The sequence below is a fragment of the Streptomyces sp. NPDC046712 genome, from assembly GCF_040645695.1.
Classification (GTDB): Bacteria; Actinomycetota; Actinomycetes; order Streptomycetales; family Streptomycetaceae; genus Streptomyces.
The window spans coordinates 335,808-449,999 of the sequence record NZ_JBEYYW010000001.1 but is presented as its reverse complement, the minus strand read 5'-3'; the positions used below and the strand labels follow the sequence as shown (position 1 = coordinate 449,999).

104 protein-coding genes, 2 pseudogenes and 1 riboswitch (2 of these 107 running past the window's edge) are annotated in these 114,192 nt (G+C 70.8%); of the genes and pseudogenes, 26 read left to right on the top strand and 80 right to left on the bottom strand.

The annotated features are described in order from the left end of the window. Together ABZ939_RS02145 and ABZ939_RS02140 are read right to left on the bottom strand one after the other, a co-directional pair. Nucleotides 1-1,065, bottom strand: partial view of a HEAT repeat domain-containing protein gene (locus ABZ939_RS02145; protein ID WP_361847813.1) — the 5' portion only. 351 nt of this gene lie to the left of the window's left edge; the window shows 1,065 of its 1,416 coding nt (coding positions 1-1,065); the start codon lies at nt 1,063-1,065; its stop codon lies off the left edge, out of view. A gap of 242 nt (nt 1,066-1,307) precedes the next feature. Continuing rightward, a complete protein-coding gene (locus ABZ939_RS02140) occupies nt 1,308-1,700 on the bottom strand; it encodes an ankyrin repeat domain-containing protein (protein ID WP_361847810.1) in 393 nt (130 codons plus the stop codon). Between the two features lie 289 nt (nt 1,701-1,989). Between ABZ939_RS02140 and ABZ939_RS02135 the strand changes: the two genes are divergently transcribed. Together ABZ939_RS02135 and ABZ939_RS02130 are read left to right on the top strand one after the other, a co-directional pair. Beyond that, nucleotides 1,990-2,184: a hypothetical protein gene (locus ABZ939_RS02135; RefSeq protein ID WP_046907412.1), complete on the top strand. Its 195-nt coding sequence runs from the start codon at nt 1,990-1,992 to the stop codon at nt 2,182-2,184. Between the two features lie 37 nt (nt 2,185-2,221). Further along, nucleotides 2,222-3,889: a hypothetical protein gene (locus ABZ939_RS02130; protein WP_361847807.1), complete on the top strand. Its 1,668-nt coding sequence runs from the start codon at nt 2,222-2,224 to the stop codon at nt 3,887-3,889. 516 nt (nt 3,890-4,405) lie between these two features. On the opposite strand, the gene ABZ939_RS02125 is transcribed toward ABZ939_RS02130, so the two are convergent. Continuing rightward, complete coding sequence (locus tag ABZ939_RS02125; RefSeq protein WP_361847804.1) at nt 4,406-5,908, bottom strand: PLP-dependent aminotransferase family protein; 1,503 nt, start codon at nt 5,906-5,908, stop codon at nt 4,406-4,408. A gap of 102 nt (nt 5,909-6,010) precedes the next feature. Here ABZ939_RS02125 and ABZ939_RS02120 point away from each other — a divergent pair, with 102 nt between their 5' ends. The 4 genes from ABZ939_RS02120 to ABZ939_RS02105 all read left to right on the top strand — a co-directional run bounded on the left by ABZ939_RS02120 (nt 6,011) and on the right by ABZ939_RS02105 (nt 9,500). Continuing rightward, nucleotides 6,011-6,691 carry a hypothetical protein gene (locus ABZ939_RS02120; RefSeq protein ID WP_361847801.1) on the top strand — a complete coding sequence of 227 codons (681 nt, stop codon included), beginning with the start codon at nt 6,011-6,013 and terminating at the stop codon, nt 6,689-6,691. After that, nucleotides 6,688-7,452 (top strand): glycerophosphodiester phosphodiesterase family protein, encoded by a 765-nt coding sequence (locus tag ABZ939_RS02115; RefSeq protein WP_361847799.1) that lies wholly within the window; start codon nt 6,688-6,690, stop codon nt 7,450-7,452. The genes ABZ939_RS02120 and ABZ939_RS02115 overlap by 4 nt, the downstream gene beginning before the upstream one ends. A gap of 41 nt (nt 7,453-7,493) precedes the next feature. Then, nucleotides 7,494-8,870, top strand: coding sequence for an MFS transporter (locus ABZ939_RS02110; RefSeq protein WP_361847796.1), 1,377 nt, complete (start codon nt 7,494-7,496; stop codon nt 8,868-8,870). A 255-nt stretch (nt 8,871-9,125) separates the two neighbouring features. Continuing rightward, nucleotides 9,126-9,500, top strand: a complete 375-nt coding sequence (locus ABZ939_RS02105) for an RNA polymerase-binding protein RbpA (RefSeq protein ID WP_026278069.1) — start codon at nt 9,126-9,128, stop codon at nt 9,498-9,500. 174 nt (nt 9,501-9,674) lie between these two features. Here the strand turns inward: ABZ939_RS02105 and fxsA are convergent, their stop codons facing one another. From fxsA to ABZ939_RS02085, 4 genes are all read right to left on the bottom strand, one after another. After that, nucleotides 9,675-10,268, bottom strand: coding sequence for an FxsA family membrane protein (gene fxsA, locus ABZ939_RS02100; protein ID WP_361847793.1), 594 nt, complete (start codon nt 10,266-10,268; stop codon nt 9,675-9,677). 67 nt (nt 10,269-10,335) lie between these two features. Next, complete coding sequence (locus ABZ939_RS02095) at nt 10,336-11,115, bottom strand: polyprenol monophosphomannose synthase (RefSeq protein WP_361847790.1); 780 nt, start codon at nt 11,113-11,115, stop codon at nt 10,336-10,338. Nucleotides 11,116-11,632: 517 nt separating this feature from the next. Then, on the bottom strand, nt 11,633-13,255 hold the full coding sequence (locus tag ABZ939_RS02090; protein ID WP_361847787.1) for an amidohydrolase: 1,623 nt from the start codon (nt 13,253-13,255) through the stop codon (nt 11,633-11,635). A 67-nt stretch (nt 13,256-13,322) separates the two neighbouring features. Next, the gene (locus ABZ939_RS02085) at nt 13,323-13,763 is read right to left on the bottom strand and encodes an Lrp/AsnC family transcriptional regulator (protein WP_215071913.1); all 441 of its coding nucleotides are present in this window, start codon (nt 13,761-13,763) and stop codon (nt 13,323-13,325) included. 225 nt (nt 13,764-13,988) lie between these two features. Between ABZ939_RS02085 and ABZ939_RS02080 the strand changes: the two genes are divergently transcribed. Beyond that, complete coding sequence (locus ABZ939_RS02080; RefSeq protein WP_361649470.1) at nt 13,989-14,357, top strand: hypothetical protein; 369 nt, start codon at nt 13,989-13,991, stop codon at nt 14,355-14,357. A 6-nt stretch (nt 14,358-14,363) separates the two neighbouring features. Here ABZ939_RS02080 and ABZ939_RS02075 read toward each other — a convergent pair whose 3' ends face one another. Further along, nucleotides 14,364-15,455: a phosphotransferase family protein gene (locus ABZ939_RS02075; RefSeq protein ID WP_361847784.1), complete on the bottom strand. Its 1,092-nt coding sequence runs from the start codon at nt 15,453-15,455 to the stop codon at nt 14,364-14,366. A gap of 14 nt (nt 15,456-15,469) precedes the next feature. After that, complete coding sequence (locus tag ABZ939_RS02070) at nt 15,470-16,606, bottom strand: hypothetical protein (protein ID WP_361847781.1); 1,137 nt, start codon at nt 16,604-16,606, stop codon at nt 15,470-15,472. Between the two features lie 443 nt (nt 16,607-17,049). On the opposite strand from ABZ939_RS02070, the gene ABZ939_RS02065 reads away from it, so the two are divergent. Next, a complete protein-coding gene (locus tag ABZ939_RS02065) occupies nt 17,050-17,337 on the top strand; it encodes a hypothetical protein (protein ID WP_361847778.1) in 288 nt (95 codons plus the stop codon). Here ABZ939_RS02065 and ABZ939_RS02060 read toward each other — a convergent pair. Continuing rightward, nucleotides 17,300-18,472 (bottom strand): acyl-CoA dehydrogenase family protein, encoded by a 1,173-nt coding sequence (locus ABZ939_RS02060; RefSeq protein WP_361847775.1) that lies wholly within the window; start codon nt 18,470-18,472, stop codon nt 17,300-17,302. The genes ABZ939_RS02065 and ABZ939_RS02060 overlap by 38 nt on opposite strands. Nucleotides 18,473-18,688: 216 nt before the next feature. Next, on the bottom strand, nt 18,689-19,279 hold the full coding sequence (locus tag ABZ939_RS02055; protein ID WP_361847772.1) for a TetR/AcrR family transcriptional regulator: 591 nt from the start codon (nt 19,277-19,279) through the stop codon (nt 18,689-18,691). 175 nt (nt 19,280-19,454) lie between these two features. On the opposite strand from ABZ939_RS02055, the gene ABZ939_RS02050 reads away from it, so the two are divergent. The 3 genes and pseudogenes from ABZ939_RS02050 (at nt 19,455) to ABZ939_RS02040 (ending at nt 20,899) form a co-directional block, all read left to right on the top strand. After that, on the top strand, nt 19,455-20,003 hold the full coding sequence (locus tag ABZ939_RS02050; protein ID WP_361847961.1) for a DUF6230 family protein: 549 nt from the start codon (nt 19,455-19,457) through the stop codon (nt 20,001-20,003). 112 nt (nt 20,004-20,115) lie between these two features. Beyond that, a pseudogene (locus ABZ939_RS02045) lies at nt 20,116-20,298 on the top strand (DUF6114 domain-containing protein); the annotation flags it as partial. Nucleotides 20,299-20,572: 274 nt separating this feature from the next. Then, nucleotides 20,573-20,899: a hypothetical protein gene (locus ABZ939_RS02040; protein WP_361847968.1), complete on the top strand. Its 327-nt coding sequence runs from the start codon at nt 20,573-20,575 to the stop codon at nt 20,897-20,899. Between the two features lie 90 nt (nt 20,900-20,989). Here ABZ939_RS02040 and ABZ939_RS02035 read toward each other — a convergent pair. Next, nucleotides 20,990-21,130 (bottom strand): annotated as a pseudogene (locus ABZ939_RS02035) (peptidase C39 family protein); the annotation flags it as partial. Between the two features lie 354 nt (nt 21,131-21,484). On the opposite strand from ABZ939_RS02035, the gene ABZ939_RS02030 reads away from it, so the two are divergent. Further along, complete coding sequence (locus ABZ939_RS02030) at nt 21,485-23,887, top strand: hypothetical protein (RefSeq protein WP_361847769.1); 2,403 nt, start codon at nt 21,485-21,487, stop codon at nt 23,885-23,887. Continuing rightward, nucleotides 23,884-24,963: a hypothetical protein gene (locus tag ABZ939_RS02025; protein ID WP_361847766.1), complete on the top strand. Its 1,080-nt coding sequence runs from the start codon at nt 23,884-23,886 to the stop codon at nt 24,961-24,963. Before ABZ939_RS02030 ends, ABZ939_RS02025 begins: the two co-directional genes overlap by 4 nt. Nucleotides 24,964-25,611: 648 nt before the next feature. Here the strand turns inward: ABZ939_RS02025 and ABZ939_RS02020 are convergent. The 7 genes from ABZ939_RS02020 to ABZ939_RS01990 all read right to left on the bottom strand — a co-directional run bounded on the left by ABZ939_RS02020 (nt 25,612) and on the right by ABZ939_RS01990 (nt 32,645). Next, a complete protein-coding gene (locus ABZ939_RS02020) occupies nt 25,612-25,752 on the bottom strand; it encodes a hypothetical protein (RefSeq protein WP_361847763.1) in 141 nt (46 codons plus the stop codon). A 535-nt stretch (nt 25,753-26,287) separates the two neighbouring features. Further along, entirely contained in the window at nt 26,288-26,743 is a 456-nt protein-coding gene (locus ABZ939_RS02015) for a hypothetical protein (RefSeq protein ID WP_361847760.1), read from the bottom strand. After that, nucleotides 26,736-27,728, bottom strand: coding sequence for a hypothetical protein (locus ABZ939_RS02010; protein ID WP_361847757.1), 993 nt, complete (start codon nt 27,726-27,728; stop codon nt 26,736-26,738). Before ABZ939_RS02010 ends, ABZ939_RS02015 begins: the two co-directional genes overlap by 8 nt. A gap of 352 nt (nt 27,729-28,080) precedes the next feature. After that, nucleotides 28,081-28,527 (bottom strand): hypothetical protein, encoded by a 447-nt coding sequence (locus ABZ939_RS02005; RefSeq protein WP_361847754.1) that lies wholly within the window; start codon nt 28,525-28,527, stop codon nt 28,081-28,083. A 31-nt stretch (nt 28,528-28,558) separates the two neighbouring features. Next, the gene (locus ABZ939_RS02000) at nt 28,559-30,100 is read right to left on the bottom strand and encodes a restriction endonuclease fold toxin-2 domain-containing protein (RefSeq protein WP_361847751.1); all 1,542 of its coding nucleotides are present in this window, start codon (nt 30,098-30,100) and stop codon (nt 28,559-28,561) included. 315 nt (nt 30,101-30,415) lie between these two features. Then, nucleotides 30,416-30,748, bottom strand: coding sequence for an ATP-binding protein (locus tag ABZ939_RS01995; RefSeq protein ID WP_361847748.1), 333 nt, complete (start codon nt 30,746-30,748; stop codon nt 30,416-30,418). A gap of 499 nt (nt 30,749-31,247) precedes the next feature. Next, on the bottom strand, nt 31,248-32,645 hold the full coding sequence (locus ABZ939_RS01990) for a peptidase C39 family protein (protein ID WP_361847745.1): 1,398 nt from the start codon (nt 32,643-32,645) through the stop codon (nt 31,248-31,250). 399 nt (nt 32,646-33,044) lie between these two features. Here ABZ939_RS01990 and ABZ939_RS01985 point away from each other — a divergent pair, with 399 nt between their 5' ends. Then, nucleotides 33,045-33,671: a hypothetical protein gene (locus tag ABZ939_RS01985; protein WP_361847742.1), complete on the top strand. Its 627-nt coding sequence runs from the start codon at nt 33,045-33,047 to the stop codon at nt 33,669-33,671. A gap of 364 nt (nt 33,672-34,035) precedes the next feature. After that, nucleotides 34,036-35,934 carry an AAA family ATPase gene (locus ABZ939_RS01980; RefSeq protein WP_361847739.1) on the top strand — a complete coding sequence of 633 codons (1,899 nt, stop codon included), beginning with the start codon at nt 34,036-34,038 and terminating at the stop codon, nt 35,932-35,934. 23 nt (nt 35,935-35,957) lie between these two features. Here ABZ939_RS01980 and ABZ939_RS01975 read toward each other — a convergent pair whose 3' ends face one another. The 10 genes from ABZ939_RS01975 to ribD all read right to left on the bottom strand — a co-directional run bounded on the left by ABZ939_RS01975 (nt 35,958) and on the right by ribD (nt 44,434). Further along, nucleotides 35,958-37,052: a hemolysin family protein gene (locus tag ABZ939_RS01975; RefSeq protein ID WP_361847736.1), complete on the bottom strand. Its 1,095-nt coding sequence runs from the start codon at nt 37,050-37,052 to the stop codon at nt 35,958-35,960. Further along, nucleotides 37,049-38,389: a hemolysin family protein gene (locus ABZ939_RS01970; protein ID WP_361847733.1), complete on the bottom strand. Its 1,341-nt coding sequence runs from the start codon at nt 38,387-38,389 to the stop codon at nt 37,049-37,051. Before ABZ939_RS01970 ends, ABZ939_RS01975 begins: the two co-directional genes overlap by 4 nt. A gap of 208 nt (nt 38,390-38,597) precedes the next feature. Then, nucleotides 38,598-39,050: a PH domain-containing protein gene (locus ABZ939_RS01965; protein ID WP_361847730.1), complete on the bottom strand. Its 453-nt coding sequence runs from the start codon at nt 39,048-39,050 to the stop codon at nt 38,598-38,600. A 32-nt stretch (nt 39,051-39,082) separates the two neighbouring features. After that, nucleotides 39,083-39,931 (bottom strand): ATP phosphoribosyltransferase, encoded by an 849-nt coding sequence (hisG, locus tag ABZ939_RS01960; protein ID WP_361847727.1) that lies wholly within the window; start codon nt 39,929-39,931, stop codon nt 39,083-39,085. A 51-nt stretch (nt 39,932-39,982) separates the two neighbouring features. Beyond that, the gene (locus tag ABZ939_RS01955; RefSeq protein WP_053643769.1) at nt 39,983-40,255 is read right to left on the bottom strand and encodes a phosphoribosyl-ATP diphosphatase; all 273 of its coding nucleotides are present in this window, start codon (nt 40,253-40,255) and stop codon (nt 39,983-39,985) included. Between the two features lie 81 nt (nt 40,256-40,336). Then, on the bottom strand, nt 40,337-40,822 hold the full coding sequence (gene ribH, locus ABZ939_RS01950) for a 6,7-dimethyl-8-ribityllumazine synthase (protein ID WP_137990567.1): 486 nt from the start codon (nt 40,820-40,822) through the stop codon (nt 40,337-40,339). A 30-nt stretch (nt 40,823-40,852) separates the two neighbouring features. Further along, nucleotides 40,853-42,130, bottom strand: a complete 1,278-nt coding sequence (locus ABZ939_RS01945; RefSeq protein ID WP_361847722.1) for a bifunctional 3,4-dihydroxy-2-butanone-4-phosphate synthase/GTP cyclohydrolase II — start codon at nt 42,128-42,130, stop codon at nt 40,853-40,855. Next, on the bottom strand, nt 42,127-42,717 hold the full coding sequence (locus tag ABZ939_RS01940; RefSeq protein WP_361847958.1) for a nicotinamide mononucleotide transporter family protein: 591 nt from the start codon (nt 42,715-42,717) through the stop codon (nt 42,127-42,129). The genes ABZ939_RS01945 and ABZ939_RS01940 overlap by 4 nt, the downstream gene beginning before the upstream one ends. Before the next feature lie 44 nt (nt 42,718-42,761). Next, the gene (locus ABZ939_RS01935) at nt 42,762-43,370 is read right to left on the bottom strand and encodes a riboflavin synthase (protein WP_361847719.1); all 609 of its coding nucleotides are present in this window, start codon (nt 43,368-43,370) and stop codon (nt 42,762-42,764) included. Nucleotides 43,371-43,372: 2 nt separating this feature from the next. Beyond that, complete coding sequence (gene ribD / locus ABZ939_RS01930; protein WP_361847955.1) at nt 43,373-44,434, bottom strand: bifunctional diaminohydroxyphosphoribosylaminopyrimidine deaminase/5-amino-6-(5-phosphoribosylamino)uracil reductase RibD; 1,062 nt, start codon at nt 44,432-44,434, stop codon at nt 43,373-43,375. Between the two features lie 188 nt (nt 44,435-44,622). Continuing rightward, nucleotides 44,623-44,752, bottom strand: a riboswitch (FMN riboswitch). A gap of 243 nt (nt 44,753-44,995) precedes the next feature. On the opposite strand from ribD, the gene ABZ939_RS01925 reads away from it, so the two are divergent. Both ABZ939_RS01925 and ABZ939_RS01920 read left to right on the top strand, forming a co-directional pair. Further along, nucleotides 44,996-47,368, top strand: a complete 2,373-nt coding sequence (locus ABZ939_RS01925; RefSeq protein ID WP_361847716.1) for a chitinase C-terminal domain-containing protein — start codon at nt 44,996-44,998, stop codon at nt 47,366-47,368. 195 nt (nt 47,369-47,563) lie between these two features. Further along, a complete protein-coding gene (locus ABZ939_RS01920) occupies nt 47,564-48,814 on the top strand; it encodes a serine hydrolase domain-containing protein (protein ID WP_361847713.1) in 1,251 nt (416 codons plus the stop codon). 25 nt (nt 48,815-48,839) lie between these two features. On the opposite strand, the gene ABZ939_RS01915 is transcribed toward ABZ939_RS01920, so the two are convergent. Beyond that, nucleotides 48,840-49,991 (bottom strand): ROK family transcriptional regulator, encoded by a 1,152-nt coding sequence (locus ABZ939_RS01915; protein WP_361847710.1) that lies wholly within the window; start codon nt 49,989-49,991, stop codon nt 48,840-48,842. A gap of 104 nt (nt 49,992-50,095) precedes the next feature. Between ABZ939_RS01915 and ABZ939_RS01910 the strand changes: the two genes are divergently transcribed. The 3 genes from ABZ939_RS01910 to ABZ939_RS01900 all read left to right on the top strand — a co-directional run bounded on the left by ABZ939_RS01910 (nt 50,096) and on the right by ABZ939_RS01900 (nt 53,630). Then, nucleotides 50,096-51,319 carry an MFS transporter gene (locus ABZ939_RS01910; protein ID WP_361847707.1) on the top strand — a complete coding sequence of 408 codons (1,224 nt, stop codon included), beginning with the start codon at nt 50,096-50,098 and terminating at the stop codon, nt 51,317-51,319. A gap of 122 nt (nt 51,320-51,441) precedes the next feature. Next, a complete protein-coding gene (locus ABZ939_RS01905) occupies nt 51,442-52,842 on the top strand; it encodes a solute carrier family 23 protein (protein WP_361847704.1) in 1,401 nt (466 codons plus the stop codon). Nucleotides 52,843-52,916: 74 nt separating this feature from the next. After that, nucleotides 52,917-53,630 carry a DUF5995 family protein gene (locus tag ABZ939_RS01900; protein WP_361847701.1) on the top strand — a complete coding sequence of 238 codons (714 nt, stop codon included), beginning with the start codon at nt 52,917-52,919 and terminating at the stop codon, nt 53,628-53,630. 105 nt (nt 53,631-53,735) lie between these two features. On the opposite strand, the gene ABZ939_RS01895 is transcribed toward ABZ939_RS01900, so the two are convergent. Beyond that, a complete protein-coding gene (locus tag ABZ939_RS01895) occupies nt 53,736-55,433 on the bottom strand; it encodes an NAD(P)/FAD-dependent oxidoreductase (protein ID WP_361847699.1) in 1,698 nt (565 codons plus the stop codon). Nucleotides 55,434-55,489: 56 nt separating this feature from the next. Continuing rightward, entirely contained in the window at nt 55,490-56,296 is an 807-nt protein-coding gene (locus ABZ939_RS01890) for a carbon-nitrogen hydrolase family protein (protein ID WP_361847696.1), read from the bottom strand. Nucleotides 56,297-56,570: 274 nt separating this feature from the next. Here ABZ939_RS01890 and ABZ939_RS01885 point away from each other — a divergent pair, with 274 nt between their 5' ends. Then, the gene (locus ABZ939_RS01885) at nt 56,571-57,116 is read left to right on the top strand and encodes a Repetin (protein WP_361847693.1); all 546 of its coding nucleotides are present in this window, start codon (nt 56,571-56,573) and stop codon (nt 57,114-57,116) included. A 105-nt stretch (nt 57,117-57,221) separates the two neighbouring features. Here ABZ939_RS01885 and ABZ939_RS01880 read toward each other — a convergent pair whose 3' ends face one another. Together ABZ939_RS01880 and ABZ939_RS01875 are read right to left on the bottom strand one after the other, a co-directional pair. Next, complete coding sequence (locus ABZ939_RS01880; RefSeq protein ID WP_015032260.1) at nt 57,222-57,677, bottom strand: Lrp/AsnC family transcriptional regulator; 456 nt, start codon at nt 57,675-57,677, stop codon at nt 57,222-57,224. Nucleotides 57,678-57,687: 10 nt separating this feature from the next. Then, nucleotides 57,688-59,151: an amino acid permease gene (locus ABZ939_RS01875; RefSeq protein WP_361847690.1), complete on the bottom strand. Its 1,464-nt coding sequence runs from the start codon at nt 59,149-59,151 to the stop codon at nt 57,688-57,690. Nucleotides 59,152-59,496: 345 nt separating this feature from the next. Here ABZ939_RS01875 and ABZ939_RS01870 point away from each other — a divergent pair, with 345 nt between their 5' ends. Next, on the top strand, nt 59,497-60,468 hold the full coding sequence (locus tag ABZ939_RS01870; RefSeq protein WP_361847687.1) for a GDSL-type esterase/lipase family protein: 972 nt from the start codon (nt 59,497-59,499) through the stop codon (nt 60,466-60,468). Nucleotides 60,469-60,522: 54 nt separating this feature from the next. Here ABZ939_RS01870 and ABZ939_RS01865 read toward each other — a convergent pair whose 3' ends face one another. The 8 genes from ABZ939_RS01865 to ltnD all read right to left on the bottom strand — a co-directional run bounded on the left by ABZ939_RS01865 (nt 60,523) and on the right by ltnD (nt 69,136). After that, entirely contained in the window at nt 60,523-61,965 is a 1,443-nt protein-coding gene (locus ABZ939_RS01865; RefSeq protein WP_361847684.1) for a GuaB1 family IMP dehydrogenase-related protein, read from the bottom strand. A gap of 154 nt (nt 61,966-62,119) precedes the next feature. Further along, nucleotides 62,120-62,872 (bottom strand): FadR/GntR family transcriptional regulator, encoded by a 753-nt coding sequence (locus ABZ939_RS01860; RefSeq protein ID WP_361847681.1) that lies wholly within the window; start codon nt 62,870-62,872, stop codon nt 62,120-62,122. A gap of 10 nt (nt 62,873-62,882) precedes the next feature. Continuing rightward, nucleotides 62,883-63,959 (bottom strand): D-erythronate dehydrogenase, encoded by a 1,077-nt coding sequence (gene denD, locus ABZ939_RS01855; RefSeq protein WP_361847679.1) that lies wholly within the window; start codon nt 63,957-63,959, stop codon nt 62,883-62,885. Continuing rightward, entirely contained in the window at nt 63,956-64,768 is an 813-nt protein-coding gene (otnI, locus tag ABZ939_RS01850; protein ID WP_361847677.1) for a 2-oxo-tetronate isomerase, read from the bottom strand. Before otnI ends, denD begins: the two co-directional genes overlap by 4 nt. Nucleotides 64,769-64,848: 80 nt before the next feature. Next, nucleotides 64,849-66,156 carry an MFS transporter gene (locus ABZ939_RS01845; RefSeq protein ID WP_361847674.1) on the bottom strand — a complete coding sequence of 436 codons (1,308 nt, stop codon included), beginning with the start codon at nt 66,154-66,156 and terminating at the stop codon, nt 64,849-64,851. 55 nt (nt 66,157-66,211) lie between these two features. After that, a complete protein-coding gene (locus ABZ939_RS01840; protein WP_361847671.1) occupies nt 66,212-66,928 on the bottom strand; it encodes an aldolase in 717 nt (238 codons plus the stop codon). Continuing rightward, nucleotides 66,925-68,208: a 3-oxo-tetronate kinase gene (gene otnK / locus ABZ939_RS01835; protein WP_361847668.1), complete on the bottom strand. Its 1,284-nt coding sequence runs from the start codon at nt 68,206-68,208 to the stop codon at nt 66,925-66,927. Before otnK ends, ABZ939_RS01840 begins: the two co-directional genes overlap by 4 nt. A 1-nt stretch (nt 68,209) precedes the next feature. Beyond that, nucleotides 68,210-69,136: an L-threonate dehydrogenase gene (gene ltnD / locus ABZ939_RS01830; protein WP_361847665.1), complete on the bottom strand. Its 927-nt coding sequence runs from the start codon at nt 69,134-69,136 to the stop codon at nt 68,210-68,212. Between the two features lie 307 nt (nt 69,137-69,443). Between ltnD and ABZ939_RS01825 the strand changes: the two genes are divergently transcribed. Next, on the top strand, nt 69,444-70,871 hold the full coding sequence (locus tag ABZ939_RS01825) for a hypothetical protein (RefSeq protein ID WP_361847662.1): 1,428 nt from the start codon (nt 69,444-69,446) through the stop codon (nt 70,869-70,871). Nucleotides 70,872-70,887: 16 nt separating this feature from the next. Here ABZ939_RS01825 and ABZ939_RS01820 read toward each other — a convergent pair whose 3' ends face one another. From ABZ939_RS01820 to fmt, 5 genes are all read right to left on the bottom strand, one after another. Next, nucleotides 70,888-71,100: a hypothetical protein gene (locus tag ABZ939_RS01820; RefSeq protein WP_361847659.1), complete on the bottom strand. Its 213-nt coding sequence runs from the start codon at nt 71,098-71,100 to the stop codon at nt 70,888-70,890. Between the two features lie 175 nt (nt 71,101-71,275). Further along, nucleotides 71,276-72,325: a sugar-binding domain-containing protein gene (locus tag ABZ939_RS01815; protein WP_361847656.1), complete on the bottom strand. Its 1,050-nt coding sequence runs from the start codon at nt 72,323-72,325 to the stop codon at nt 71,276-71,278. A 119-nt stretch (nt 72,326-72,444) separates the two neighbouring features. Next, complete coding sequence (gene rpe / locus ABZ939_RS01810; RefSeq protein WP_361847653.1) at nt 72,445-73,128, bottom strand: ribulose-phosphate 3-epimerase; 684 nt, start codon at nt 73,126-73,128, stop codon at nt 72,445-72,447. A 158-nt stretch (nt 73,129-73,286) separates the two neighbouring features. After that, on the bottom strand, nt 73,287-74,708 hold the full coding sequence (locus ABZ939_RS01805) for a transcription antitermination factor NusB (protein WP_361847650.1): 1,422 nt from the start codon (nt 74,706-74,708) through the stop codon (nt 73,287-73,289). A 104-nt stretch (nt 74,709-74,812) separates the two neighbouring features. After that, the gene (fmt, locus tag ABZ939_RS01800; protein WP_361847647.1) at nt 74,813-75,745 is read right to left on the bottom strand and encodes a methionyl-tRNA formyltransferase; all 933 of its coding nucleotides are present in this window, start codon (nt 75,743-75,745) and stop codon (nt 74,813-74,815) included. Nucleotides 75,746-76,006: 261 nt separating this feature from the next. Between fmt and ABZ939_RS01795 the strand changes: the two genes are divergently transcribed. Beyond that, nucleotides 76,007-76,525 carry a hypothetical protein gene (locus ABZ939_RS01795; protein WP_361847645.1) on the top strand — a complete coding sequence of 173 codons (519 nt, stop codon included), beginning with the start codon at nt 76,007-76,009 and terminating at the stop codon, nt 76,523-76,525. 67 nt (nt 76,526-76,592) lie between these two features. On the opposite strand, the gene ABZ939_RS01790 is transcribed toward ABZ939_RS01795, so the two are convergent. From ABZ939_RS01790 to pyrR, 14 genes are all read right to left on the bottom strand, one after another. Further along, nucleotides 76,593-78,737 carry a primosomal protein N' gene (locus ABZ939_RS01790; protein WP_361847642.1) on the bottom strand — a complete coding sequence of 715 codons (2,145 nt, stop codon included), beginning with the start codon at nt 78,735-78,737 and terminating at the stop codon, nt 76,593-76,595. Nucleotides 78,738-78,848: 111 nt separating this feature from the next. Next, complete coding sequence (metK, locus tag ABZ939_RS01785) at nt 78,849-80,057, bottom strand: methionine adenosyltransferase (RefSeq protein WP_361847639.1); 1,209 nt, start codon at nt 80,055-80,057, stop codon at nt 78,849-78,851. A gap of 211 nt (nt 80,058-80,268) precedes the next feature. After that, the gene (coaBC, locus tag ABZ939_RS01780; protein WP_361847636.1) at nt 80,269-81,534 is read right to left on the bottom strand and encodes a bifunctional phosphopantothenoylcysteine decarboxylase/phosphopantothenate--cysteine ligase CoaBC; all 1,266 of its coding nucleotides are present in this window, start codon (nt 81,532-81,534) and stop codon (nt 80,269-80,271) included. 96 nt (nt 81,535-81,630) lie between these two features. Beyond that, on the bottom strand, nt 81,631-81,903 hold the full coding sequence (gene rpoZ, locus ABZ939_RS01775) for a DNA-directed RNA polymerase subunit omega (protein ID WP_005319902.1): 273 nt from the start codon (nt 81,901-81,903) through the stop codon (nt 81,631-81,633). 70 nt (nt 81,904-81,973) lie between these two features. After that, nucleotides 81,974-82,537, bottom strand: a complete 564-nt coding sequence (gene gmk / locus ABZ939_RS01770) for a guanylate kinase (protein WP_361847634.1) — start codon at nt 82,535-82,537, stop codon at nt 81,974-81,976. A gap of 49 nt (nt 82,538-82,586) precedes the next feature. Next, a complete protein-coding gene (locus ABZ939_RS01765; RefSeq protein WP_030693098.1) occupies nt 82,587-82,910 on the bottom strand; it encodes an integration host factor in 324 nt (107 codons plus the stop codon). A 275-nt stretch (nt 82,911-83,185) separates the two neighbouring features. Beyond that, nucleotides 83,186-84,025, bottom strand: coding sequence for an orotidine-5'-phosphate decarboxylase (pyrF, locus tag ABZ939_RS01760; RefSeq protein ID WP_361847631.1), 840 nt, complete (start codon nt 84,023-84,025; stop codon nt 83,186-83,188). Beyond that, nucleotides 84,022-85,131: a quinone-dependent dihydroorotate dehydrogenase gene (locus ABZ939_RS01755; protein ID WP_361847628.1), complete on the bottom strand. Its 1,110-nt coding sequence runs from the start codon at nt 85,129-85,131 to the stop codon at nt 84,022-84,024. Before ABZ939_RS01755 ends, pyrF begins: the two co-directional genes overlap by 4 nt. Nucleotides 85,132-85,186: 55 nt before the next feature. Further along, nucleotides 85,187-88,495, bottom strand: coding sequence for a carbamoyl-phosphate synthase large subunit (gene carB, locus ABZ939_RS01750; protein WP_361847625.1), 3,309 nt, complete (start codon nt 88,493-88,495; stop codon nt 85,187-85,189). Next, a complete protein-coding gene (gene carA, locus ABZ939_RS01745) occupies nt 88,488-89,630 on the bottom strand; it encodes a glutamine-hydrolyzing carbamoyl-phosphate synthase small subunit (protein ID WP_361847622.1) in 1,143 nt (380 codons plus the stop codon). Before carA ends, carB begins: the two co-directional genes overlap by 8 nt. Continuing rightward, nucleotides 89,627-90,211 carry a hypothetical protein gene (locus ABZ939_RS01740; RefSeq protein ID WP_361847619.1) on the bottom strand — a complete coding sequence of 195 codons (585 nt, stop codon included), beginning with the start codon at nt 90,209-90,211 and terminating at the stop codon, nt 89,627-89,629. The genes carA and ABZ939_RS01740 overlap by 4 nt, the downstream gene beginning before the upstream one ends. Then, a complete protein-coding gene (locus ABZ939_RS01735) occupies nt 90,208-91,494 on the bottom strand; it encodes a dihydroorotase (RefSeq protein ID WP_361847616.1) in 1,287 nt (428 codons plus the stop codon). The genes ABZ939_RS01740 and ABZ939_RS01735 overlap by 4 nt, the downstream gene beginning before the upstream one ends. Before the next feature lie 2 nt (nt 91,495-91,496). Further along, on the bottom strand, nt 91,497-92,477 hold the full coding sequence (locus tag ABZ939_RS01730; protein ID WP_361847613.1) for an aspartate carbamoyltransferase catalytic subunit: 981 nt from the start codon (nt 92,475-92,477) through the stop codon (nt 91,497-91,499). Nucleotides 92,478-92,558: 81 nt separating this feature from the next. Then, nucleotides 92,559-93,122, bottom strand: coding sequence for a bifunctional pyr operon transcriptional regulator/uracil phosphoribosyltransferase PyrR (gene pyrR / locus ABZ939_RS01725; RefSeq protein WP_361847610.1), 564 nt, complete (start codon nt 93,120-93,122; stop codon nt 92,559-92,561). 254 nt (nt 93,123-93,376) lie between these two features. Here pyrR and bldD point away from each other — a divergent pair, with 254 nt between their 5' ends. Further along, a complete protein-coding gene (gene bldD / locus ABZ939_RS01720) occupies nt 93,377-93,877 on the top strand; it encodes a transcriptional regulator BldD (protein WP_017242229.1) in 501 nt (166 codons plus the stop codon). 191 nt (nt 93,878-94,068) lie between these two features. On the opposite strand, the gene nusB is transcribed toward bldD, so the two are convergent. The 14 genes from nusB to ABZ939_RS01650 form a co-directional block, all read right to left on the bottom strand. Next, nucleotides 94,069-94,500 (bottom strand): transcription antitermination factor NusB, encoded by a 432-nt coding sequence (gene nusB / locus ABZ939_RS01715; protein ID WP_361847607.1) that lies wholly within the window; start codon nt 94,498-94,500, stop codon nt 94,069-94,071. Between the two features lie 2 nt (nt 94,501-94,502). After that, nucleotides 94,503-95,069 (bottom strand): elongation factor P, encoded by a 567-nt coding sequence (gene efp, locus ABZ939_RS01710; RefSeq protein ID WP_137990532.1) that lies wholly within the window; start codon nt 95,067-95,069, stop codon nt 94,503-94,505. Nucleotides 95,070-95,117: 48 nt separating this feature from the next. Continuing rightward, complete coding sequence (locus ABZ939_RS01705; protein WP_361847603.1) at nt 95,118-96,224, bottom strand: aminopeptidase P family protein; 1,107 nt, start codon at nt 96,222-96,224, stop codon at nt 95,118-95,120. Nucleotides 96,225-96,318: 94 nt separating this feature from the next. Next, complete coding sequence (locus tag ABZ939_RS01700; RefSeq protein ID WP_361847600.1) at nt 96,319-97,182, bottom strand: AAA family ATPase; 864 nt, start codon at nt 97,180-97,182, stop codon at nt 96,319-96,321. 97 nt (nt 97,183-97,279) lie between these two features. Next, nucleotides 97,280-97,726, bottom strand: a complete 447-nt coding sequence (locus tag ABZ939_RS01695) for a type II 3-dehydroquinate dehydratase (RefSeq protein ID WP_361847597.1) — start codon at nt 97,724-97,726, stop codon at nt 97,280-97,282. Continuing rightward, nucleotides 97,723-98,817 carry a 3-dehydroquinate synthase gene (gene aroB, locus ABZ939_RS01690; RefSeq protein WP_361847594.1) on the bottom strand — a complete coding sequence of 365 codons (1,095 nt, stop codon included), beginning with the start codon at nt 98,815-98,817 and terminating at the stop codon, nt 97,723-97,725. Before aroB ends, ABZ939_RS01695 begins: the two co-directional genes overlap by 4 nt. Continuing rightward, nucleotides 98,814-99,332 (bottom strand): shikimate kinase, encoded by a 519-nt coding sequence (locus ABZ939_RS01685; protein WP_361847591.1) that lies wholly within the window; start codon nt 99,330-99,332, stop codon nt 98,814-98,816. The genes aroB and ABZ939_RS01685 overlap by 4 nt, the downstream gene beginning before the upstream one ends. After that, nucleotides 99,329-100,513 carry a chorismate synthase gene (gene aroC, locus ABZ939_RS01680; protein ID WP_361847588.1) on the bottom strand — a complete coding sequence of 395 codons (1,185 nt, stop codon included), beginning with the start codon at nt 100,511-100,513 and terminating at the stop codon, nt 99,329-99,331. The genes ABZ939_RS01685 and aroC overlap by 4 nt, the downstream gene beginning before the upstream one ends. Before the next feature lie 253 nt (nt 100,514-100,766). Beyond that, nucleotides 100,767-101,597 (bottom strand): shikimate dehydrogenase, encoded by an 831-nt coding sequence (locus ABZ939_RS01675; RefSeq protein ID WP_361847585.1) that lies wholly within the window; start codon nt 101,595-101,597, stop codon nt 100,767-100,769. After that, nucleotides 101,594-103,342, bottom strand: a complete 1,749-nt coding sequence (gene mltG, locus ABZ939_RS01670) for an endolytic transglycosylase MltG (RefSeq protein ID WP_361847583.1) — start codon at nt 103,340-103,342, stop codon at nt 101,594-101,596. The genes ABZ939_RS01675 and mltG overlap by 4 nt, the downstream gene beginning before the upstream one ends. Before the next feature lie 101 nt (nt 103,343-103,443). Further along, nucleotides 103,444-103,908 carry a Holliday junction resolvase RuvX gene (ruvX, locus tag ABZ939_RS01665; RefSeq protein WP_361847952.1) on the bottom strand — a complete coding sequence of 155 codons (465 nt, stop codon included), beginning with the start codon at nt 103,906-103,908 and terminating at the stop codon, nt 103,444-103,446. 2 nt (nt 103,909-103,910) lie between these two features. Then, a complete protein-coding gene (gene alaS, locus ABZ939_RS01660; RefSeq protein ID WP_361847580.1) occupies nt 103,911-106,580 on the bottom strand; it encodes an alanine--tRNA ligase in 2,670 nt (889 codons plus the stop codon). After that, a complete protein-coding gene (locus ABZ939_RS01655) occupies nt 106,580-106,945 on the bottom strand; it encodes a DUF6167 family protein (protein WP_361847577.1) in 366 nt (121 codons plus the stop codon). The genes alaS and ABZ939_RS01655 overlap by 1 nt, the downstream gene beginning before the upstream one ends. A gap of 6 nt (nt 106,946-106,951) precedes the next feature. Continuing rightward, complete coding sequence (locus ABZ939_RS01650; RefSeq protein ID WP_361847575.1) at nt 106,952-107,383, bottom strand: DUF948 domain-containing protein; 432 nt, start codon at nt 107,381-107,383, stop codon at nt 106,952-106,954. A 170-nt stretch (nt 107,384-107,553) separates the two neighbouring features. On the opposite strand from ABZ939_RS01650, the gene ABZ939_RS01645 reads away from it, so the two are divergent. Next, entirely contained in the window at nt 107,554-109,716 is a 2,163-nt protein-coding gene (locus tag ABZ939_RS01645; protein ID WP_361847572.1) for an AAA family ATPase, read from the top strand. 37 nt (nt 109,717-109,753) lie between these two features. Here the strand turns inward: ABZ939_RS01645 and rpsD are convergent, their stop codons facing one another. The 5 genes from rpsD to ABZ939_RS01620 form a co-directional block, all read right to left on the bottom strand. After that, nucleotides 109,754-110,368 (bottom strand): 30S ribosomal protein S4, encoded by a 615-nt coding sequence (gene rpsD / locus ABZ939_RS01640; protein ID WP_158985446.1) that lies wholly within the window; start codon nt 110,366-110,368, stop codon nt 109,754-109,756. A 355-nt stretch (nt 110,369-110,723) separates the two neighbouring features. Next, nucleotides 110,724-112,076: a replication-associated recombination protein A gene (locus tag ABZ939_RS01635; protein WP_361847569.1), complete on the bottom strand. Its 1,353-nt coding sequence runs from the start codon at nt 112,074-112,076 to the stop codon at nt 110,724-110,726. A gap of 63 nt (nt 112,077-112,139) precedes the next feature. Continuing rightward, nucleotides 112,140-112,751, bottom strand: coding sequence for a vitamin K epoxide reductase family protein (locus tag ABZ939_RS01630; protein ID WP_361847566.1), 612 nt, complete (start codon nt 112,749-112,751; stop codon nt 112,140-112,142). A gap of 140 nt (nt 112,752-112,891) precedes the next feature. Continuing rightward, nucleotides 112,892-114,154, bottom strand: a complete 1,263-nt coding sequence (gene hisS / locus ABZ939_RS01625) for a histidine--tRNA ligase (RefSeq protein WP_361847563.1) — start codon at nt 114,152-114,154, stop codon at nt 112,892-112,894. A 10-nt stretch (nt 114,155-114,164) separates the two neighbouring features. Beyond that, on the bottom strand, nt 114,165-114,192 hold the 3' portion of the coding sequence (locus ABZ939_RS01620; protein WP_361847560.1) for an MBL fold metallo-hydrolase. Its footprint extends 680 nt past the window's final position; the window shows 28 of its 708 coding nt (coding positions 681-708); the start codon falls outside the window, past its right edge; the stop codon is at nt 114,165-114,167.

The window sequence follows — 114,192 nt, the reverse complement described above, 5'->3', positions numbered from 1 at the left end:
GGCCCGGACCGTCTCGCGCAGGGCGCCGAGCACGAGCAGGGCGTCCTGGGCGCCGCCCCGGCAGGCGAGGACGCCCGCGGCGGCCGCGCCGAGCGCGTCGGGCCGGTGCACCCAGCCGCGGGCCCGGTCGACGGCGGCGTCGCCGCACATCCGCTCGAACGCGGAGACGGCGGCTTCGGCGACGGTACGGGAGGCGCTGCCGGCGGCGGCCTCGATGAGGTCGAGCACGGCGGGGTCGCGTGCCTCGGCGAGGTAGTGCAGGGCGGCGCAGCGCGCCCCGTCGGGTCCGCTGCGTGCGGCTTCGACGATGACGGGACGGTCGTCGGGGCCGGCGACGGCGGTCAGGCAGCGGGCGGCCGGCCCGTGCAGGACGGCGCCGCGCTCCAGGCCCTCCTGGGCCCAGTCGAAGACCGCCTGGACGCTCCAGCCGGGCCGGGGCCCGCTCGGCCGCATCTGGCGCTGCCAACGGTCGAAGGAGCCCTGTTCCTGGGCAGCCCTGACCCGGGCGCCGACGGCGTCCCGCTGGTCCTCGGACCACAGCCGCCACGGCCGGGGCTCGAAGGCGTCCCGTACGGCGCTCGCCAGCTCGGCGTCGCCCTCCGGGGTGGCCGGGAAGCGGGCGAGCACCGGTCCGGCGAGCGAGCGCAGTCCGGCGTCGTCGTCGCGCAGGGCGAGCTCGTCCAGGGCCCACGCCCAGTTGGTGCCGGTCGCGGCGTACCGCCGGAGCAGCACCAGGGCGTCCTGGCGGCCGTAGGAGGCGAGGTGTCCGAGGACGGCGAGCGCGAGCCCGGTCCTGTTCTCCTCGGTGTCGAAGTGGTCCTCGGCCCCGAAGAGGTGGGTCTCGATCTCGGTGAGCCCGCCGTGCAGGTCGAGGTACAGACGTGCGTAGTAGAGGGAGCGGTTCTCGACCTGCCAGTCCTGGCGGGGGTCGCTGAGAACGCAGTGGTTGAGGGCCGCGAGGGCCTCGGCGCGCGGCGCGGCGAGTGCGTGCAGGGTGCCGTCGCCGCGGCCCCTCTGCAGCAGACCGAGCAGGGTGCCGCTCGGCGCTATGACTGGATCGAACATGGAAGATGCCTCACATCAAGCTGTCGACACGACCGGGAGTACCGGGGACTGGTGATCGCCTAGGCCGCGCAGCAACATGTTTGGCCGCCCGTCGTCCTTCGCTTGGTGTTGACCATCTTCCTCTGCCTCTCGTCGGTGGCCCCGTGCGGGCCCGACGTCATGATGACCCAGCCATTTCGCCACCGCGACCACATTTACGACACCGCTCTCACCTGGGGTTCAGTGCCCGTTCACCCGGATCTTCACCGGGCGCCGAACAGCTCCAGCAGTTCTGTCTTCCCAAACATCCGAGCAGTATCCACGGCAGACGGAGTCCCCGCTTCCGGATTTGCGCCGCCGGCGAGCAGCGCGCGGACGACGGCGTCCTCCCCCTTGAAGACCGCGCCGGCGAGCGGAGTCTGGCCGCGGTCGTTGGCACGGTCCGCGTCGGCACCCCGGGCCAGCAGGGCGGCGACCGCCTCCGCGTGCCCGTGGTAGGCGGCGAGCATGACGAGGGAGTCGCCCTTGTCGTTGGTGAGATCGGCCGGGACGCCCGCGTCGACGTAGGCGGCCAGCGTCTCGGCGTCGCCGGTCCGGGCGAGGTCGAAGACCTTGCCCGCCAGTTCGATGACCTCGGGGTCCGGAGTCTCGCTCATCGGACGTGTCCGCCTTTCCGTTCCGTCATGCATGTGACCTGCGCACGGCAAGCGAGGCCGTACGAGTGAATCGACAGGGTACTGCCCGTCCCGGGACATGACGGGGCGCGTCCACGGCAAAGATCAGCTAGCGCGCTCCGCGCATTTCGCCACTCGGGCAAGCCCCCCACATCCGCCAGTCAAGTGAAATCACCCATCTTTCACCCTTATGCACCTTTAATCGCATAGATACTTCCTGTGAACCTGGAAGGACTCATGGTGACTGTCCCCTCAACCAGGAGAACACCTCATGATCCTGTCCATCTCAGGCGTGGTCCTGCTCGGCATCATCTGCTTCCTGTTCTTCAAGAAGGACGGGATGAAGGCCTCCCACGCCCTCGTCAGCGCGCTGTTCGGCTTCTACCTCGCGGGCACCGCCATCGCCCCGAGCATCACCGCAGGCGGCCAGAGCCTCGCCAGCCTCTTGGGCGGGATCAAGTTCTGACGCCCCTCAGCCCCTTCCACAACTCCAGGAGTACGACGTGGCCCGGCGACCACTCCCCCGCATTCTGAGCAGCGGCAGCGACCGGATCGCTCGCAGTCGAGAGATCGCGCGCACGGCCGCCGACAGCGCCACCGATGTGCTCCATCCGCTGATCACCATCTCGCGTGGTCTGCGGAAGCTGGCCGCGACCGCGCGCGCCAAGTGGGCCGCGACCCCCAAGGAGCGGCGCGGTCCCACGCTGCTCCTGGTCGCGGCCTGCGTTCTCGTCGTCGCCCTCGTGCCGTACGGGCCGCTCCTCGCCCTCGTCTCGGTGATGGGCGCGGCCGCGTGGAAGGGGCGGGAGCGCCCGGTCGTGAAGACCGGGCCCGACGAGGCCGAGATCGAGCGGCTCAAGGGCCTCTACGAGGCGCTGGTGCCGTACTTCTCCGTCCCCGAGGACCCGGCCCCGCTCTTCGCCCACGGCGGCGACTGGAGCGGCGCGTTCGGGGACCACGCCTTCGACGACAGCGGGCGGCTCACCCGCCTCCGGATCAAGTACCCCGCGTACTTCACCGACGGCGAGGCCGCCTCCCGCGCCCGTATCGAGCAGCTGTTGCACGCCAAGTCGGGGCGCGGCCGCGAGTACCTCTTCGACTGGGACGAGGAGGGTAACCAGCTCGTCATGAGCGTGCTGCCGGCCCTTCCGACCACGATCGCCGCCCAGCGCTTCGTCACCGTGCCCGGCGAGACGGTCCTCGGCTTCACCGACGCCGACGCCGTGCAGCGGACCGTGCCGGTCCAGGCCGCCGACGGGGCCGAGGACGCGCCCCCGGTGGTGTGGCGTACCGGTCCGCGTTCCACGGAGCCGCATCTGCTCGCCGTCGGACAGCCCGGCAGCGGCACGACCTCCCTTCTGCGCTCCATCGCCCTGCAGGCCCTGCCGCACGGCGATGTGCTGATCGTCGAGGGCAGCGGCACCGGCGAGTACGCCTGTCTCACCGGGCGCGCCGGCGTCCTGGCCGTCGAGTGCGGCCTCGCGGGTGCGCTGGCCAGCCTGGAGTGGGCGGCGCACGAGACCGAGCGGCGGCTGATCGCCGCGAACCGGGCCCGTCAGGCGGGCCGGCCCGCGCCCGACGACACCAGGCGCCCGCTGTGGATCCTGCTGGACCGGCCGAGCGTCCTCGGCCACCTGGCGGCGGCCGACGGCCGTCCCGACCCGCAGGACCTCCTCCAGGTGCCGCTGCGGCACGGGCGGGCCGCGCAGGTCACGGTGGTGGTGGCGGAACAGTTCGACAGCGTGGAGACGCTGAGCGAGACGGTACGGACGCACACCCGCGCCCGGGTCGTGCTCGGCCCGGCCACGTCCGGGCAGATCGCGTCGGTCCTCGGCGTCGGGCCGCACACCACACCGGTCCCGGTCGTCCCGCCGGGCCGTGGCTACGCCCGCCTCGGCACCGGCCAGGTCCTGCGGCTGCAGGTGCCGGCGACGCCCGATCCGTACGACGACGCGACGAGTGAGGCGCACCGCCAGGCCGTCATGGCGCTCCTGCCGGAGCGGCAGACGGCGACGGCGACGGCGGTCGAAGCGGCCCCTGGTTCGGCCCCGGACCCCGGCCCCGCCGTGGTGCCGGAACCCGGCCCGGCGGTCGTGTCGGAACCTGGCCCCGCCCCCGGCGCCGGCCACGGCCCAGCCCCGCGCCACACCCCGGTCCCTGCGGAGGGCTGACGCCCACCCCCGTTGTGAGCACCGTTCCCCAGCGCCGAACCGGGCGCAGGGCAAACCCCCGCCCACCTCCCGTTGTGGGCATTCGTTCCGCTGGGGCGGAACGGGTGGGCACAACGGACGGCGCCCTTGCAGGCGCCTCTGCTCCGACCGCCCCGCACCCCGAGGGGCGTGCGGGCACCAAGGCCCTGTGCGTGCGGGTCCGCGGGGCGCACGGGCCCAGGGAGCGGACGCGCCCGCAAGGGCGCCGTCCCGTGTGCCCACCCGTCCCGCCCCAGCGGGACGAATGCCCACACGGCGCGGGGCGAGTGGGGCACCGCCCCGTCAACACGGATGCCCACACGGGGCGGGGCGGGGGTGGACACGGGACGAATGCGCACACGGAGCGGGGCAAGGGGGGCACCGCCCCAGCGGGACGAAGGCCCACACGGGGCGGGGACCAGCAACACGAATGCCCACGCGGCGGGCCGAGGGGGGGCGCCGCCCCAGCAGCACGAATGCCCACACGGGGCGGCGGGCCTACGCCACGAACGCACGTGACGGCTCCACGCCCGCCCCCGCGCCCGACTCGACGAGACGGGCCGCGGCCGCCAGGCGGGCCGCTGCCTCCTCCGCGACCGGGCCGCCCACGGTGAAGGGCAGCCGGACGTATCCCTCGAAAGCGCCGTCCACGCCGAACCGCGGCCCCGAGGGGACCCGTACCCCGACCCGCTCGCCGACCTCGGCGATCCGCGAGCCGGAGAGGCCGCCCGTGCGGACCCAGAGGGTCAGGCCGCCGCGGGGGACCTCGAACTCCCACTCCGGCAGCTCGGCCCGCACCGCCGCGACCAGCGCGTCCCGGTTCTCCCGCGCCTGGGTGCGGCGGATGTCGACGGCCTGCTCCCAGCCGCCGGTCCGCATCAGCCAGTTGACCCCGAGCTGCTCAAGGACGGGAGTGCCCAGGTCCGCGTAGGCCCGCGCCGCCACCAGCGAGCGGATCACGTCGGGCGCGGCCCGCACCCAGCCGATCCGCATGCCCGCCCAGAACGCCTTGCTCGCCGAGCCGACCGTGAGCACCGTCGCGCCCGCCGGGTCGAACGCGCACACGGGCTTCGGCATGTCCAGGCCGCCGTCGTCCAGGTACAGCTCGGACATCGTCTCGTCGACGACGAGGACCGTGCCGGCCGAACGGGCCGCGTCCACGAGCTGCCGTCGCTGGTCCTCGTCCGCCAGCGCGCCCGTCGGGTTGTGGAAGTCGGCGACGACGTACGCGAGCCGCGGCGCCGCGTCCCGCAGCACCTGCCGCCAGCGGCCCAGGTCCCAGCCGGACAGCCCCTCGGCCATCGCGACGGGCACGAGCCGGGCGCCCGCCGAGCGCATGAGCTGGAGGATGTTGGCGTACGAGGGCGACTCGACGGCGATCCGCTCGCCGCGCCCCGCGAAGAGATGACAGATGGCGTCGATGGCGCCCATCGCGCCGGTGGTGACCATGATCTGCTCGGGCATGGTCGGGATGCCCCGCTCGGTGTACCGGTCGGCGAGCATCTGCCGCAGCGCGGGCAGTCCGGCGGGGTAGTCCCCGTGCGTATGGGCGTACGGCGGAAGCTCCTCCAGTGCGCCCTGGACGCTCCGGGTCAGCCACGGCTCGGGCGCGGGCAGCGCCGCGCAGCCGAGGTCGATCATCGAGCCGAGGGACTCCGGCGGCAGGGGTTCGAGCCCCCGCGCGGGCAACGGGTTCCCGGCCGGTACGGCGGTCCAGCTGCCGGCCCCGCGCCGAGACTCCAGGAAGCCCTCGGCGCGCAGCGCCTCGTACGCGGCGGCCACCGTCGTACGGCTGACGGTGAGCGCCACGGCGAGCTCGCGCTCGGCGGGCAGCCGGGCCGCGACGGGCACGCGGCCTTCCAGGACGAGGAGGCGGATGCCGTCGGCCAGTGCGCGGTAGGCGGGCGGCTTGCGCGCGCCGGGTCCGGCGGGGCGCGGCTGCTGCGCCTGAAGCTGCCGGGCCAGCTGGGCGGGCCCCACCGCCGAAGTCCACTGAGCCATGGAAATCAGTCCACCTTCCTCGGATTGGCCATGGTTGGCGTCCAATCCTCCGCCACAGAGTGTCATGAGTCAGTCCACTCCCACCACACAAGGGGCACCGTCTTGTCCATCGCCTCCGGCCTCCGCGGCCGGCTCACCGGTCGTCACGTGCCCCGCAGGCTCACGCAGCTGTATGTCGGACTGGCGCTGTACGGGATCAGCTCGGCGCTCCTGGTGCGCGGCGGGCTCGGACTGGAGCCCTGGGGCGTCCTCCATCAGGGTCTCGCCGAGCGGACCGGGCTGACCATCGGAGTCGTCTCCATCTTCGTGGGGGCGATCGTTCTGCTCCTGTGGATCCCGATCCGGCAGAAGCCGGGCCTGGGCACGGTCTCGAACGTCTTCGTCATCGGTGTGGCGATGGACGGGACCCTCGCCCTGGTGCCGGACGTCCACGGTCTCGCCGCACGGATCGCGCTGCTGGTCCTCGGCATCGTGCTCAACGGCGTGGCGACCGGCCTGTACATCGCCGCCCGGTTCGGCCCCGGTCCGCGCGACGGTCTGATGACCGGACTGCACCGGCTCACGGGCCGCTCGATCCGCCTGGTCCGCACGGCCATCGAGGTCGCCGTGGTCGCCACCGGCTTCCTGCTCGGCGGTTCGGTCGGCGTCGGAACCGTCCTGTACGCGCTGAGCATCGGCCCGCTCGCGCAGTTCTTCCTGCGCCGGTTCGCCATCCCCGAGCAGGACGTGAGCAGCACCGTGGTCGCCTCGGGGACACCGGAGCAGGCGATACTGCGGCGGTGACTCGCGTACGCCACCCCTACCTCGACCACCCGTCCCCCATAGCGTTCGCCCATCGCGGCGGCACGGCGGACGGCCTGGAGAACACCGCGGCCGCCTTCCGGCGGGCCGCGGCGGCCGGTTACCGCTACTTCGAGACCGATGTGCACACCACCGCGGACGGTGCGCTGGTCGCCTTCCACGACTCGACGCTCGACCGGGTCACGGACGCCACCGGCCGCATCCGCGACCTCCCGTGGGACGCCGTCCGTGAGGCGCGGGTGGCCGGCAAGGAGCCGCTGCCGCTCTTCGAGGAGCTTCTGGAGGAGTTCCCCCAGGCCCGCTGGAACGTGGATCTGAAAGCCGAGTCGTCCCTGGTCCCACTGGTCGACCTGATCCGCAGGACCGGAGCGTGGGACCGGATCTGCGTGGGCTCGTTCACCGAGGGCCGGGTGGCCAGGGCACAGCGCCTGGCGGGGGACCGCCTGGCGACCTCGTACGGCGTGAAGGGCGTCCTCGGCCTGCGGCTGCGCTCGCTCGGCATCCCGGCGGCGCTGCGCGCGGGCGCGGTCGCCGCGCAGGTGCCGGCGAGCCAGGGCGGCATCCCTGTGGTCGATCGCCGCTTCGTGCGCGAGGCCCATGCCCGCGGTCTGCAGGTACATGTGTGGACCGTCAACGATCCGGAGCGGATGAACTCTCTCCTCGACCTGGGGGTGGATGGCATCATGACCGATCATCTGGAGGCGCTGCGCGCAGTGCTGACCGCCCGGGGCGTGTGGGTCTGAACGCGCGTCCCTCCACGGGGACGAACGAGGGGGCCGCGGCCGTGACTGCCGACACCACCGAGCCGGAGGAGCACACCGCCCCTCCGGCCGACCGCAGGCGCGAGCAGCGCGGCTGGTACTTCTACGACTTCGCCTGCTCGGTGTACTCGACGAGCGTCCTCACGGTGTTCCTCGGCCCGTATCTGACCTCGGTCGCGAAGGCCGCGGCGGACGCGGAGGGATTCGTCCATCCCCTGGGCATACCGGTGCGGGCGGGCTCGCTCTTCGCGTACGCCGTCTCGGCCTCGCTCGTGGTGGCGGTGTTCGCGATGCCGTTGGCGGGCGCGGTCGCGGACCGGACCGGCCGCAAGAAGCCGCTGCTCGCGGCCTCGGCCTATCTGGGCGCGGCGGCGACGACGGGCATGTTCTTCCTGGAGGGGCAGCGCTATCTCCTCGGCGCGTTCCTGCTGATCGTCGCGAACGCCTCGTTCGCGGTGGCGATGGCGCTGTACAACGCGTACCTGCCGCAGATCGCCGAGCCCCACGAGCGGGACGCGGTCTCCTCCCGCGGCTGGGCGTTCGGCTACACGTCGGGGGCGCTGGTCCTGGTCCTCAACCTGATCCTGTACTCGGGACACGAATCCTTCGGGCTGAGCGAGGGCACGGCGGTGCGGATCTGTCTGGCCTCGGCCGGACTGTGGTGGGGCGCGTTCGCCCTCATCCCGCTGCGGCGGCTGCGGGACCGGCGCGTCCAGCAGCACGGCGAGGGCTCGGGCTCGGGCTCGGAGGGGTCGGTCGGCGGTGGCTGGCGTCAGCTCATGGCCACGCTGAGGGACATGCGCCGCCATCCGCTGACGCTGTCGTTCCTGCTCGCCTATCTCGTCTACAACGACGGGGTGCAGACCGTGATCTCGCAGGCGTCGATCTACGGCTCCGAGGAGCTGGGGCTCGACCAGACGACGCTGATCACGGCGGTGCTGCTGGTCCAGGTGCTCGCCGTCGTCGGTGCGCTCGGCATGGGCCGGATGGCGCGGTCGTACGGCGCCAAGCGCACGATCCTCGGGTCGCTGGCGGTCTGGACGCTGATCCTGGCCGCCGGGTACTTCCTGCCGGCCGACGCGCCGGTGGCGTTCTTCTGTCTCGCGGCGGCGATCGGTCTGGTCCTCGGCGGAAGCCAGGCGCTGTCGCGTTCGTTGTTCTCCCATCTGGTGCCGCGCGGCAAGGAGGCGGAGTACTTCTCGGCGTACGAGATGAGCGACCGGGGCCTGAGCTGGCTGGGGCCACTCGTGTTCGGTCTCGCGTATCAGCTGACCGGGAGCTACCGGGATGCCATCATCTCTCTGGTGATCTTCTTCGCGGCCGGTTTCGTGCTGCTCGCGCGGGTGCCGGTGCGGCGCGCCGTGGCGGCCGCGGGCAACCCGGTTCCCGAGCGAATTTAGACGCGGAAGTGAAAGGCCGGTAGTGTACGCCTTTGGCCTGCCAGGCGGACCGTTACTGCGTGCTGCTTCGGTGAAGACGCTGGGTGACATCTGCTGCCAGATGTGACAAACCGGGCACTGGTGGGTAGAACAAGGGGCGGCACGACGGGCGACGCATGACCCGGAACGGGAATCTTTACCGCCGACCGGACGTTGACCGGATGACGACGACAGCGACACCTGTCCTGTGGGCGACAAGCCCGGGAGGCACGATTCATGAGTGAGCGAGCTCTTCGCGGCACGCGCCTCGTGGTGACCAGCTACGAGACCGACCGCGGCATCGATCTGGCCCCGCGCCAGGCCGTGGAGTACGCATGCGAGAAGGGCCATCGTTTTGAGATGCCCTTCTCGGTGGAAGCGGAAATTCCGCCGGAGTGGGAGTGCAAGGTCTGCGGCAGCCAGGCACTCCTGGTGGACGGGGACGGCCCCGAGGAGAAGAAGGGCAAGCCGGCGCGTACGCACTGGGACATGCTCATGGAGCGGCGCACCCGCGAGGAGCTGGAGGAGGTCCTGGCCGAGAGGCTGGCGGTCCTCCGTTCCGGCGCCATGAACATCGCCGTACATCCGCGAGACAGCCGCAAGTCCGCCTAGGCGGACGGCACGGCCGAAGCGACGCCGCGGGGCCCGGTACACCTTGTGTGTACCGGGCCCCGCGGCGTTGTCGCGTCGGTATTACGGCGTCAGTGGCACGGGCTCGTCGGCATTACGGCGTCAGCGGCACGGGCTCGTCGGCATTACGGCGTCAGCAGCAAGGACTCGTCGGTGTTACGGCGTCAGGGGCTTGCGGGGGTCCTGGGGGCGCTGCGGCCCCTGGGGTGCGTCCTCGCGGATGACCTCGCCCTGGACGACCTTGCCGTCGGGACGGCGCATACGAGCCTGCTGGAAGGCGTCCTGCAGGCTGCCGGGAGGGGCCGCGTTCATCCGGCGCTCGGCGGCCCGGTCCGCGTACCGGCCGAGGAAGGAGCGCACCGGCGGCACGAGCAGCAGCAGACCGGCCGCGTCGGAGATCAGGCCGGGGATCATCAGCAGCAGACCGCCGAGCATCAGGAAGCCGTTGCGGTCGCCCGCGCCGGCCCGATCGGCCGCGGTCGGCGCGACGCCGGTCTGCGCCGCCGCCTGGGCCTGCTGGAAGGTCTCGGTGAGGTTCTTGAAGGCGCGGCGTCCGGCCCGCTTGATCACCACGGCGCCGAGAACGGCTCCGCCGAGCAGCAGGCCGAAGACCGTGAGCCCACCGACAGCGTTCGCCACCACCGTGAGCAGCCAGATCTCGAGGACCAGCCAGGCGGCGAGGGCCAGCGGGAGAAACGTACGCGCGCGTGAGCGCTTCGGGGCGAGGGGAGGCGTGGCGCCGGTCGTCATGTCCCCCAGTGTGCCTGGCCCGTCGCAGGAACGTCGTAAAGGAGGGATCAGTCCCGACCGGCGGCCCTCAGCTCGCGGACTTATGGCCGAGCAGCTTGCCGACCTTGTTCGCACGGGCCATCAGACCCCAGCCGGTGACCCGCCACAGGGCCTCGACGACGATGTTGCGGCTCATCTTCGAGTCGCCGATCTCGCGCTCCACGAAGGTGATCGGGACCTCGACGACATGGAAGCCGGCGGCGACGGCGCGGCGGGCCAGGTCGACCTGGAAGCAGTAGCCGGCCGAGGCCACGTCTTCCAGGCCCAGGCCCTCCAGGGTCTCCTTGCGGAAGGCCCGGTAGCCGCCGGTGACGTCACGGATCGGCACGTCGAGCATGACGCGGGAGTAGAGGCTGCCGCCGCGGGAGATGAACTCGCGGGACTTGGGCCAGTTCACGATCCGGCCGCCGGGCACCCAGCGGGAGCCGAGCACGAGGTCGGCGCCCTTCAGCGCGGTCAGCAGCCGGGGCAGTTCCTCGGGCTGGTGGGAGCCGTCGGCGTCCATCTCGACGAGGACGCCGTAGCCGTTCTCGATGCCCCAGCGGAAGCCGGCGAGGTAGGCGGCGCCGAGCCCCTCCTTGCCCTTGCGGTGCAGGACATGGACGTGGTCGTCCTCCGCCGCGATCTCGTCGGCGAACTTGCCCGTGCCGTCGGGGCTGTTGTCGTCGGCGACGAGGATGTGCGCCTCCGGTACGGCCGCCCGTACGCGCGAGACGATCGGCTTGATGTTCTCCGCCTCGTTGTAGGTCGGAATGATCACCAAGGCTCTGCCGAGCGGGCCGTAACGCCTCTGGCCACCGTCGTTCACTGCTGCCCCTTCGGATACATACGCGAACCCCCACCATAGCGAGCCCCGCCCGCGACTCGGTCGCGGCGGGGCAGGTTGCGGGGGTGCCGTTGCGAACCGGCGTCACGTATGGAGTGCGGATCGGGGCCCGGCGCCCTTCGGGCCGACCTGGAACCCGCTGGCTGCGGGTCGACCGAGAGCCGTTGTCTACTGAACGTCCGGGCCCCACCCGGGTCGCACCCTCCGACGGAGAAACCTTCCCTCGCCCCCGAGGCGCGGGCGCTGAACCTGGTTCCCGGTAATGGTGAGCCGGTGCGGCACACCATCCCTTGACCCAGCGGCGTTCGACGACTGCGTGGAGGTTGAAACCGGTCGGACGTCCTGTGGTGGACTCGCCGAACCTACCGGCCGGTGGCGGCTCGCTGTCAATACTCCTTTGACCTGCGGAGATTACCGATACTGCCAGGTCAGCGGGGAAGATCCGCAGGTCGAGGGCGAGCCGGTCGATCATCAATCGGCGGTACGAAATGTCCCTACGTCACTCGTTCGGCCGTACGAAAACCGTTTGTCCGAAGACCACCGTGCGCAGACAGACCGGGAGTTCGCCGCCGGGGGTCAGATCGGGCAGACCGGGCGTTCCGGAGCGCGGATCGGTCGACCAGCGGGCCACCCGGTCGTCGGGCGCCTGGACCACGAGTTCGTCGGCGCGCCAGATCGCGTAGTCGGCCGGGGCGCCGGGGACGAGGGTGCCGGCGTCGTCGCGGCCGACGGCCCGCCAGCCGCCCCGGGTGTGGGCGGTGAAGGCGGCGCGGACGGAGATCCGGTGCTCGGGGGTGCGGTGGAAGGCGGCCGCCCGGACGGTGCCCCAGGGGTCCAGCGGGGTCACCGGGCTGTCCGAGCCGAAGGCCAGCGGCACTCCGGAGCGGAGCAGGGCGGCGTACGGGTTGAGGGTGCGGGCCCGCTCGACGCCCAGGCGCTCGGCGTACATCCCCTCCTCACCGCCCCAGGCCGCGTCGAAGGCGGGCTGGACGGAGGCGGTGAGGCCGAGTTCGGCGAAGGCGGCGATCGTCTCGGGGGTCAGCATCTCGGCGTGCTCGACGCGGTGCCGGGCGGCGCGGATCCGGGCGAGGCCGAGCTTCTCGGAGGCGGCCCGCACGCCCTCGACGACGGCGGTGATCGCCGCGTCGCCGATGGCGTGGAACCCTGCCTGGAGGCCGGCCTCGGTGCAGGCGACGACATGGGCCGCGACCGCGGGGGCGTCGAGGTGGCCGATCCCGGTGTGGGCGGCGTCCTCGTACGCGTCGTGGAGGCAGGCGGTGTGCGAGCCGAGCGAGCCGTCGGCGAAGAGGTCGCCGGCCGCGCCGACGGCGCCGAGCGCACGGGCCCGTTCGACGTCGAGGTCGGCCCAGTAGCCGACCACCCGCGGCCCGGCCTCCTCCCGGGCGAGGTCGAGCAGCCCGGTGAAGTCGTCCTCGGAGGAGATCTCGGGTCCGCCGCACTCGTGGAGCGTGCCGATGCCGAGCGAGGCGGCGTGCGCGCGGGCCGCGCGCTGGGCCTCGGTGCGCTGCGCGGGCGAGAGGGCGGCGTACGCGGCGCGGCGGACGGCGTGGTGGGCGTCTCCGGTGAGCGGCTCGCCATCGCGGAAACCGGCGAGTTCACGGATGCGGGGCACGAGGTCGAGCAGGGCGGTGGTGACGACGGCGGAGTGGACGTCGATCCGGGTGAGGTAGAGCGGGCGGCCGCCCGTGAGCCCGTCCAGCTCGTCGCGGCGCAGCGGGCGGCGCTCGGGCCAGCGCGAGGCGTCCCAGCCGTGCCCGATCAGGATCCGGTCGTCGGGACGGGCGGCGGCGTAGGCCCGGATCCGCTCCGCCGCCTCGGCGAGCGAGGTGGCGGTGGACAGGTCGAGGCCGGTCAGTGCGAGACCGGTCGCCGTGGTGTGCACATGCGCGTCGACGAACGCGGGGGTGACGAGCGCGCCTTCGAGGTCGATCACCTCGTCCACCCCGGAGGCGAAGGCGTCGGCCGCCCCCTCCGAGCCGACCCAGGCGACATGCCCTCGCTCGACCACCATGGCGGTGGCGAAGGGGTCGGCCGGGCTGTGGACGTCTCCACCGCGCAGCAGCACGGTGCGGTGTGCGTTCTCTGAGAGGGTCTCGCTCATGCGACCAGGCTAGATGTGCGGAGGAGCCCGGCCGACCGCCGGGCCCACAGCCGGATCGGCCGTGCCGCTAGATGCGCGGCGGCCTTGCTTCGTACGGGGTCGACAGGACGACCGTCGTGCGGCTGGAGACCCCGGCCTGGGAGCGGATGCGGCTGAGCAGGTGCTCCAGCTCCAGCGGGGTCGCGACGCGCACCTTGAGGATGTAGTTCTCGTCGCCCGCGACGCTGTGGCAGGCCTCGATCTCCGGGATGTCGGCGAGCCGGTCCGGGGTGTCGTCCGGGGCGCTGGGGTCGAAGGGTTTGACCGAGATGAAGGCGGTCAGCGGCAGTCCGACGGCCTCCGGGTCGACGACGGCGGCATAGCCGCGGATGACCCCGCGCTGCTCGAGGCGGCGGACGCGCTGATGTACGGCCGAGGTGGACAGGCCGGTGGCCTTGCCCAGGTCGGTGTAGCTCATGCGCCCGTCTCTGACGAGCAACTCGACGATCTGACGATCCAGCTCCTCCATGCGGTCAACCTATTGCCCCGGGGGGCCATCGGCACAGCCGGGGGCCCGTCCGCATAGGCATCAATGGGCATCCTCGGGGCACCTGCGACAGGCATGTGACGAACACCACAGGTTTGCGGGCAGGTCGTTCGAGACCTCACGGTTATGCAGGGGGCCGTATGGGAATTGCTTGCTGTGGTCGAGGCCACACGTACTTGGTCGACCCACCCGAGGGGGAGATTCTCCATGCAGGAGCCTGTTGATTCGGTCGAGACGGCCGACGAGCTCGACGCGTACGACACCTTTGAGATGTACCGGGTGATCTGCCCGGACTGCGTCCAGCCGATCGCGCTGCTCGCGGACGAGGACGTACTGCCCGAGCACGCGCTGTGCCCGACTCCGTGGAACCCGTTCGTGCTGACGGTCTGCCCGGGCACGGGCCGGGCGGCGTCCGACGCGCGCCCCGCGGACGAGACGCTGGAGGTCCAGGAGCAGGACACCGCGCTCCTGCTGACGCTCCCTCAGGGTCTCGACTGGCGGACGCAGCCCTTCTCGCATGTCGGCGGTCCGGGCTCGCGTCCGATCAAGGTGCCGCAGATGCGGCGCGCGGCGTAACGACGCCTACCAGTAGCTTCCCTGCACCATCGCCGCGAGCGTGGCGTGGTGCAGGATCAGGCTGTCCGGATTCTCCGGCACCTGAACCTCTCCGAAGTGCGCCTGGCGGTACGCGACTCTGAGCATCACGATCGCGTGCCGCAGCGCCGCGTAGAGGGTGTGGAACTCCATGTCCCGCGGCGTGTGGCCGGTGAGGTCGGCATAGCGCCGCTCGACCGCGTCACGACGCAGGAACTCCGGCAGCCCGGGCTGGCCGAAGCTCACGGTCAGGTCCTGGAAGAAGCGGTGCAGGTAGACGGTCCAGCCGAGGTCCACCTCGCGCGGGGCGAAGCCCGCCATCTCCCAGTCGAGCACGGCCGCGGGCCGAAATCCGTCGTAGACGATGTTCCCGATGCGCGCGTCGCCCCAGTTCAGGACGGCCGGAGCCTCGTCGGCGGGCCAGTGTGCCTCCAGCCAGTCGAAGGCGGACTCGATGAGCGGGGAGGGCGCGAGGCCCTTCACCACCCAGGCGTAGTAGGCGCGTTGGGCGTCGACGTGCCGGCGCAGCGGGCTCCCCGATCCATCGGGGAGCAGGAACTCCGCCTCCTTCTGGGGGAATTGGTCGTGCAGCCGGGCCAGCACCGAGACGGACTCGGCCTCCAGGAGAGCGCGCTCGGCGTCGGTGGCCTCATGCAGCCAGTTCCCCTCGTACGTGTAGGGCATGACGTCCGGCGGGACGCGGCCCTCGGCCCTGGCCATCACGAAGAACGGGGCGCCGAGCGGCCCCGGGTCGGTCTCCAGCCACAGCACGCGCGGCACGGGGATGTCGGTGTGCTGCCCGACCAGACCCATCACCCGGTGCTGCCGCTCCATGTCGTAGACGGGGAAGATCGTGTACGCGGCGGGGTCGGCGGCCAGCCGCAGGGCGCAGCCGCGCACCGGGGTCTCGGGGTGGTCGATGTCGAAGAGCAGGGTCTCGCTGGACATGCCGTTGGAGCCGGGGACGGCGAGGTCGGTGACGCGGGCGCCGGGGAGCCGGGTGTCGAGCCAGCGGGTGAGGCGGCGGCCGAGCTCCTCGGGGTCACGGGTGGTGGTGCGGGGGCGGGGCGCGGTGGCCATGGTCGCGAGCTCCTCTACTGGGCGACGGACGAGTAGTCGGCGAAGCCGCTGGGGTCGTGGCGGCCGAAGGAGCCGTGTTCGAAGATCCCGTATCCGGTGTGCCCGTCGAGGGTAAAGCGGGCCGCGTGGTCGGTGACGCCGAAGGCGGCCATGGGGTGGGCGGCCGGGTCGGAGAGGTCGTAGACCCTGCGGTCGGTCCAGTCGCGGCCCTGCCAGGTGCCGTGCTGCCAGTCGGTCGCGGGCGGATAGCCGGCGCCGACGGCGAGCGGCGAGGAGGCGAGGATCTCGACCTCGACGTCGAGGGGCTTTCCCGCCGGGTCGGCGAGGTGGACGACGGCCCGTTCGGGGTGGCGGGTGCCCGGGCGGTACGTGATGTCGGTGCGGGGCCAGCCGAGTTGGGTGTCGCGCTGCCCGGTCCGTACGACCACGGCCTCGTTGAGGGTGCGGTAGCCGTCGGCGTCCTCCTGCGCGATGACCATGACGAAGCGGTCGTCGAAGCGCATGGGGATCCAGAGCCAGTGGAAGCCCTCCGGCCGGAACTCGTCGGCGCGGCCCGGCTCCTCGCCGGGGATCGGCCGGACGCCCCAGCTGCGGTCGCGGGTGCCCGTCCACTCCCCCGGCGTGACGGCGAACTCCTCGCCGCCGGCCCGCATGGTCCCGGCGCAATGGCCGGCCTGGACGAAACGGCGGCCTTCGAGGATGAGCCGATCGCCGCGGCGCTGGGTGTGGTGGGGTTCCCAGACGGCGGGGAAGTCCCCGGTCCAGGTGAGGTCGAAGGAGAGCCCTTCTGGGTCGGCGGGGTCGGGGTCGCAGTGCAGTGTGAGTGCCCGGAGGGGTTCGTCGACGGTGATGCGCAGTGGTCCGACGGCGAGGTTCATCCGGTCGTCGCCGAGGGCGTCGGAGGCCCGCACGGCGTGCAGCCGGTCGCCGATGCGAAGGGTGGCGTAGGCGTCGATGACCCCGGTGTTGGGGTACACGCCGAGCCCGGCGATGAGCAGGGCGCGACCCTGGTGGTCGAAGACGTGGAAGATGCACCGGTCATAGGCGTTGCGATCGCCGCTGACGTGGTGCTTCATCGAAAGTGGCGCCTGGTGCACCGGGTACTCGTCGAGCGCGACGGGCCGGTCGTCGACGTGCCGATCCACAGACATGGCTGACCTCCTGGTCGGCGAGCGGGATCTGACGGTAAGTCAGAAACTGCGTCGAGGGCCAGAGTCGTGCGACACCAGATCCGAGACCTGATCCGACACCCGGTCCGAGGCCAGACCCGAGACCCGATCCGGCACTCGGCCCGTGGCCAGACCCGAGACCCGCTCCGACGCTCGGCCCGAGACTCGATCCGCCCCTCGGCCCGCGGCCAGACCCGAGACCCGATCCGGCACTCGGCCCCCCGGCCAGATCCAAGACCCGCTCCGACGCTCGGCCCGAGACTCGACGGAAGACAGACCCGAGACTCGGTCGGAGACCGATCGGACACCGATCCGAGATCCGGTCGATCCTGGGTGACTCCCGAATCGATCGCGGGTAGCTCCCGAACTCCCGCTCGATTCCACTCGGCGGTGACCCCCACCCCGCCGGGCGCGTTGGGACAGGCATGACCTCGCTGTACACCACCCCAGTTGGCAGCGGACGGCGTCGCCTCGCCGAGCCGCGCCTTGAAGAATCGGTTCCCCGCCAGTCGGCCCACCTCGCCGACCCGCCCATCTACAAGGCGTTGCTCACCCAGTGGGCCAGTCACGGCCGGACGCTGCCGGGCCGCAGCGACCAGGAGTGGAACCGGCTGACCGCCGCCCCCGTGTGGGCGGACCGGACCGTACGGGTGAGCGGGGTGAGCGGCACGCTCCTCAGCGGGTCTCTGGTCCCACAAGGTGCCGCGCGATGACCGTCCGCTGGATCTGATTCGTCCCCTCGACGATCTGCAGCACCTTCGCCTCGCGCATGTAGCGCTCGACGGGGAAGTCCGCGGTGTACCCGTAACCGCCGAGCACCTGCACCGCGTCCGTGGTGATCCGCATGGCCGCGTCCGTGCAGAAGAGCTTCGCCATCGCGGCCTGCCGCCCGAAGGGCCGGCCCTCGTCCCGTAGCCGCGCCGCCTCCAGATACAGCGCACGGCCCGCCTCGATCTGCGTCGCCATGTCCGCGAGCAGGAAGCGGAGCCCCTGGAAGTCGGCGATCGGCCGGCCGAACTGGCGCCGCTCGCGGGCGTACGAGACGGCCTGGTCCAGGGCCGCCTGCGCGACCCCCACCGCGCAGGCCGCGATCCCAAGTCGCCCGGAGTCGAGAGAGGACAGCGCGATCGCGAAGCCCTGCCCCTCCTCGCCGATGCGGCGGCTGTCCGGGATCCGCACCCCGTCGAGGTGGAGCTGGGCGGTGGGCGAGCCCTTCATCCCCATCTTCCGCTCGGGTGCGGCTGCGCTCAGCCCTTCCGCGTCCCCGGGGACCAGGAACGCGGTGATCCCCTTCGGGCCCTCGCCCCCGGTGCGCGCCATGACCGTGTAGAAGTCGGCGATCCCGCCATGGGTGATCCACGCCTTGGTGCCGGTGAGCACCCAGTCGTCACCGTCCCGGAGGGCCTTCGTGCGCAGCGAGGCCGCGTCGGAGCCGGAGGCCGGCTCCGAGAGGCAGTACGCGCCCAGCAGGCCGCCGCCCAGCATCGCCGGCAGATGCGCGGCCCGCTGCTCCTTGGTACCGAAGTTGGCGAGAGCGTGGCAGGACAGGGAGTGGACGCTGACACCGAGCCCGACGGTGAGGCGGACGGTGGCAAGCTCTTCGAGCACCTGGAGGTGGACGGCGTAGGGCTGGTCACCGCCGCCGTAGTCGGAGTCGTACGGAAGTCCGAGCAGTCCGGAGGCGGAGAGCAGCGAGAAGAGCTCCCGGGGGAAGTGGCCGGCGTCCTCCTCCTCGGCGGCGCGGGGCGCGATCTCCCGCTCGGCGATCTCACGGACCAGGGCGAACAGGTCCTCGGCCTCCTCGGTGGGCAGCCGGCGTTCCACGGTCTGCGGGGCGCGGTCGGGCATGGCGGCGCACTCCTCCCTGTCGGGCGCTGCGGCGGTGTGCGCGGGTGGCGCGGGGCCGCCGGTGGTCACTGCTGCGCCGATGCTGCCCCCGGCGGATCACCCCGGGGGCCGAGCGACGGCCGTGGCGGGAGGAGTATGCCCGTTCGGCGGCCCCGCCTCACCCGGCGTGCGGACCCGCGCCGGGCGGATGCCCGGCCGGGCCGGGACGCCTCCGCGTCAGACGAGACCCGGCTCCGGCGCCGGGCACTCCGGGACCTGCTCCTCGATCGCCGCCAGGGTGCCCCGGAGCAGGCGCACCAGCAGCGCGCACACGGCCTCGCGCTCCGGATCGAGATCGTCGATCCAGGCGAGGGTGATGCCCTCGACGCTGCTCAGCCAGCCGAGAAGGGCGAGGTGGGCGAGGCGCGGGATGTCGCGGCGGCCGTAGGCGCCCTCGGCGATCGTGGCGATCAGCTCCTCGCGCACGGTGTCGCGGATCGCCTGGACCTGGGTGTCGAATCCGACGCCGCCGGTCACGATCGTGCGGTACGCCGCCTGATGGTGCTGGGCGTAGCGGAGGTAGCCGTCGACGGTCCGCTCCACCCGTTCGCGGCGCGGCAGGTCCGTGTCGGAGGCGGCCCGGGCGACGAGGTCCGAGACGGACTCCTCGACGATTGCGAGGTAATAGCCGCGCTTGGACTTGAAGTAGTAGTAGATCAGCCCCTTCGCGACCCCGGCGTGCTTGGCGATGTCGTCCATGGACAGTGCGTCGTACGAGGTGTGGGCGAACAACTTCCGTCCGGTCGCGAGGAGTTCGGAGCGCCGCACCTGGGATCGTTCGGTCGTTCCGCGCTGTTGACTATTATTCAAATTCAGCCCTAGTCTCCGACTTCCACGGACAGTGCCCGCAGTATGGCAGACCTTCGGGAGGGTCCACGTGCGCGCATTCACAGGGGCGTCGTCGCCCGGCAGAACGTCCTGGAAGAAGACCGCGGTGATCGGGATGCCGGCCGTGCTCGCGGTCGGGATCATGGCCTCCGTGATGGCCGAGGGGGCGCTCGCCGCCTCGTTCGCCGTCTCCGGCACCAGCTTCCAGGTCTCGTCCGGAAAGCTGACGAGCCAGGGTCTCGCCTCTTACGTCCACACCGACCGCTCCGCCGACGGCCGCGGCCACCCGGTCGCCCTGCTCGGCATCGGAAACGCCCGGCTCAGTGACATCTGCCAGGCCGCCGAGGTGGACACCCCGCTCGGCACGGTGGTCTTCAAGCTCACCGCCGGTGGCGAGGCCGGCGAGGTCACGGCGAGCAGTCTGGTCATCGACGGCGAGGACCTGAGCGGCAACGCCCGCTTCGGCACCGCCCAGATCGGCCGCGACGCCTCCACCCTCGACCAGGTGCCGGGCGTCCAGGGCCCGAAGGGGAATTTCGGTCTCCAGGCCGGCGACATCGAGGTCATCGGCGTGAAGTCGAACGCCTGGTCGGCCACCGGCGGCAACTTCCGGCTGAAAGGGATGAAGGTCGATGTGAGCCTCGGCGGCAAGAAGTGCTTCTGAACCCGGCCGGGCCGGGCGGCCCCGGACTCCGCGAGCGGCTGCGGACCTGGCGGCGCACCCGGCCCTTCTGGGCAGGGCTGCTGCTCCTGCTCGGCGGGCCGAGCTGCTGCTCGTGCCGCTCTCCCCGCTGACCGTCCTGGTCAGTCTGGGCATCGGTGGGATCGCCGCGATCGGGATCGGTCTGGCGCTCGTCGCCGCCGGGCTGTTCCTCTGGTTCCTGCCGCACACCCACCATTACGTCTCGGTGCACGCCCTGATCCTGTCGGTGCTCTCCTTCGCCGCGACCAACCTCGGCGGCTTCCTGGTCGGCATGGCGCTCGGCATCCTGGGCAGCGCGATGGGCTTCGGCTGGACCCCCGTACGGGAGGAGGAGCCGCGCAAGACCCCCGGCGGGCAGAAGACCCTCGCCGCCGCCCTGCCGATCGCACTGCTCCTGGGCCTCGGCGCATGGCCCGCGAGGGCCCGCGGGGGCCCGCGCCGCGACGCCGGTCGAGGCGGCCCGCACTCCCCCGACCGTCACCACCACCCGCTTCGCCCCGCACGGCTTCACCCTCGCCGGGGTACGGACCGTGCCGACCGCCGACGGACCGCTGAAGGTGATGGTCCTGACGATGCGCTCGGCCTCGCTCGCCGACTACCGACTGCGGACCCGGGACGGGGGCGAAGAGCTGACGCTCGGCGCGGACTCCCTCGATCTGAGGGGGCACGTCACCCTCTATCTGACCAAGTTCAGCGGCTGCCTCCAGGGGTTGCTCTGCCTGACCTTCACCCCGGACGGACTGCCGGTGCCACCGGTCGTCCCGCCCTTCGTCTTCATGACGGACGTCAGCGCCGAGCAGGCGCTGGTGACATCCGACCTGATCGTGGCGGACGGCCTGACGCTGGAGGCGTCGTAAGAGGGCCGGCGTGATCGGGATCCACGAGCCGACGAGCCACGGCCCCGGGGTGGAGACGCTGCTCACGCCCCCGGGGCCGCCGACCCCACGTCAGCGGATGCCGACGGCGGCCAGCGCCTTGCGCTGGGCGGGTGTCGGACGGTCGGGGAAGTAGAGGTAGCAGACCCCACCTGTACCGGAGACCACTTTGCCGCTCGCGTTGTACCGCTTGGTCCGGAGCCAGATGTTCTCCAAACGGGAAGGCGCCACTTACCACGCGACACCCCCCCGCACAAACATACAGGTCAGAGGCGCGGACCGCACGAGGCAAATAGAGCGCAGATGCGCTGGTGCTGACCTGGTGCTGACTTCCACTGGCGTCCGTTCCGGCCCACTTGGTGCGGCCGTTCTTCCTCACTACCGTCCGCGCGAGCCTAGTGCCCGACCTCACCGTTGGCCCTGCGCTCCGTCAGGCTGCTGCTGAGGGTGAGAAGCTGGAAGACGGGAAGCGACAGCTCCACGGGAGATCCCACGATCGGGCGTGAGGGCGCAGGGCGCTTGAATAGGATGCTGAGAGTTCGTGACGTACCTTCAGAAGGGCGTTTGATGCTCGATGTTGACGCTGTCTTGCAGGAAGTCGAGCGTTTGTGCAGGGAGGTCAAGCCTGCGGATGCTGAGGCCCTCGCAGCCACGCTCATCAAGGGCCTGACCACCGGTGACCTGGAGGCTCGCGAGAGTCAACTGCGGGCAGTGCTTGATCGCGCCTTCCTCAAGAAGCGCAAGCTCGCCTTGTTGGCTCTGCTCGACGAGAAGCTGCACGGCCCCCCTCCTGTCCCCGGCCCGTCCTCCCAGGCGCCCACGCTGGTCGAGGACTACTGGCTTGAGGACTTCCATGCGGCACTGCAGGACCTGAGCGACCGTCATATCTTCCAGTGGTCTACCTACTACCGGGACCGCCTCGCCGAGGACTTCTCTTACTCCCTGGACCGCATGGCGGACCCGGAAGAGGTGAAGACGCTACTCCCCAAGATCTCGGCAGCGTTGTCCAGTCACGCTCAGGACATCTTCCAAAAGGGTTTCAACTACCAAGGCTCGCAAGGCGAATCTGAGGCATACGCCCTGATGAAGTCGCTCAACGGCCTGCAGCGGTTCTTAGACCTTCCCATCGAGTTCTATTCCACTCTGCTACCCACCGCAGCCGACCTCGAGACTGCCCGCCGTCTCCGCGCCCTGAACTCCTGCATGCTGTCCGCCATCATCACGGGCTACGTGCGGGTCTCCTTCGGAGTTCGAACCGGCCGGGAAGTCCTCTCGGAGAACGCGCGAGCCTGGTTGCATACTCTGCCGTTCCTCGTCACGGATGACCTGCTCTTGGTCCAGAAGCGGATCGGTCGCAGTCAATTCACCGACGGCCTACTTCGCAGCGTCCTCCCCACTATCTCTTCCTTCGACGCACTGGGGAATAATCGGGAGCACGTCCCGCTGCCGGCTCTCTCCCAGTACTCGGCGGCGGAGCACCGGCTCGATATCTCACTCCGCCCTTCCACCCGGTCGCCTTACCAGCAAATGATCGAGGTGCAGTGTTATCTCGATGGCGGCTATGTCGACCGGCGCGATCTAGAGGATGCCGTCCGACGAGGAGTCGCCGCCGTTGTGGCGCCCCTCCCGTCCGACCTCCGCACCTTCATCGAGCAAGACGAGCGCCTGAGCGCAACAGTCGTCGCTGTTCCCCGTGAGACGAGCGTCGATTCCGTCCCGTTGACTCGGGACCAGGTACTCCGGCTCCTGATGGCCCGGTCCTACCGGCAAGGCACCACATCGGTGCGCAGCCAACCCCTGCAGCACAACTTCGCCCGCGACTTCCCGTTGGAGGAACCGGGCAAGCTGCGGTACTACCGCGTCCATCGGCACAGCGTGCACGATCTGCTGCGAACCTTCGAAAGCCGCAACGGGGTGCGGCTCTGGTGCAGCGTCCGGCGCAGCGGAAAAACCACCGCAGGTTTCGACTTGGCATCAACGACAGGGGAGGCCGCCGTAATCAGCCAGACCTGTTCCTCCACTGGGGAGCTCGCCAACGACGGCGTCTTCTACGACCGCATCTGCGCTGCCCTGGACAATGGGCTACGCATCCCGGGCACGTTCTTCGCTGACCTCGTCAATCACTGTGCGGACGGGGAACCGGTCGACCGGGGGCGCACCGTCTTCGTTCTCGATGAGTACGAGACGCTCTTTGGAGATCTTCAGGCAGCTTTGCAGAGCGCCCCTGGGGTTAGGTACACGGTGGTTCAGCCGCTGCTCAACCAGATGGTCCGGTTCGCTAGAGAGAACCTACTCGTGTTCCTCGGGCAGCAACCCGATGCTCACTTCATCCTGATGGAGCAGAACCAGCTCAGCCCCTTCGTTCGACAGGATCCGTTCCCGCTCTTTGCCCACGAACCTAACCAGGAGGTAAGCGAGTTTGCCCAGTTTACTCAGAAGGTGCTGGGCCCTCAGGTGTCGCTCGACACCGCCTTTATTGACGCCATCTACTCGGAAACGGCCGGTCACCCGTTCCTCACCGTGAACCTGCTACGCGACTTCGTCGCCTTCCTCATCGAGCAGGAACGGCCACAGTCGGACCTGCAGGTCACGCTTGAGGACGCCGTGCAGTTCTCCGAGATCCGGCTCCGCCCAAGCCATATCAGCCGGAGCCGCGAGTACGAGTTCTTCCGGAGAGCAGCCTCTCAAGCCATGGGGGCTCAAGATGGCAGGGACACGGTATGGCTGCGTGCCGTCTACCGCTGCCTGAGCGAGGTCGCGCGCATGTCGCCGGAGAGTATGCGGTGCGGGATGAAGGACTTCGAGGGCATCGTCGAGCGGATCGGTCCGAGCACTGGTATGAGTGCCGACCGTCTGTTGTCCAGTGCCACGGAAAGCAACTTTCTCGACAGTGACGGCGAATGGGTATGGCCCAAGATTCGCCTACTCGGTCGAATCGCAGCGATCTCGCAAGGAGAAGTGCACGCATGAACGCCACCGCCCGGGGAAGCCTCACTGGCGACAGAAGTCCGAGCGCCTTCAGCGACGAGCAGATCGCGCCCACGCCGCTCGCCACCGCTATCAGAAGCAGGCTGGCCACGTCGGACAGTGAACTGAGCGGGTTTTGGTTCCAGGTCCGCGGAAGCCGGAGCGATTATGCGCAAGAACTGCAGAAGCAGCTAGCCGGCGACGCCGTTGTGGTCCTTGTGGTTCGTGGGGCTCCCTTCGAAAACGTCAATGCAGTACTCGATGACTTCGTCGCACTCATCCAGGAGCACCGAGCGGCATGCGAGAAGCACCTGACGGGTGATGGCGCCACCGAGCGCCGCGCGGTGGTGCTGCTGGCTCGCAACACCCTGCGACTGCCCCAGGTTTCCTCCCCTGTAGCCCTCCCCACGTGGTTCCCCCGCCTGGGCGGCCAGACGACCTCCGTCATCATCGAGGACCTCACTTGGCGTGCCGAGTCTCCACTCAACACAGCCGAAGCGGCCATCGGAGAGGCCTGCCAGCTGCTCTTCGATCTGGAAGGAGACCTATTGGAACGACTCCATGCGGTGTGCGCTCAGAAGCGGGCGGCGACAGACAGTTTCTGGAGCCTGATACAGCGGGACGGCGATGGGTCCTTTGCTGACTTCATCGATGGCGTACGAGCCTCGCGACACGAGGTGCGCAACCCGTCCTCGTACCGGCCCAGCGTGCGCGAGGGCAGCTCACTGGTGGCCAGAATCTGGGGGAAGACTCAGGCCACACACCCCGACGGCTTGGGCAAGCCAGGAAAGGCGCTGGCGCTAGCACTGGCGCTTCCGGAATCGGCTGTCGCGTCCTGGCACCGCAGCCTCGTCAGCGTGCTCTCTCGGCCGTCTGGCCCACTCACCGCCGAGCAGGCCTTCACCATCAACGTCTTGGTCACAGTCACAGCCACCTGCCAAATGATCACTGCTGCTGCACACGCTGACGCCTACCCGAGTTACCCGGTGCCCCTGATCCGGTCGATGTCCTTCGATCTCCGCCAAGGGCTGGCAGGCGCGCGAAGGGTCCTACTCTCCTTGGACCACTACACCAGTTGAGGACCATGACCTGGCGAGGCAGCCCGTTCACCGTCGACATCTACAGCCCTGTCCGTAGAGCGAGACGGCAGCAGCAGCGGATGTGGATCTCCTCCGGGTGGGCGGCGGCTCGGGGACGGGTGATGCCGTCTCCGAGCCGGATCTCCCTCTGGAACCTGAGCCCGCGGTCATCTACTGCCGTCTCCGACAGCACAGCTCTCCGGGTCCGGAGGGCTTCGGTGAGCACCGGCATCTCAATCAGAGCGCTAGTCAGCGTCGTGGTTTCGGCCTGCGGGAGCTGTTTGCATCGTTGCGCATGGTGGGCTCCTCTGCCAGAGACGTCGGGGGCCGGGGCACCACGGGTGTCTGCGGATGCGCTTGCGTGCGGGGCATGTCCGCGGTGGCGGGCAGCTTCCCGATGCGTCGCAAGCGCCAGACGAGTACGCCGTGACGGTGTAGTCTCCAGCGCCCGCCATTTGATCGCCTGCTGGTGCAGCGTGTCGGGGTCGTGGCCCGCTCGTTCGGCTTGGGCGAGGGTGGCGGCGAGCGCGTCCCAGCCGGGCTCGCGCCGGGCGTGGCCGGCCTGTACTGACAGCACGACTTCCACAGCGTGGGCGTAGCGGTCGTGTACGGGGGCGGGGAGTCGCCGTCCTTGCTCGCGCATGGCCTTCATCGGGTGGTGGACGCGGCCTGGTAGGCGGCCCGCAGGTGCTGCATGGCTTGTCGTGCGGCGGCCTGCTGGGCATGACCGCGGGCGGAGTGCCAGTGGTTGGCGGCGATCGTGACGAGGAACATCGTGGACAGGAGCATCGCGGTGGCGCCGCCGTCCTCGCCTTTGCCGAGGGCGTTGCCGGCCAGACGATGCCCAGCGCGGCGGCGCGGAGGGCTCGGATGTCGACCTGCTCGGCGCAGGTCTGGGAGCGGGTGGCGCGTTCGAAGGCGCGGGCGACCTGAGCCAGTTCCTTGCGAGCGGAGGCTGGTGCGCGCGCAGATCATGCCGTTCGCTCCGCTGCGCAACCAGAATCTGCGGGCGGTGGTCCTGATGCGGGTCCGACGTCATCCCGCCTCGCGGCGAGTTGCCACCGCGGAGTGGTCGGGCTGAGCTGCCAGCCACTCCAGGCATCGGCTGGGGCGATGTGGTCACGTCGCCCACTGGCGGTGTTGTTGGAGTCGACGAGCCGGGGAGCGTCACGGACGACGTCCCGCATGTCGCCATCACTCAGGGTGGACTTCGGGGCGCCGGCACGGGGCGTTGTGACGACCCGTTACCAGTAGCTCGGCATCGATCGTATGGTGCATTCGCTTATGCCGTTGAGCAAGTGTTTCGGGGTGTGGGTACATCGCGCTAGAACTCGAACACGGTGTTGGGGTCGTCCATGGCACTTCTCAGTTCGCCGAGGTTGCCGATCATTGCGAGAGGCGATGTGCGTGCCAATTCGACGATTCCCCCGACGACGGTCTGCATCGCTGCCACGTCGCCAGATTCAAGAGTCTGGTTAAGACCGTCAAAAAGTCGCTTGTGCGTCTCGCGCCGCTCTTCGAAGACGAGGTCGAAGTAGTGCCGCAGAGCCTTCTCGGACGCCTTGATTCGCGCGACCTCAGTCTCCCGGTAGGTCTGGAGCTTTTCGCGCTTCGTGCTCTCCGTCTCGTGGATGTGGATCGATTCGCGTGCAGTGCTGACGAGTTGGTTGAGTGCGTTGAGCGCGTCTGCCGCGCTGATCCTTCCTGCCGCCCCCACCACTAGCTTGGTTGCCTTCGCTGGCAACGGGGTGCCCTTGAGTGCGCCCTTCTGATCAGGCATCCGGTGTCTCCTTACGCGCGTCGCGGTAGTTGAAGATGAGTTGCTCCGTGTTCGTGTCGAGGTTGCCGTCTTCGTCAGCGACGGGTGCTGTGGCTACCCTCCGCACCGATGTGACCAGGACCAGAGCCGTGTGGAGACGCTTGTCGTGGGCGTCGTAGTCGAACGGTTCGGATTCGAGCAGGTCGAGGGCGCTCATTGCCTGTGAAACCAGCCGACTGAGGATGTCGTCCAGTTCATGTGCTCGCTTCCTCACCCCGCGGAAGCGTTCGTCGAGAAGGTCGAGTCTCGCGATGGCATCGTCGACCGCTGTCCGGCGGCTATCGGCCTCAGCTCGTGCCTTGGTTCCTTGATTCTTCATCGTGAGGCCTGCGATGAGGACGCCGGGGCCAACGGCTGAGACTTTGAGGACCGTTGTTCCAAGCGCTGTCCCGCCGCCGCCAGAAGCGCGGCTTCCGCCGCCGAAGAATGCACGCAGTGCGCGCTCTGCCGCTGCTCCACGGAGGTTCGCGATCGGCGTCCCCGTGCTGGCCTTTGCCAGTTGGCTTGCGGCCTTACGGAGGACCGCCGGAGTCGCGCCGGCGATCAGGGCTGCGCAGACAATGCCTCGGGCCCAATCCGCGACATCCGGATCGAGATCCGCAATCCCTACGAGTTGGGTGGTGTTTGAGTCGTCGACTCCGTCGAGGATGCGGTGCTCATGCGCTCGAACCTGCTTGGTGTGGCGCTCGAGGAAGTCCCGCATCCGGAAGATAACGTCGCGCTGGGCCCGTTCCTGCGATCGGCCGAGCGACTGCAGCGCTGCGTTCGTCCGGTCGACCTGCCCGCGGTGAGCGGCGTGGCGAGTCTCGTAGCGCGCCGTGTGGTGCTGGATCTGCGTTCGAGCACGCTTGACCTGCAGCCTGCCGACGGCGCCCGCCACCACCCCGCCGCCTCCCGTGATGCTGCTGCCGATGATGATGACGAGCGGAACGAGCGGCAGGACCATCGTTGGTATCTCCTCAGGGAACTGCAAGACGATGCGCAAGTCCCGCGTTCGTATGCCACACGAAGCGTATCGCCACGGCCACTCGAATGGCCGGGGGTTGAGCCCTTCGCCCCGGTGCAACACCCTCCCAGCGCTCACAGATTCTGCACAGCGGTAGGCAGGGGCGAGCGGTTCGACAGCACACCCCAGGCGAACGAGCCAGGCTCGTTACTCACGATGACCGGAGCACCAACTGGGCCGGCGTCGTGACCAGCCCCTCTTGCCCGAGACGCGCGAATTCTTCTCTGTCATGCTGCCCACGCCCTTCGCATGTCGCTCACGTGGCCGTGATCCCCCGGGGGCCGGATCGCCGTCAGTCCAGCCCGCCGGTGGCTTCGAGGTGGGCGAGGAACGTGGCCACGAGGCGTGGGCGGGGGACTTGGGGGACGAGCGCGTCGGGCAGGTCGGCCTCAAGGCCCCACTCGGTGTTGAAGGTGATGCTGCTGCCGTCCGGAACGACGCTGCCCCACAGCCACCGGACGAACTCCGCTGCGGCATGGGCCGTGCAGTCCTCGATGGCGATGCCTTCCGGGGACAGCTTGGCCATGCCCTCCAGCTCATCCTCGCCAACGGTGATGCCGAAGTGCATGACGGACCCGCGCACGGGTCCTTCGTCGCCCTCATCGATACGGACGAACGTATCCGCCTTCCACTCACGCAGCTTGGCCTCGAACCCCTCGTAGGTCAGGCCCCATGTGGAGCCCTCGGCAGGGCCGAAGACGTACATGGTACGGAGTTCGGACAGTTCGGACGCGTCCACGCGTTCGCTCCCTCATTGTGTGTGCCGTTGGTCAGGGTACGTAGCGGGCGTAGCCCTTGACGCCGTAGGCGGCCATCATCACGCGCCAGTAGGCCACGGAATCAGCGTTGTTGGTGACGGTCTCTACGCCCCGCATCTCCTTGTTGCGCGGGTCGTTGAGAGCGGCGTTGTACTTCGTGAGCTCCTTTCGGTCCTTGTCGTACAGGAAGTCCTTCTTGCCGGACTGGTGGTTCGCGCGGAGTTCGTCGAGCGAGCGGTAGCACGGCTTGTTCGGGTTGTTGACGTACTTGGCCTCGATCGCCATGCCGTCGCGGTTACGGAAGCCGTCGACCATCAAGGTGCTGTTGGCGCTGATGCCGAGCGGGATGGGGACCTCGTACTCGGGGTATCCGGCGACCCGCTTCTGGTATGCGACCTCGGCGGGCTTTCCGCCGGACACGTCGCCGGCGCGCAGTGAGTTCAACCACGTCTGGAAGTTCTGCTGCTCAGGGGCGGTGAGGGGCGGGAAGCGCGGGTCCGGCGGCGTCGGCGGGGCCATCGGCTGTACGCGAGGACCGTTCGGCGGTCGGTAGCCCACGGGGACCAGGAGGGGCACCCGTATCAGCGGCGCGAGGAAGGGGGGTAGGGACGGAAGGGGCAGGAACCCGCCCCCGTCCGGCTGCGGCATAGGGACCTTGGCCTGCGAGCTGTCGAGCGCCGGCGGTATGTTCCCTAGGCGTGCGATGCGCATGTCGCCCGTGACGAGCTCGTGCAGTCCGCCGTCGTGTCCCTCGCCACCGAACTGCGGTCGTTCCCAGATGGCGAGTGGCTCGCCGAAGAGGGGACTTTCCTCGTCCGGGATCCTCTTCAGCGCCGTGTCGATGTGATCCGCGTACGCGTCGCAGGCGTGGGCGATCATCCGGCATGCGGACGGCAGGTTGGCCATCAGGGTCTCGTCCTCGCCGACCTCGGAGGGAGGTGGAGTCTTGCCGACGAACACGGTGAAGAAGGTCTGGACGGCTGCGGCGGTCTCGCCGAGCTGCTGGGCGGTCGCGGTGCGCCAGGCGCTTTCGGAGTCCCAGTAGGCGTCGTCCAGGATGCCCGCCGCCGAACGCCAGGCGTTGGCCGTCTTGCGGAGCTTGTCCCGCTGGCCGTGGAAGCGGGAGCTGAGCAGGTACTGGTCGGTCCAGCTGGTCTCGCCGACGACCTCAGGAAGTTCCTCGGCGTTGTGGCCGGCACGCGGATTGCAGTCCGGTCTCGAAGGCTGGGCCCCGATGTCGGGCGACACGCTCTGGCCGAGCAGGGACGCGGCGATCGCGCTCTCCTGCTTGAGGAAGTCCTCGGTGGCCTTGAGCATGGCGCCCGCTCCGTTCGCCATCACCTGGTGGGCGAGGCCTGCCGCCTCGAAGACGGTCTTCACGGCCGGCTTGTAGACGGCGGCGAAGGCACGGCCGGCGTTGTCGTCACCCGCCATCCCGCCATGAGCGCTGAGCTCCGTGAACAGCAGCCCCAGCATGTCGTAGATCAGGTCCCGCAGCCGCACCATGGACCACGAAGCGTTGACGTAGTTCCCGGCCTTGTGCTGAAGATTCAAAACTCCCCCGTGCCCTCGACCACCAGGCTGTTCGATGGACCGTACACGTTGGCGAGGGGAGGATCTCCGCCGCACCGAACACGTGGAGCATCTGTGGCTGATCCTGTCGGAGACGGGCTCGGCCGCTGCCACCGCGTGGATCTGATGCGCTGTCAATCCCCCGGGACTTCACCTCGGTCCCGACACAGGATGCCCAAATGCCGTCAGCATCCCTCCCGTCGGGCGGGTCCGCCAACGCCGTGGCCAGCGCGATCCAAGCGGCCTTGGCACCACGTTCGGTGACGTGGAACCCCCACTGCCCCTGGGCCAGCTAGTTCACGATGCGCAGGCCCCGTCCCCGCTCCACGAGCAACCCGCCCGTCCCATAGGCCGGTTCGGTGCCCGAGGACGGTGTGGTTCCGAAGTAGAGACACGTGGGGAGCAGAGAATCCCTGTCATGAATTTCGCAGATGTACCTGCCGGCGGACGAGCGAAGGTATGCCTGGTAGGGCCGCGTGCGTGCTCGTGCGCGTTCGCCACGAGCTCCGAGACTGCCAGGACTCCGTCACTGATGACGTCCCCGGCGAGGCCCAGGTCCTTAAGTACACGTCGCAGAACCGCGCGGGCTTCGCCGGTCGGGTTGAGGGTGTGGTCGGTCCAGCGGTACACGAGGCCGTGAGAGAGCGACGTGTGGCGCGCTGATCATCGGGCGACGTACCTCCAGTGGGTGACAGCGATGACCTTCTCCCGGGGCCGCGAAGTGGTCGCGGAAGTACCGCAGCCGCACGGAGCACCGGCTTCGGGCGCGCGGCCCCCGGAGGATTGTGGCTCAAGTACCAGCCACGAGGCCGGTCGCGAGTCACGCACTCCACGATGGTCGCCGGTGCCCCTGATGCTCATGCAATGCAAGCGGCGGAATGCCGTATCCCGATCATCTGCGCAATTCGTGGGACCGCGCCATCAGGCGGCTCGATAGTCCCGCATACAACCCGCACGGCTTGCGGCATAAATGGACCACCGTGGCTCTGACGAACGGTGTGTCCGTCCACGAGGTGTCTCGCTGGCTCGGACATCGTTCAAGGTCACGGTGGACCGGTACGGCCACCTCACGGAGGACGGCGAGGAGCGCTGCCGTCGGGTCGTCGAGGCGGCCGGGGGCCGCACCTGCTCACAGCAGGCCGAGCGACTGCAGCACGCGGCGCTGGGTCGGTGCTGGCTTGACCGGCCAGAAGATGTAGCAGACACCGCCCGTACCGCTTCTGACCTTGCCGTTTGCGTCGTACCGCTTCGTGCGCAGCCAGATGTTCTCCCACTCGCGGCGGTTGTAGATCCGGCGCACGGCCTCGTTGCTGGGCGAGGCGGGGTCGTTGGCGATCACGTCGCCGTCCGCGGTGAAGCCGATGACGGTCATCAGGTGGCCTGAGGTGCCGTAGCCGGCGCCGGTCAGCTCCTCCTTGCGGAAGGACTGTGACGTTATGGCCGGAATGCCCGCCCGGATCAGGGTCTCCAGCTCCGTGAGCGAGCGCAGCCGGGTCACGACCGCGTTCATGTCCGGGTAGGTCGCGGCGTAGGCGGCGTTGAAGGGCCAGTTGCCGCAGCCCTCGTACTGGTGGTCGAAGGTGAACCGGGCCGCGTGGCAGACCTGGGGGTCGGCGAAGGCCGGGTTCACCCAGGCCAGCTCCTCGGCGCTCGGCCTGCGCCCCCAGTACTCGACGATCATCTGCGAGGAGGTCGGGCTGCACCACGCCTCGCCGCCGTTGTCGTACTCGGGGTACTGGCCGACATGGGTGTTCTGCGAATAGCGCGGGACGGCGAGCTCGCGGGCGAGTCCGGGCGCAGAGGCGGGGACGGTGAAGCGGTCGGGGATGTCGGAGGCCATCGCGCCCAGCCGCCACACCGTCGGGGTCCGATCCGTGCCGGGGGTCCGGTACAGGGTCAGGCGCAGCTGGTACGCGTCCAGGCGCAGTCCGCTCGTCGTGTCGTCGACGGAGAAGGTGTCGGTCCAGATGGAGCTTCGGCCGTCGCTCTGGTCGTCGACCGAGGTGCGCTTGATGTCGCCGTCCCCGGCCGCCCAGCGGCCCATCACGAACCAGGGGGTGGCGCTCGCGTCGTTGTAGGTGCCGCGCAGTTCGATCTGGATCCAGGTGCCGGGCGGGGTGTCGGCGTTCCAGGAGGCGATGACCTCGGTGGCGGGGACGGTGGAGGTGTGGACCGGGGAGGTCCAGCTCGCGTACTCCCAGGTGGAGGTCGTGCCGGTGTGCGGGTCCGCGTAGTCGAGACGGCCGGCGGGGGTGGCGATCACGAGGCCGGGCCGGCGGCCGGCGACGGCCCGCGTGCCGTCGGAGCTCCCGCAGCGCCAGTCGGTGTACGAGGTCCAGAAGTGGTTGTCGACCAGGCCGGGAGCGACTCCGGTGGGCAGGGCGCCCGCGCCGTCGCGGATCAGGGTGGTCGCCGGTGCGGCGGAGGCCGGAGCCGCGGAGGCCGGAGCGGCAGGGACCGCGGCCGTTCCGGCGGCGGCCGCGAGGGCCGCGGCGAGGACGGTTCTGCGCGGGGTGGAGCTGGTCATGGGCGGTGACCCCCAGTCGAGAACGGTACGAGCGGGCGGGCTGCGGGTGTGCGTGCGCGACGCGGGTGTGCCTGGGCGGGCGGTGCTGGGTGGTGCGTGCGTGGCGCGGGTGTGCGTGGGCGGTGCGAGTGGTGCTGGGTGGTGCGGGCGTGGCGCGGGTGCGGGTGGTGCCGGACGGGCGGTGCTGGGTGGTGCGTGCGCGGGTGCGCGTGGCGCAATACGGTGCCGGACGGAGGTGCGGTGCTGGTGCGGGCCGTGTTGGGCGTGGACCACTATCGCGGCTCGTGGCGGGCTTCTGCCAGCGATTCGGCTCGCGTCGCCGCACCAATATTGGTCTCGACCACTGGCGGCACCACGCCCCTGACCTGCGGCGAACGACCTTCGCCTACGCTTGCCCCCATGACCGACCCCGACCACGCCGCCGACGCGCTGCGCATCCTGCCGCCCTCCTGCGGGCCGGTGCGCCTGGTCGCCGTCGACGGGCACGCCGGCTCGGGCAAGTCCACGTTCGCCGCCCGGCTCGCCGCCCGGCTGGTCGCGCCCGTCCTCCACCTCGACGACCTCGCCACGCACGAGGAGCTGTTCGCGTGGACGGAGCGGATGCGGGACCAGGTGATCGCGCCCCTCTCCCGGGGCGAGGCCGCGCTCTATCACCCGTACGACTGGAATCTGAGGACCTTCGGCCCGCCCCGGGAGCTGCCCCCCGCTCCGGTCGTCCTCGTCGAGGGTGTCGGCGCGGGGCGGCGCGCCCTGCGCCCGTATCTCGCCGCGCTGCTCTGGATGGAACGGGGCCCCGAGGAGTCCTGGGCACGCGGCCGGCACCGGGACGGACCTGCGCAGTCGGAGTTCTGGGACGGCTGGACGGTGGCGGAGACTCGCCATTTCGCCGCGGACCCTTCGCGCCCCTTCGCCGACACCCTGGTACAGGAGTGTCCCGAGGGATACGAGTGGCTTCCAGGGCCTCGTGTGACAGCAGGCCCGAACCAGATCATCACGGAACGTGACGGAGCCCATCTCCGGAAATGAGTAGCCGGAAGGCGACTTCCGCAAGTGCCTCAACTCACCTTGACCCAAGGGGCGTACAGGTCTTACGTTCTCAATGTGCGGCTTTTCGGAGTCGCCGCAGACGCGAAGCCCCCGGTTGTTCCCCCGTGATCGGGGGCTTCGTTCTGCCCTGATCATCCCTTTCTCCGGCCCGTCGCCGACCCTGATGCTTACCCAGGGTCACGGCTACCGGATCATGCACTTCTCCTTCGTCGCGCACGCTCTGTGCAGGTACGATGCCCCTCGGTGGGGTCATATCCCGTCCACGAGAAGGCGGTTCTGTACGGCTTTCGGCGGGCGCCCGCCCGCCGGGACAGCAACGGGGGCACGTTTTGTGGGGGACCCGATGGACATCGGCACGCAGGGCGGACAGGCCCCGGCCGAGCTCGCCTGGCTGCGGGGAGTCGACGCCTACACGATGGGCGCCTATCCGCAGGCGGAGGAAGAGTTCAGAACAGCGGTACGCATCGATCCCGGCATGGCGGACGCCTGGCTCGGGCTGCACGCGCTGCGGGTGGACACCACCACCGCGCTGCTGCGGATGTACCGCAACCGCGACCGCTTCGGCGAACAGCGCTCCCGCCACCGCCGGACCCTGAACTCCTGGTACTGGCTGGGCTGGTGGGTACAGCCCGTGCTCGAGAGCCCGCGCGATCTGCTGCTCGCGCACGCCTCGCACTGGCTGGACGGACGCCATGTACCGGAGCTGGACCGGGCGTTGGCGGGACTGCCACCGGTCGACACCGATCCGCAGGTCCGCTTTCTGCACGCCTGCCGGTCCTATCTCGTCAAGGACTGGGACCAGTTGGTCCGGCACACCGAGCCGCTGGTGAACGATCCCCTGCTCGGGATCGAGGCGGGGCTCTTCGGCGGGATGGCCCGGGTCCGTCTGGAGATGTACGGCCAGGCGGAGCCTCTGCTCTCCGCGGCGCTGATGCGGTGCCGCAGCGAGCAACCGCAGCGCAAGGAGCTGCGCTACTGGCTGGCCCGGGCCCACGAGGGCACCGGCCGCAGCGCCGCCGCGCTCCCGCTCTACCGGGCGGTGCACCGGATCGACCCGGCGTTCATGGACACGGCCGCCCGGCTGGCGGCGATCACCGAGTACGACGGGTTCGAGGGCCCGGACGATCCGGCTGGGCTGGCCTCGGTCGCTCTCGGCGGAGTCGGGCAGGACACGGCCGACGCGACCCAGACCGATCCCGAAGGGACGGCTCCCGACGGGCTCCGGCTCGGCACGGAGCCCGGCCCCCCGCCCACTCCCACCGGGCCGCCGGAGCCCCCGGAGGGCGTACGGCAGAAGGCGGCGATCCCGCTGCAGCCGGCGCCGCCGCGCTTCCCCGCCAGCCCCACCGACCCGGCCCTGCTGGCCGAGGCGCTCGCCGAACTCGAGCGCATGGTCGGGATGGAGCCGGTGAAACGGCAGGTCAAGGCGTTGTCGGCGCAGCTGGAGATGGCACGGCTGCGGGCCGGCCAGGGTCTTCCCGTCCAGCCGCCGAAACGTCACTTTGTCTTCTCCGGCCCCTCCGGCACCGGGAAGACCACCGTCGCCCGGATCCTCGGACGGGTCTTCTACGCCCTCGGGCTGCTCGGCGGCGACCACCTCGTGGAGGCCCAACGCGCCGATCTGGTCGGCGAGTTCCTCGGCCAGACGGCGGTCAAGGCGAACGAGCTGATCGACTCGGCGATCGGCGGGGTGCTCTTCGTGGACGAGGCGTACTCTCTGTCGAACACCGGCTACAGCAAGGGTGACGCGTACGGGGACGAGGCGCTTCAGGTGCTCCTGAAGCGGGCGGAGGACAACCGGGACCACCTGGTGGTGATCCTGGCCGGCTACCCCGAGGGCATGGACCGGCTGCTCGCCACCAACCCCGGGCTGTCCTCCCGTTTCACGACCCGGGTCGACTTCCCCTCGTACCGCCCGCTCGAACTGACGGCGATCGGCGAGGTGCTCGCGGCGGCGAACGGGGACGGCTGGGACGAGGAGTCGCTGGACGAGCTGCGCTCGATCAGCGGCCATGTCGTCGACCAGGGCTGGATCGACGAGCTCGGCAACGGCCGCTTCCTGCGCACGCTGTACGAGAAGTCCTGTGCGTACCGCGACCTCCGGTTGTCCGGCTACCCGGGCACCCCCACGCGCGACGACCTGGCCACGCTGCGCCTCGCCGACCTGATGCAGGCGTACGGCGAGGTCCTCTCGGGCCGCGGCCCCGCGGCCCGAGGGCCGCAGGACCCCGGGGGTCTGTGACGCGAGGCCACCACCCTGAATCGTCAGGCCGTCAACACCTGCTCCGCCGGGTCGCGGTGCCCCGGGTCGCGGTGCCCCGGGTCGCGGTGCCCCGGGTCGCGGTGCGCCGGGTCGCGGACCTCGCCGACCAGCATCTCCAGGACGTCCTCCAGGGCGACCAGCCCCAGGACCCGCCCCGACGCGTCCGCGACCTGCGCGAGGTGGGTGGCCGCACGGCGCATCACGGTGAGGGCGTCGTCCAGCGGCAGCTCGGAGCGGACGGTCGCCATGGGGCGCCAGATGTGCTGCGGCACCGCCCGTTCCCGTTCCTCCAGGTCGAGGACGTCCTTGACGTGCACGAAGCCCATGAACGTCCCGCGCCCTTCCGCGCACACCGGGAAGCGCGAGTAGCCGGTGCGCACGGTGAGCTCCTCGATCTCCCGCGGGGTGACGGACGGAGTGACCGTCACCAGCGTGGCCGTGGTGATGAGGACGTCCGTCACCGGGCGGCTGCCCAGTTCGAGGGCGTCCTCCAGACGCTCCTGCTCGGCCGGGTCGAGCAGTCCGGCCTGGCCCGCGTCCTCGACCAGCCGGCCGAGCTGCGCACGGGTGAAGACCGCCTCCACCTCGTCCTTCGGCTCGACGCGGAAGGCCCGCAGCACCAGCCGGGCGCAGGCGCCGAGCGCCCTGGTCACCGGCCGGCAGATCCGGGCGAATCCGACCAGTCCGGGGCCGAGCCACAGCGCGGTCCGCTCCGGCGCCGCCATCGCGAGGTTCTTCGGGACCATCTCGCCGATGACGAGGTGGAGGAAGACGACGGCGGCGAGCGCCACGATGTACCCCAGCGGATGGATCAGCCCGGCCGGCACACGCACGGCGTGGAAGACCGGTTCGAGGAGATGTGCCACGGTGGGCTCGGCCACCGCGCCCAGGGTGAGCGAGCAGACGGTGATGCCGAACTGCGCGGCGGCCATCATCTGCGGCAGGTTCTCCAGGCCGTACAGGACCTGGCGAGCCCGTTTGCCGCCGAGCGGCTCGATCTGGCTGCGGCGTACGGAGACGAGCGCGAACTCGGCGCCGACGAAGAAGCCGTTGGCCACCACCAGCAGGAGGGCGAACAGCAGTTGGACCATGCTCATCGGACGGCCTCCGGCACCAGGGGCAGTTCGGCGGTTCGCACGATCCGGACGCGTTCGGCGCGGTAGCGGTCCACCTGTCGCACCGACAGCCGCCAGCCCGGGAGTTCGGCCCGGTCGCCGGGGGCGGGGATGCGTCCGAGGAGATCGGCGACGAGCCCGGCGACGGTCTCGTACGGTCCCTCGGGCACATCGAGGCCTATCCGGTGCAGCGTGTGGACCCGGCAGGAGCCGTCGGCCTCCCACGCGGGATTGCCGTCCTCGGGGGCCACGGCGGCCACTTCGGGCCGCTCGTCGGCCGCGGTGTCGTGCTCGTCGCGGACCTCGCCGACGAGCTCCTCCACGATGTCCTCCAGGGTGACGACCCCGGCCGTGCCGCCGTACTCGTCGACGACCACGGCGATCGGCTGTTCCCGGCGCAGTCGCTCCAGGAGTGCCTGGGCCGGCAGGGTCTCGGGGACGAGCAGCGGCGGGACGGCGATCCGGCCGACCGGGGTGCGCAGTCGCTCGTGCGGCGGCACGGCGAGCGCGTCCTTGAGGTGGACCATGCCGACGATCTCGTCGATGCGTTCGCGGTAGACGGGGAAGCGGGAGAGCCCGGTGGCCCGGGTGAGGTTGAGGACGTCGGCCGCGGTGGCGTCCGACTGGAGCGCGCTCATCCGCACCCGCGGGGTCATGACCTGTCCGGCCGTGAGCCCGCCCAGCGACAGGGTCCGTACGAAGAGGTCGGCGGTGTCCTGTTCCAGCGCGCCCGCCCGGGCCGAGTGCCGGGCCAGCGAGACCAGCTCGCCGGGGGTACGGACGGAGTCCAGCTCCTCGGTGGGCTCGACGCCCAGGAGCCGGACCAGCCGGTTGGCGACCCTGTTCAGCAGGGCGATCACCGGCCGGAAGGCGGACGAGAAGAGGTGCTGCGGACCGGCCACGAACCGCGCCACCTGGAGCGGCCGGGAGACCGCCCAGTTCTTGGGGACGAGTTCGCCGATCACCATCTGGACGGCCGAGGCGAGCAGCATCCCGATGACCACGGAGACACCGGAGACGGCGCCCGCGGGCAGTCCGGTCGCGGTGAGGGGTCCGTCGAGGAGCTGGACGAGGGCGGGCTGCGCGAGCATGCCGACGACGAGCGAGGTGATGGTGATGCCGAGCTGCGTGCCGGAGAGCTGGAAGGACAGCTCGCCGAGCGCCCTGACGACCGTGCGGGCGCGCCGGTCGCCGGCGGCCGCGGCCTGTTCGGCGTCGGGGCGTTCCACCGTGACGAGGCCGAATTCGGCCGCCACGAAGAAGCCGTTGGCGAGGATCAGGAGGAAGGCTGCGGCGAGCAGCAGAAGCGGGATGATCATGCCGCCGCCTCCGTGGAGGGGGCGGCGCAGGTACTACCGGACGATCCGTCCATTGCTGGAGGGAGTCACTCCTCGGGTCGCAGGGTGGCCCCGCGGGCCGCGGCAGCGGCCCTGCACATGCGAGGCGGTGGTGCCGCTCGGCACCACCGCCTCCAGAGTAATCACGCCGACCCCGCCCGGGGCAGGGGGTCGGCCCCGTATGGGGGACTCAGTCCGCTTCCGTCCCGGTGCCGCGGCTGTCGGCGAGGGCCCGCAGCGCGCGGGCGTCGCGGATGGCCTGCTGCTTGGCGATGCCGGGCTGGATGCCGAGCGCGGGCATGCTCGTGCCGTCGCTCAGGTCCAGGAAGACCCAGGGGTCGCCGGGCCGCAGGTTGACCCGCAGGATCTCCGCCCAGGCGAGCCGGCGGGTCCGGGTGATGTTGACGACGGTGACGCCGTTGTCGTCGGCGACGACCTTGGGGCGGCTGAGCATCGCCAGGACCCCGAGGAAGAGGGCGGCGGTGAAGATGAAGCTCGCCCGCTCCCCCGGCCCGAGCTTCTCCAGCATCAGCGCGACCGCGGTGATGACGGCGAACATGACCGTCCCGACCGTCAGCAGGACCGCTCGGGTGCGGCCCGGCCGGAAGGTGACGGGGAGGGCGGGCAGGGGTGACTCGGACATCGCTACGTCGTTCCTTCGTACCTGCGGGAGGGTCAGAGGCGGCAGGCGTGGATGGCCGTCGTCAGGATGGCGCGGGCACCCAGCTCGTACAGGTCGTCCATGATCCGCTGTGCCTCCTTGGCCGGGACCATCGCCCGGACCGCGACCCAGCCCTCGTTGTGCAGGGGCGAGATCGTGGGCGACTCCAGGCCGGGGGTGAGGGCGACGGCCTGCTCCAGGTGCTCGGCGCGGCAGTCGTAGTCCATCATCACGTACGACCGGGCGACGAGGACGCCCTGGAGGCGGCGGAGGAACTGCTGGACCTGCGGCTGCTCGGCGTCGGCGCCGTTGCGGCGGACGACCACGGCCTCGGACTTGAGGATCGGCTCGCCGATGACCTCCAGGCCGGCGTTGCGCAGGCTGGTGCCGGTCTCGACGACATCGGCGATGATCTGGGCGACACCGAGCTGGATGGCGGTCTCGACGGCGCCGTCGAGGTGGACGACGGAGGCGTCGATCCCCTGGTCGGCGAGGTGCTTGGCGACGATGCCCTCGTAGGAGGTGGCGATCGTCATCCCGTGGAAGTCCTCGGGGCCGTTCGCGGTGCCGGGCCGGGTGGCGTAGCGGAAGGTCGACCGGCCGAAGTTCAGCGGGAGGATCTCCTCGGCGTTGGCTCCGGAGTCGAGCAGCAGGTCACGGCCGGTGATGCCGATGTCGAGCTTGCCGGAGGCCACGTAGATCGCGATGTCCTTGGGCCGCAGGTAGAAGAACTCCACCTCGTTCTCGGGGTCGATGACCACGAGCTCCTTGGACTCCTTGCGCTGCCGGTAGCCGGCCTCATGGAGCATCGCCGACGCAGGTCCGGACAGTGAACCCTTGTTGGGGACGGCGATGCGCAGCATGGGATGAGCTTCCTTTGCCTGAGAGTTTTGGGGAGGGTGTGACGTTTGCGCTCAGAGGTGGGCGTAGACGTCGTCGAGGGAGATCCCGCGGGCGACCATCATCACCTGGACGTGGTACAGCAGCTGCGAGATCTCCTCGGCGGCGGCTTCCTTGCCCTCGTACTCGGCGGCCATCCAGACCTCGGCGGCCTCCTCGACGACCTTCTTGCCGATGGCATGGACGCCCTTGTCCACCAGTTCCGCGGTGCGGGAGGTGGCCGGGTCGCCGTTCTCGGCCTTGAGCTTGAGCTCGGCGAAGAGCTCTTCGAAGGTTTTGTTCGCCATGATGGTCCTAAGAGTACGGGGTACAAAGAGGGGGGCGCGCAGCGCCTCGTACGAGGGGTGGCGGTCGGGCGACGGGCGGGCTTAGCGCCAGGGTTCGCTGACCGTGCGCAGCGTGGTCGCGGTGGCGACGGCGGCGGTGACGGCCTCGTGGCCCTTGTCCTCGCTGGAGCCTTCGAGGCCGGCCCGGTCGAGGGCCTGCTCCTCGTTGTCCACGGTCAGGACGCCGAATCCGATGGGTACGCCGGTGTCGATCGAGACCTGGGTGAGGCCGTGGGTGACGCCCTGGCACACGTACTCGAAGTGCGGGGTTCCGCCGCGGATGACGACGCCGAGGGCCACGACGGCATCGTAGCCGCGACCGGCGAGGACCTTCGCCACCACGGGCAGCTCGAAGCTTCCGGGGACGCGCAGCAGCGTCGGCTCGTCGATGCCGAGCTCGTGCAGGGCCCGCAGGGCACCGTCGACGAGTCCGTCCATGATCTTCTCGTGCCACTGCGCCGCGACGACCGCGACCCGGAGGTCGCCGCAGTTCTTCACGCTGAGGACGGGTGCGCCCTTGCCGCTCATGTCTCTCCTTGCTGGGTTCTGATCGCTGACTTACTGGTTGCCGCAGGTGGACACGGTTTCCGCGTCCAGCCAGGGCAGGTCGTGACCCATCCGGTCCCGCTTGGTGCGCAGGTACCGCAGGTTGTGCTCGCCCGCCTTGACCGGCATGGCCTCGCGGCCCTCGACCTTCAGGCCGTGCCGGGTGAGGGCGGAGATCTTGTCGGGGTTGTTGGTCATCAGCCGCAGGCTGCGGACCCCGAGGTCGCCCAGGATCTGCGCGCCGGCCGCGTAGTCGCGGGCGTCGGCGGGCAGGCCCAGCTCCAGGTTGGCGTCGAGGGTGTCGCGGCCGCGCTCCTGGAGCTCGTACGCGCGCAGCTTGGACAGCAGGCCGATGCCGCGCCCCTCGTGGCCGCGCAGATAGACGACGACTCCGCGGCCGGCCTCGGTGATGCGGTCCATGGAGGCCTGCAGCTGCGGGCCGCAGTCGCAGCGCAGCGAGTGGAAGATGTCGCCGGTCAGGCACTCGGAGTGGACCCGGACCAGGACGTCCTCGCCGTCACCGATCTCACCGTGGACAAGGGCGACGTGCTCGACGCCGTCGACCGTGGAGCGGTAGCCGTACGCGGTGAACTCGCCGTGTGCGGTGGGCAGCTGGACCTCGGCCTCGCGGCGGACCGTCGGCTCGGAGGAGCGGCGGTAGGCGACGAGGTCCTCGATCGAGATGATCGTGAGGCCGTGCTTCCTGGCGAACGGGACCAGCTCGGGCAGCCGCAGCATCACGCCGTCCTCGCCTGCGATCTCGACGATCGCGCCGGCCGGGCGCAGGCCCGCGAGGCGGGCGAGGTCGACCGCGGCCTCGGTGTGGCCGTTGCGGGCCAGGACGCCGCCGGGCTTGGCCCGCAGCGGGAAGATGTGGCCGGGGCGGACGAAGTCGCCGGGCTCGTGCTCGCCGCTGGCCAGCATCCGGAGCGTGGTGGCGCGGTCGGCGGCGGAGATGCCGGTGGTGACGCCGTGGGCCGGGGCCGCGTCGACGGAGACGGTGAAGGCCGTCCGCATCGACTCGGTGTTGTGCTCGACCATCTGCGGGAGCTGGAGGCGCTCGAGCTCGTCGTTCTCCATGGGGGCGCAGATGAGACCGCGGCACTCGCTCATCATGAAGGCGACGACCTCGGGGGTGGCCTTCTCGGCGGCGATGACGAGGTCGCCCTCGTTCTCGCGGTCCTCGTCGTCGACGACGACCACGGGCCGGCCGGCGGCGATGTCGCGGATGGCCTGCTCGACGGGGTCGAGGGACAGATCGGTGACGTCCCAGATCGGAAGCGCGCTCATGCTGCAACTCCTTCCAGAGCAGTGGTCGTACGCGTCCGGAGCCACCAGTCGCGCATGCCCCAGATGACGAGGGCGAAGTAGATCACGTAGACCAGGCCGGAGAAGGCCAGGCCGCTGTTGAAGGCGAGGGGGACGCCTACCAGGTCGACAAGGAGCCAGGCGAACCAGAACTCGACCAGGCCGCGGGCCTGGGCGACCATCGCGACGAGCGTGCCGACGAAGATGTACGCGTCGGCCCAGGGGCTCCAGGAGAGCGACGGGTAGAGGGTGAACAGGCCGCCGACGGCGAGGGTGCCGAGGACCGCGCCGGCGAGGAGCAGGCCGCGCTCCTTCCAGCTCGCGAAGCGGACGGCGATGGAGCCGTCCTGGGCCTGCTGCTTGCCGCGGTTCCACTGCCACCAGCCCCAGGCGGCGACCCCGATGACCAGGAGCTGCTTGCCGACGCCGCCGCTGAGGTGGGCGGAGGCGTAGGCGCCGACGAGGATGACGCCGGAGAGCAGCTGTGCGGGCCAGGTGAGTATGGAGCGCCGCCAGCCGAGCGCGAGGGCGATCAGACCGATCGTGTTGCCGATCATGTCGGACCACATGATGTGCTGGTCGAGGACGGTGAACGCCTCGGAGTTGAGCCAGTTCACTTGACGTTCTCCTGGGCGTTCGGGCCGAGCAGCCGCTCGACGTACTTGGCGATGACGTCCACTTCGAGGTTGACCGGGTCGCCGCTCTGCTTGATGCCGAGGGTGGTCAGCGCGAGGGTGGTGGGGATGAGGCTGATCGTGAACCAGTCGTCGGCGGCCTCGACGACGGTGAGGCTGACGCCGTCGACCGTGATCGAGCCCTTCTCGACGACGTAGCGCGAGAGGTGCGCGGGCAGGGCGACCTTGACGATCTCCCAGTTCTCGGACGGGGTCCGGTCGAGGATCGAGCCGGTGCCGTCCACGTGCCCCTGGACGATGTGTCCGCCGAGGCGGTCGCCGACGGCCATCGGCCGTTCCAGGTTGACCCGGGAGCCGACCTCGAGGGCACCGAGCGAGGAGCGCTTCAGCGTCTCCTCCATGACGTCGGCGGTGAACTGGCCGTCGCCGAACTCGACGACCGTGAGACAGACACCGTTGACGGCGATCGAGTCGCCGTGCTTGGCGCCCTCCGTGACCAGCGGGCCGCGCAGGCGGAAGCGGGAGGCGTCGGCCAGCTTCTCGACGGCGGTGACCTCGCCCAGTTCTTCGACGATTCCGGTGAACACGGTCAGGCTCCCTTGAGGGTCGCGGTGATGCGGAGATCGGGTCCGATGCGCACGGTCTCGGTGACGTCGAGCCGCAACGCTTCGGTGATGGTGGTGATTCCGGCGTCGGCGAGGGCGTTCGGGCCCGCGCCGAGGAGGACTGGGGCGAGGTAGCCGACGACCTGGTCGACGGCTCCAGCGGCGACGAAGGCGCCGGCCAGGGTCGGCCCGCCTTCGAGGAGGACGGAGCGGACGCCCTGCTGGTGGAGCAGTGCGAGGAGTTCCGGGATGTCGAGGCCGCCGCCGGGGGCGCGGGACAGTCGCCACGTCTCGGGGAAGTGGGCGGTGTCCTCCAGGAGGACGTCCTCGGCCACGGCGATCACGGTGCGGGCCGCGTCGTCCAGGACCCGGGCGCCGGGCTTCACGGCGCTCGCCTCGGTGTCGACGACCACCCGGAGCGGCTGGTCGGCGCCTTCGATGTCCCGTACGGCCAGATGGGGGTCGTCGGTGCGGGCGGTGCCAGATCCGACGATCACGGCGTCGGCCTCGGCGCGCAGCCGGTGCACGTCGGCGCGGGACTCGGCGGAGGTGATCCAGCGGGAGGTTCCGTCGGCGGCGGCGATCCGGCCGTCGAGGGTCGCGGCGTACTTCCAGCGGACGAAGGGGCGGCCGAGGCGTACGGAGGTGAGCCAGGCGATGTTGCCCGCCTCGGCCTCGTCCTCCAGGAGGCCGGGGACGACCTCGATCCCGGCCGCGCGCAGGGTGTCCGCACCGCCCGTGGCCTGCGGGTTCGGGTCGCCGACCGCGTACACGACACGGCTGATCCCGGCCTCGACGAGCGCCTGGGCGCAGGGGCCGGTGCGGCCGGTGTGGTTGCAGGGTTCGAGGGTGACGTAGGCGGTGCCGCCGCGGGCGAGGACGCCGGCCGCGCGCAGGGCGTGGATCTCGGCGTGCGGTCCGCCGGCGCGCTGGTGGTAGCCCTCTCCGACCTGGTGTCCGGAGGCGTCGAGGATGACGCAGCCGACGACCGGGTTGGGGCTGGTGGAGCCGAGACCACGGGCGGCGAGCGCGATGGCGCGTCGCATGGCGGTGATGTCGGTCGGCTCTGCCACCGGGTCCTCCTGCCTCTTCGGGCACGGACTCCGGGGCCTGTCGATGACGACAGAGAGCGGGTACGACGCTTCGCACAGGGGTGCTGAGGCCGATTTCACCGGTCGCCTACGAGGGCGACCAGCGAGGAAACGGCCGACGCACCCCTTGAAAGGGTCGCCCGCCGCGCACTGCCTCCCATCCGGACTTTCACCGTCGGTCCAGGAATTTCACCTGGTCAACCGGCCGCTGGATGCGGACGGGTCGCGGACTATACCGCCGGTTCGGAATTACACCGACCCCGGAGTGCGCTGCTGCTGATACAGGGCCAGTGTGCCACGGCCGATCGTCGGCCATGTGGGTGAGGCCCTGTGGGCTGGCTCACAGATTGCCATGGACCCTTCAGATGGTCCAGACCTATTGACGCACTGGTCTAGTCCTTTTAATCTCCGTGTCACCTCCGAGGTACGGCCCGCCGGTGTGCGCACTCCACGGGCCCAACACGACCCATCCCCTTGTTCGTTGTGTTTTGCCGACCTCCCCTGGAGGAACCGATCGTGTTGTCCCCCACGAAGACGAGGGCCTCGCTGCTCGCGTCCGGCGCGGCCGTCGCCGGGCTGCTGATCAGCTCCCTCGCCGGCGGTGTCTCGTACGCCGCCGACAACGAGAGCTGTCGCCCGGACGGGCTGTACAAGACTCCCGGCGTCGACGTCCCGTACTGCTCGGTCTACGACACCGAGGGCCGCGAGAAGATGGGCGCGGACCACCAGCGCCGGGTCATCGGCTACTTCACCGGCTGGCGTACCGGCAAGAACGGCGAGCCGGCCTACCTCGCCAACAACATCCCGTGGGACAAGATCACCCACATCAACTACGCCTTCGGACACATCGGTTCCGACAACAAGCTGTCCGTCGGCACGGACGGCCCGAACAACGCGGCCACCGGGATGACCTGGCCCGGTGTCGCGGGCGCCGAGATGGACCCGGCGTATGCCTACAAGGGCCACTTCAACCTGCTCAACAAGTTCAAGAAGCAGCACCCCGACGTCAAGACGCTGATCTCGGTCGGCGGCTGGGCCGAGACCGGCGGCTACTTCGACGACAACGGAACCCGCGTGAACTCCGGCGGCTTCTACGCGATGGCCACCAACGCCGACGGTTCGGTCAACCAGGCCGGGATCGACACGTTCGCGGACTCGGCCGTCTCCTTCATCAAGAAGTACGGCTTCAACGGCGTCGACATCGACTACGAGTACCCGACGACGATGAAGGACGCGGGTAACCCGCTCGACTGGCAGCTGTCCAACGCCCGCCGCGCGGGTCTGGTCAAGGGCTACGACGCGCTGATGAAGACACTGCGCGAGAAGCTCGACCGGGCCGGCGCCGCCGACGGCAAGCACTACATGCTGACGGTCGCCGCACCCTCCTCCGGCTACCTGCTGCGCGGCATGGAGACGTACCAGAGCCAGAAGTACCTGGACTACGTCAACATCATGTCCTACGACCTGCACGGCGCCTGGAACGAGTACGTCGGCCCCAACGCCTCGCTCTTCGACGACGGCAAGGACGCCGAGCTGGCCGCCGCGAACGTCTACGGCTCCTCGCAGTACGGCGGCATCGGCTACCTCAACACCGACTGGGCCTACCACTACTTCCGCGGCTCGATGCCGGCCGGCCGCATCAACATCGGCCTGCCGTACTACACCCGCGGCCACAAGAACGTGCAGGGCGGCACCGACGGTCTGTGGGGCAAGGCGGCGGCGACCACCTGCCCGGCCGGCGCGGGCCTGACCAAGTGCGGTGACGGCGCCGTCGGCATCGACAATCTGTGGCACGACAAGGACACCAACGGCGCCGAGTCCCCGGCCGGCTCCAACCCGATGTGGCACGCCAAGAACCTGGAGAAGGGGATCGTCGGCGACTACGTCACGCAGTACGGCTTCCCGGCGAACACCACGCTGACCGGCACCTACGCCCGCAAGTACGACTCGACCCTGGTCGCGCCGTGGCTGTGGAACGCGCAGAAGAAGGTCTTCCTCTCCACCGAGGACGAGCAGTCGGTGGCCGCCAAGGCCGACTACGTGGTCAGCAAGGGCATCGGCGGCACGATGGTCTGGGAGATGGCCGGCGACTACGCCTGGAACGCGGGCAAGGGCCAGTACGAGATGGGCTCCACGCTCACCTCGCTGATGTACGACAAGTTCAAGGCGGCCACCCCGTACGGCGCGAAGAAGTCGAACGCCGCGCTGCCGACGAAGGCCGTGAACGTAGGTGTGGAGTTCACCGAGTTCAAGCTGGGCGACTCCAACTACCCGATCACCCCGAAGATCAAGATCACCAACAACACGGCCACCGCGCTGCCGGGCGGCACGGAGTTCCAGTTCGACTACGCGACGGCTGCGCCGGGCAACGCCTCGGACCAGTCCGGCTTCGGTACGAAGGTGATCAGCAGCGACCACACGGGCAACAACGTGGGCGGCCTGAAGGGCGACTTCCACCGGGTGTCCCTGAAGCTCCCGGCCTGGCAGTCGCTCGCCCCGGGCGCGACCGTGGACCTGGCGTTCAACTACTACCTGCCGGTCTCCACGCCGTCGAACTGGACGGTGAACATCAGCGGCACGACGTACGCCCTCGCGGGTGACCTGGCGCGCGGTACGACGGTGGTGGAGCCGGGCGGCTCGACGCCGACCCCGACGCCGACCGGCCCGACGCCCACGCCGACCGGTCCGACCCCGACCCCGACGGGTCCGACCCCGACGCCGACCGGTGGCACCTGCACCGCCCCGGCGTACGTGGCCGGCACGATCTACAACGCGGGCAACGAGGTCTCCCACAAGGGCCGCAAGTGGAAGGCCCAGTGGTGGACCCAGAACGAGGAGCCGGGCACGACCGGCGAGTGGGGCGTCTGGAGGGACCTCGGCGCCTGCTGAGGCTCCGACCTCCTTTGATCGCCCGGCGGCGGAACTCACGGCCCTTGCCGCCGCCGGGTCCCTTCCGAGCCCTCGCCGCGGCCCGCGCATGCGGGCCGCGGCGCGGCAGCGACCGCCTGCCCCACTTGGGCGCGTGTCGCGGCTTTTGCGGAGTGTTCGGCCGAATTGTCACTTCCTTCCCGCCATAGTGCGGGCATGACACGCACCTCCCTCCCTTCGCGCCTGCGTACCCGTGCGCGCGTCGGCAGCGCGCTGCTCTGCGCCGCCCTCCTCGCCGTCACGTTCCAGACCACCGCCGCGGCACCCGCCTCCGCCGGCGGCCCGGGCGGCCACGGCGGACGCGACTGTGTGCGGACCGAGCACCCCTTCGGCAGCCAGGCCCGCCGCGTCCTGGACATCACCCGCAAGGCCAAGGACGACCTCCATCTGAAGTCCGTGGAGCTGCGGGTGACGGTCGACGGACGCGAGGTCGTCACCGACGCGCTCGGCGAGTCCATGACCAACGTCCCGGCCGAGCCGAACATGCACTTCCGCGCCGGCTCCGTGGCCTTCGCCCACATCGGCACGGCCCTCCTCCAGCTGGTCGAGGAGCGGAGGGTCCGGCTCGACGACACCGTGGAGCGCTGGCTGCCCGATCTGCCCAAGGCCGACCGGATCACCCTGCGGATGCTGGCCACGAACACCACCGGCCTCCACGACTACGTCACCGACCCGGACTTCCTCGCCGAGCTCGAGGCGCACCCGTTCCGCCAGTGGACCCCGCAGGAGCTGCTCGCGTTCCCCCTCCGCCACTCGTTCTGGTACGAGCCGGGCACCAGCTGGAGCTACTCCCACGCCAACTACCTGCTCCTGTCGATCGCACTGGAGAAGATCACCGGCACCCGGATCGACGAGTTGCTGAAGGAGCGGGTCTGGGGCCCCCTCGGGCTCCGCAACACGCAGAACAACTTCACTCCGGACATCCCGAGCCCCGTCCTGCACGCCTTCACCTCCGACCGCGGCATCTACGAGGAGTCCACCTTCTGGAACCCTTCGTGGACCACGGCGCCCGGTGCGGTGATCACCACGCACATCTGTGACCTGGCGCGTTCGGCGCAGGCGATCGGCAGCGGCGAACTCCTCTCGCCGCGCGGCTACCGGACGCTGCTCAACCCGGGCACGGTCGGCCTCGGCGGCGCGACCGCGAGCTGTCCCGCCACGATCTGTCTGAAGCAGACCGAGGCCGCGCACTTCGGCCTGGGTGTCATCGTGGTCAACGGTTGGGTGGTCCAGAACCCGTCGTTCTCGGGCTACGCGGCGATCCAGGCGTACCTCCCGTCCGACCGTCTCGCCATCGCGGTCTCCACCACCAAGACCGCGAACGCCCCCGAGGGCAACACGGCCGAGGTCATCGCCGAGCGCATCTCGGCCGAGCTCGCCCCTGGCACCCCGCTGTCGCTCGGCTGACCCGCGGGACGCCCCGCCGGCGCCCTCAGGGGGTGGGTCGGCGGGGGTCCGGTGGGCCGAACAGCTCGTCCTGCGCCGCGTCGCGGGCGGCCAGGAGGGCGCCGCGGAGGACCGCGGTGTCGCCGAGGTCGGTGGCGCGGACCTCGGTGCGCAGGGGCGAGAGTGCGGCGAGTTCGGCCTCGACACGGGCGGCGAGCTCCCGGCCGCCGCGGTGGCCGGTCTCGCCGCCGAGGACCACGCAGCCCGGGTCCAGGACCGAGGCCACAGCCGCGGCACCGACCGCGAGGCGCCGGGCGAGGGCGTCGAGGAACGGGCCGTGGCCGGAGGTGAGCGCACCGGCCGGGTCCAGGCCGTGCTCGACGGCGAGGGCCTGGACCGCGGCCGCGCAGGCCAGCTCGTGGAAGCCGCCCTCGCAACCGGTCGCGGAGGGTAGCCCGGAGGTGCCGGGCACCGGCAGGAAGCCGAGTTCGCCCGCGCCGCCGGAGGCTCCGCGGCGCAGCCGGCCGTCCAGTACGACGGCCGCGCCGACGCCCTGGCCGAGCCAGAGCAGGACGAAGGTGTCGCGGTCGCGGGCGGCCCCCGCACGCTGCTCGGCGACGGCCGCGAGGTTGGTCTCGTTCTCGACGAGCACGGTCGCGGGCAGTCGCTCCTGCAGGGCGTCGATCAGCCGTCGGTGCCACTCGGGAAGCTTCGCCGAGTCACGCAGCGCGCCCGTGGCCGGGTCGATCAGCCCGGGCGCGCCGACGGCGACGCTGTGCAGCCGCTCCACCCCGGCCGATTTCGCGGTCCGTTCGAGGAGCGCGACGGCCTTCTCGACGGCCGGTCCGGTCCCGTCCTCCCCGCCGATCGGGGCCGAGGCCTCGGCGAGCGTGGTGCCGAGCAGGTCGGCGACGGTGAGCGAGACGGAGGTGGTCCGCACGTCGAGGGCGGCGAGATGCGCGCGCTCGGCGACGATCCCGTAGAGCTTGGCGTTGGGCCCGCGCCGCTCCGCGCCGGACTCCCCCACGACGCGGACGAGTCCCGAGCCCTGGAGTCGTTCGACGAGGTCGGCGACGGTGGGCCGGGAGAGGCCGGTCAGGGTCTTCAGCTGAGTCGCCGTCAACGGCCCTTCGTCCTGGAGCAGTCGCAGGGCGAGCCGGTCGTTGATGGCCCGGGCGGTGCTCGGGGATGCGGGCATACCGGGATCCTCTCAGACTCTCGTTCGCGGGCGCCCCGCCACCGGGTCTATTTATCAGGCAGGGTTCCTGATAGTTTACGGCGCACCATGACGAGGGAGGGCACATGACGGGCGAGACCGTCTTCAGTACCGAGCGGCTGCGGCGGGCCCGATTCGCCGTCGCCGCCGTCTTCTGCGTCCACGGTGCGGTCACCGGCAGCTTCGCCACCCGCATCCCCTGGATCCAGGACCACGCGGGCGTCAGCGCGGGCCAGCTCGGACTCGCCCTGGCCTTCCCCGCCGTCGGCGCCTCGCTGGCCATGCCGCTGGCCGGCGCGATCAGCCATCGCTTCGGCGCCCGCACCGCGCTGCGCGGACTGCTCGCCCTCTGGACGATGGCCCTGATCCTGCCGTCCCTCGCCCCGAACATCTACGGGCTCTGCGCGGCGCTCTTCGTCTACGGCGCCACCGCCGGCATGTCCGACGTGGCGATGAACGCCCTCGGTGTCGAGGTCGAGAACCGCCTCGACAAGTCGATCATGTCCAGCCTGCACGGCATGTGGAGCGCGGGCGCTCTCATCGGCTCCGCCGCCGGTACCGTCGCCGCCCACCTCGGCGGGGACGCCCGTCTCCACCACCTCATCGCGGCGCTCGTGCTGACCGCGCTCGGCCTCGCCTTCTGCCAGGGCGTGCTCGATCTGCAGAGCGCCCCCGACGAGGAGCCGCCGCCGCGCTTCTCGCTGCCGCCGAAGTCCGCCCTGATCATCGGCGCCATCGGATTCTGCGGGGTGTTCGCCGAGGGGGCGAGCCTGGACTGGTCGGCGGTCTATCTGCGGGACGAGCTCGGCTCGTCGGCCGGGGTCGCGGCGGCCTCCACCACCGCCTTCGCCCTGACCATGGCCATCGCCCGGCTGGTCGGGGACCGGGTGGTGGACCGGTTCGGAGCCGTACGGACGGTACGGGTCGGGGGCGTAGCCGCGACCGTGGGCGGGCTCCTCGTGGTCCTCGCCCCGCACGCCGCCGCCGCGATGGCCGGATTCGGGCTGATCGGGCTCGGGGTCGCCGTCGTCGTGCCGCTCGCCTTCGCCGCGGCCGGCCGCAGCGGCCCCAACCCCAGCCAGGCCATCGCGGGCGTCGCCACCATCACGTACACCTCGGGTCTCATCGCCCCGTCCGCGATCGGCGGCATCGCCGACGCCACCTCGCTGATGTTCTCCTTCGGCCTGGTCACGCTGCTCGCCTTCGGTCTGGTGCTCGGCGCCGGGGTGCTCCGCCAGGGCTCCCGGCCCACGAGCGCGGCCGCGGCCGGGAGCGGAAGCCCCGCGGCGAGTTCGGGCAAGGTCTCGTAGAGATCGCGGACACCGCCACGGAACCCCGGTGACCAGCGGCGCATTACCATATGGCTGATCTTTTTCGGCTGATGTCTCGCGCGGCGAACCGGCCACCGGAACCGGAGAACTGGAGCGACCCCATGAACCTCGGCGTGCGCTGGACCCTGCACGGCGACGGACGAACACCCGCTCCAGGAGCCGTCGTCCGCCCGGACGAGCGACTCTCCTGGCCCCGCACGGTCGGCCTCGGCGCGCAGCACGTGGTGGCGATGTTCGGCGCGTCCTTCGTGGCGCCCGTGCTCATGGGGCTCGACCCGAACCTCGCGATCATGATGTCCGGCGTCGCGACGGTGATCTTCCTGCTCGCGACGCGGGGCACGGTCCCCAGCTATCTGGGCTGCTCGCTCTCCTTCGTCGGGGTCGCCGCGGCCATCCGGGCCTCCGGCGGCACCAGCGCGACCGTCACCGGCGCGGTGCTGGTCGTCGGCGTGGTGTTGTTCCTGGCGGGTCTGGCGGTACGGAAGTTCGGCGCTCGGATCATCCACGCGGCGATGCCGCCGATCGTCACCGGCGCCGTGGTCATGCTGATCGGCTTCAACCTCGCCCCGGTCACCGCCGCCACCTACTGGCCGCAGGACCAGTGGACGGCTCTGCTGGTCATGCTGTTCACCGGTCTTGCCGTGGTCTGTCTGCGCGGCTTCTGGTCGCGCATCGCGATCTTCCTCGGCCTGATCTTCGGCTACGGCATCTCCTGGGTCTTCGACCTGGTCTTCGGCAAGATCCACTCGATGTCCCCGAGCGGCCAGGTCACCGACCACTGGCGCCTCGACCTCTCGGGCGTCTCCCAGGCCGACTGGATCGGCCTGCCCTCCTTCCACGGCCCGAGCTTCGAGTGGTCGGCGATCCTCGTCGCGCTGCCCGTCGTGATCGCCCTGATCGCCGAGAACGCCGGTCACGTCAAGGCCGTCGGCGAGATGACCGGCGACGCGCTCGACGACAAGCTCGGCACCGCGATCGCGGCGGACGGCGCCGCCTCGATGCTGTCGACCGCCGTGGGCGGCCCGCCGAACACCACGTACTCCGAGAACATCGGCGTCATGGCCGCCACCCGCGTCTACTCCACCGCCGCCTACTGGGCCGCGGCCGGCTTCGCGCTGCTCTTCGGCCTCTGCCCCAAGTTCGGCGCGGTCGTCGCCGCGATCCCCGGCGGTGTGCTCGGCGGCATCACGGTGATCCTGTACGGCATGATCGGCCTGCTCGGGGCCCAGATCTGGATCAACGCCAAGGTCGACCTGCGCAACCCGCTCAACCTGGTGCCGGCCGCGGCGGGCATCATCATCGGCGTCGGCGGCGTCAAGCTGACCTTCACCGACACCTTCGAGCTCGGCGGGATCGCGCTGGGCACGCTCGTCGTGATCACCGGCTACCACGTGCTGCGGGCCTTCGCCCCGGCGCACATGAAGCAGCAGGAGCCCCTGCTGGACGCCGGCACCAGCTCGTACGAGGGCACCGTCGACGAGGAGTCCGCCACCAAGTCGTAGGCATATTCCCCCGTTCTGGGGAAGCCGGGCCCGGAGAGTTCCCTCCCGGGCCCGGCTGCTGAAACGCTGCCCCCATGGCGCAGACCCAGCAGATCGGCACTCAGCAGATCGGGCAGTTCACCGCGGTCGACCCGGTGGTCGAGCGGATGCGTGCCATCCGCGCGGGCTGGCATCCGACCGACGGTGTCGCCGTCTTCAACCGCGTCTATCTGACCGTCACCGAGGAGATCGGCCACGCCATCGACGCGGGCACCTTCTCCGACCGGCGGGCCGCCGCGACCCTCGACGTCCGCTTCGCGGAGCGCTATCTCTCGGTGGTCGACGCCGTCGCCACCGGATGCCCCGCCCCGGCCTGCTGGCGGCCGCTCTTCCACTACCGGCGCCACCCCGGCGTACGGCCGCTGCAGTTCGCGCTGGCCGGGATCAACGCGCACATCGGACACGATCTGGCCCTCGCCGTGATCGACACCTGCGAGGCACTGGACTGCGCGCCCCGGGATCTGGAGGACGAGTTCGACCGCGTCGGCGACATCCTCGTCCTCCTCGAGGAGCGCATCCGCGAGGAAGTGATGCCGGGCCCGGATCTGCTGGAGATCACGGATCCACTGACGCATCTGCTGGGCTGCTGGAGCCTGGAACGGGCCCGCGACGGGGCCTGGCTCGCCGCCCGCTCGCTCTGGCAACTGCGGGAGCTGCCCGACCTGGCCGAGGAGTTCCGGGAACGCCTCGACCGGTCGGTGGGTCTGGTGGGGCGGATGCTGCTGACGCCGCTCGCACGGCACGGCTGACCGCTCTCGCGGCCGCTCGCACACCGGTGCTGTCCGCCCCACTCCCCCAACGGGACCGGCCCCCGGGAAGTTCCACAGGGGCCGGTCTCCGTATGTGCTGCTGGGTCAGTCCTCCGGAAGCTCCACCGGGGCGATCTCGTCGTACACGTCGCCCGGGCCCGGGTTGGAGGCGTCGGTCGCGCCGCCGAAGTGGTGCATCACGCCCCACACGGCGTTCAGCGCGGTCTGCACGGCGCCCTCCGCCCAGCCGGCCGTCCAGGAGATGTCGTCGCCCGCGAGGAAGATGCCCCGCTTGTCCTCCGGCAGCCGGTCCTGCATGAAGTGGGTGAACAGGCGGCGCTGGTAGCGGTAGTGGCCCGGCAGGTTCGCCTTGAAGGCGCCCATGAAGTAGGGCTCGTTCTCCCAGGAGACCGTCACCGGGTTACCGATGATGTGCTTCCGGATGTCGACCTTCGGGTAGATCTCGCCGAGCGACTTCAGCATGACCTCCATCCGCTCGTTCGCGGACAGCGGCAGCCACTTCAGGCTGTCGTCGCACCAGGTGTACGAGAGGCAGATGACGGCCGGCTTGTCCGGGCCGTCGTCGAGCAGGTACGTGCCGCGGGTCATCCGGTCGGTCAGCGTCATCGACATGACGTCCCGGCCCGTCTCCTCGTCCTTGTCCAGCCAGAACGGCCGGTCCACGGGCACGAAGAGCTTCGAGGACTCCATGTAGTGGGTGCGCTCGATCGCCGTCCAGTGGTCGATCGGGAAGAGCGAGTCGCCACACGCGATCTTGGAGAGCAGCATCCAGGACTGGGCGGTGAAGATCGCCGCCTGGTACGTACGGATGTCGCCGGAGGCGTCCGTGACGGTGATCCGGTTGCCGGCGGTGCGGTTCAGCCGGGTCACGGCGGGCTTCGGGTCGCCCTCGTGCAGGGACTTCAGGGAGGTGCCCTGCGCCCAGTGGACGATCTTCTCCGGCTCGCGCTCCCACAGGCGCAGCGGCAGCTGCTGCGAGCCGCCCACGATGCCGCGGTGGTGGTCGTCGGCCTCGGTGTAGACGACGCGGAGGATCTCCAGGATGGAGTTGGGGAAGTCGGTGTCCCAGCCGCCGGTCCCGAAGCCGACCTGGCCGAAGATCTCGCGGTGCCGGAAGGACTTGAACGCCTCCGACTCGCACAGGAAGCCGTAGAAGGTCTGGTTGTCGAGCTTCTCGACGAGCTTCGACCAGATCTCGCGGATGCGCGGGACGTCGCGCTCGCGCATGGCCTGGTTCATGTCGGAGAAGTCGGCGCCCTCGTCCAGGCAGGCGTTCCACGCGTTCATCACGTCGCGGTAGACCTGCGGGAGGTCGTCGACGGTCTGCGCGTAGTGCGACTCGCCCTTGAGGTCGACGACGGTCGAAGGGGTCGACTCGGCCAGCGGGTTGGGGAAGGGCTGCGTCTCCAGGCCCACCAGGTCGATGTAGTGCTGGAACGCGGTCGAGGAGGGCGGGAAGCGCATGGCGCCCATCTCCGCTGTCAGGCCCTCCGTGCCCGTGCCCTCGAAGCCGACCGTGCGCAGCCGGCCGCCGATCTGGTCGGCCTCGTAGACGACGGGCTTGAGGCCCATCTTCATCAGCTCGTACGCGGCGATGATGCCGGAGAGACCGCCGCCGATGACGGCGACCTCGGTGCCGTGCTCGGTCGCGGGTATCTGGCCGAGCCCGGCCGGGTGGGCCAGGAAGTCGTCGTAGGCGTACGGGAAGTCCGGACCGAACATGGTGATCGGCGGCTGGCCGTCGCTGTGCGGGACGGCGGTCGTGGGCACCGTGGACGTCATGGGGTACGGACTCCTTGCGGGGAAAGCGGGGAAGTGCGGGAAGAGAGGGCGACGGCTCAGACGAGGGAGCCGTAGAGGCCGGGGCGCCGGTCGCGGAGGTACGGGTTGTCCTTGCGGGAGGCGGCGAGGAGGGCGGGGTCCACGTCGCCGACGACGAGGTCCTCGCCGCGGCCGGCGCGGACCCGGGCGGTGCCGTCCGGGGCGGCGAGCGTGGAGAGCCCGACGAACTCGAAGTCGCCCTCGGGGCCGGTCCGGTTGGCGTACGCGATGTAGAGCTGGTTCTCGAAGGCGCGCACGGGGACGACGGATTCGGGCACGACCTCGGCGGGGTGCATGAGCGCGGTCGGCACGAGGAGGAGGTCGGTACCGGCCAGGGCATGCGCCCGTACGTTCTCGGGGAACTCGACGTCGTAGCAGATCATCATGGAGACCGTGAGGCCGCCGAGCTCCGTCTGGACCACGGCCTCGTCGCCGGGCGTGAACCAGTGGTGCTCGAAGTCGCCGAAGAGGTGGGTCTTGCGGTAGCGCAGGAGGGTGGTTCCCTCGGCGCCGATGAGCTGGGCGGCGTTGTACAGGACCCCGTGCTGCTCGGTGTCCCGCTCCGGGTAGCCGTAGCCGACGGCCAGGCCGTGGCGCGCGGCGATGGCCGCGACGGCGCGGGCGGAGGGACCGTCGGCAGGCTCGGCCAGGCGTGCCATGTCGGCGCCGATCGCGTAGCCGGTCAGGAAAAGCTCGGGGGCGAGCAGCAGCCCCGCTCCGGCCTCGGCCGCGCGGGCGGCGGCCTCGTCGAGGATCTTCAGATTGGCGGCCACGTCACCGAGCTCACCGGAGCTCTGGAGCAGGGCGGTGCGCAGCGCGGGCATGGGCGATCCTCAGGGGTCCGAAGGACGGGGGGAGACGTCAAAAACGGTACGGTTCCGGGCTCGACCGGGACAAGGCGCGACCGTTGCGGACCGACCGTCGAACCGTTGCGCGATGCACGGGTGCCGCGGCGATTCGTTGCGCGCCCTCTCATGCCCCGGTCGGAGGGCTTCCCCGCCGTGCGGCGGAGACACGGACCGTCCTGTGGCGCGACGACCCGGGGCGGGCCGCGCGGAAGAGTGGTCGCTGTCCGGTTGACCTGCCGAAAGGACCGACATGAACCGCCGTACGAAGATCGCAGCCCTGGCCGCCGCCGCACTGATCACCGCCGGTGCGGCGGGCTCCGCAGTCGCCTCCGGCGACGGCGAGGGCGGCAGCCGTGAGGCGGCCGCGCTGACCGGCAGCGCGAAGATCTACCGGGTGGCCAGCGACGACATCACGTTCTCGTTCGACGCCCATCTGGCGGCGAAGGACAACAAGAACCCCGAGGCGGCCACTGGCACCTTCAGGTTCAGCCACTACAAGGGGGACTGGGGCGGCTACGCCGTGGTGAAGGTCGACTGCCTGGCCACGGGCGGGAAGGTGGCCACGGTGACGGGGCGGGTCGTCGAGACCGATGTGAAGGAGTTCCAGGACCGGCGCATCGGCGTCTCGGTGCACGACCTGGGCAAGCACGATCGGCTCGGCTACAGCTGGCTGACCCAGGGCCCGGACCAGGGCGACGTGCCCCCGTGCCACAGCCCGGCGCCGTTCGAGAAGACGAAGGCCGGGACGGGCGACTTCAAGGTGCTGCCCTGGCAGCTCGAGTACCCGACGGAGTAGCGGGAAAGTCCGGAGGGCGGTGCGGGAACCACGGCCCGCACCGCCCCGGCTGCCCTCGGAAGCGCGGGGCTAGGGCCTGTCCGGCGGATCAGGGTCGGACAGGCCCTACGCGGGTGAGCCGGAGGAGAAGCGCCGCAGCAGCGGCGAGAGCACCAGGACCGACTTGGTGCGTTCCACGAACGGCTCGCCCGCGATCCGCTCCAGGACGCGCTCGAAGTGGCGCATGTCGGAGGCGAAGACCTGCACGACGGCGTCCGCGTCGCCGGTGACGGTCGACGCGGACACCACCTCGGGGTAGCGCTCCAGACCCCGCCGGATGTCGTCCGGCGAGGTGTTGTGGCGACAGTAGATCTCGACGAACCCCTCGGTCTCCCAGCCGAGCGCCGCCGGGTCCACCCGTACGGTGAAGCCGGTGATGGCGCCTTCGGCCCGGAGCCGGTCCACGCGCCGCTTGACGGCGGGCGCGGACAGACCGACGAGCGAGCCGATGTCGGCGTAGGAGCGACGGGCGTCCTCCGCGAGGGCGTGGACGATGCGTTCGTCGAGGTCGTTGAGTCGCACTACGGGTGGATCACTTCTCTGCGGTAGCCAGACGGGAGCGGCGCATGCCGTACAGGAAGTAGAACACGAGGCCCGCGGCCATCCAGCCACCGAAGTACACCCAGGTGATCACGTCGAGGCTGTACATGCTGTAGCCGCAGCAGATGAAGCCGAGCACGGCGAACACCGGGCCGAACGGAACCTTGAACGAGCGTTCCATGTCGGGGCGGGAGACGCGGAGCACCACGACAGCGACGTTGACCAGGGCGAACGCGAAGAGCGTGCCGATGCTGGTGGCGTTGACCAGCTCGCCGAGCGGGACGACGGCGGCGAGACCACCGCAGAGCAGCGAGACGATGAGGGTGTTGGTGCGCGGCGTGCCGGTCTTGGCGTCGACCTTGCCGAACACCTTGGGCACGAGGCCGTCGCGGGACATCGCGAACAGGATGCGGGTCTGTCCGTACAGGACGGTGAGGACCACGCTGGCGATGGAGATGACCGCTCCGGCGGCGAGCAGGGTGCCCCAGAAGCTCTGTCCGGTGACGTCGTTCATGATGGCCGCGAGCGACGCCTCGGAGCCCGCGAACTTCTTCCAGTCCCAAGCACCCACGGCGACCGCGGCGACGAGGACGTACAGCGCGGTGACGATGACCAGCGAGAGCATGATCGCCCGGGGCAGGTCGCGCTTGGGGTTCTTGGCCTCCTCGCCGGCGGTGGAGGCGGCGTCGAAGCCGATGTACGAGAAGAAGAGGATGGCTCCCGCAGCGCCGACGCTCCCGATGCCGAGCGGCATGAAGTCGGAGTAGTTGCCGGACTTGAAGCCCATGAAGCCGACAGCGCAGAAGAGCACGAGCGCCGCTATCTTCACCCCCACCATGATCGTGTTCGCGCGGGCCGACTCCTTGGCGCCGCCGAGCAGGAACAGCATGGCGAGGACGACCACGATGAGGGCCGGCAGGTTGAACACGCCTCCGTCACCGGGGGGCGCGCTGAGCGCGTCGGGGAGGGTGACGCCGATCGTGCCGTTGAGCAGCTCGTTGAGGTAGTCGCCCCAGCCGACCGCCACGGCGGCGACGGACACGCCGTACTCCAGCATCAGACACCAGCCGCAGACCCAGGCGACCAGTTCACCCATGGTTGCGTACGCATACGAGTACGAGGAGCCCGCGACGGGGATGGTGCCGGCCAGCTCGGCGTACGAGAGGGCCGAGAACAGCGCGGTGAGGCCGGCGAACACGAAGGCGAGCGTCACGGCGGGGCCGGCCTCGGGAACGGCCTCCCCAAGGACGACGAAGATGCCCGTGCCGAGCGTGGCGCCGATGCTGATCATGGTCAGCTGCCACATCGACAGCGAGCGGCGGAGAGAACCGCCCTCACCCTGGCCACCCTCGGCGACCAGGCGTTCTACCGGCTTGCGCCGAGTCAGGGCGGAGAGCCCTGAGGTCTTGGGGACGGTCGGCTCGGTGGCCGGTGAGGCTGTGCCTTGATCCAGCACTGCGGAGGCTCCTTGATCGCTGCCTGTCGAAATGCGACGACCACGGCGGTACGCGGGCATGCCGAGCAAGCCCGCGAGGGAGGGGGAACCGCCGAGCTGACGGTCGCCGCCACTCCTGGTACGAGGCATGAGCCTAAGCCTTTACGCTTCGCGTCCGTAATGCAGGGTTGTTGCGCACCTGCGGATGATCATTGCGCACTTGCCGAGCAGACGGGGAAACATTGCGCCCCGCCGCATGAATCGACACATCGGGGTGTGAACCACCTCCGGCGTGCGCATGGACTTCTCATGCCCGATGACCCACTCTGCGAGCCCTCTCAGTCCCCTCGAACGGAGGAGGTATCGGTGGGCTGGCTCGACCCGGAACCCTTTCTGCGCGGTACGGCGTGGCTCGACGGGAGACGCGCGGTGCGCGCCGATCCCGCCGATCTCGACCGGCTCCCCTGGGACACCGTCGAGCGGTCCGCTCTGCCCATCGGGGTACGGGTGGAGTTCACGGCCACGCCGGACACCCGGGCGGTCGAGCTGCGCTACCGGACGGCTGCACCGGGTTCCCTGCCGCACTGCTTCGCGCTCTGGCGGGGCGAAGACCGGGTGGGCGAGACCTTCACGGTCCCGGCGAAGGACGCGACGATCGGACTCGAACTACCGCCCGGTGGAGGGACATTCACGGTCCATCCGCCGGAGAGCCAGGCGCCCGTGGTCCTCGGGCTGCGCGCGCTGGGCGGCTCGCTCGCGCCCGCGCCCCGGCGCCGGCGCTGGCTGGTGCACGGCGACTCGATCACCGAGGGCTGGTGGTCGACCCGGCCCGCCCTCTCCTGGCCGGCGACGGCGGGGCGGACGCTCGGCCTGGACACGGTCAACCTCGGCTTCGCGGGCGGCGCGCGCGGGGAGCTCCCGCTCGCAGAACAGCTCGCGAGCCTCCCCGGCGAACTCGTCACTCTCGCCTTCGGCACCAACTGCTGGTCCAGGGCGCCCTGTTCGGCGGGCTGGCTGTACGAGACGGTCCGCGCCTACGTCGGTCTCGTGCGCCGCGGCCACCCCGACGCCCCGCTGCTGATCCTCTCCCCCGTGCTGCGCCCGGAGGCCGAGACCACCCCCAACGCCCTGGGCGCCACCCTGGAGGACCTGCGAGCGGCCATGGAGCATGCGGGCCGGGACCTGGCGGCGGAGGGCGACGAGCGGCTCCTGGTGCTCTCCGGACGGCCCCTGCTCGGGCCCGAGGACCTGGCGGACGGGCTGCATCCCAACGACCGGGGTCATGCGCGGATGGCCGCGGCGGTCGCGGACGCGCTGCGTCCCCATGTGGGTGGCTGAGTACGACGAAGGCCCCCGCGAGGCGACTCGCGGGGGCCTTCGTACGGACAGCCTTTAGCTCCAGCTGGCGTGCAGCGGCTTGCCCTCGGCGTAACCGGCGGCGCTCTGGATGCCGACCGTGGCCTTCTCCTCGAACTCGGCCAGCGACGCCGCGCCCGCGTAGGTGCAGGAGGAGCGGACACCCGCGATGATCGAGTCGATCAGGTCCTCGACACCCGGACGGGACGGGTCGAGGAACATCCGGGAGGTCGAGATGCCCTCCTCGAAGAGACCCTTGCGGGCCCGGTCGTAGGCCGACTCCTCGCTGGTGCGGTTCTGCACGGCACGCGCGGAGGCCATGCCGAACGACTCCTTGTACGGACGCCCGTCAGCGGTGTGCTGCAGGTCGCCCGGGGACTCGTACGTCCCGGCGAACCAGGAGCCGATCATCACGTTGGACGCACCGGCGGCCAGCGCCATGGCGACGTCGCGGGGGTGCCGGACACCGCCGTCGGCCCAGACGTGCTTGCCGTACTTCTTCGCCTCGGCGGCGCACTCCAGGACGGCCGAGAACTGCGGCCGGCCGACACCGGTCATCATGCGCGTGGTGCACATGGCGCCGGGGCCCACGCCGACCTTGATGATGTCCGCGCCGGCCTCGATGAGGTCGCGGACACCCTCGGCGGCGACGATGTTGCCGGCGACGATCGGAACCTGGGGGTCAAGGGCGCGGACGGCCTTGATCGCGGTGATCATCGACTCCTGGTGGCCGTGCGCCGTGTCGATCACGAGCGTGTCGACGCCCGCGTCGAGGAGCTGCTTGGCCTTGCCCACGAAGTCGCCGTTGATGCCGACGGCGGCGGCGATGCGCAGCTTGCCGTTCGCGTCGGTCGCGGGGGTGTACAGGGTCGCGCGGAGCGCGCCCTTGCGGGTCAGGATGCCGACCAGGCGTCCGTCCTGGTCGACGGCCGGGGCGTAGCGGCGGTTGGCGTGGTCCAGCGTGTTGAACGCCTCGCGCGGCTCGATGTCGGCGTCGAGGAGCAGCAGGTCCTTGGACATGACCTCGGACAGCTGGGTGAAGCGGTCCACGCCGGACAGGTCGGCGTCGGTGACGACACCGACAGGACGGCGGTCGCCGTCGACGACGACACCGGCCTCGTGCGCCCGCTTGGGCAGCAGCGAGAGCGCGTCGGCGACGGTCTGGTGGGGCTCCAGGACGATGGGGGTGTCCAGGACGTGGTGGCGGCTCTTCACCCACGAGATGACGTCGGTGACGACCTCGATGGGGATGTCCTGGGGAATGACGACGAGGCCGCCGCGGCGGGCCACGGTCTCGGCCATGCGGCGGCCGGCGATCGCGGTCATGTTGGCGACGACCAGCGGGATCGTCGTACCGGAACCGTCCGGCGAGGCGAGGTCCACGGCCTGGCGGGAACCCACGGCCGAGCGGCTCGGCACCATGAAGACATCGTCGTACGTCAGGTCGTAGGGCGGCTTGACGTCATTGAGGAAACGCACGTGCTGACATCCCAGTCGTTCGGATCGGCCCCTAGGCATTTCAGCCAGGGGAAAAAGCACGTAGTTCATTGTCCCACGCCAGTACGCATACCAGTCCCGGGCGATTCATCCGAGGCTTGCGGGAGCAGTCTTGTGGGATCGCACGAAGGGAGGGTCAGGAGGTGCCGTCGAGCGCCACGTCGACGTCCTCGGTCTCCGTCCAGAAGCGGTCGTCCGCGTCCTGGAGGCGCGCGGCCGCGTGCCTCATGTGACGCAGCGCGGCGTCCCGGGCCGCCTCGGCGTCGCCCGACTCGACGGCGGCCAGGATCGCGTGGTGTTCCTGGCGGACGTCCTCGATGAAGTCGTCCCGGCGCGCCTCGTTCGCGCGCGTGACCCGGATGCCGCTGCGCAGCACCTCGCCGAGGTAGCGCACGGTGGAGACCATCACCGCGTTGCCGGTCGACTCGGCGATGGACTGGTGGAAGGAGAGGTCCTCGTCCACACCGTCGCCACCGGCCGCGACCGCCGCGTCGATCGCGTCCAGCGCCGCCCGCATGCGGGTGATGTCGGCCGGTGTGGCGCGTGCCGCCGCGAGCGCGGCCGCCTCGCCCTCCATGGCGCGGCGCACCTCCACTATCTGGAGGACCTTGGACTTGGTGGCGGCGGCCTCGGATTCCAGGTCGAGCGGCCGGGTGCGGCGCGGCAGGACGAACACGCCGAGGCCCTGGCGCGGTTCGACGAGGCCGGCGTTGCGCAGCCTGGAGACGGCCTCGCGGACCACCGTGCGACTGACGCCGAGCTGTTTGACCAGCTCGACCTCGGTCGGCAGCTTGTCGCCCTCGGCGATGCGCCCGGACTCGATCTCTTCCGAGAGCACCGCCGCCACTCGGTCCGCGAGCCGGACCGGACCGCTCACCTTGGAAAACATGGTCATCAGTCTATCGGCGCGGAGCCCCGTCGCCCGGCTGAGTCGGTACCCGGGCCGCGACCGCGTCGGCGTGGTCGGCGACGTAGTCCTGGATCACGGCCGCGAAGTCGGGGTCGGCCTCCAGACCGAGCGCCGCGGCGCGCGTGTTGTCGAAGGCGGCGGGCCACGAGCCCACGATGCTCTCGACCGCGGGGTCGGGAGCGATCGTCACCAGGTCGGCGACGGCGTCACCGGCCACACGGCGCAGCGTGGCCAGCATCTCGGCGACCGTGACCGTGAGCGCCGGAAGGTTGACCGGCAGGGAGCCCTCGAGACGGCCCCGTCCGGTGCCGCGCTCGGCCTGGGCGACGCGGAGGATGCCCTCGACCGTACGACGCGGCGACGCCAGGGCGACCCGCAGCTCGGGGTCGACCGGGCAGGTCGCCGGAGTTCCGGCGAGCGGCTCGCGGACGATGCCGGAGAGGAAGCCGGAGGCGGCCGCGTTCGGTTTGCCCGGCCGGACGGACACGGTCATCAGCCGGGTGACGCGGCCGTCGACGAAGCCGCGGCGGGTGTACTCCGCCACCAGCTGCTCGCAGACGAGCTTCTGGATCCCGTAGCTGGACCGCGGGGTGGGCAGGGTCGACTCGGAGACCACCGGCGGCAGCGGCAGCGCGGGATCGGAGCCGTAGACGGCGACGCTGCTGGAGAACACGACGAGCGCTGTCGGGCCCCCGGCCGCCGACTGGGCCCTGGCGGCTTCGAGCAGCGCGCGGGTCGTGTCGATGTTGGCGCTCATGCCGAGGTCGAAGTCGGTCTCGCACTCGGCCGAGACGGCGGAGGCCAGGTGCACGACCACGTCGACCGGCTTCGCGAACAGCTCGTCGAGGTTGTCGACGAGGTCGCCCTGTACGACGTCGACGACGGGGTATCCCCTGCTCGAAGAGCTTGGGGAAGGGTTGGCCGCCTCGGCCTTGCCGTCGGGAACGAATCGGTCGGCGAGCACCAACCGCTCGATGGGTGTGCCGCGGAACGTCCCTGTGTCGAGCAGGGCGCGGGCGACCTGCCGGCCCAGGAAGCCGAAGCCACCCGTGATGACGATCCTCATGCGTTGTCTCCTCGGAGGTTCTGGAAGTCGTCGAGCCAGCCGAGCCCCTCGCTCGTGCCGGCGCGGGGGATGTACTCGCAGCCGATCCAGCCTTCGAAGCCCAACTCGTCGATGACGCCGAACAGATGGCGGATGTCGAGCTCGCCCTCGTCGGGCTCGTGCCGGTCGGGGACGCCGGCGATCTGCAGATGGCCGACCCGGCCGGTGGGCAGGTCGCGGCGCAGGGTGGCGGTGAGGTCGCCCTCGACGATCTGGCAGTGGTAGAGGTCCAGTTGGACCTTGAGGTTCGGGGCGCCCACCTCCCGCACCACGGCGTGCGCGTCGGCCTGCCGGCTGAGGAAGTAGCCGGGCATGTCACGGCCGTTGATCGGCTCGATCAGGATGTCGACGCCCGCCGCGGCGGCCCGCTCCGCCGCGCGGGCGAGGTTGGCCAGGTAGGTGTCGCGGTGCTCGGCGAGTTCGGCCGGTGTCGCGTCCGGACGGACGAGTCCGGCCATCACGTGCACGCGCGGGCAGTCCAGCACCGCCGCGTACTCCAGCGCCCGGTCGATCCCGGCGAGGGTCTCCTTCTCGCGGCCGGGCAGCGCGGCGGTCCCCCGCTCGCCGGCGTCCCAGGCGCCGGGGGGCGCGTTGAAGAGCACCTGCCGCAGGCCGTGGTCGGACAGGCGGCCGCGGAGTTCGGTGGCGTCGTACGCGTACGGGAAGAGGTACTCGACGGCCCGGAAGCCGTCCGCCGAGGCCGCGGCGAAGCGGTCGGGGAAGTCGTGCTCGGTGTACATCATGGACAGGTTCGCGGCGAACCTCGGCATGGTGACTCCTGTGGGGGAAGGGCCGGATCCGCTCCGGAGCGGACGGACCGGATCCGGCCATCGGGACGGGCGCGGGCCCGTCAGCGGTTGACGACCTGCTTGTTCGTGGTCAGCACCGCGACGGCGCCGACGACGAGGCTGAGTGCCAGGACGTACATGGGGATCGAGGTGGAGCCGGTGGCGTCCTTGAGCGCGCCGATCATGTACGGGCTGACGAAGCCGGCGAGGTTGCCCACCGAGTTGATCACGGCCAGACCGGCCGCGGCGGCGGTGCCGCCGAGGAACGCGGTGGGAAGCGACCAGAAGAGCGGCGCGCAGGTGAGCACGCCGGCGGCGGCGAAGGAGAGCGCGACCAGGGACAGCACGGTCGACCCGGACCAGCTCGCGGCGAGCGAGAAGCCGACGGCGCCCATGAGGCTCGGGATCACCAGGTGCCAGCGGCGCTCGCGACGCCTGTCCGCCGAGCGGCCGAAGAGGTTCATCGCGACGAGCGCGGCGAGGAACGGTACGGCGCTGAGCACGCCGATCGCGAGGTTGCCCTTGATGCCGGTCGACTGGACGAAGGTGGGCATCCAGAAGGTCAGCGCGTACTGGCCCATCACGAAGCAGAAGTAGATGAGGCACATCAGCCACACCCTGGGCTCACGGAAGGCGTCCAGGACCCGGCCGTGGACCGACTTGTGGGCGGAGTCCTCGGCGATCGCCCGCTCGACGATCTCCTTCTCCTCGTCGGTGAGCCACTTCGCGTCACGGACGCCGTTGTCGAGGTAGAACAGCGTGGCCACACCGATGAGGAGCGCGGGCAGGGCCTCCAGGAGGAACATCCACTGCCAGCCCTGCCAGCCGTTGACGCCCTGGAACCTGTCCATGATCCAGCCGGAGAGGGGGTTGCCGAAGATGCCCGCGACGGGGATCGCCGACATGAACAGGGCGATGACGCGGGCCCGGCGGTGGGACGGGAACCAGTACGTGCAGTAGAGGATCACGCCGGGGTAGAACCCCGCCTCGGCGGCGCCGAGCAGGAACCGGAGCACGTAGAACGTCGCCTCGTTCGAGACGAACATGAACCCCGCCGAGACCACGCCCCACGTGATCATGATGCGGGCGATCCAGGTGCGCGCGCCGATGCGCTGCAGCATCAGGTTCGAGGGGACCTCGAAGAGGAAGTAGCCGATGAAGAACAGGCCGGCGCCGAGGCCGTACGCCGCCTCGCTGAACCCGAGGTCCGCGGACATCTGCAGCTTCGCGAAGCCGACGTTGACGCGGTCCAGGTACGAGAAGACGTAACAGAGGATGAGGAAGGGGACGATGCGGCGCACGACCTTGCGGAAGACGGCGTTCTCGCGGGCGAGGTCGGGGGCCTCTGCCGTCGTCGCGGTTATGGACATGAACGGAATCCTTCGTAAGCGGCTCAGGGGATTCTCTGACGGGGTGGAGCGCTGGTCACCACGGTGCTCGGAACGTGGACCTCAGTTCGTCGATCGCGTGGTCGGGGAGTGGCTCAGGGCGACGATCGGTCAGGAGCCAGAGGCGTGCCGTCTCCTCGAGTTCTTCGAGGACGGCGAGGGCGGTGGCCGCGTCCGGACCCCAGACGACGGGGCCCAGTCGGTCGAGCAGCACGGCCCTGATCGGGGTGGCGCGAGCGGCGCGGTCGGCGACGGCGGCGGCCACCAGGTCGGCCACGCGCGGGTCGCCGGGCCGGTGGTAGGGGATGAGCGGGACGTGCCCGACCTTCATCACGTAGTACGGAGTGAGGGGCGGGAGCACGTCGTCCGGGCTCCACACGCCGGCCAGGGTTAGTCCGACCAGATGCGTGGAGTGGGTGTGGAGGACGAAGCGGGCCGTGGGGTCGGCCTCGTAGATGCGCCGGTGCAGCGTCAGCGTCTTGCTGGCGCGGTCGCCCGCGACCTGCTCGCCGCCGGCGTCGACCAGCGCGAGCCGGTCGGGTTCGAGAAAACCCAGGGCGGCGTCGGTGGGGGTGATCAGATGACCGCCGCCGACCCGGGCACTGATGTTGCCCGCGCTGGCGTGGACGTAGCCGCGGGCGAACAGGCTCGTGCCCACGCGGACGATCTCGGCGCGCGCCGCGTCCACGGCGCTGTCCGGGAGGTCCGCCGCGCTGTTCGGGAGGTCCGCCGCGCTGTTGCGGAGCCCGGTCACTCGGCGCCCTCCGCGTCCAGGAGCGCGAACGCGTCGGTGAAGAAGCCGGGGCCGCCGAAGTTGCCGGACTTGAGGGTGATGTGGAGCGTGTCCCCGGCCGGCAGGGCCGCGGCGCACCACGGCACACCGGGGTCGATCTGCGGGCCGATGCGCAGCCCGGTGAGGCCGAGCGCCTGGACGACCGCTCCGGAGGTCTCGCCACCCGCGACGACGAGCCGACGGACCCCGCGCTCGACGAGCCCCTGGGCGACCCGGGCCAGGGTCCGTTCCACGAGCTCCCCCGCCTCGGCGGCGCCGAGCCGGCCCTGGACGGTGCGGACGGTGTCGGGGGTCTCGGTGGAGTAGACGAGGACGGGCCCGTCGGCGAGGTGGGCATCGGCGAAGGCCAGCGCCTGCCCGGCGACGTCCTCGCCGGCCGCGATACGCAGCGGGTCCACGCTGAACGCGGGCCGGCCGCTCTTCAGGAACTCGAGGACCTGGCCGTTGGTGGCCTCGGAGACCGATCCGGAGACGACGGCCCGGTGCCCGGACGGCGGCGGGAGCTGCGCGGCAGCGGGCGACGGCCGGAAGCCCCAGTTCGCGGGCAGGCCGATCGCCAGGCCGGACCCTGCGGTCACCAGCGGCATTCCCCGGACCGCCGTGCCCATGCGCACGAGGTCGTCGTTGGAGACGGCGTCGACGATCGCCGTGGCCACGCCGTCGGCGCGCAGCTCGTCGATGCGGGACTTGATCGCCCCGGCGCCGGCGGCGACGACGGTGTGGTCGACGAGGCCGACCGGCCGGGTGGTCTGCGCGCCGAGGACGGAGACCAGGTTGGAGTCGGTCATCGGGGTGAGCGGGTGGTTCCGCATGCCGCTCTCGCCGAGCAGGACGTCTCCCACGAAGAGGTGGCCCTTGAAGACCGTGCGTCCGTTGTCGGGGAAGGCCGGGGTGGCGATGGTGAAGTCGGTGGCAAGCGCGTCCATCAGGGCCTCGGTGACCGGCCCGATGTTGCCGGCCGGTGTCGAGTCGAAGGTGGAGCAGTACTTGAAGTAGATCTGCTCGGCACCGGCCGAGCGCAGCCAGGCGAGGGCCCGCAGCGAGGCGTCGACGGCCTCGGCGGCCGGAACGGTCCGCGACTTGAGGGCGATGACGACGGCGTCGGCGTCCACGTCCCGGCCGGTTTCCGCGGACGGTACGTCGATCAGCTGGACGACGCGCATGCCCGCGCGCACCAGGTTGTTGGCCAGGTCCGTGGCGCCGGTGAAGTCGTCGGCGATGCAGCCGAGTCGGATGCCCATGTCAGCCCTCCGCCTTCGGCAGGTCGACGCCCGGGAAGATCTTGATGACCGCGCTGTCGTCCTCGCGGCCGAAGCCGGACGCCGACGCCTGCAGGAACATCTGGTGCGCCGTGGCGGCGAGCGGGAGCGGGAACCGCTCCGGGCGGGCGGCGTCGAGGACGAGCCCGAGGTCCTTGACGAAGATGTCGACGGCGGACAGTGGCGTGTAGTCGCCGGCGAGGACGTGCGCCATGCGGTTCTCGAACATCCACGAGTTGCCCGCGCTGTGCGTGATGACCTCGTAGAGCGCCTCGGCCGGGACTCCGGCCTTGATGCCGAGGGCCATCGCCTCGGCCGCGGCGGCGATGTGCACACCTGCGAGCAGCTGGTTCACGATCTTGACCTTGGAGCCGAGTCCGGCGCGGTCACCCAGGCGGTAGACCGTGCTGCTCATGGCCTCCAGGAACGGGTCGGCGAGCTCGTACGCCGCAGCGGAGCCGGAGGTCATCATGGTGAGTTCGCCCGTGGCGGCGCGGGCGGCTCCGCCGGAGATGGGTGCGTCCAGGTAGAGCACGCCCCGCTCGGCGAGGCGAGCCTCGAGCTCCTCGGACCAGCCGGGGTCGACGGTGGAGCACATCACGAAGACGGCGCCCGGGCGGAGCCGGTCGGCCGCCCCTTCGGCGCCGAAGAGCACCGACTCGACCTGAGCGGCGTTGACGACCACGCCGACCAGGACGTCCACGGCGGCCGCCAGGTCGCCGGTGGTGGCGTACGCCGTACCGCCGGCCTCGGCGAAGTCCTCGGCCACCTCCGGCCGCAGGTCGTGGACCGCCACGTCGTGGCCCGCCGCCCGCAGGCTGCGGGCCATCCCCAGGCCCATGGCCCCGAGTCCCACGACGCCCACGCGCGGGCGTACCGCCGGCCTGTCCGTGATGCCCTCGTCCCTCATGCCTCTACCTCGTCTCGCTGTGCCTTCCGGGGCGCGAACCCTCGAAGGTGATCGGGTCATATGATGACCTGAGGACGTGCGGGAGTCCAGGGGTCCGGTGGTTCCCGCCCGAAAAGAAAAATCCGGCGCGCGGATACGGAGGTGAGGCGGCTCGACGTGCTCGTTTAACCCTTAGTCACGCACTGTGCTCGAATTGACACACAGCGTCATGCGTCGCGTACTGGGCATAAGGGGCTATTCCCCCGGAGCCCGGTCGGTGGTGCATCCACCGTCTGTCGGCTCCCCCTCCCTTCTCCCTGGAGCCGCAATGACCGTGCAGCAGCACGCGACGATGCAGACAGTTCTGGCGTACGAGGACGATCCCGGAGCTCCTCTGCGGGAAAATGTGCCGGTTCGACGCCCGGTGCCCCAGCTCGACACGCAGCCCTTCCCGACGGCCATCTCCGAGGCCGCGCCGCAGCCGGACAGCGCCGGGCCGGGCACGCCGGCCTTCCGCTACTGGGTGGCGGCCGACGCGCTGAGCACGGGCTGTCAGATGTGGGGTCCGCTGGTTCCGACGGGAACGCAGTGGGTCCCGTCGGTCGGACGGGTCCTGCCCGTGCATCTCGACGAGGGAGTCGACCTCAACGCCTTCTACGACCGGCGAAGCCTGAAGTTCTTCCACCAGAGGGTGGAAGGAGTGGACGTCTTCTCGGGCGGGAGCCCCGAGATCGTCCGGCACGAGCTGGGTCACGCGGTGCTCGACGCCCTGCGCCCCCAGCTGTGGAACGCGGCGACGCACGAGGCCGACGGCCTGCACGAGGCGTTCGGTGACATCAGCGCGCTGCTGACCGCACTCCAGGTGGAGTCGCTGCGGACTGCCGTCCTGACCCAGACGCAGGGCCGCATCGAGCAGTCCTCCCGTATGTCACGGCTGGCCGAGCAACTGGGCTGGGCGCTGGACAAGGTCGCACCGGGCGCGGCCGAACCCGACTGCCTGCGCAACATGTCCAACCGCTTCTTCTACCGTGACCCGGTGGACCTGCCGCCGAGCGGACCCGCGAGCATGCTCACCAGCGGGCCGCACTCGTTCTCCCGGGTGTTCAGCGGCGCGTTCCTGAAGGTCGTCGCGGGGATCTTCCGGCAGCAGGACGGCCAGGACCAGGCCGCGCTGGCCGAGGCGGGCCGGATCGCCGGGCAGCTGCTGGTGGACGCCGTCGTGGCCGCGCCGGTGGTGCCCGGCTACTACGCGCAGGTCGCGGGCCACATGATCGCGGCGGACCAGAATCGCCACAGCGGCAAGTACGGCCCGTCCCTGCGCTCGGCGTTCACCCGCCACGGCATCCTCTCCGTGAACGCCGCCACGTCCCTCACCGCGCAGGAGATCGCACACCGGGGCGCCGCCTTGGCCGAGGCGACGCCGGGCGGCCGGGACGAGGACAGTCTGACGCCCATCACGGTCCAGGGGGCCGAATACGGCATCAAGGGGCCGCTCACCCTCTTCGCGCCCGGGGAGTCCCGACGCTTCGGCGTCGCCGGCTCCGACCCCGCGGGCGGCTCGGTGCGGCCCGCCGACCCCGAGCAGGTCGCCACCTCGTACCTGGAGGACCTGCTCCGCCGCGGCCGGATCGAGATCCCCGCCGAGCATCGCACCGACGTCGCGATCGTCGACGACAGCCCCCGGCTCAAGACGCACGAGATCGCCCGGAGCGAGACCGCCGGGGGCCTCGCCCTGGTCCGGCGCTGCTTCGACTGAGAGGCCGGCCAGGAAGTCAGCTGAGGAAGCGCAGACGACGGACGGTGAGCCGTCCGTCGTCCTCGCGCTTGATGACGTGGGTCGTCCGGGACGTCGGCTCCTCGCCCTCGAACACCGCCTGGCCCCGTGCCAGCAGATCGCTGACGTACTTCTCGGTCGCCCGGCGATCGGCCTCGTCGTTCTGCTCGTGCCCGTCCTCGCCCGAGTCCGGGTTCGTGTCATTGCCCATGCCCATATGCGCACTTTATTCCGTCGGTGTCTCCAGCCCGGAGAATGTCGGAGCGGTTGCGGTGACCGAACCGGCGATCGTGCGGAACAGCGCACACAACGCAACGGCGGCGGCACACCTCTCAGAGGCGTACCGCCGCCGTTGTCCGGGGCGTCTTGATCGAACCGGCCGGCGGTCAGATCCCGTCGGGGTCCTTGCGCTCCAGCGCGGGCCGCGAGCCCGGAGCCGACTCGGTGAGCAGGTAGTCCGCCGCCGCACGGTCGGTCACCAGGCTGGTGACGAGCCCCGAGCGCAGCACCGCGCCGATCGCCGCGGCCTTGCGCTGACCGCCCGCGATCGCCACGACCTCGGGGATCCGGCGCAGCCGGTCGGCCTCGACCGTGATGCAGCGCTCGCCGAGGTCACGCCCCACCCTGCGCCCGTCGGCGTCGAAGAGGTGCGCGGACATCTCGGCGGCGACGCCGAGGGAGGCGTAGTGGGCGCGCTCCTCGTCCGTGAGCATGTCGTGCACGGTCGAGATGCCCGGCTCCCAGGAGCCGATGGACACACAGGCGACGGTGACCTTGTCGAAGTACTCGAAGGCCCGCGCGATGCCGGTCTGGTTGCGCAACGCGGCAGCCGTGGCGGGGTCGGGCAGCAGCATCGGCGCGTAGATGGGGTGCGCCTCGCCGCCGGAGACCTGGGCGGCACGCCGTACCGCCTCGACCGAGCCGCGCTCGGCGGTCCCGGCGTCGTACACGCCGGTGAGCTGCACGACCGTGCACGGGGGCAGCCGATCGAGGGCCGCGGCCATGTGAATGGTGGAGCGGCCCCAGGCCAGGCCGAGGACGTCGCCCTCGTTGACCAGCTCGCCGAGCAGGTCGGCCGCGGTCTCGCCGAGGTTCTCGGGGTCGGGCGACTCGTCCTCGCCCTCGGCCGGGGACTCGACGACGACGGCGTGGCGGAGCCCGTAGCGGGCCCGCAGCGCGTCGGAGCGCTCGGCGTCCAGCTCTGCGGGTACGCGGATCTCGATCCGTACGAGGTCGCGTTCGAGGGCGGTCTCCAGGACCCGGGCCACCTTGAAGCGGCTCACGCCGAACTCCTCGGCGATCTGGATCTTGGACTTGCCCTCGAGGTAGAAGCGACGGGCCATGGCCGCCGCCTGCACCAGCTCCGCGGGTCCCATCCGCAGGGCTGACCGTCCCGCCGAGATTCCCGCCACCGCGATCTCCTCACTGCTGTTCACGTACCGCTGGTTCACTTGCTGCCGTTCACACTCTGGACCCGGTGTTCATCCTGTCAGATGCGACGGGCCCTGATCAGTCCTGTCGGCCCACCGACGGACCGCGTTCATCTGGCCGAGGCTCAGTGGCCACACGCCCACGCCGCCGAGGCGGTCGCGGACTCGGCCTTCGCCCGGAGCGCACGCACGGCCTCGGCCGGGTCCGCGGCGCCGTAGACCGCCGATCCGGCGACGAAGACGTCGGCTCCGGCCTCGGCGCACTGCTCGATGGTGGATTCGGCGACCCCGCCGTCGACCTGCAGCCACAGCTCCAGGCCGTGCTTGGAGATCAGCTCACGGGTGCGGCGGATCTTGGGGAGCATGATGTCGAGGAAGGCCTGCCCGCCGAAGCCGGGCTCGACGGTCATGATCAGCAACATGTCGAGCTCGGGAAGCAGGTCCTCGTACGGCTCGATGGGCGTCGCGGGCTTCAGCGCCATCGACGCCCGCGCGCCCTTCGCCCGGATCTCACGCGCGAGACGGACGGGCGCGGCCGCCGCCTCCACGTGGAAGGTGACGGACCCGGCGCCGGCCTCCACGTACTGCGGGGCCCAGCGGTCCGGGTCCTCGATCATGAGGTGGCAGTCCAGCGGGGTGTCCGTCGCGCGGCTGAGCGACTCGACGATCGGTACGCCGAGGGTCAGGTTGGGCACGAAGTGGTTGTCCATCACATCGACATGCAGCCAGTCGGCACCGTCGACGGCCTTCGCCTCCTCGGCGAGGCGGGCGAAGTCTGCGGACAGGATGCTGGGGTTGATCTGCGCCATGTGCCAAGCCTGCCATGCTCTTGGGCACTTCTTTGCCGCGGACCGGTTTCGGACCGGGATCCGCGCGGGTCCGGGAGGGGATCGGCCCGGATTCGGCCCGAATTCGGACCGATCCCCGTCCACATGCCGGACGGATGGCGACCGGTGTCGACCGACTCTCAGGCCGTACGGCGCAGGAGGGCCAGGTACATGGCGTCCGTGCCGTGCAGATGTGGCCACAACTGGACGTCCGGGCCCTCGCCGAGCGCGGGGACTCCGGGCATGAGCGGGCGGACGTCGATCCACTCCGCCTCGACGGCCGGGCCGCCACGGCCCTTGAGGACGTCCTCGACGACCACGCGGGTCTCCGCCAGGTGCGGCGAGCAGGTCGCGTACCCGACGACTCCCCCGACGCGGACGGCCGACAGCGCCTCGCGCAGCAGACCCCGCTGCAGCGGGGCGAAGCCGTCCAGGTCCTCCGGGCGACGGCGCCAGCGTGCCTCGGGACGACGGCGCAGGGCGCCGAGACCGGAACACGGGACGTCCATCAGGACCCGGTCGAAGGAGCCGGGCCGCCACGGCGGGCGGGTGCCGTCGGCGGCGATGACCTGGTACGGGCCGGGGTTGCCGGCCAGCGCCCGCTCGACCAGGCGGGCGCGGTGCGGCTGCTTCTCGGAGGCGAGCAGGGCGGCGCCGCGCTCCGCGGCCAGGGCCCCGAGCAGGGCCGCCTTGCCGCCGGGGCCCGCGCAGCCGTCGAGCCAGCGCTCGTCCCGGCCCTCCAGGGGCGCGTTGGCCAGCGCGATGGCGACGAGCTGGCTGCCCTCGTCCTGGACGCCCGCCCGCCCCTCCTTCACGGCCTCGATGGCACCGGGCTCGCCGCCCTCGGCGAGCCGTACCGCGTACGGCGACCAGCGGCCGGGCAGCGTGTCCTCGCCGCTGAGCTCGTCGGTGGTGGCGCGCCCCGGCCGGGCCACGAGCGTGACCTCGGGCCGCTCGTTGTCGGCCTCCAGCAGGTCCTCGATCCCGGCCCGCCCGCCGCCGAGGGCGTCCCAGAGCGCGGAGACCACCCAACGGGGGTGCGAGTGGACGATCGCGAGATGGTCCTCGGCGTCGTCCTCGTAGGGCGGGGCGACCTGCTGGACCCAGGTGTCGAGGTCGTTCTGCGCGATCTTCCGCAGAACGGCGTTCACGAACTTGGCCCGCCCGTCCCCGAGCACCACCCGCGCCAGCTCCACGCTCGCGGAGACGGCCGCGTGCGTCGGGATGCGCGTACCGAGCAGCTGATGCGCGCCGAGCGACAGCACGTCGAGCACGGGCGGATCGACCTCCCGCAGCGGCCGGTCGATGCACGCCGAGACGATGGCGTCGTACGTCCCCTGCCGCCGCAGCGTCCCGTAGACCAACTCGGTCGCGAGCGCCGCGTCCCGCCCGTCGAAGTCACCCTTCTCCCGGGCCTTCTTGAGCAGGGGCGGCAGCACGAGATTCGCGTACGCGTCCCGCTCGTCGACGGCCCTGAGCGCCTCGAAGGCCAGGATCCTGACGGGATCCTTCTTGGGGCGCCGGTACGGCTTGGGGGGACGGCGACGTGCCTGCTCGCTCAAAAGGTGCTCCGCTGACGAAGTGAGACGGTCGAACCCCCTCAGCCTACGTCCGCGCCGCCCACCCGCTCGCCCACCCGTCGCCCACCACCGCCTGCTCGACGGCGCTATGCGCCGACTGCTTCTCCTGCGGCGATCCGGACGCCGCGCGCCCAGTCCGCCGCCTTCATCGGCTTCTTGCCCTGGGGCTGGACCCAGAGGAGTTCGACGGCGTGCGAGCCCGTGCCGACGTACACGTTGTTCTTGCCGGCCGCGAGCTCGCCGGGGGCCAGGTCGGTGCGGTCCGGGACGAGGGCCGCCTGGATCAGCTTGAGGCGCTCGCCGCGGAACACGGTCCAGGCGCCCGGGGCGGGCGTGCAGCCGCGGACGACGCGGTCCACGCGCAGCGCCGGGGCCTTCCAGTCCACGTGGGCGTCCTCGACCTGGATCTTGGGCGCCAGGGTGATGCCCTCGGAGGGCTGCGGCACGGCCTTCAGGCTGCCGTCCTCGATGCCGTCCATGGTGGCCGCGAGCAGCCCGGCGCCGGCGAAGGCGAGCCGGGTGAGCAGGTCCCCGCTGGTGTCGGTGGGACGGACGTCCTCGGTGATGACGCCGTAGACCGGACCGGAGTCGAGCCCTTCCTCGATCAGGAACGTCGACGCGCCCGTGACCTCGTCGCCCGCCATCACGGCGTGCTGCACGGGCGCCGCGCCGCGCCAGGCCGGCAGCAGCGAGAAGTGCAGGTTGACCCAGCCGTGGGCGGGGATGTCGAGGGCGACCTTGGGCAGCAGCGCGCCGTAGGCGACGACCGGGCAGCAGTCCGGGGCGATCTCGCGGAGCCGCGCGAGGAACGCCTCGTCGCGCGGCCGCGCCGGCTTGAGCACCTCGATCCCGGCCTCCTCCGCGCGCTCGGCGACCGGGCTCGCGACCAGGCGCCTGCCGCGGCCCGCGGGGGCGTCGGGGCGGGTGACGACGGCGGCCACCTCGTGCCTGCCGGAGGCGAGCAGGGCGTCCAGGGCGGGTACGGCGACCTCGGGGGTGCCTGCGAAGACCAGCTTCACTCGGGGAAACCTCGCATCTCGGGGCGGTGGGGTACCTCCCTGCTCGAGCGCAGCCGAGAGCTTGGGGGAGGGCAGCGCACCAGTCTAGGGGCCGGGGCCCGAGGGGGCGTACGTGAGCATGAGCGCCCTGCGCATATGCGTATACGCCCCCGCAGCGTGACCCAACCACGGGTAGCGCGTTGGTCAAGAGAGATTGACCGAAACGGGCCGCCCTCCCCTCGTGGCCCGACCCTTTTCCACGCCGGTTCGAGAGGCTTTCACATGGCCGACCACGCAACCCACGACGCCCAAGCCCGGGCAAGTCTGCATCTGTTGGTGCGGGACATCGAGCGGGTCCGGCGGCAGGTGGACGCACTGCGCACGCTCACGGCCCAGTTGGGCAATGTCTACCGACCGCGCCGCTCCGGCCCGTCGACGGGCTTCGTCGTCTACGGGCGGGCGCCCGCCCCGACCGTACGGCTCGCCCAGGAGCTGCGGGACAGCGTCGAGACCCTGGTGACCGCGGCGGTCGACTTCGACCGCTCGCTCGGGTTCTCGTGGGACGCGGTGGGCTCGGCGCTCGGCGTCACGAAGCAGGCCGTCCACCGCCGCTACGGCGCCCGGCGCGCGCCCCAGCCGGGCGCCGTCGTGGAGCAGGACCGCGCCACGGAGCCGGGCACGACCCGTACGCTCCCGGTCGTCCCGCCGGCCCGCACGATGCCTGCGCAGACCACCCCCGTGTCGCAGACCCTCCGCGAGGACCCGCGCCCTCCGGCCTTCCCCGGCCCCCGCAACGGCTGACCCCGCACGCGACATCGCGTCGACGCCTTCGGTCGCCCGCCCCGTGGGATGGGCGACCGAAGCCGTGTCAGCCGATGTCCGGTGGGTCGACGCGCACCCGGACCGGCTCTCCGCCGCCCCGGGCCAGTCGCGCCGCCTGCGCCTTCTTCAACGCCGCGGCCAGCGCGGCACCGTTGCCCGGCGGGACGCGCACCAGTGCGCGCTCCCACTGCTCCCCCGGCGGGGTGTCCCCCGGCCGACGAGGCCCGCCGGCCCGTACGACGGGCAGCGGCACCGGCCCCAACACCTCGGCGTCGCCGGGGAGTTCGGCAGCCGACAGGAACGCCGTCAGCGCCTCGGGCGGGCCTGACACCGCCGCCATCCGGGACACCGGCGGGAAGCCCAGCTCCGCCCGCTCGGCCAGCTCGCGCTGGGCGTGGCCGACGGGGTCCCATCGCACCAGGGCCTGCACCGGCCGCAGGGTGGGTTCCGCGACCACCACCACCGTGCCGCCCTCGCCCTGCCCCCGCACGAGCGAGGCCGCGTCGATCCAGCGGCGCAGGGCCTCCTCGCCCGCGCGCAGGTCGGGCCGGCCGAGCATCGCCCAGCCGTCGAGGAGCAGCGCGGCCGCGTAACCGCCCTCGGCGACGGGCTCCGCGCCCGGCGTGGACACCACCAGCGCGGGCCGTCCGGGCACGGTGTCCAGGACGTGGTCCCGTCCAGACGTCCGTACCGGAACCGCAGGGAACGCCCGGCCCAGCTCCTCCGCCGTCCGGCGCGCGCCCACGACCTGGGCCCGCAGCCTCGTCGCACCGCACTCCACGCAGTGCCAGTCCGGCGCTCCCCGCCCACACCAGCCGCACCGCAGCTCCTGCTGCTCGGGGGCTTCCAGGGGCCCGGCGCAGTGCCGGCAGCGGGCGGGCGTCCGGCAGCGCTCGCAGGCCAGCCTCGGTACGTAGCCCCGCCGCGGGACCTGGACGAGCACCGGGCCCGTCTTGAGCCCCTCCCGGACGGTCTGCCAGGCCAGGGAGGGCAGCCTGGCGGCCCGGGCGGCCTCGTCGCGGGCGAGTTCGCCGTCGCCCACGGTCCGTACGAGCGGGGCGGCGGTCCGCACCTGATCGCGGCCGGCGACCAGCGGCGCGGCCCAGCCGGACTCGACGAGCTGGGCGGCCTCGACCGTGCAGCTGGTGGAGCCGAGCAGGAAGGCGCACTTGTCGTGGGCGGCGCGCAGCAGCAGCACGTCACGAGCGTGGGGCTGCGGGGCGTGCGGCTCGCTGTGGCTGCCGTCCCCGTCGTCCCAGATGGCGACGAGCCCGAGGTCCCGTACGGGCGCGAACATCGCCGCCCGTGTCCCCACGACGGCGCGCACGGAGCCCCGCCGCACGGCGAGCCACTGGCCGTACCGCTTCTCCGGTCCGGTCTCGGCCGTGAGCAGCGCGTGCCGCCCCTGCCCGAGGAGCGCGGTCAGTGCCGCGTCCACCCGCGCGGCGGCCCGCCCGTCGGGCACGACGACCAGCGCCCCCCGGCCGGAGGCGAGCGTCGCGGCCACGGCGCGGGCCAGCTCGTCGGCCCAGTACGGCCCCGGCAGCGCGTTCCAGACCGCCCTGGGGGCTGCGCCCCGGGCCAGGGCCTCCAGGAAGGCGGGACCGCGCTCGTACCGCCCCCAGCTGCCCGCCTCCGGGGCGGTGGGCGGCGGCAGCGGCTCCGGGGACGCCTTGGCCTCCGCCCGGGCGCTGCGCGGCGGTATCGCCAGCTGGAGCACGTCCGCCAGGCTCCCCGCGTACCGGTCGGCCACCGCCCGTGCGAGGCCGAGGAGGTCGGCGCTCAGCACCGGCTCGGACGAGACGACGTCGGCGAGCGCGGCCAGCGCCCCCTTGTAGTCCGACTCGGCCCGCCGCTCGACCAGGAATCCGTCGATCAGCCGCCCGCCCTCGCGCCGCCCGTCCCTGACCTGATGCGCCCCGGCCCCGAACCGCACCCGCACCCGCACCCCGGGCTGCGCGACGGCGTCCAGCTCCTCGGGCACGGCGTAGTCGAAGAACTGGTCGAGGTGCAGCACGCCCTTGTTGACCACCACCCGCGCCACGGGCAGCTCCTTGGCCAACGCGGCCCCCCGCCACGTCCGCGGCTTGGCCCGCGGCACCTTCGCCTTCCGCACGGACTCCCGAATGAGCGCGAGCTGCTCGTGCGACTCATCGGCCGCACCCTCGGGCGTCTCGTTCTCGCTGCTCACAGCCTCATACCTACCAGACCGCACTGACAGCCGGACGTGGCCGGACGCACGGAAGCCCGGCTCCCCCGCAGGGGGCCGGGCTTCCGTCGCGTTCAGGCGTCGCCTACGGGCTTACAGGCCCGCGGCCTTGCGCAGGGCGTCCACGCGGTCCGTGCGCTCCCAGGTGAAGTCGGGGAGCTCCCGGCCGAAGTGGCCGTACGCCGCGGTCTGGGCGTAGATCGGGCGCAGCAGGTCGAGGTCGCGGATGATCGCGGCCGGACGGAGGTCGAAGACCTCGCCGATGGCGTTCTCGATCTTCTCGGTCTCGACGGTGTTGGTGCCGAAGGTCTCGACGAAGAGGCCCACGGGCTCCGCCTTGCCGATCGCGTACGCGACCTGGACCTCGCAGCGCGAGGCGAGGCCGGCGGCCACGACGTTCTTGGCGACCCAGCGCATGGCGTAGGCGGCCGAGCGGTCGACCTTGGACGGGTCCTTGCCGGAGAAGGCGCCGCCGCCGTGGCGGGCCATGCCGCCGTAGGTGTCGATGATGATCTTGCGGCCGGTGAGGCCGGCGTCGCCCATCGGGCCGCCGATCTCGAAGCGTCCGGTCGGGTTGACCAGCAGGCGGTAGCCGTCGGTGTCCAGCTTGATGCCGTCGTCCAGGAGCTGCTTGAGGACGTGCTCGACGACGAACTCGCGGATGTCGGGCGCGAGCAGCGACTCGAGGTCGATGTCCGAGGCGTGCTGCGAGGAGACCACGACCGTGTCGAGGCGGACGGCCTTGTCGCCGTCGTACTCGATGGTGACCTGGGTCTTGCCGTCGGGGCGCAGGTACGGGATGGTGCCGTTCTTGCGGACCTCGGTCAGGCGCTTGGACAGCCGGTGCGCGAGGTAGATCGGGAGCGGCATCAGCTCCGGGGTCTCGTCCGAGGCGTAGCCGAACATCAGGCCCTGGTCGCCGGCGCCCTGCTTGTCCAGCTCGTCCTCGTCGCCCTCGACGCGCTTCTCGTACGCCGTGTCGACGCCCTGCGCGATGTCCGGGGACTGCGACCCGATGGAGACCGAGACGCCGCAGGAGGCGCCGTCGAAGCCCTTCTTCGAGGAGTCGTACCCGATCTCGAGGATCTTGTTCCGTACGAGGGTGGGGATGTCGGCCCACGCCTTCGTGGTCACCTCACCGGCGACGTGCACGAGGCCCGTGGTGATCAGCGTCTCGACGGCGACGCGGGAGGTGGGGTCCTCGCGGAGGAGCGCGTCGAGAATGGTGTCGCTGATCTGGTCAGCGATCTTGTCGGGGTGACCTTCGGTCACGGACTCCGAAGTGAACAGACGACGGGACACAATGCTCCCTGGGGTTGCAGCGGCTGCTGGCTCAACAATGTCGGACGGCAGGGGGCTGCGCCCCGCGACGTACCGCGACCAGTCTACTGGGCGTGCTCGGGCATTGGGCCAGGTGTCTCGCAAGGTGGGAGCCGGAGGCTCACGCAATCCGGCCTCCCACGCGGCACGAACACCCGTTCCGGTCCCCCGAGAGGACCGGATTCACGGGATTTCACTCGGCCGTGACGGTGAAATCCGGACGATCGGTGGATTCCCCGGAATTCCCCGCGGGCATGGACCGCAGGCGTGGTGCGACCAGATCCCAGACCGTCTCCGCCAAAGCTTCCTTCGGTCCGTACGGTACGGGCGTGTCGGTGCCGTCGGCCGACAGGACCACGGCCTCGTTCTCCTCGGACCCGAAGGTCTTGCGCTCCCCCACCTCGTTGACCACGAGCAGGTCGCAGCCCTTGCGGCGCAGCTTCTCCCGGCCGTTGGCGAGGACGTCGTCGGTCTCGGCGGCGAAGCCGACGATCACCTGGCCGGGCAGGGCCCGGTCGGCCGAGATCTCGGCGAGGATGTCGGGGTTGCGGACCAGTTCGACGGTCGGCGCCTCGACGTCGTCCCGCTTCTTGATCTTCCCCGTGGCGTAGGCCGCCGGGCGGAAGTCCGCGACGGCCGCCGCCATGACCACGGCGTCGGCGTCGGACGCCGCCTTGAGGACGGCCTCGCGCAGCTGGATCGCGGTGCCGACGTGGACCACGTCGACGCCGGCCGGGTCGGGGATGCCGGTGTTGGCCTCGACGAGGGTGACCCGGGCGCCCCGGGCGGCGGCGGCCTTGGCCAGGGCGTAGCCCTGCTTGCCGGAGGAGCGGTTGCCCAGGTAGCGGACCGGGTCGAGGGGCTCACGGGTGCCGCCCGCGCTGACCACGACATGGCGGCCGACGAGGTCGGGGGCCGCGGTGCCGCGCGCGAGGACGCGCCGGCAGACCTCGAAGATCTCCGCGGCCTCGGGCAGCCGACCCTTGCCGGTGTCGACGCCGGTCAGTCGGCCGACGGCCGGTTCGATGACGACGGCACCGCGGCGGCGCAGCGTCGCCACGTTCTCCTGGGTGGCGGGGTGCTCCCACATCTCGGTGTGCATCGCCGGGGCGAAGACGACCGGACAGCGGGCGGTGAGCAGCGTGTTCGTCAGGAGGTCGTCGGCGAGACCGTGGGCGGCCTTGGCGAGCATGTCGGCGGTGGCGGGGGCCACCACGACGAGGTCGGCGCCCTGCCCGATCCGTACGTGCGGGACCTCGTGGACGGACTCCCAGACCTCGGTGGAGACGGGGTTGCCGGACAGGGCGGACCAGGTGGCCGCGCCGACGAAGTTCAGGGCGGCGTCGGTCGGCACGACGCGTACGTCGTGGCCCGACTCGGTCAGCCGCCGGAGCAGCTCACAGGCCTTGTACGCGGCGATGCCGCCGCTGACCCCCAGAACGACCTTCGGCTTGGTCACCACTGCCACTCCCCGCACTCGGATGCGTACGACTCCATGAGACACCACAGGCCCGGCGGATGTTCCGCCGGGCCTGTGGTGACAAACGTTACGTGCTTACTGCGCCGGGCCCTCGATGGCCTCGGAGGTCAGCAGACCCGCGTTGATCTCGCGCAGGGCGATCGAGAGCGGCTTCTCGTGGACGTGCGTGTCGACGAGCGGACCGACGTACTCGAGCAGGCCCTCGCCGAGCTGCGAGTAGTACGCGTTGATCTGACGCGCGCGCTTGGCCGCGTAGATCACGAGGCTGTACTTCGAGTCGGTGGCCTCGAGCAGCTCGTCGATCGGGGGGTTGATGATGCCCTCGGGCGCGGTGATGGAAGAGGACACTCTCTTGCCTTCCGAAGAAACTTCTGGGTGAGCTGATCCGGGTGATCAGATCCAGGCGATCAGAAAAAGATCAAACAACGTTCATCAAGGCTAGCAGCTCACGCGCCACGTCCTCGACGGAGGTGTTGACCAGGGTGGTGTCGAACTCCGGCTCGGCGGCCAGTTCGATCTTGGCGGCCTCCAGCCGGCGCTCGATGACCTCCGGCGACTCCGTGCCGCGACCGGTGAGCCGGCGGACCAGCTCGTCCCAGCTCGGCGGGGCCAGGAAGACCAGCTGCGAGTCCGGCATGGACTCCTTGACCTGCCGGGCGCCCTGGAGGTCGATCTCCAGGAGAACCGGCTCGCCGGCCTCCAGGCGCTCCAGGACCGCCGCGCGAGGCGTGCCGTAGCGGTTGCCCGCGAACTCGGCCCATTCGAGGAGTTCCCCGTTGGCGACCAGCTTGTCGAACTCGTCGTCCGTGACGAAGAAGTACTGGACGCCGTGCTTCTCGCCGGGGCGGGGCTTTCGTGTCGTGGCCGACACCGAGAGCCAGACCTCGGGGTGGACCTTGCGCATATGAGCGACGACCGTGCTCTTGCCCACCCCGGAGGGGCCGGAGAGCACGGTCAGCCGCGGACGTACCTCTGCTGCCATGCAGCGATTATTCCAGCTTTACGGGGGTGCCTGGGACGGCAGTCCCGTCTCAGGCGCCGGTGCTGCCGAACTCGCGCTCCAGGGAGGCGATCTGGTTGGAACCGAGCCCGCGCACACGACGGCTCTCGGAGATGCCGAGCCGCTCCATGATCTGCTTGGCGCGGACCTTGCCCACGCCCGGGAGCGACTCGAGCAGCGCGGAGACCTTCATCTTGCCGATGACGTCGTTCTCCTGGCCACTCTTGATCACCTCGTGGAGGGAGGCGCCGGAGTGCTTGAGTCGATTCTTGACCTCGGCCCGCTCCCGGCGAGCCGCGGCGGCCTTTTCGAGCGCGGCTGCGCGCTGTTCAGGGGTAAGGGGCGGAAGAGCCACGCCTACGTCACCTCGGATGTCGAACTGTCGGATACGGACCGGTGAGGAACCTAGTCGCCCCACACCAGTGGAGCAACGATCAACGTAGTGACCGTTGAACGCTGACTCTGCCCCGGAGACTAGCGGCCAATGTCTCTCCAGTCAGCGAGAACAAGCGAAAAGTCCTGGTCAGCATCGACCGACCAGGACTTTTCAGGCATAACGACCGGGTTTTGAGCCAAGTTCTTGTCAAGGAGTGAGACGGCCCCGACCTGCGGATTGGCCCCGGCGTGCGATCAGGCGGCGACGGCCTCGCGGATTTCCGTCGCGTAGCGCTCCGCGGAGGCCCGCAGGGCGGCGGCGTCCGGGCCGTGCTTCAGGACGCCCCGGCTGACGTTGGGGACCACGTTGCGGACCGCCGAGCCGAAGACGGCCGGGAGATCGGCCGGGGTGGCGCCCTGGGCACCGAGGCCGGGGGCCAGGAGCGGGCCGTTGATGTCGAGGTCGAAGGAGGACAGGTCGCCGAGCGTCGCGCCGACCACCGCGCCGAAGGAACCCATCGGGCTCTCCCCCGCGTTCTCCTCGGCGAGGTGGGCGAGCATGGTCGCGCCGATCGTGCGGCCGTCCTCGCGGACCGCCCGCTGGACCTCGGCGCCCTCCGGGTTGGAGGTGAGCGCGAGGACGAACAGACCCGCGCCGCTCTCCCGCGCCAGGTCGACGGCCGGCTTCAGGGAGCCGTAGCCGAGGTACGGGGAGACGGTGAGGGCGTCCGAGAAGAGCGGGGAGTCCTTCCGGAGGAAGGTCTCGGCGTAGGCCGCCATGGTGGACCCGATGTCGCCGCGCTTGGCGTCCATCACGACCAGACCGCCCGCATCCCGCAGATCGGCGACGGCGCGCTCCAGGACGGCGATGCCGCGCGAGCCGAAGCGCTCGAAGAACGCGGACTGCGGCTTGAAGACGGCCACGGTGTCCGCCAGCGCCTCGACGACCGTGAACGTGAAGCGCTCCAGGCCCGCGATGTCGTCGCCCAGGCCCCAGGAGTCGAGGAGGGCCGCGTGCGGGTCGATGCCGACGCAGAGGGGACCGCGCCGGTCCATGGCGGAGCGCAGGCGGGTGCCGAACGGTTCCAGAGTCACTTCGCGGCCTTTCGGTTGTCGGCGCCGACGGCCTCGGCGAGGGTGGCGTACGGGGAGGCGGCGAGGCGCGCCGCGAGGCCCTTGTGGATCGCGCGGGCGTAGAACGGGCCCTCGTAGATGAAGGCGCTGTAGCCCTGGATCAGGGTGGCGCCGGCCAGGATGCGCTGCCAGGCGTCCTCGGCGTTCTCGATGCCGCCGACGCCCACGAGGACCAGCCGGTCCCCCACGCGCGCGTGGAGGCGCCTGAGCACCGCCAGGGAGCGCTCCTTGACGGGCGCGCCGGAGAGACCGCCGGTCTCCTTGACGAGCGCCGGGTCGGACTTCAGGCCGAGGCCCTCGCGGGCGATGGTGGTGTTGGTGGCGATGATGCCGTCCAGGCCGAGCTCCAGGGCCAGGTCGGCGACGGCATCCACGTCCTCGTCGGCCAGATCGGGGGCGATCTTGACCAGGAGCGGGACGCGGCGGTCGGTGACCGTGCGGTCGGCCGCCTCCCGCACCGCCGTGAGCAGCGGGCGGAGGGACTCGGTGGCCTGGAGGTTGCGCAGGCCAGGGGTGTTCGGCGAGGAGACGTTGACGACCAGGTAGTCGGCGTGCGCGGCGAGGCGCTCGGTGGACTTCACGTAGTCGGCGGCGGCCTCGGCCTCCGGGACGACCTTGGTCTTGCCGATGTTCACGCCCACGACCGTCTTGAAGACCGGCACGCGCGCGTGGAGGCGCTCGGCGACGGCGGCGGAGCCCTCGTTGTTGAAGCCCATGCGGTTGATCAGGGCGCGGTCCGGGACCAGCCGGAAGAGGCGCTTCTTGGGGTTGCCGGGCTGGGCCTCCCCCGTGACCGTGCCGATCTCGATGTGGTCGAAGCCGAGCATCGACATGCCGTCGATGGCGACGGCGTTCTTGTCGAAGCCGGCCGCGAGACCGAACGGGCCGTGCATCCGCAGGCCGAGGGCCTCGGTGCGCAGCTCCTTGTGGCGGGGCGCGAGGACCGCGGCGACGAAGGTGCGCAGGACGGGGATCCGGGCGGCGAGGCGGATCCAGCGGAAGGCGAGGTGGTGGGCCTGCTCCGGGTCCATCCGCTTGAAGACGAGGTCGAAGAAGAACTTGTACATGTGGGGTGTCCTCAGCAAGAGGGGGACACCGTTTCCGGTGTCCCCCTCGTGGGTGCTAGTCGCGGGCCGCGGTCAGGTGTTCCGCGTGTTCCTGGAGCGAGCGGACGCCGACATCGCCGTGGTTGAGCGCGTCGATGCCCTGGACGGCCGCGGCGAGCGCCTGGACCGTGGTGAGGCACGGGACGGAGCGGGCCACCGCCGCCGTACGGATGTCGTAGCCGTCGAGGCGGCCGCCGGTGCCGTACGGGGTGTTGACGATCAGGTCGACCTGGCCGTCGTGGATCAGCTGGACGATCGTCTTCTCGCCGTTCGGGCCCTCGCCCTCGGACTGCTTGCGCACGACCGTGGCGTTGATGCCGTTGCGCTTGAGCACCTCCGCCGTGCCCGAGGTGGCCATCAGCTCGAAGCCGTGGGCGACCAGCTCGCGCGCCGGGAAGATCATCGAGCGCTTGTCGCGGTTGGCGACGGAGATGAACGCCCGGCCCTTGGTGGGCAGCGGGCCGTAGGCGCCGGCCTGCGACTTGGCGTAGGCCGTGCCGAAGACCGCGTCGATGCCCATGACCTCGCCGGTGGAGCGCATCTCCGGGCCGAGGACGGTGTCCACACCGCGGCCGTGCACGTCGCGGAAGCGCGACCACGGCATCACGGCCTCCTTGACGGAGATCGGCGCGTCGAGCGGCAGGGTGCCGCCGTCGCCGGTCTTCGGCAGCAGGCCCTCGGCGCGCAGCTCGGCGATGGTGGCGCCGAGCGAGATGCGGGCGGCGGCCTTCGCGAGCGGGACGGCGGTCGCCTTCGAGGTGAAGGGGACGGTCCGGGAGGCGCGCGGGTTGGCCTCCAGGACGTAGAGGATGTCGCCGGCCATGGCGAACTGGATGTTGATCAGGCCGCGGACGCCGACACCCTTGGCGATGGCCTCGGTGGAGGCGCGCAGGCGCTTGATGTCGAAGCCGCCGAGGGTGATCGGGGGCAGCGCGCAGGCCGAGTCGCCGGAGTGGATGCCGGCCTCCTCGATGTGCTCCATGACGCCGCCGAGGTAGAGCTCGTGGCCGTCGTAGAGGGCGTCGACGTCGATCTCGATCGCGTCGTCGAGGAAGCGGTCGACCAGGACCGGCCGGGTGGGGCTGATCTCGGTGGACTCGGCGATGTACGACTCCAGGCGGGCCTCGTCGTAGACGATCTCCATGCCGCGGCCGCCGAGCACGTACGAGGGGCGTACGAGGACGGGGTAGCCGATCTCGTCGGCGATGGCCTTGGCGCCGGCGAAGGTGGTCGCGGTGCCGTGCTTCGGGGCCGGGAGGCCCGCGTCGGCGAGGACCTGGCCGAAGGCGCCGCGATCCTCGGCGGCGTGGATGGCCTCCGGGGAGGTGCCGACGACCGGCACGCCGTTGTCCTTGAGCGCCTGGGACAGACCCAGCGGGGTCTGGCCGCCGAGCTGGACGACGACACCGGCGACGGGGCCTGCCAGCGTCTCGGCGTGGACGATCTCCAGCACGTCCTCGAGCGTCAGCGGCTCGAAGTACAGGCGGTCGGAGGTGTCGTAGTCCGTCGAGACGGTCTCCGGGTTGCAGTTGACCATCACGGTCTCGTAGCCCGCGTCGCTGAGCGCGAAGGAGGCGTGGACGCAGGAGTAGTCGAACTCGATGCCCTGGCCGATGCGGTTCGGGCCGGAGCCAAGGATGATCACCGCGGGCTTCTCGCGCGGCGCGACCTCGCTCTCCTCGTCGTAGGACGAGTAGAAGTACGGGGTCTTGGCGGCGAACTCGGCGGCGCAGGTGTCGACCGTCTTGTAGACCGGGCGGACGCCGAGCGCGTGCCGGACCTCGCGGACGACGTCCTCGCGCAGGCCGCGGATCTCGGCGATCTGGGCGTCGGAGAAGCCGTGGCGCTTGGCCTCGGCCAGGATCTCCGGGTGGAGCTTCTCGGCGGCGGCCAGCTCGTCGGCGATCTCCTTGATCAGGAAGAGCTGGTCGACGAACCACGGGTCGATCTTCGTGGCGTCGAAGACCTCCTGGGGGGTGGCGCCGGCCCGGATCGCCTGCATGACGGTGTTGATGCGGCCGTCGGTCGGGCGGACCGACTCGCGCAGCAGCTCGTCCTTGTCGCCGGGCTCGCCGACGAAGGTGAACTGCGAGCCCTTCTTCTCCAGGGAGCGCAGGGCCTTCTGCAGCGCCTCGGTGAAGTTCCGGCCGATGGCCATGGCCTCGCCGACCGACTTCATGGTCGTGGTCAGCGTGGAGTCGGCGGAGGGGAACTTCTCGAAGGCGAAGCGGGGCGCCTTGACCACGACGTAGTCGAGCGTGGGCTCGAAGGACGCCGGGGTCTTCTCCGTGATGTCGTTGGGGATCTCGTCCAGCGTGTAGCCGACGGCGAGACGGGCCGCGATCTTGGCGATCGGGAAGCCGGTCGCCTTGGAGGCGAGGGCGGAGGACCGGGAGACACGCGGGTTCATCTCGATGACGATGATCCGGCCGTCGTCCGGGTTCACCGCGAACTGGATGTTGCAGCCGCCGGTGTCGACGCCGACCTCGCGGATGATCGCGATGCCGATGTCGCGCAGCCGCTGGTACTCGCGGTCGGTGAGGGTCATCGCCGGGGCGACGGTGATCGAGTCACCGGTGTGGACGCCCATCGGGTCGAAGTTCTCGATGGAGCAGACGACCACGACGTTGTCGTTCTTGTCGCGCATCAGCTCCAGCTCGTACTCCTTCCAGCCGAGGATGGACTCCTCCAGGAGCACCTCGGTGGTGGGAGACAGGGTCAGGCCCTGGCCGGCGATGCGGCGCAGCTCCTCCTCGTCGTGGGCGAAGCCGGAGCCGGCGCCGCCCATGGTGAAGGAGGGGCGCACGACGACGGGGTAGCCGCCGAGCGTCTCGACGCCCTTGAGGACGTCGTCCATGGAGTGGCAGATGACCGAGCGGGCGGACTCGCCGTAACCGATCTTGGCCTTGACGGCCTCGACGACGCCCTTGAAGAGGTCGCGGTCCTCGCCCTTGTTGATGGCCTCGACGTTGGCGCCGATGAGCTCGACACCGTACTTTTCGAGCACACCCTGCTCGTGCATGGAGATCGCGGTGTTGAGCGCGGTCTGGCCGCCGAGGGTGGGCAGGAGGGCGTCGGGGCGCTCCTTGGCGATGATCTTCTCGACGAACTCGGGGGTGATCGGCTCGACGTAGGTCGCGTCGGCGATCTCCGGGTCGGTCATGATCGTGGCCGGGTTGGAGTTGACCAGGATCACCCGCAGGCCCTCGGCCTTGAGGATGCGGCACGCCTGGGTACCGGAGTAGTCGAACTCGGCGGCCTGGCCGATGACGATCGGGCCGGAGCCGATGACCAGGACGGACTGGATATCGGTGCGCTTAGGCACGCTCGGCCTCCATCAGGGATACGAAGCGGTCGAAGAGGTACGCGGCGTCGTGCGGGCCCGCGGCCGCCTCTGGGTGGTACTGGACGGAGAAGGCCGGCTGGTCGAGCAGCTGCAGGCCTTCCACGACGTTGTCGTTCAGGCAGACGTGCGAGACCTCGGCCCGCCCGTAGGGGGTCTCGGAGACCTTGTCGAGGGGCGCGTCGACGGCGAAGCCGTGGTTGTGCGCGGTGACCTCGACCTTGCCGGTCGTGCGGTCCTGCACCGGCTGGTTGATGCCGCGGTGGCCGTACTTCAGCTTGTAGGTGCCGAAGCCGAGCGCGCGGCCCAGGATCTGGTTGCCGAAGCAGATGCCGAAGAGCGGGGTCCTGCGCTCCAGGACGGCCTGCATGACGGCGACGGGGCCGTCGGCGGTGGCCGGGTCGCCCGGGCCGTTGGAGAAGAACACGCCGTCGGGGTTGACGGCGAAGACGTCCTCGGCGGTGGCCGTGGCGGGGAGCACGTGGACCTCGATGCCGCGCTCGGCCATCCGGTGCGGGGTCATGCCCTTGATGCCGAGGTCGACGGCGGCGACGGTGAACTTCTTCTCGCCGATCGCGGGGACGACGTAGGTCTCCTTGGTGGCGACCTCGGCGGAGAGGTTCGCGCCCTTCATCTCGGGCTGCTGGCGCACCTCGGCCAGCATGGTGCCCTCGTCGGGCAGCGCGCTGCCCGAGAAGATGCCGACGCGCATGGCGCCGCTCTCGCGCAGGTGGCGGGTGAGGGCGCGGGTGTCGATGCCGGAGATGCCGACGACGCCCTGCTTCCGCAGCTCCTCGTCGAGCGAGCGCTGCGAGCGCCAGTTGGAGGAGACGCGGGCGGGGTCGCGGACGACGTAGCCGGAGACCCAGATCCGCGCGGACTCGGGGTCCTCGTCGTTGACGCCGGTGTTGCCCACGTGCGGGGCGGTCATCACGACGACCTGGCGGTGGTACGACGGGTCGGTGAGGGTCTCCTGGTAGCCGGTCATTCCGGTGGAGAACACGGCCTCGCCGAAGGTCTCCCCCACGGCCCCGTAGGCGCGGCCGCGGAAGATGCGGCCGTCCTCCAGGACGAGTACGGCGGGAACCTTGCCGGTTCCCCTTGTGGAGGTCGTCATCGTGCGGTGCCTTCCGTCGTGCTTGCGTGGTTCGAAGAGTTCATGGAGTTGACGGCCTCGACCCAGGCGGCGTGCTCGGCCGCGCGGTCGGACCGGAAGCCGGAGTCGAGGAGCTGCTCGCCGTGCGCCCAGGTGACGATCAGCAGCCCGCCCTCGGCGAGGACCTTCCCGGCGATGCCCTTGTCGAGCCGGGCCTCGCGCAGCCGGTCGGCCGGGATGAAGAAGTCGGTGGCGCCGGGGCGTACGACCTCGATCCCCGCGTCCGTGAGCGTGAGCTCGACGCGGCTGCGGGTGCCGAGACCGTGGGCGACGATCCGGTCGAGCCACTGCCCGGCGGTCGTGGACCCGTGGTAGCGCCCGCTGAGAGTCAGTTTCGCCTCGCCGCGCGGGTCCGGCGCGGTGGGGAGCTCGGGGAGGTCCGACTGGAGGCTGCCGCGCCACTTCCATCCCTGGCGCATCAGCCAGTAGACGAAGGCGACGAAGAGCAGGAGACCGACGACCCAGCCGAGCCGTCCGGCCCAGTCGGTCACCTCCGCCGACTTCTTCTCAGCCTCGGCGGCGATGTCGATGAGTGATGTCACGCCAGCTTCCCGTCCACGACCGTTGCCCGGCCCCGCAGGAAGGTGTGGGTGATGCGTCCCGGCAGCTCGCGGCCCTCGTAGGGGGTGTTGCGGCTGCGGGAGGCGAAGCCCGCGGGGTCCACGAGACCACGGTATGCCGGATCGACCAGCGTCAGGTTCGCGGGCTCACCTGCCGAGACGGGGCGTCCGTGGTCCTTGGCCTGGCCGATCTGGGCGGGCTTGACGGACATCCGGTCGGCGACGCCGGCCCAGTCGAGCAGTCCGGTCTCGACCATCGTCTGCTGGACGACGGAGAGCGCGGTCTCCAGGCCGACCATGCCCATGGCGGCCGCGGCCCACTCGCAGTCCTTGTCCTCGTGCGGGTGCGGGGCGTGGTCGGTGGCGACGATGTCGATGGTGCCGTCGGCCAGGGCCTCGCGGAGCGCCATCACGTCACGCTCGGTGCGCAGCGGCGGGTTGACCTTGTAGACGGGGTTGTAGCTGCGGACCAGCTCGTCCGTGAGGAGGAGGTGGTGCGGGGTGACCTCGGCGGTGACGTCGATGCCGCGGGACTTGGCCCAGCGGACGATCTCGACCGAGCCGGCCGTGGAGAGGTGGCAGATGTGCACCCGGGAGCCGACGTGCTCGGCGAGGAGGACGTCGCGCGCGATGATCGACTCCTCGGCGACGGCCGGCCAGCCGCCGAGACCGAGTTCGGCGGAGACGACGCCCTCGTTCATCTGGGCGCCCTCGGTGAGGCGGGGCTCCTGGGCGTGCTGGGCGACGACGCCGCCGAAGGCCTTCACGTACTCCAGGGCGCGGCGCATGATCACGGCGTCGTCGACGCACTTGCCGTCGTCGGAGAAGACCGTGACGCCGGCGGCGGAGTCGTGCATCGCGCCGAGCTCGGCGAGCTTCTTGCCCTCCAGGCCGACGGTGACGGCGCCGATGGGCTGCACGTCGCAGTAGCCGTGCTCCTTGCCGAGCCGGTAGACCTGCTCGACGACGCCGGCGGTGTCGGCGACGGGGAAGGTGTTGGCCATGGCGAAGACGGCGGTGTAGCCGCCGGAGGCGGCCGCCTGGGTGCCGGTGAGGACGGTCTCGGAGTCCTCGCGGCCGGGCTCGCGCAGGTGGGTGTGGAGGTCGACCAGGCCGGGCAGGAGGATCCGCCCCTCGGCCTCGATCACCGTCGCGCCCTCGGCCGACAGGCCCGTGCCCACCTCGGCGATGGTCTCGCCGTCGATCAGGACGTCCTGCGGCTCGCCGCCCAGCACCTTCGCACCGCGGATAAGGATCTTGCTCATGGTTACTTGCTCTCCTCGGTACGGGTGTGGCTGACGTCGGACTCGTTGCCGCCCAGCAGCAGGTACAGGACGGCCATGCGGACGGAGACGCCGTTGGCGACCTGCTCGACGACCGTGCAGCGGTCGGAGTCGGCGACCTCGGCGGTGATCTCCATGCCGCGGACCATGGGGCCGGGGTGCATGACGATGGCGTGCTCCGGCATCTTCGCCATCCGCTCGCCGTCGAGCCCGTACCGCCGCGAGTACTCGCGCTCGGTCGGGAAGAAGGCCGCGTTCATCCGCTCACGCTGCACACGCAGCATCATGACCGCGTCGGACTTCGGCAGCACGCTGTCGAGGTCGTACGAGACGTCGCAGGGCCAGGTCTCGACGCCGACCGGGACCAGGGTGGGCGGGGCCACCAGGGTGACCTCGGCGCCGAGGGTGTGGAGCAGGTCGACGTTGGAGCGGGCGACCCGGCTGTGCAGGACGTCGCCGACCAGGGTGATGCGCTTGCCGGCGAGGTCCTGGCCGAGACCGGCGTCGCGGCCGACGAGTCGGCGGCGCATGGTGAAGGCGTCGAGCAGCGCCTGGGTGGGGTGCTGGTGGGTACCGTCGCCGGCGTTGATGACGGGGGCGTCGATCCAGCCGGAGGTGGCGAGCCGGTAGGGGGCGCCGGAGGCGCCGTGGCGGATGACGACGGCGTCGACGCCCATCGCCTCCAGGGTCTGGGCCGTGTCCTTGAGGGACTCGCCCTTGGAGACGCTGGAGCCCTTGGCCGCGAAGTTGATCACGTCGGCGGAGAGACGCTTCTCGGCGGCCTCGAAGGAGATCCGGGTGCGGGTGGAGTCCTCGAAGAACAGGTTGCAGATCGTTCGGCCGCGCAGCGTGGGCAGCTTCTTGATCGGCCGGTCGGCCACCCGGGCCATCTCCTCGGCGGTGTCGAGGATGAGGACGGCGTCGTCGCGGGTGAGGTCGGCGGCCGAGATGAGGTGACGCATCATCGGTTTTCTCTCCGTGGTGGGGAGGGCGAGGGCATGCGGGTGCGCAGGGATGTGCCCAGGACCCGTCGGGGGCCGGTCCGGCTAGGAGGCGGGCTTGCTGCCGAGCAGCACGGTGTCGCGACCGTCCTCCTCGGCGAGCTGAACCTTGACCGTCTCCCGCAGCGACGTGGGGAGGTTCTTGCCGACGTAGTCGGCGCGGATCGGAAGTTCGCGGTGGCCGCGGTCGACGAGAACCGCGAGCTGGACGGCGCGGGGGCGGCCGATGTCGCCGAGCGCGTCGAGCGCGGCCCGGATCGTGCGGCCGGAGAAGAGCACGTCGTCGACGAGGACGACCAGGCGGCCGTCGACGCCGTCACCGGGGATCTCGGTGCGGCCGATGGCGCGCGCGGGCTTCATCCGCAGGTCGTCGCGGTACATGGTGATGTCGAGGGAGCCGACCGGGATCGTGCGTCCGGTGATCTCGGCGAGCTTGTCGGCCAGCCGGCGGGCGAGGAAGACGCCACGCGTGGGGATGCCGAGGAGAACCACGTCGTCGGCGCCCTTGGCGCGCTCGACGATCTCGTGGGCGATGCGGGTCAGTACCCGCGCGATGTCCGGGCCCTCGAGAACAGGGCGTGCGGCATCGGTCTGCTGCTGTGCGTCCATATGAAACGGACCTCCTTCTCCGCCTCACGGGACGGACCTTAAAGGACGTCGGAATTGCGCCCTTGACTCTACCAGGGGCGGGTGACCGCCCAGCTCACCACCCTCCCGCCACTCCGGGCGCCGTCCCCCGGGAGGGGGCGGTATGGACCATTCGGCTTGACGGGAAAGAGTAACGCTGCGTAACCTCACAGTGAGTTACCAGCCACGCGGCGGAGCCGCACGTTGTCTACAGCGTCCAGCGTCCGGGGAGCTATATGTCCAGCGAATACGCAAAGCAGCTCGGGGCCAAGCTCCGTGCCATCCGCACCCAGCAGGGCCTTTCCCTCCACGGTGTGGAAGAGAAGTCCCAGGGCCGCTGGAAGGCCGTCGTGGTCGGCTCGTACGAGCGCGGTGACCGCGCCGTGACGGTGCAGCGCCTCGCCGAGCTGGCGGACTTCTACGGCGTTCCGGTGCAGGAGCTCCTGCCCGGCACGACCCCGGGCGGGGCCGCCGAGCCCCCGCCGAAGCTCGTTCTCGACCTTGAGCGCCTGGCCCACGTCCCGCAGGAGAAGGCCGGCCCCCTGCAGCGCTACGCGGCGACGATCCAGTCGCAGCGCGGCGACTACAACGGCAAGGTGCTGTCGATCCGTCAGGACGACCTGCGCACGCTCGCGGTCATCTACGACCAGTCGCCCTCGGTGCTGACCGAGCAGCTGATCAGCTGGGGCGTGCTGGACGCGGACGCGCGCCGCGCAGTCGCCCACGAGGACAACTGAGCAGAAACGTTGCCGCCGGGGTGGGAAGGGCCTGAGGGCCTTCTCCACCCCGGCGGTTTTCGCATGTCGCGAGAGCGTCGCGCGAGCTGTCGCGGGAGCATCGTGCGAGACCGCCGCACGATCCCGGGATACGCCGAAGGGGCCCGCAGCACGTGTGCTGCGGGCCCCTTCGACTGCCGGGGACGCGAGGTTCAGGCGTCCCGGCGAAGGCGCGGCTTCAGGTCCTTGAAGCGGGCCAGGAGGCCGTTGACGAACGTCGGGGACTCGTCGGTGGAGAACTCCTTGGCGAGCTGCACCGCCTCGTCGATCGCCACGGCGTCCGGCGTCTCGTCGGCCCAGATCAGCTCGTACGCGCCGAGGCGCACGATGTTCCGGTCGGCAACCGGCATCCGGTCCAGGTCCCAGTCCACCGCGTAGGTGGCGATGAGCTCGTCGATCCGCTTCGCGTGGTCCGCGTAGCCCTCGACCAGCTGCATCGTGAACTCGTTGACCGGCGGCTGGCGGTCGTCGGACCGGGCGTGCCGGACCCAGTCCGCGAGGACCTCCTGCACGGACGCACCGCGCTGGTCGGCCTCGAAGAGGATCTGGAAGGCGCGCTTACGGGCCTTGCTGCGGGCAGCCACGGTTAGTCGTTCACCCGGCCGAGGTAGTCGCTCGTGCGCGTGTCGACCTTGATCTTCTCACCGGTGGTGATGAAGAGCGGGACCTGGATCTCGTGGCCGGTCTCCAGCGTGGCGGGCTTGGTGCCACCGGTGGAGCGGTCGCCCTGGACACCCGGGTCGGTGTGCTGGATCGTCAGCGTGACGGCGGCGGGGAGCTCGACGTAGAGCACCTCGCCCTCGTGCTGCGCGACGGAGGCGGTGAAGCCCTCGATCAGGAAGTTGGCGGCGTTGCCGACGGCCTTGCGGTCGACGTGCAGCTGGTCGTAGGTCTCCATGTCCATGAAGACGAAGTAGTCGCCGTCCATGTAGGAGAACTGCATGTCACGGCGGTCGATGGTGGCCGTGTCGACCTTCACGCCGGCGTTGAAGGTCTTGTCGACGACCTTGCCGGACAGCACGTTCTTGAGCTTGGTGCGCACGAAGGCCGGGCCCTTGCCGGGCTTGACGTGCTGGAACTCGACGACGGACCAGAGCTGGCCGCCTTCGAGCTTGAGCACCATGCCGTTCTTGAGGTCGTTCGTGGAAGCCACGGTTGCGGAATCTCCTGGACTGACGTGGGACCGGGAGGCGTACGCGCCCTACAGCGCGAGCAGCTCCTTGGTCGTAATGGTGAGTAGCTCGGGTCCGCCGTCCGCCTCCTGGCGCACGACGAGCGTGTCATCGATCCGGACCCCGCCCCGGCCCGGGAGGTGGACCCCCGGTTCGACGGTGACCGGCACACAAGCGTCCAGTTTACCCATGGCCGCGGGTGCGAGCTGCGGGTCCTCGTCGATTTCCAGGCCGACTCCGTGCCCGGTGAGGGGTGGAACGGCTTCTCCGTGACCCGCGCCGTCCAGGATCTGCCGGGCGGCACGGTCCACGTCACGGTACTCGGCACCGGGCGCGAGGGACTCCCGCCCCGCCCTTTGAGCGGCGAAGACGAGGTCGTACAGCTCGATCTGCCAGTCCGCGGGGGTCGTGCCGATGACGAACGTACGGCCGATCTCGCAGCGATAGCCGCGGTAGTTGGCGCCGAGGCAGACGGAGAGGAAATCTCCTTCCTCGACACGGCGGTCGGACGGCCGGTGGCCGCCCCGGCCGGAGTTCGGGCCGGTGGCCACGGAGGTCGGGAAGGCGGCGCCGTCCGCGCCGTGGTCGACGAGCCGGCGCTCCAGCTCCAGGGCGAGATGCCGCTCGGTCCGCCCGACAAGGATGGATTCGAGCAGCTCGCCCAGTGCCTGGTCGGCGATCTCGGCCGCGATCCGCAGACAGGCGATCTCGTCCTCGTCCTTCACGATCCTCAGCTGCTCGACGGCTCCACCGAGATCGGCGAGCTGGAGCTGCGGGGCGACCGAGCCCATGGCGCGGTGGCGGGCCACGGTCAGATGGTGCTCCTCGACGGCGAGGGCGTGCGCGCCCGCCTTGCGGGCGAAGTCGACGGCCGCGACGGCGGGATCGCCGCCGGCCGGGGGCAGCACGGCCTGCCGGAGCAGCTCGTCGAGCCGCCCGTCGGCCGGATCTCCGCCGGGTGTGGTGGGGCAGAGCAGTACGTCCTCGTCCGGGCCGAGCAGCAGTACGGCGCCGTGGGGCGAACTGCCCGCGAGATAGCGGACGTTGGCGGGGCGGGAGACCAGGGCCGCCGGGCTGCCGACTGCCGCGCACCGGTCGCGCAGCCGCACACGGCGGTCCGCATACACCTCTGACATGTTCCGAGCCTACGAGGGCCGGGCCGCCCCGGCCTGCTCAGCGCGGCCGACCGGGCCATTCCCGGCCGCATCAGGCCACCGGGCCCGCAGGCCGTCACCAGGCGGGCGGGCTCGCTATGGACCGGGCCAGGACCTCGTCGAGGACGCGGGCGGTGGTCTCGACGTCGTACTTGGAGTTGTCGATGATCGGCAGGCCGGAGCCGTACCAGCCGGCCATCCGGCCGTGGATGGAGGCGACCTCCTCGTCCGAGAGACGCCGGTTGCCGCTGCGCTCGGCGTTGCGCTCCAGAACGATCTCCAGGCCGGGCAGGAGGACGACCGGAAGCAGCCCGGGGCCGACGTGCCGCTTCCAGCCACCGAGGCCGACCACGGGGCGGTCGGGGAAGACGGCGTCGTCGAGGATGCACGAGATGCCGTTGGCGAGGAAGTTACGGGCCGCGAAGCCGCAGGTGCGGCGGGCGAGGCGGTACTGGGCCTCGGAGTGCTCGTTCCATCCCGACTGGGGGTCGGCGAAGCCGGAGCAGACCCATTCGCGGACGTCGTCGAGGCTGATGTGCGCGGTGGGCACGCGGCGGCGCTGGGCCCAGTGCCGGGCGACGGTCGTCTTGCCGGCGCCCGCGGGGCCGATCAGCAGGACGGCGAGGGTCGCGGTGCCGGTGCCGGGCTCGGCGGCGGGCGGTGCGGGCATGGCCACGGGCGGCAGCTGGACGTGTCCCGTGTCGCGCGAGGGCGGGACGGACTGTCCAGGGTGCGGGGGCACACCCGCGGTCCAGCCGGGGGCGGGCGGCGCCGCGGGACCGGGGGCCTGCGGCGGTCCGGGAGGGACGGGGTGCGGATGGGGGTGGGGCTGAGGGTGCGGTGCCTGGTGTCCGCCCTGTGCCATGGGCGGTCGCCCGGCGCCCTGCGCCCATCCCGAGGGGTCCGGCGGTGGCAACGGAGCCCCCACTGCGTGCTGCATCCGGTGCCACTCCGTCTCGTACGGCCGATACTTCCAGGAACGTTACCGCCCCCGGCCCCCAGAGGGGGAACGGCCGGGGGCGGTCGAGAGTGCCCTGTCAGCCGGTCAGTTCCTCGGCCAGCGCCCGCAGGGCCAGCCGGTAGGAGCCGATCCCGAAGCCGGCCACGGTCCCGGTCGCGACCGCGGCGACGACCGAGGTGTGGCGGAATTCCTCCCGGGTGTACGGGTTCGAGATGTGCACCTCGATCAGCGGCGCGGTCCGCTGGGCGGCCGCGTCGCGCATCCCGTACGAGTAGTGCGTGAACGCTCCCGGGTTGAGAACGACCGGAATCGAACCGTCCGCTGCCTCGTGCAGCCAGCGGATCATCTCCCCCTCGTCGTTGGTCTCCCGCACGTCCACGTCGAAGCCGAGCTCGGCGCCGAGGGCCCGGCAGGACTCCACCAGGCCCTTGTACGACGTGGCGCCGTAGATGTCGGGCTCGCGGGAGCCCAGGCGGCCGAGGTTCGGGCCGTTCAGCACGAGGACGGGGCGGAGCTCGCTCACGCGGACACCTCTCCGTAGGCCGCGACGAGCACGGCCGGGTCGGGGCCTTCGAGGACGGTCGGCTTGCCGATTCCGTCGAGGACGATGAAGCGCAGCAGGTCGCCGCGGGACTTCTTGTCCACCTTCATGGTCTCAAGGAGCTTCGGCCACTGGTCGCCTCGGTAGGTGAGCGGCAGGCCGACCGACTCCAGGACCGTGCGGTGACGGTCGGCGGTGGCGTCGTCGAGCCGGCCGGCGAGCCGGCCGAGCTCGGCGGCGAAGACCATGCCGACGGAGACGGCGGCGCCGTGCCGCCACTTGTACCGCTCGTTCTTCTCGATCGCGTGGGCGAGGGTGTGCCCGTAGTTGAGGATCTCCCGGCGGCCCGACTCCTTCAGGTCGCCGGAGACGACCTCGGCCTTGACCCTGATCGAGCGGACGAGCAGCTCGGCGGTGTGCGGTCCGGCCGGGGTACGGGCGGCCTGCGGGTCCTCCTCGATGAGGTCGAGGATCACCGGGTCGACGATGAAGCCGGCCTTGATGATCTCCGCGAGACCGCTGACGTAGTCGTTGACCGGCAGCGAGTCCAGCGCGGCGAGGTCGCACAGGACACCGGCGGGCGGGTGGAAGGCTCCGACGAGGTTCTTGCCCTCGGCCGTGTTGATGCCCGTCTTGCCGCCGACGGCCGCGTCGACCATGGCGAGCACGGTGGTCGGTACGGCGATCCAGCGCACGCCCCGCAGCCAGGTGGCGGCCACGAAGCCGGCCAGGTCGGTGGTCGCGCCGCCGCCCACGCCGACGATGACGTCGGTACGGGTGAAGCCGGTCTGGCCGAGCGCCTTCCAGCAGTACGCCGCGACCTCGGCGGTCTTGGCCTCCTCGGCGTTGGGCACCTGGATGGCGACGGCCTCGAAGCCCTGGTCGGCGAGGTCGGCCCGCAGGGCCTCGCCCGTCTCGGCCAGCGCCTCGGGGTGGATCACGGCGACGCGCTTGGCCTTCGTCCCGATCAGGGAGGGCAGCTCACCCAGCAGCTGCCGTCCGACCAGCACCTCGTACGGATCCGTGCCCGCCGAACCGCCGACCTGGATTCGGGTCACTTCCTGGTCCGTCATACGTCCTTCTTCAGCTCCAGTGCGTCGAGGACCGCGTCCGCGACCTCTTCGGGGGTGCGGTCGTCGGTGGCGACGACGACCCGGGCGACTTCGGTGTAGAGGTGGCGGCGCGCCTCCATCAGCTCGCGCCACTGGCGGCGCGGGTTGACGGCGAGCAGCGGCCGCGCGGTGTTGAGGCCGACACGGCGGACGGCCTCCTCGACGTCCATCGAGAGATAGGCGACCGGCAGTCCGGTGAGGAGTTCGCGGGTGCCGGCGTCGAGGACCGCGCCGCCGCCGAGCGCGAGGACGCCCTCGTGCTCGGCTACGGCGGTCCGCACGGCTTCGCGTTCCAGGGCGCGGAAGTGCTCCTCGCCGTCCTCGATGAAGATGTCCGAGATCTCACGGCCCTCGGCGGCGACGATGTCGGCGTCGGTGTCCCGGTAGGGCGCGCCGAGCAGCTCGGCCAGGAGCGCGCCCACCGTGGACTTGCCGGAGCCCATGGGCCCGACCAGGACGACCAGCGGTCCGGTCACCGGATCTGGAGGTTGTCGAGGTACGACTGGACGTTGCGGCGGGTCTCCGGGACGCTGTCGCCGCCGAACTTCTCGACGACGGCGTCCGCGAGGACGAGCGCGACCATGGCCTCGGCGACGATGCCGGCGGCGGGGACGGCGCAGACGTCGGAGCGCTGGTGGTGGGCCTGGGCGGCCTCGCCGGTGGCGACGTCGACGGTGGCGAGTGCGCGCGGGACGGTCGCGATGGGCTTCATCGCGGCGCGGACGCGGAGCAGCTCGCCGGTGGTCAGGCCGCCCTCGGTGCCGCCGGAGCGGCCGGTGGAGCGCTTGATGCCGTCCTCGGTCTTCACGATCTCGTCGTGCGCCTTCGAGCCGGGCACGCGGGCGAGCTCGAAGCCGTCGCCGACCTCGACGCCCTTGATGGCCTGGATGCCCATGAGCGCGGCGGCGAGCCGGGCGTCGAGGCGGCGGTCCCAGTGGACGTGGGAGCCGAGGCCGACGGGCACGCCGTACGCCAGGACCTCCACGACTCCACCGAGGGTGTCGCCGTCCTTGTGGGCCTGGTCGATCTCCGCGACCATCGCCTTCGACGCGTCGGCGTCGAGGCAGCGCACGGGGTCGGCGTCGAGCTTCTCGACGTCGGCCGGGGTCGGGTAGACGCCGTACGGGGCCTTGGCGGCCGCCAGCTCCACCACGTGGGAGACGATCTCGATGCCCGCGGCCTCCTTGAGGAAGGACCGGGCGACGGCTCCGAGGGCGACGCGGGCGGCGGTCTCACGGGCGCTGGCGCGCTCGAGGATCGGCCGGGCCTCGTCGAAGCCGTACTTCTGCATGCCGGCGAGGTCGGCGTGTCCGGGGCGGGGCCGGGTCAGGGGCGCGTTGCGGCCCGTCTCCTTGAGCTCGGCCGGGTCGACCGGGTCGGCCGACATGACCTTCTCCCACTTGGGCCACTCGGTGTTGCCGACCATCACGGCGACCGGGGAGCCGAGGGAGAGCCCGTGCCGGACACCACCCAGGAAGGTGACCTCGTCCTGCTCGAACTTCATTCGCGCGCCGCGCCCATAGCCGAGGCGCCGCCGTGCGAGGTGGTCGGCCACGAGCTCCGTGGTGACCGGGACGCCGGCGGGAAGGCCCTCCAGCGTCGCGACCAGCGCGGGTCCGTGGGACTCTCCGGCTGTCAGCCAGCGCAACCTGCTCAACGATGCTCCTCATGCTCGCGCCCAGAACTGCTGCGGCGCGGCCAGGTGCGCGGCCCTGGCCCGCCGTCACCGATCCTCCCACGTCCGGCGCCGGTTCCCGGTTCAGGTCCAGTTATCGGACGATGCATGCTGCGAATATGTCAGCTGACGGGGACGCGACACAGCGAAGTGATCATGAAATATGGGTGCGGCCCGCCGGATGTCCGGCGGGCCGTTCCTGGTTTCCGCGCCCGTTGCCGGGCAGGGCCATGGCTCACGGGTTGGCCGCGAGCGCCTCGGCGCCCGCCTGGCGCATCACGGCGAGCGGTGCCGGGGCGCGGCCCGTCATCTGTTCGACCTGGAGGACGGCCTGGTGGACCAGGAGGTCCAGGCCGCCGAGGACCGTACCGCCCTGGGCGGACCAGGCCGCGGCGAGCGGGGTCGGCCAGGGGTGGTACAGCACGTCGAAGAGCGTGCCGGGAGCAGCGGGGACGGCGGGCGCCAGGGCGTCCGTCGTACCGGCGGGGGTGGTGGCGATCACGAGCGGGGACGCGAACGCCTCGGCCGCACTCCCCCAGTCCGCGGTACGGACGTCCACCCCGAGCCGCTCGCCCCAGCCCCGCATCTCCTCGGCCCGCGCCTCGCTCCGTACGTACGCGGTGACGGGTCCCGCGCAGATCCGGGACAGCGCGGCGAGCGCGGAGGAGGCGGTGGCGCCGGCGCCGAGGATCGCGGCGGACTCCACCTTCTCGACGCCCCGCTCGCGCAGGGCGGCGACCAGGCCGGGGATGTCGGTGTTGTCGCCGACCCGGCGGCCGTCCTCGGTGAGGACGACCGTGTTCACCGCCTCGACGGAGGCGGCCGTGTCGCTGATCTCGTCGAGCAGCGGGATGATCGCCCGCTTGAGCGGCATGGTCAGCGACAGCCCGGCCCAGGAGTCGTCCAGCCCGGCGACGAACCCGGGCAGGCCGGCCTCGTCGACCTCGAAACGGTCGTACGACCAGTCGTCGAGGCCGAGCGCGGCGTAGGCCGCCCGGTGCAGCACGGGCGAGAGCGAGTGGGCGATGGGCGAGCCGAGGACGGCCGCGCGGCGTTGCGTACTCACTGGCCCGAGTTCTCCCGCTGCTTCTCGTACTCCGCCACGTGCTTGTTGTGCTCTTCGTTCGTCACGGAGAAGACCGTCTTGTTCTCGTTGATCGACACGAAGTAGTACCACGGCCCGTCCGCGGGGTTCAGCGCCGACTTCAGCGCCTCCGCGCCCGGGTTGCTGATCGGACCGGGGATGAGGCCCTTGACGTCGTAGGTGTTGTACGGGTCGTCGATCTTCCGCAGATCCTCGACCGTGCCGACGTCGAGCGTGCTCTGGCCCTTGAGGTAGTTGACCGTCGAGTCGAATTCCAGCCGGCCCACGGTCTCCACGTTGTTCGGCTTGAGCCGGTTGTAGACGACGCGCGAGACCTTGTCGAAGTCGTGCTTGTACTTGCCTTCGACCTGCACGAGGCTCGCGACCGTGATCAGCTGCCACGGCCCCTCGAGCCCGAGCTGCTGGGCCTTCGCCTCCAGGTCGAGCTTGCCGTACTCCTGGTTCGCGCGCGAGACCATCTTCCGGAGGACGTCCTCCGGCTTGTTCCCCTTGGACGCCGGGTAGCTCGCCGGGAAGAGGAAGCCCTCCAGCGGATCCTTGACGTCCTTGTGGTTCTTCGCCCAGTCCGGGAGGCCGAGGTCGTTCGCCTTGGCCTTCGCGACGTCCTGCGTCGTGCCCGCCTTGAGGTCGAGCTTCTTGTCGATCTGCTCGTAGACCCAGGTGTTCCGCTTGCCCTCGGGGATGATCAGGTTCGCCTGGCTCGCCGGGCTCAGCATCAGGGAGACAGCGCTCGCCGCCGACATCTCCTTCCTCAGCGTGTAGGCGCCGGCCTGGATCGTGTTGCCCTTGGGGTTCTTGCCCTGCGCCGAGACGAAGGCGTCGACGCTCTTGACGACCCCCGCCTTCTTGAGGATGTTGGCGATCTCGTAGCCGCCGGCGCCCTTGGGGATCTCGACCTGGACCTCGCCGCTGCCCTCGCCCGCGTAGTCGGGCGCCGCGCCGAACTGGCCCTGCCAGAACTGGTAGCCGAAGTAGCCGACGCCGCCGACGCCGCCCGCGAGGACAAGGGCGACCACCAGGCAGGCGACGCCGTTCTTGCCCTTCTTCTTGCCCTTGCCGCCCCGCCGGTCGCGACCACCCCGCGACGAGCCGTCCTCGGACGGGTCGTCGTCGTAGTCGTCGTCGGCGCCGTCCTCGCCGGTGAAGAAGGGATGCCGCTCCTCTTCGGGCTCCGCCTCCCAGTCGACCGCCGGCTCCGGCGGGGCCTGCCGCCGGCCCGGGGGCTGCGGAGGCGGGTACGCCTCGGGGGTGCCGTACAGATCAGGGTTCTGACCGCCGTACGGATCGGCGGGGGTGGTGCCGTACGGCATGGCCGCCTGACCCGTCTCCCAGCCCGTGTCGTACTGCTGTGCGGGGTACCCGGGCGTGTCGTAGCCCTGCCCGGGGTACCCCTGCTGCCCGCCGTACGACGGATCGTTGTACTGCGGATCGTTGTACTGCGGATCGTTGTACTGCGGATCGTTGTACTGCTGAGGCTGATGCGGCTGCTGAGGCTGCTGGTACTGCGGGTCGTAGCCCTGCGGCTGTCCCTGCCCGTAAGGGTCCTGACCGTACGCGTTCTGCCCGTACTGGTCCTGGGCGTACTGGTCCTGGCCGTACTGCGCCTGCTGCGGGTACTGCTGCTGGCCTCCCCATCCCTGCTCCCCGTACAACGGGTCCGCGGGATGCCACGGTTCGGAGCCGGAGCCCCGGCCATACTCAGTCATCGATCCCCAAACAGCCGCGAGGCTTCCGGACGATCCGCCTCTACGTTGTGCGGCAGCTGTTCGAACACCGCCGCATCGCGCGGAACGTTACCGTATCGCGATCAGATGACCACTTCGACGCCCTCGCCGGGCGGATTACCTGATACCCGTTCGGACTCAAGAGCGTTCTGAAGGATGATCACAGCGGCGGCCTGATCGATGACGGAGCGTCCCTTCTTCGACTTCACCCCCGAGGCCCGCAGCCCCTGCGTGGCCGTCACCGTCGTCATCCGCTCGTCCACCAGCCGCACCGGCACCGGCGAGATCCCCTTCGCCATCTCCTGGGCGAAGGCGCGGACCTTGGTGGCCGCCGGGCCTTCCCGCCCGCTGAGCGAGCGGGGCAGGCCCACGACGACCTCGATCGGTTCGTACTCCTCGACGATCTGCCTCAACCGCCGGTGGGCGGCCGGGACATCACGTCCCGGCACGGTCTCCACCGGGGTGGCGAGCACCCCGTCGGGGTCGCACGAGGCGACCCCGATCCGGGCGTCCCCGACGTCGATCGCGAGTCGACGGCCGCGACGCATCGTCACGCCGTCTCGACCACGAGGCGCTCGACGGCGTCGATGGCCTCGCCGATCGCCTCGGGGTTCTGGCCGCCGCCCTGGGCGACGTCGGGCTTGCCGCCACCGCCGCCACCGAGGGTCTTGGCGGCCGTACGGACCAGCTCGCCGGCCTTGAGACCGCGCTCGCGGGCGGCCTCGTTGGTGGCGATGACCGTCAGCGGGCGGCCGTTGGCCGTGGTGAACAGGGCCACGACGGCCGGGCGGTCACCCGGGATGCGGCCGCGGACGTCGAGGACCAGCCTGCGCAGGTCGTCGGCGGAGGTGCCGTCCGGGACCTGGCCGGTGACGAGGGCGACGCCGCGGATGTCCTTGGCGCCCTCGACGAGACCGGCGGCGGCCTGGAGGACCTTCTCCGCGCGGAACTTCTCGATCTCCTTCTCGGCGTCCTTCAGCTTGCCGAGCATGGAGGAGATCTTCTCCGGAAGCTCCTCGGGGCGACCCTTCACCAGCTCCTGGAGCTGGGCGACGACCGTGTGCTCACGGGCGAGGAAGTTGTACGCGTCGACACCGACGAGGGCCTCGACCCGGCGCACGCCGCTGCCGATCGACGACTCGCCGAGCAGCTTCACCAGACCCAGCTGGGCGGTGTTGTGGACGTGCGTACCGCCGCACAGCTCCTTGGAGAAGTCGCCGATGGTGACGACGCGGACCTTCTCGCCGTACTTCTCGCCGAACTCGGCGATGGCGCCCTGTCGCTTGGCCTCGTCGATCGGCATGACCTCGGCGTGCACGTCGAGCTCGCGGGCGAGGACCTCGTTGATCTTCTGCTCGACGTCCATGAGGACCGTGCCGGGCACGGCGTTGGGCGAGCCGAAGTCGAAGCGGAAGCGGCCGGGCGAGTTCTCCGAACCGGCCTGGGCGGCGGTCGGGCCGAGCGCATCACGCAGCGCCTGGTGGGTCAGGTGCGTGGCCGAGTGGGCACGGGCGATGGACCGGCGGCGGCGGACGTCGATGGCCGCGTAGGCGGTGGAGCCGACCGTCACCTCACCGACCTGGACGGAGCCCTTGTGCACGGAGACGCCGGGGACCGGCTGCTGGACGTCGCGGACCTCGATGACGGCGCCGCTGTGCAGCTTGATCCGGCCCTGGTCGGCGAGCTGGCCGCCGCCCTCGGCGTAGAACGGGGTCCGGTCGAGGACGACCTCGACCTCGTCGCCCTCGGAGGCGGCGGGCGACGGGACACCGTTCACCAGCAGGCCGACGACCGTGGTCTCGCCCTCGGTGTTGGTGTAGCCGGTGAACTCGGTGGCGCCGTTGCCGTCCGCGATCTCGCGGTAGGCGGCGACATCGGCGTGGCCGGTCTTCTTGGCCTTGGCGTCGGCCTTGGCCTTGTCCCGCTGCTCCTGCATGAGACGGCGGAAGCCGGCCTCGTCCACGGAGAGGCCCTGCTCGGCGGCGATCTCCAGGGTGAGGTCGATCGGGAAGCCCCAGGTGTCGTGGAGCAGGAACGCCTTGTCGCCCGGGAGGACCGTTCCGCCGCCGGCCTTGGTCTCGGTGACGGCGCCGTCGAGCACGTTGCTGCCGGCGTTGAGCGTCTTGAGGAAGCGGGCCTCCTCGGCCAGGGCGACCGTCTCGATCCGCTTGCGGTCGGTGACGAGCTCCGGGTACTGCTCGCCCATCGTGTTGATCACGGTGTCGACGAGCTCGCCGACGACCGGGCCGGTGGCGCCGAGCAGGCGCATGTTGCGGATGGCGCGGCGCATGATGCGGCGCAGCACATAGCCGCGGCCCTCGTTGCCGGGGGTGACGCCGTCGCCGATGAGCATCACGGACGTACGCATGTGGTCGGCGACCACGCGCAGCGAGACGTCGCTCTCGTGGGCCTTGCCGTAGGCGACGCCGGTGAGCGCGGTGGCCTTGTCGATGACGACCTGGAGCGTGTCGGTCTCGTACATGTTCTGTACGCCCTGCAGGATCATCGCCAGGCGCTCGAGGCCGAGACCGGTGTCGATGTTCTTCGACGGCAGCTCGCCGAGGATCGGGAAGTCCTCCTTGCCGGAGCCCTCGCCGCGCTCGTACTGCATGAAGACCAGGTTCCAGATCTCCACGTACCGCTCGTCGTTGACGGCCGGGCCGCCCTCGACACCGAACTCGGGGCCACGGTCGTAGTTGATCTCGGAGCACGGTCCGCAGGGGCCGGGGACGCCCATCGACCAGTAGTTGTCCTTCTTGCCGAGGCGCTGGATGCGCTCGGCCGGGACGCCGACGACGTCGCGCCAGATCTGCTCGGCCTCGTCGTCCTCCTGGTAGACGGTGATCCAGAGCTTCTCCGGGTCCAGGCCGTAGCCGCCGTGCTCCACCGAGGTGGTCAGCAGCTCCCAGGCCAGCTTGATGGCGCCTTCCTTGAAGTAGTCGCCGAAGGAGAAGTTGCCGCACATCTGGAAGAACGTGCCGTGGCGGGTGGTCTTGCCGACCTCCTCGATGTCCGGCGTACGCACGCACTTCTGCACGCTGGAGGCGCGCGTGAACGGCGGCTTCACCTCGCCGAGGAAGTACGGCTTGAACGGAACCATGCCCGCGGGGACCAGAAGCAGAGTCGGGTCGTCCGCGATGAGCGACGCCGAAGGCACGACGGTGTGCCCGCGCTCCTCGAAGAAGCTCAGCCAGCGGCGGCGGATTTCAGCCGACTCCATCAGTGGTCCTCATTCCGGTTGTACGAACGCGTAGGCATATCGGTGTACGAATACGTGGTCTTGGTGGTCTTCGGGGCGGCGTCGAGCACGATCCTGCGGCGCGGGCCCGGGAGTTCGCGGTCCGCGGGAGCGTCCACGGGTGCCTCCAGGCCCAGTGCCTCGCCCAGTTCGGCCTCGCGCTGGACCATCCCCGCCCTGACGTCGAGGGCGAAGTCCTTGAGCCGGTGGCCGGTCTCGATCGCCTTGTTGGCCGCCTGCGCGGCGAGGCTTTCCGGGGTCAGCTGCTTGAGCTTCCGGTTGACCTTGGTGGTGGCCCACACGCCGGCGGCGGCGCCTGCGGTGAACCAGAACGTACGGCGGAACATCGCGCCTCAGCCCTTCTGCTTCCGGCGTCTCGCGGCCGGCACGGTGCGACCGACGACGACGGTACGTCGCGAGGGCGCCGGCGGCGCCTCGTCACGGCCGCGGCCGAGGGCCTTGCGCACCCCGTAGCCGAAGGCCGCGACCTTGACGAGCGGGCCGCCGAAGGTGGAGGCGACGGTGGTGGAGAGCGCCGAGGCGTTGGAGGTGACCTCCTGGACGTCCGAGGCGATCGCGTCGACCCGGTCGAGCTGGGTCTGCGCCGACCGCACGGTGGCGGAGGCGTCGCTGAGCAGCGGGACGGCCTGCTCGGTCACATCCGCCACCAGCTTGGTGGTTGCCTTGAGCGTCTGCGCCAGCCTCACCAGCACCACGGCGAGGAAGGAGACGAGAATCGCCCAGAACACGGCCACCAGAATCCCGGCAACCTCTCCACCGGTCACTCCGCACCGCTCTCTGCTGTCGTTGGGCCCTTGCCAAAAGTCGTCCTCCGACCCTATCGCGCCCGGGCTCTTTCCCCGTACCGCATTAGGGCTCGTATCGCGGCTCACGCAAGGGGACTGACCCGATCCGATTGTACGGAGTGCACCCGGATGGGTACGCTCCGTGTCCCATGCGAAGGAGCAACCTCCCGGCGGAGCTGAACCGGTTCATCGGACGGACCGACGAGCGGGACGAACTGACCCGGCTCCTGGGGGAGTTCCGTCTGGTCACGGTCGTCGGGGTGGGCGGGGTCGGCAAGACCCGGCTGGGTCTCGGAGTCGCCTCGGGCGCGCAGAAACGCTACGTCGACGGGGTGTGGCTCGCGGATCTCTCGGCGCTCCGCGATCCGGATCTGGTCGCCCTCGCCCTGGTCGAGGCGCTGGGCCTGACCGACCACACCCTCCGCACCCCGCGCGAGACGCTGACCGAGCACCTCGCGGAGCGCCGGCTTCTGCTGGTCCTCGACGGTTTCGAGCATCTCGTGGCCGAGTGCGCCCTGCTGGTGCGGGAGCTGCTGCGGCACTCCCCCGGCCTCACCGTGCTCGCGATGGGCCGCCGTCCGCTGCGGGTGGACGGGGAGGCGGTGTTCACGCTGGCGCCGATGGACGACGCGGACGCGGTCAGCCTGTTCGAGGAGCGGGCGAGGGCCGCCGGAGCGCCGGGTGTGCCGGGCGGCCGGGACCCTGCCGTCGTGCACGAGGTGTGCCGACGGCTGGACGGGATTCCGCTGGCCCTGGAACTGGCGGCGGCCCGGATGCCGCTGCTCACGGTGGAGCAGGTGCTGCACCGGCTCGACGACCGCTTCCGGTTGCTCACGGGCGGCGCGCGGGGCGCGCTGCCGCGCCATCAGACGCTGCGGACGGCGATCGGCTGGAGCCATGAGCTGTGCACTCCGCGGGAGCGGCTGCTGTGGGCGCGGCTCTCGGTCTTCGCCGGGCCGTTCGACCTGGAGGCGGTGGAGTACGTCTGCGGCGGACCGGGCCTGCCCGCGGAGGAGGTCCTGGAGGCGCTCGGCGGCCTGCTCGCCCAGTCGTTGGTGACGCGGGAGGACACCTCCGCGGGTCCCCGGTACCGGCTTCTGGACACCGTGTCCGCGTACGGGGCCGAGTGGCTGGCGGCGCTCGGCGACACGGAGCGGATGCGCCGACGGCACCGCGACTGGTACATGGGCCTGGCCACCTGGTGCGAGCTGGAGTGGTTCAGTCCGCGTCAGGCGGAGGTCGCGGCCTGCACGGACGCGGCGCTGCCCAATCTGCGGGCGGCCATGGAGCTGTGCCTGGAGCAGCCGGACGAGGCGCATCTGGCGCAGCATCTCGCGGGGACGCTCTGGTTCTACTGGGCGGGGTGCGGGCGCCTGTCGGAGGGCAGGCACTGGCTGGACCGGGCGCTGGCGCTCGCATCGGAACACCCCGAGCACACGGCCGCCCGGCTGAAGGCGCTGTGGGTGCTCGGCTATGTGGCGATCCTGCAGGGGGACAGCACGGCGGCGGTCGGGGCACTGCACGAGTGCGGGGAGCGCGCCCGCTCGGCCGGGAACCCGGTGGCGGAGGCGTATGCGACGCACCGGATGGGCTGTCTGGCGCTGCTCTCGGACGACATGCCGCGCGCGGAGGAGCTGATCGGCCGTGCGCTGGAGACGTACCGGGAGCTCGGCGAGCTGAACAGCAATGTGCTGATGGGGCAGGTCGAGCTGGCCATGGCCCGGGTCTTCCAGGGGGATCTGGAGAGCGCGGTCGCGCTGTGCGCGGAGGTTCGGGAGATCTGCGAGGAGCGCGGCGAGCGCTGGACCAGGGCGTACGCGCTCTATGTCCTGGCGTACGCGGCGTGGATCAGCGGCGATCACGGCGAGGCGCGGCGGCTGCTCGGCGAGTGCGTCACCATCAACCACACCTTCCACGACCTGGTGGGGCTGGTCCTGGCGATCGAGCTGCTCGCGCTGGTGACGGCGAGCGAGGGTGATCCGGCGGAGGCGGCGGTGCTGCAGGGCGCCGCGCTGCCGGTGTGGGACCTGGTGGGCCTTCAGTTGTTCGGCTCGGGCCATTTCAACGGGGCGCGGGCGCTGTGCGAACGGCAGGCGGGTGAGGCGCTCGGCCCGGAGGTCTACGGGGCGTCGGTGCGGGAGGGCCGGCTGCTCTCGCTGGACGCGGCGGTGGACCGGGCGCTCAGTGAGCGTCGGGATCCGGCGAGGCGGCTCGTCGGCCCGCGGGCGCCGCGACCGTTCCGTACGACGGCCCCGGACACGCGGAAGCCCGCCGGCTCCCCCACCGGTCAGGGTGGGGAAGCGGCGGGCTGAACACCGCGGGGGTGGTACTGCGCCAGGATCGCGTGGATCAGCGGGCGTAGTACTCGACGACCAGCTGCTCGTCGCAGATGACCGGGATTTCCTTGCGGTTCGGGTCGCGGTCGAGGCGGAAGGCCAGGGCCTTCAGGTTGACCTGCAGGTAGCGCGGGGTCTCACCGTCGGCGGCGAAGCCACCCTCGCGGGCAACCTGGAACAGGGGCTTCTCGCGGGAGCGCTCGCGGACCATCACGACGTCGTCGGGACGGACACGGAACGACGGCTTGTCGACCTTGCCACCGTTGACCTGGATGTGACCGTGCACGACCATCTGGCGGGCCTGGTAGATGGTGCGGGCGATGCCCGAACGCAGGACCAGGGCGTCGAGGCGACGCTCGAGCTCGACGACCAGCGCCTCGCCCGTCTTGCCCTCGGCCTTCTTGGCACGGTCGTAGGCGCGCGCCATCTGGCGCTCGCTGATGTCGTACTGGGCGCGCAGGCGCTGCTTCTCGAGCAGACGGACCTTGTAGTCCGAGTTCTGCTTGCGGCCACGGCCGTGCTCACCCGGCGGGTAGGGGCGGGCCTCGAAGTACTTGACGGCCTTCGGGGTCAGCGCGATGCCGAGGGCACGCGACTTCTTGACCTTGGGACGGGACTGGTTCGGCATGAACCAACCTCTCTATCTGTACGAATACGGCTTCACCAGGGTTAGAGGAGGTCGCATCCGCAGCCGGGGAAACCCGTAAGGTCCGTGAGGACCTGTCGGGCAGCCGCTCCCCGGTCTGGGCACATACGTGCAGCACGCGAACGGCCCATCGCCTGATCCCGGGGATCCGGGGAGGTGATGGGTTGCCCGCGACACCTTCGAAGGTGCGCGACACTCCTGGAGATCCCGCCTGAGGCGGGGCTCCGGCTGCCTGTCTCGTTCTGGTGGCGCCGGCCGAAGCCGGACACGAAACGCAGCACTCCGCACGAGTGTACCGGGTCGGCCGGGGGCCCGTGCACGCGCCCGGGTCCGGCCCTCAGCCGTCGCCCCGCAGCCGCTCCCGCACCTTCTCCACCACGTCGGCGTACCGTGCCTCCGCGCCGTAGCGGGTCGGTTCGTAGTAGCGCTTGCCGTGGACCGCGTCCGGGGCGTACTGCTGGGCCGCGATGCCGCCCGGGACGTCGTGCGGATAGACGTAACCCTGGGCGTGGCCGAGCTTGGCCGCGCCCTTGTAGTGGCCGTCGCGCAGGTGCGCCGGGACCGGGCCCGCCAGGCCGTTGCGCACGTCCGCCTGGGCCGCGAAGATCGCGGTCGTCGCCGCGTTCGACTTCGGGGCGAGGGCCAGCGCGATCGTGGCGTGGCTCAGGGTCAGCGCCGCCTCGGGGAAGCCGATCATGGCGACCGCCTGCGCGGCCGCCACGGCCGTCGGCAGCGCCGTCGGGTCGGCCAGGCCGATGTCCTCGCTGGCCGAGATCATCAGGCGCCGGGCGATGAACCGGGGATCCTCCCCCGCCTCGATCATCCGGGCCAGGTAGTGCAGGGCCGCGTCCACGTCCGAGCCCCGGATCGACTTGATGAGCGCGCTGGCCACGTCGTAGTGCTGGTCGCCGTCCCGGTCGTACTTCACCGCCGCCCGGTCGACGGTCTCCTCCACCGTCGAGAGCGTGATCTCCGGCTCTCCCTTGGCGATGGCCGAGCCCGCGGCCGCCTCCAGGGCGGTCAGCGCACGCCGCGCGTCGCCGCCGGCGATCCGCAGCAGATGCGCCTCGGCGTCCTCGGGCAGGGTGACCGCCCCACCCAGCCCGCGGTCCTCGGTGAGGGCCCGCTTCAGCAGATCGCGCAGGTCGTCGTCGGTGAGCGGTTCGAGCGTGAGCAGCAGGGACCGGGAGAGCAGCGGGGAGATGATCGAGAAGTACGGGTTCTCGGTCGTCGCGGCGATCAGCGTCACCCAGCGGTTCTCCACCGCCGGGAGCAGCGAGTCCTGCTGGGCCTTGGAGAAGCGGTGGATCTCGTCGAGGAAGAGGACCGTCTCCCTGCCGAAGCCGCCGGCGGCCCGGCGGGCCCCGTCGATGACGGCGCGGACCTCCTTGACGCCCGCCGTGATCGCGGAGAGCTCCACGAAGCGCTTGTTCGTCGCCTCGGAGACGACGTACGCGAGGGTGGTCTTCCCGATGCCCGGCGGTCCCCAGAGGATCACGGACGAAGCCCCGGCGGGACCCCCGGCCCCCTCGCCCACCAGCCGGCGCAGCGGCGATCCCGGCTTCAGCAGATGCTGCTGGCCGAGGACCTCGTCCAGGGTGCGCGGGCGCATCCGGACGGCCAGGGGGCTGCTGGACGGGTCCTTCTCCTGGCGTTCTTCGGCGGCTGCGGTAAAGAGGTCGGGCTCCACAGTGATGAAGCCTAAGTCAGGGCACTGACAACGCGGCCCGCGCCCGCTCCTCGCCCGTCACCCTCAGCTGGTCCAGAAGTCCCACCAGCGCGTGAGGATCAGCATGCCGATGATCCCGACGTGCAGCACCGGCAGCACCCAGGTGAACTCGTCGAAGAAGGTCCGCAGGCCCCGGGGCGCGGGGAGGACTCCGTTACGGACGTTGTGCGAGGTCACGTACCAGAACATGACGATGGTGGCGACCCAGGCCAGGCAGCACCAGAGGCAGAGCGCGTTGATCTCGTACAGCGACTGCTGCATGAGCCAGGTGCAGAACCCGACGCCGAACAGCGTGCCGGCGTTCAGGCCGAGCCAGTACCAGCGGCGGTAGCGGGCGCCCGCGAGGAGACCGACGCCGATGGCGATCACCATCGCGTAGGTGACGAGGCCGAGCATGGGGTTGGGGAAGCCGAAGACCGAGGCCTGCTCGCTCTTCATGATGTTGCCGCAGGAGACGATCGGGTTGAGGCTGCAGCCCGGGGTGAAGTTCGGGTCCTCGAGGAGCTTGAACTTGTCGATCGTGATGATCCAGGCGGCGAGCAGGCCGGCGGCACCGGTGATCACCAACAGCCAGGCGAGGGCACGGCTCGCGCCGATCGTGCCGCGCGCCGAGTCGTCAACCGCTGCTTTCGTCATATCCCCGATCCATCACTCGCCTGTTTCTGGGCACGGTCATTCTGCCGCACGAGGGCCCTTGTCGACCGTTCGGTGGACATAAGGACGGCCGAGGGCCCGGACCACACCGTGGTCCGGGCCCTCGCACACATGACGGGCGGTCAGGCCAGCTTGGCCCGGACCTCCTCGACCAGCTTGTCCAGAGCGACCGGCTGCTGCTCGCCGGACTCCATGTCCTTGAGCTGGGCGACGCCCTCGGCGAGGTCGCGCTCACCGGCGACGACGGCGAAGCGGGCGCCGGAGCGGTTGGCGTCCTTCATCGAGCCCTTCAGGCCCTTGCCGCCGAAGGAGAAGTCAGCCGCGATCCCGGCCTTGCGGAGTTCGGTGACCTTGCCGAACAGCACGCGGCGCGCCTCGTCGCCGATCGCCACCGCGAAGACGCTGGTGGCGGCCGGGATGTCCAGCTCCACGCCCTCGGCCTCCAGGGCGAGGACCGTACGGTCCACACCGAGGGCCCAGCCCACGGACGGCAGCGCGGGGCCGCCGATCATCTCCGAGAGGCCGTCGTAGCGACCGCCGCCGCCGACCGCCGACTGGGAGCCCAGACCGTCGTGGACGAACTCGAAGGTGGTCCTGGTGTAGTAGTCCAGACCGCGCACCAGCTTCGCGTCGTCCTCGAAGGCCACGCCCGCGGCGGTGATCAGCGCGCGCACCTCCTCGTGGTACGCCTTGCACGCGTCGCACAGGTAGTCGCGCAGCAGCGGCGCGCCCGCCAGCTGCTTCTGCACCGCCTCGCGCTTGTCGTCGAGGACCCGCAGCGGGTTGATCTCGGCGCGGCGCAGGGTCTCCTCGTCGAGGTCGAGGCCGCGCAGGAAGGTCTGCAGGGCCTCCCGGTAGACGGGGCGGCACTCCTTGTCGCCGAGCGAGTTCAGCAGGATGCGGAAGTTCCGCAGACCGAGCGAGCGGTACGCCTGGTCGGCCAGGATGATCAGCTCGGCGTCGAGCGCCGGGTCCTCGGCGCCGATGGCCTCGGCGCCGACCTGGGAGAAGTGCCTGTAGCGGCCCTTCTGCGGGCGCTCGTAGCGGTAGTAGGAGCCCGAGTACCAGAGCTTGACCGGCAGGTTGCCCTGCTTGTGCAGGCTGGCCTCCAGGGCCGCGCGCAGCACGGATGCGGTGCCTTCGGGGCGCAGCGCGAGCTTGCTGCCGCCCTTGGTCTCGAAGGCGTACATCTCCTTGGTCACGATGTCGGTGGACTCGCCGACGCCGCGGGCGAAGAGGTTGACGTCCTCGAAGCCGGGGGTCTCGACGTAGCCGTAGCCGGACTTCCGCAGGGGTTCGGAGATCGCCTCCCGGACCGCCAGGTACTTGGCGGAGTAGGGCGGGATCAGGTCGTACGTGCCCTTGGGGGCCTTGAAGGTGCTCACGAAGGTCTCGTCACATTCCTCGTCGGGGAGCGTCCACG

Bases quoted from the DNA above. Each gene is read 5' to 3' on its own strand.
- ribD (WP_361847955.1), bottom strand. From the start codon at position 44,434: ATGCGACGCGCCATCGCGCTCGCCGCCCGTGGTCTCGGCTCCACCAGC.
- ABZ939_RS01885 (WP_361847693.1), top strand. From the start codon at position 56,571: ATGAACCGCCGTACGAAGATCGCAGCCCTGGCCGCCGCCGCACTGATC.
- ABZ939_RS01975 (WP_361847736.1), bottom strand. From the start codon at position 37,052: ATGAGCATGGTCCAACTGCTGTTCGCCCTCCTGCTGGTGGTGGCCAAC.
- ABZ939_RS01895 (WP_361847699.1), bottom strand. From the start codon at position 55,433: ATGACGTCCACGGTGCCCACGACCGCCGTCCCGCACAGCGACGGCCAG.
- ABZ939_RS01825 (WP_361847662.1), top strand. From the start codon at position 69,444: ATGACCGTGCAGCAGCACGCGACGATGCAGACAGTTCTGGCGTACGAG.
- rpsD (WP_158985446.1), bottom strand. From the start codon at position 110,368: ATGCCGAACCAGTCCCGTCCCAAGGTCAAGAAGTCGCGTGCCCTCGGC.
- ABZ939_RS02105 (WP_026278069.1), top strand. From the start codon at position 9,126: ATGAGTGAGCGAGCTCTTCGCGGCACGCGCCTCGTGGTGACCAGCTAC.
- ABZ939_RS01985 (WP_361847742.1), top strand. From the start codon at position 33,045: ATGACCGACCCCGACCACGCCGCCGACGCGCTGCGCATCCTGCCGCCC.
- ABZ939_RS01630 (WP_361847566.1), bottom strand. From the start codon at position 112,751: ATGACGAAAGCAGCGGTTGACGACTCGGCGCGCGGCACGATCGGCGCG.
- ABZ939_RS02085 (WP_215071913.1), bottom strand. From the start codon at position 13,763: ATGGAGGAGCTGGATCGTCAGATCGTCGAGTTGCTCGTCAGAGACGGG.
- ABZ939_RS02135 (WP_046907412.1), top strand. From the start codon at position 1,990: ATGATCCTGTCCATCTCAGGCGTGGTCCTGCTCGGCATCATCTGCTTC.
- ABZ939_RS01920 (WP_361847713.1), top strand. From the start codon at position 47,564: ATGACACGCACCTCCCTCCCTTCGCGCCTGCGTACCCGTGCGCGCGTC.
- ABZ939_RS02075 (WP_361847784.1), bottom strand. From the start codon at position 15,455: ATGGCCACCGCGCCCCGCCCCCGCACCACCACCCGTGACCCCGAGGAG.
- ABZ939_RS01945 (WP_361847722.1), bottom strand. From the start codon at position 42,130: ATGAGCGCGCTTCCGATCTGGGACGTCACCGATCTGTCCCTCGACCCC.
- ABZ939_RS01735 (WP_361847616.1), bottom strand. From the start codon at position 91,494: ATGAGCAAGATCCTTATCCGCGGTGCGAAGGTGCTGGGCGGCGAGCCG.
- ABZ939_RS01915 (WP_361847710.1), bottom strand. From the start codon at position 49,991: ATGCCCGCATCCCCGAGCACCGCCCGGGCCATCAACGACCGGCTCGCC.
- ABZ939_RS01990 (WP_361847745.1), bottom strand. From the start codon at position 32,645: ATGACCAGCTCCACCCCGCGCAGAACCGTCCTCGCCGCGGCCCTCGCG.
- ABZ939_RS01940 (WP_361847958.1), bottom strand. From the start codon at position 42,717: ATGTGGTCCGACATGATCGGCAACACGATCGGTCTGATCGCCCTCGCG.
- ABZ939_RS01795 (WP_361847645.1), top strand. From the start codon at position 76,007: ATGGCCGACCACGCAACCCACGACGCCCAAGCCCGGGCAAGTCTGCAT.
- ABZ939_RS02025 (WP_361847766.1), top strand. From the start codon at position 23,884: ATGAACGCCACCGCCCGGGGAAGCCTCACTGGCGACAGAAGTCCGAGC.
- carA (WP_361847622.1), bottom strand. From the start codon at position 89,630: ATGACGACCTCCACAAGGGGAACCGGCAAGGTTCCCGCCGTACTCGTC.
- ABZ939_RS02010 (WP_361847757.1), bottom strand. From the start codon at position 27,728: ATGGTCCTGCCGCTCGTTCCGCTCGTCATCATCATCGGCAGCAGCATC.
- ABZ939_RS01980 (WP_361847739.1), top strand. From the start codon at position 34,036: ATGGACATCGGCACGCAGGGCGGACAGGCCCCGGCCGAGCTCGCCTGG.
- ABZ939_RS02060 (WP_361847775.1), bottom strand. From the start codon at position 18,472: ATGCCCGACCGCGCCCCGCAGACCGTGGAACGCCGGCTGCCCACCGAG.
- ltnD (WP_361847665.1), bottom strand. From the start codon at position 69,136: ATGAGGGACGAGGGCATCACGGACAGGCCGGCGGTACGCCCGCGCGTG.
- mltG (WP_361847583.1), bottom strand. From the start codon at position 103,342: ATGACTGAGTATGGCCGGGGCTCCGGCTCCGAACCGTGGCATCCCGCG.
- ABZ939_RS02015 (WP_361847760.1), bottom strand. From the start codon at position 26,743: ATGCCTGATCAGAAGGGCGCACTCAAGGGCACCCCGTTGCCAGCGAAG.
- ABZ939_RS02030 (WP_361847769.1), top strand. From the start codon at position 21,485: ATGCTCGATGTTGACGCTGTCTTGCAGGAAGTCGAGCGTTTGTGCAGG.
- ABZ939_RS02090 (WP_361847787.1), bottom strand. From the start codon at position 13,255: ATGAGCGAGACCCTCTCAGAGAACGCACACCGCACCGTGCTGCTGCGC.
- ribH (WP_137990567.1), bottom strand. From the start codon at position 40,822: ATGAGCGGCAAGGGCGCACCCGTCCTCAGCGTGAAGAACTGCGGCGAC.
- ABZ939_RS01820 (WP_361847659.1), bottom strand. From the start codon at position 71,100: ATGGGCAATGACACGAACCCGGACTCGGGCGAGGACGGGCACGAGCAG.
- ABZ939_RS02140 (WP_361847810.1), bottom strand. From the start codon at position 1,700: ATGAGCGAGACTCCGGACCCCGAGGTCATCGAACTGGCGGGCAAGGTC.
- ABZ939_RS02065 (WP_361847778.1), top strand. From the start codon at position 17,050: ATGACCTCGCTGTACACCACCCCAGTTGGCAGCGGACGGCGTCGCCTC.
- ABZ939_RS01900 (WP_361847701.1), top strand. From the start codon at position 52,917: ATGGCGCAGACCCAGCAGATCGGCACTCAGCAGATCGGGCAGTTCACC.
- ABZ939_RS01845 (WP_361847674.1), bottom strand. From the start codon at position 66,156: ATGTCCATAACCGCGACGACGGCAGAGGCCCCCGACCTCGCCCGCGAG.
- ABZ939_RS01890 (WP_361847696.1), bottom strand. From the start codon at position 56,296: ATGCCCGCGCTGCGCACCGCCCTGCTCCAGAGCTCCGGTGAGCTCGGT.
- ABZ939_RS01700 (WP_361847600.1), bottom strand. From the start codon at position 97,182: ATGCAGCACGCAGTGGGGGCTCCGTTGCCACCGCCGGACCCCTCGGGA.
- ABZ939_RS01755 (WP_361847628.1), bottom strand. From the start codon at position 85,131: ATGTACAAGTTCTTCTTCGACCTCGTCTTCAAGCGGATGGACCCGGAG.
- ABZ939_RS01645 (WP_361847572.1), top strand. From the start codon at position 107,554: ATGCGAAGGAGCAACCTCCCGGCGGAGCTGAACCGGTTCATCGGACGG.
- ABZ939_RS01955 (WP_053643769.1), bottom strand. From the start codon at position 40,255: ATGGCGAACAAAACCTTCGAAGAGCTCTTCGCCGAGCTCAAGCTCAAG.
- ABZ939_RS02080 (WP_361649470.1), top strand. From the start codon at position 13,989: ATGCAGGAGCCTGTTGATTCGGTCGAGACGGCCGACGAGCTCGACGCG.
- rpe (WP_361847653.1), bottom strand. From the start codon at position 73,128: ATGGCGCAGATCAACCCCAGCATCCTGTCCGCAGACTTCGCCCGCCTC.
- ABZ939_RS01730 (WP_361847613.1), bottom strand. From the start codon at position 92,477: ATGATGCGTCACCTCATCTCGGCCGCCGACCTCACCCGCGACGACGCC.
- aroB (WP_361847594.1), bottom strand. From the start codon at position 98,817: ATGACGGACCAGGAAGTGACCCGAATCCAGGTCGGCGGTTCGGCGGGC.
- ABZ939_RS02125 (WP_361847804.1), bottom strand. From the start codon at position 5,908: ATGGCTCAGTGGACTTCGGCGGTGGGGCCCGCCCAGCTGGCCCGGCAG.
- fxsA (WP_361847793.1), bottom strand. From the start codon at position 10,268: ATGACGACCGGCGCCACGCCTCCCCTCGCCCCGAAGCGCTCACGCGCG.
- bldD (WP_017242229.1), top strand. From the start codon at position 93,377: ATGTCCAGCGAATACGCAAAGCAGCTCGGGGCCAAGCTCCGTGCCATC.
- ABZ939_RS02050 (WP_361847961.1), top strand. From the start codon at position 19,455: ATGCCGGCCGTGCTCGCGGTCGGGATCATGGCCTCCGTGATGGCCGAG.
- alaS (WP_361847580.1), bottom strand. From the start codon at position 106,580: ATGGAGTCGGCTGAAATCCGCCGCCGCTGGCTGAGCTTCTTCGAGGAG.
- ABZ939_RS01655 (WP_361847577.1), bottom strand. From the start codon at position 106,945: ATGTTCCGCCGTACGTTCTGGTTCACCGCAGGCGCCGCCGCCGGCGTG.
- ruvX (WP_361847952.1), bottom strand. From the start codon at position 103,908: ATGCGTCGCGGCCGTCGACTCGCGATCGACGTCGGGGACGCCCGGATC.
- ABZ939_RS01970 (WP_361847733.1), bottom strand. From the start codon at position 38,389: ATGATCATCCCGCTTCTGCTGCTCGCCGCAGCCTTCCTCCTGATCCTC.
- ABZ939_RS01860 (WP_361847681.1), bottom strand. From the start codon at position 62,872: ATGTTTTCCAAGGTGAGCGGTCCGGTCCGGCTCGCGGACCGAGTGGCG.
- gmk (WP_361847634.1), bottom strand. From the start codon at position 82,537: ATGGCAGCAGAGGTACGTCCGCGGCTGACCGTGCTCTCCGGCCCCTCC.
- hisG (WP_361847727.1), bottom strand. From the start codon at position 39,931: ATGCTGCGCATCGCCGTCCCCAACAAGGGTTCACTGTCCGGACCTGCG.
- ABZ939_RS01910 (WP_361847707.1), top strand. From the start codon at position 50,096: ATGACGGGCGAGACCGTCTTCAGTACCGAGCGGCTGCGGCGGGCCCGA.
- ABZ939_RS01705 (WP_361847603.1), bottom strand. From the start codon at position 96,224: ATGTCAGAGGTGTATGCGGACCGCCGTGTGCGGCTGCGCGACCGGTGC.
- pyrR (WP_361847610.1), bottom strand. From the start codon at position 93,122: ATGGACGCACAGCAGCAGACCGATGCCGCACGCCCTGTTCTCGAGGGC.
- denD (WP_361847679.1), bottom strand. From the start codon at position 63,959: ATGAGGATCGTCATCACGGGTGGCTTCGGCTTCCTGGGCCGGCAGGTC.
- ABZ939_RS01965 (WP_361847730.1), bottom strand. From the start codon at position 39,050: ATGTCCGAGTCACCCCTGCCCGCCCTCCCCGTCACCTTCCGGCCGGGC.
- ABZ939_RS02070 (WP_361847781.1), bottom strand. From the start codon at position 16,606: ATGTCTGTGGATCGGCACGTCGACGACCGGCCCGTCGCGCTCGACGAG.
- otnI (WP_361847677.1), bottom strand. From the start codon at position 64,768: ATGCCGAGGTTCGCCGCGAACCTGTCCATGATGTACACCGAGCACGAC.
- ABZ939_RS01905 (WP_361847704.1), top strand. From the start codon at position 51,442: ATGAACCTCGGCGTGCGCTGGACCCTGCACGGCGACGGACGAACACCC.
- ABZ939_RS02020 (WP_361847763.1), bottom strand. From the start codon at position 25,752: ATGCTCCTGTCCACGATGTTCCTCGTCACGATCGCCGCCAACCACTGG.
- otnK (WP_361847668.1), bottom strand. From the start codon at position 68,208: ATGGGCATCCGACTCGGCTGCATCGCCGACGACTTCACCGGCGCCACG.